101 protein-coding genes, 3 pseudogenes and 1 riboswitch (1 of these 105 running past the window's edge) are annotated in these 115,343 nt (G+C 65.8%); of the genes and pseudogenes, 55 read left to right on the forward strand and 49 right to left on the reverse strand.

Features of this window, described 5'->3' with window-relative positions; genetic code table 11:
- Positions 1–155: 155 nt before the first annotated feature.
- Positions 156–293, forward strand: a pseudogene (locus SMD10_RS09705) (IS5/IS1182 family transposase); the annotation flags it as partial.
- Positions 294–557: 264 nt separating this feature from the next.
- On the opposite strand, the gene SMD10_RS09710 reads toward SMD10_RS09705, so the two are convergent.
- Together SMD10_RS09710 and SMD10_RS09715 are read right to left on the reverse strand one after the other, a co-directional pair.
- A complete protein-coding gene (locus tag SMD10_RS09710) occupies positions 558–962 on the reverse strand; it encodes a hypothetical protein (RefSeq protein WP_331685486.1) in 405 nt (134 codons plus the stop codon).
- Positions 963–1,398: 436 nt separating this feature from the next.
- The gene (locus tag SMD10_RS09715) at positions 1,399–3,540 is read right to left on the reverse strand and encodes a lytic transglycosylase domain-containing protein (protein ID WP_331685598.1); all 2,142 of its coding nucleotides are present in this window, start codon (positions 3,538–3,540) and stop codon (positions 1,399–1,401) included.
- Positions 3,541–4,026: 486 nt separating this feature from the next.
- Here SMD10_RS09715 and dapA point away from each other — a divergent pair, with 486 nt between their 5' ends.
- Positions 4,027–4,908 (forward strand): 4-hydroxy-tetrahydrodipicolinate synthase, encoded by an 882-nt coding sequence (dapA, locus tag SMD10_RS09720; protein WP_331685487.1) that lies wholly within the window; start codon positions 4,027–4,029, stop codon positions 4,906–4,908.
- A 101-nt stretch (positions 4,909–5,009) separates the two neighbouring features.
- The gene (gene smpB / locus SMD10_RS09725) at positions 5,010–5,483 is read left to right on the forward strand and encodes an SsrA-binding protein SmpB (RefSeq protein WP_331685488.1); all 474 of its coding nucleotides are present in this window, start codon (positions 5,010–5,012) and stop codon (positions 5,481–5,483) included.
- Between the two features lie 40 nt (positions 5,484–5,523).
- Here the strand turns inward: smpB and SMD10_RS09730 are convergent, their stop codons facing one another.
- The 3 genes from SMD10_RS09730 to SMD10_RS09740 all read right to left on the reverse strand — a co-directional run bounded on the left by SMD10_RS09730 (position 5,524) and on the right by SMD10_RS09740 (position 8,406).
- Positions 5,524–6,498, reverse strand: coding sequence for an SDR family NAD(P)-dependent oxidoreductase (locus SMD10_RS09730; protein ID WP_331685489.1), 975 nt, complete (start codon positions 6,496–6,498; stop codon positions 5,524–5,526).
- 78 nt (positions 6,499–6,576) lie between these two features.
- Positions 6,577–7,608: an aldo/keto reductase gene (locus SMD10_RS09735; protein ID WP_331685490.1), complete on the reverse strand. Its 1,032-nt coding sequence runs from the start codon at positions 7,606–7,608 to the stop codon at positions 6,577–6,579.
- Positions 7,609–7,647: 39 nt separating this feature from the next.
- Positions 7,648–8,406, reverse strand: a complete 759-nt coding sequence (locus tag SMD10_RS09740; RefSeq protein WP_331685491.1) for an SDR family NAD(P)-dependent oxidoreductase — start codon at positions 8,404–8,406, stop codon at positions 7,648–7,650.
- A 117-nt stretch (positions 8,407–8,523) separates the two neighbouring features.
- Here SMD10_RS09740 and SMD10_RS09745 point away from each other — a divergent pair, with 117 nt between their 5' ends.
- From SMD10_RS09745 to SMD10_RS09755, 3 genes are all read left to right on the forward strand, one after another.
- A complete protein-coding gene (locus SMD10_RS09745) occupies positions 8,524–9,147 on the forward strand; it encodes a TetR/AcrR family transcriptional regulator (protein ID WP_331685492.1) in 624 nt (207 codons plus the stop codon).
- Positions 9,148–9,348: 201 nt separating this feature from the next.
- The gene (locus SMD10_RS09750; RefSeq protein ID WP_331685493.1) at positions 9,349–9,915 is read left to right on the forward strand and encodes a peroxiredoxin; all 567 of its coding nucleotides are present in this window, start codon (positions 9,349–9,351) and stop codon (positions 9,913–9,915) included.
- Between the two features lie 43 nt (positions 9,916–9,958).
- On the forward strand, positions 9,959–10,924 hold the full coding sequence (locus SMD10_RS09755) for a nucleoside hydrolase (protein ID WP_331685494.1): 966 nt from the start codon (positions 9,959–9,961) through the stop codon (positions 10,922–10,924).
- A 25-nt stretch (positions 10,925–10,949) separates the two neighbouring features.
- Here the strand turns inward: SMD10_RS09755 and thiC are convergent, their stop codons facing one another.
- The 4 genes from thiC to SMD10_RS09775 form a co-directional block, all read right to left on the reverse strand.
- The gene (gene thiC, locus SMD10_RS09760; RefSeq protein WP_331685495.1) at positions 10,950–12,773 is read right to left on the reverse strand and encodes a phosphomethylpyrimidine synthase ThiC; all 1,824 of its coding nucleotides are present in this window, start codon (positions 12,771–12,773) and stop codon (positions 10,950–10,952) included.
- Between the two features lie 82 nt (positions 12,774–12,855).
- Positions 12,856–12,987, reverse strand: a riboswitch (TPP riboswitch).
- Positions 12,988–13,032: 45 nt separating this feature from the next.
- Positions 13,033–14,352 (reverse strand): alpha-amylase family glycosyl hydrolase, encoded by a 1,320-nt coding sequence (locus tag SMD10_RS09765; protein WP_331685496.1) that lies wholly within the window; start codon positions 14,350–14,352, stop codon positions 13,033–13,035.
- Between the two features lie 34 nt (positions 14,353–14,386).
- Positions 14,387–15,010: a uracil-DNA glycosylase gene (locus tag SMD10_RS09770; protein WP_331685497.1), complete on the reverse strand. Its 624-nt coding sequence runs from the start codon at positions 15,008–15,010 to the stop codon at positions 14,387–14,389.
- A 71-nt stretch (positions 15,011–15,081) separates the two neighbouring features.
- Complete coding sequence (locus tag SMD10_RS09775) at positions 15,082–15,675, reverse strand: LabA-like NYN domain-containing protein (protein ID WP_331685498.1); 594 nt, start codon at positions 15,673–15,675, stop codon at positions 15,082–15,084.
- A gap of 271 nt (positions 15,676–15,946) precedes the next feature.
- Between SMD10_RS09775 and rpoZ the strand changes: the two genes are divergently transcribed.
- From rpoZ to recO, 8 genes are all read left to right on the forward strand, one after another.
- Entirely contained in the window at positions 15,947–16,360 is a 414-nt protein-coding gene (gene rpoZ, locus SMD10_RS09780) for a DNA-directed RNA polymerase subunit omega (RefSeq protein WP_331685499.1), read from the forward strand.
- A 108-nt stretch (positions 16,361–16,468) separates the two neighbouring features.
- On the forward strand, positions 16,469–18,688 hold the full coding sequence (locus tag SMD10_RS09785) for a RelA/SpoT family protein (protein ID WP_331685500.1): 2,220 nt from the start codon (positions 16,469–16,471) through the stop codon (positions 18,686–18,688).
- Positions 18,689–18,882: 194 nt separating this feature from the next.
- Positions 18,883–19,482, forward strand: a complete 600-nt coding sequence (locus SMD10_RS09790; RefSeq protein ID WP_331685501.1) for a DUF2062 domain-containing protein — start codon at positions 18,883–18,885, stop codon at positions 19,480–19,482.
- The gene (gene acpS, locus SMD10_RS09795) at positions 19,479–19,880 is read left to right on the forward strand and encodes a holo-ACP synthase (protein ID WP_331685502.1); all 402 of its coding nucleotides are present in this window, start codon (positions 19,479–19,481) and stop codon (positions 19,878–19,880) included. Before SMD10_RS09790 ends, acpS begins: the two co-directional genes overlap by 4 nt.
- Positions 19,881–19,987: 107 nt before the next feature.
- Complete coding sequence (lepB, locus tag SMD10_RS09800) at positions 19,988–20,722, forward strand: signal peptidase I (RefSeq protein ID WP_331685503.1); 735 nt, start codon at positions 19,988–19,990, stop codon at positions 20,720–20,722.
- Positions 20,710–21,411: a ribonuclease III gene (gene rnc / locus SMD10_RS09805; protein ID WP_331685504.1), complete on the forward strand. Its 702-nt coding sequence runs from the start codon at positions 20,710–20,712 to the stop codon at positions 21,409–21,411. The genes lepB and rnc overlap by 13 nt, the downstream gene beginning before the upstream one ends.
- A 15-nt stretch (positions 21,412–21,426) precedes the next feature.
- Entirely contained in the window at positions 21,427–22,362 is a 936-nt protein-coding gene (gene era, locus SMD10_RS09810) for a GTPase Era (RefSeq protein ID WP_331685505.1), read from the forward strand.
- Between the two features lie 123 nt (positions 22,363–22,485).
- Positions 22,486–23,247: a DNA repair protein RecO gene (gene recO, locus SMD10_RS09815; RefSeq protein ID WP_331685506.1), complete on the forward strand. Its 762-nt coding sequence runs from the start codon at positions 22,486–22,488 to the stop codon at positions 23,245–23,247.
- A 27-nt stretch (positions 23,248–23,274) separates the two neighbouring features.
- Here recO and SMD10_RS09820 read toward each other — a convergent pair whose 3' ends face one another.
- The 3 genes from SMD10_RS09820 to SMD10_RS09830 all read right to left on the reverse strand — a co-directional run bounded on the left by SMD10_RS09820 (position 23,275) and on the right by SMD10_RS09830 (position 26,358).
- Complete coding sequence (locus SMD10_RS09820; RefSeq protein ID WP_331685507.1) at positions 23,275–23,703, reverse strand: NUDIX hydrolase; 429 nt, start codon at positions 23,701–23,703, stop codon at positions 23,275–23,277.
- 33 nt (positions 23,704–23,736) lie between these two features.
- Complete coding sequence (locus tag SMD10_RS09825) at positions 23,737–24,321, reverse strand: ankyrin repeat domain-containing protein (protein ID WP_331685508.1); 585 nt, start codon at positions 24,319–24,321, stop codon at positions 23,737–23,739.
- A gap of 699 nt (positions 24,322–25,020) precedes the next feature.
- Positions 25,021–26,358, reverse strand: coding sequence for a dihydroorotase (locus SMD10_RS09830; RefSeq protein ID WP_331685509.1), 1,338 nt, complete (start codon positions 26,356–26,358; stop codon positions 25,021–25,023).
- Positions 26,359–26,536: 178 nt separating this feature from the next.
- Here SMD10_RS09830 and ygfZ point away from each other — a divergent pair, with 178 nt between their 5' ends.
- From ygfZ to SMD10_RS09845, 3 genes are read left to right on the forward strand one after another with little or no spacing between them, the layout of a single operon-like run.
- Positions 26,537–27,394, forward strand: a complete 858-nt coding sequence (gene ygfZ, locus SMD10_RS09835) for a CAF17-like 4Fe-4S cluster assembly/insertion protein YgfZ (protein ID WP_331685510.1) — start codon at positions 26,537–26,539, stop codon at positions 27,392–27,394.
- Positions 27,391–28,011, forward strand: coding sequence for an HD family hydrolase (locus tag SMD10_RS09840; RefSeq protein WP_331685511.1), 621 nt, complete (start codon positions 27,391–27,393; stop codon positions 28,009–28,011). Before ygfZ ends, SMD10_RS09840 begins: the two co-directional genes overlap by 4 nt.
- Positions 28,012–28,026: 15 nt before the next feature.
- Positions 28,027–28,560 carry a tyrosine phosphatase family protein gene (locus SMD10_RS09845; RefSeq protein WP_331685512.1) on the forward strand — a complete coding sequence of 178 codons (534 nt, stop codon included), beginning with the start codon at positions 28,027–28,029 and terminating at the stop codon, positions 28,558–28,560.
- A 76-nt stretch (positions 28,561–28,636) separates the two neighbouring features.
- On the opposite strand, the gene SMD10_RS09850 is transcribed toward SMD10_RS09845, so the two are convergent.
- The 5 genes from SMD10_RS09850 to SMD10_RS09870 all read right to left on the reverse strand — a co-directional run bounded on the left by SMD10_RS09850 (position 28,637) and on the right by SMD10_RS09870 (position 34,104).
- Positions 28,637–29,740: an autoinducer 2 ABC transporter substrate-binding protein gene (locus SMD10_RS09850; protein ID WP_331685513.1), complete on the reverse strand. Its 1,104-nt coding sequence runs from the start codon at positions 29,738–29,740 to the stop codon at positions 28,637–28,639.
- A 51-nt stretch (positions 29,741–29,791) separates the two neighbouring features.
- Positions 29,792–30,733: an ABC transporter permease gene (locus tag SMD10_RS09855; RefSeq protein ID WP_331685514.1), complete on the reverse strand. Its 942-nt coding sequence runs from the start codon at positions 30,731–30,733 to the stop codon at positions 29,792–29,794.
- Between the two features lie 13 nt (positions 30,734–30,746).
- Entirely contained in the window at positions 30,747–31,697 is a 951-nt protein-coding gene (locus SMD10_RS09860; RefSeq protein ID WP_331685515.1) for an ABC transporter permease, read from the reverse strand.
- Positions 31,694–33,211 (reverse strand): sugar ABC transporter ATP-binding protein, encoded by a 1,518-nt coding sequence (locus tag SMD10_RS09865; protein ID WP_331685516.1) that lies wholly within the window; start codon positions 33,209–33,211, stop codon positions 31,694–31,696. Before SMD10_RS09865 ends, SMD10_RS09860 begins: the two co-directional genes overlap by 4 nt.
- 167 nt (positions 33,212–33,378) lie before the next feature.
- Positions 33,379–34,104, reverse strand: coding sequence for an SDR family oxidoreductase (locus SMD10_RS09870; protein ID WP_331685517.1), 726 nt, complete (start codon positions 34,102–34,104; stop codon positions 33,379–33,381).
- A gap of 346 nt (positions 34,105–34,450) precedes the next feature.
- Here SMD10_RS09870 and SMD10_RS09875 point away from each other — a divergent pair, with 346 nt between their 5' ends.
- Positions 34,451–35,005, forward strand: a complete 555-nt coding sequence (locus tag SMD10_RS09875; RefSeq protein WP_331685518.1) for an SIS domain-containing protein — start codon at positions 34,451–34,453, stop codon at positions 35,003–35,005.
- 7 nt (positions 35,006–35,012) lie between these two features.
- Here the strand turns inward: SMD10_RS09875 and SMD10_RS09880 are convergent, their stop codons facing one another.
- From SMD10_RS09880 to SMD10_RS09905, 6 genes are read right to left on the reverse strand one after another with little or no spacing between them, the layout of a single operon-like run.
- A complete protein-coding gene (locus SMD10_RS09880; RefSeq protein WP_331685519.1) occupies positions 35,013–35,597 on the reverse strand; it encodes an NAD(P)H-dependent oxidoreductase in 585 nt (194 codons plus the stop codon).
- 1 nt (position 35,598) lies between these two features.
- Positions 35,599–36,999 carry an FAD-binding oxidoreductase gene (locus SMD10_RS09885; protein ID WP_331685520.1) on the reverse strand — a complete coding sequence of 467 codons (1,401 nt, stop codon included), beginning with the start codon at positions 36,997–36,999 and terminating at the stop codon, positions 35,599–35,601.
- 16 nt (positions 37,000–37,015) lie between these two features.
- Positions 37,016–38,332 carry a cytosine deaminase gene (locus SMD10_RS09890; RefSeq protein ID WP_331685521.1) on the reverse strand — a complete coding sequence of 439 codons (1,317 nt, stop codon included), beginning with the start codon at positions 38,330–38,332 and terminating at the stop codon, positions 37,016–37,018.
- Between the two features lie 14 nt (positions 38,333–38,346).
- Positions 38,347–39,234 (reverse strand): ABC transporter permease, encoded by an 888-nt coding sequence (locus SMD10_RS09895; protein ID WP_331685522.1) that lies wholly within the window; start codon positions 39,232–39,234, stop codon positions 38,347–38,349.
- Positions 39,231–40,070: an ABC transporter ATP-binding protein gene (locus tag SMD10_RS09900; RefSeq protein ID WP_432757218.1), complete on the reverse strand. Its 840-nt coding sequence runs from the start codon at positions 40,068–40,070 to the stop codon at positions 39,231–39,233. The genes SMD10_RS09895 and SMD10_RS09900 overlap by 4 nt, the downstream gene beginning before the upstream one ends.
- A gap of 19 nt (positions 40,071–40,089) precedes the next feature.
- Positions 40,090–41,103: an ABC transporter substrate-binding protein gene (locus SMD10_RS09905; protein ID WP_331685523.1), complete on the reverse strand. Its 1,014-nt coding sequence runs from the start codon at positions 41,101–41,103 to the stop codon at positions 40,090–40,092.
- A gap of 157 nt (positions 41,104–41,260) precedes the next feature.
- Between SMD10_RS09905 and SMD10_RS09910 the strand changes: the two genes are divergently transcribed.
- From SMD10_RS09910 to SMD10_RS09950, 9 genes are all read left to right on the forward strand, one after another.
- Entirely contained in the window at positions 41,261–41,677 is a 417-nt protein-coding gene (locus SMD10_RS09910; protein ID WP_331685600.1) for a RidA family protein, read from the forward strand.
- Positions 41,678–41,731: 54 nt separating this feature from the next.
- The gene (locus tag SMD10_RS09915; protein ID WP_331685524.1) at positions 41,732–42,517 is read left to right on the forward strand and encodes a creatininase family protein; all 786 of its coding nucleotides are present in this window, start codon (positions 41,732–41,734) and stop codon (positions 42,515–42,517) included.
- Positions 42,518–42,665: 148 nt separating this feature from the next.
- A complete protein-coding gene (locus SMD10_RS09920) occupies positions 42,666–43,982 on the forward strand; it encodes an ABC transporter substrate-binding protein (RefSeq protein ID WP_331685525.1) in 1,317 nt (438 codons plus the stop codon).
- A gap of 83 nt (positions 43,983–44,065) precedes the next feature.
- A complete protein-coding gene (locus SMD10_RS09925; protein ID WP_331685526.1) occupies positions 44,066–45,187 on the forward strand; it encodes an SIS domain-containing protein in 1,122 nt (373 codons plus the stop codon).
- Entirely contained in the window at positions 45,184–45,591 is a 408-nt protein-coding gene (locus tag SMD10_RS09930; RefSeq protein WP_331685527.1) for a secondary thiamine-phosphate synthase enzyme YjbQ, read from the forward strand. Before SMD10_RS09925 ends, SMD10_RS09930 begins: the two co-directional genes overlap by 4 nt.
- Positions 45,592–45,619: 28 nt before the next feature.
- The gene (locus SMD10_RS09935; protein WP_331685528.1) at positions 45,620–46,504 is read left to right on the forward strand and encodes a carbohydrate kinase family protein; all 885 of its coding nucleotides are present in this window, start codon (positions 45,620–45,622) and stop codon (positions 46,502–46,504) included.
- The gene (locus SMD10_RS09940) at positions 46,504–47,451 is read left to right on the forward strand and encodes a nucleoside hydrolase (protein WP_331685529.1); all 948 of its coding nucleotides are present in this window, start codon (positions 46,504–46,506) and stop codon (positions 47,449–47,451) included. Before SMD10_RS09935 ends, SMD10_RS09940 begins: the two co-directional genes overlap by 1 nt.
- Positions 47,452–47,453: 2 nt before the next feature.
- Positions 47,454–49,550, forward strand: a complete 2,097-nt coding sequence (locus SMD10_RS09945) for an ADP-ribosylglycohydrolase family protein (protein ID WP_331685530.1) — start codon at positions 47,454–47,456, stop codon at positions 49,548–49,550.
- Entirely contained in the window at positions 49,540–50,457 is a 918-nt protein-coding gene (locus SMD10_RS09950) for a nucleoside phosphorylase (protein WP_331685531.1), read from the forward strand. The genes SMD10_RS09945 and SMD10_RS09950 overlap by 11 nt, the downstream gene beginning before the upstream one ends.
- Before the next feature lie 4 nt (positions 50,458–50,461).
- Here SMD10_RS09950 and SMD10_RS09955 read toward each other — a convergent pair whose 3' ends face one another.
- The 6 genes from SMD10_RS09955 to SMD10_RS09980 all read right to left on the reverse strand — a co-directional run bounded on the left by SMD10_RS09955 (position 50,462) and on the right by SMD10_RS09980 (position 57,268).
- Complete coding sequence (locus SMD10_RS09955; RefSeq protein WP_331685532.1) at positions 50,462–51,451, reverse strand: LacI family DNA-binding transcriptional regulator; 990 nt, start codon at positions 51,449–51,451, stop codon at positions 50,462–50,464.
- Between the two features lie 84 nt (positions 51,452–51,535).
- Positions 51,536–52,615 carry an ABC transporter ATP-binding protein gene (locus SMD10_RS09960; RefSeq protein WP_331685533.1) on the reverse strand — a complete coding sequence of 360 codons (1,080 nt, stop codon included), beginning with the start codon at positions 52,613–52,615 and terminating at the stop codon, positions 51,536–51,538.
- 10 nt (positions 52,616–52,625) lie between these two features.
- Positions 52,626–54,761: an ADP-ribosylglycohydrolase family protein gene (locus SMD10_RS09965; protein ID WP_331685534.1), complete on the reverse strand. Its 2,136-nt coding sequence runs from the start codon at positions 54,759–54,761 to the stop codon at positions 52,626–52,628.
- Positions 54,762–54,764: 3 nt separating this feature from the next.
- Complete coding sequence (locus SMD10_RS09970; protein WP_331685535.1) at positions 54,765–55,598, reverse strand: carbohydrate ABC transporter permease; 834 nt, start codon at positions 55,596–55,598, stop codon at positions 54,765–54,767.
- A gap of 1 nt (position 55,599) precedes the next feature.
- A complete protein-coding gene (locus tag SMD10_RS09975) occupies positions 55,600–56,394 on the reverse strand; it encodes a carbohydrate ABC transporter permease (RefSeq protein WP_331685536.1) in 795 nt (264 codons plus the stop codon).
- Between the two features lie 220 nt (positions 56,395–56,614).
- Entirely contained in the window at positions 56,615–57,268 is a 654-nt protein-coding gene (locus SMD10_RS09980; RefSeq protein ID WP_331685537.1) for a helix-turn-helix domain-containing protein, read from the reverse strand.
- Between the two features lie 485 nt (positions 57,269–57,753).
- Between SMD10_RS09980 and SMD10_RS09985 the strand changes: the two genes are divergently transcribed.
- The 17 genes from SMD10_RS09985 (at position 57,754) to SMD10_RS10065 (ending at position 79,609) form a co-directional block, all read left to right on the forward strand.
- Positions 57,754–59,352 carry an ABC transporter substrate-binding protein gene (locus tag SMD10_RS09985; protein ID WP_331685538.1) on the forward strand — a complete coding sequence of 533 codons (1,599 nt, stop codon included), beginning with the start codon at positions 57,754–57,756 and terminating at the stop codon, positions 59,350–59,352.
- Positions 59,353–59,438: 86 nt separating this feature from the next.
- Complete coding sequence (locus SMD10_RS09990) at positions 59,439–60,224, forward strand: aspartate/glutamate racemase family protein (RefSeq protein WP_331685539.1); 786 nt, start codon at positions 59,439–59,441, stop codon at positions 60,222–60,224.
- 44 nt (positions 60,225–60,268) lie between these two features.
- On the forward strand, positions 60,269–61,297 hold the full coding sequence (locus tag SMD10_RS09995) for an ABC transporter permease (RefSeq protein WP_331685540.1): 1,029 nt from the start codon (positions 60,269–60,271) through the stop codon (positions 61,295–61,297).
- Positions 61,294–62,181: an ABC transporter permease gene (locus SMD10_RS10000; RefSeq protein WP_331685541.1), complete on the forward strand. Its 888-nt coding sequence runs from the start codon at positions 61,294–61,296 to the stop codon at positions 62,179–62,181. Before SMD10_RS09995 ends, SMD10_RS10000 begins: the two co-directional genes overlap by 4 nt.
- A gap of 1 nt (position 62,182) precedes the next feature.
- Positions 62,183–63,085 (forward strand): ABC transporter ATP-binding protein, encoded by a 903-nt coding sequence (locus tag SMD10_RS10005; protein WP_331685542.1) that lies wholly within the window; start codon positions 62,183–62,185, stop codon positions 63,083–63,085.
- Complete coding sequence (locus SMD10_RS10010; RefSeq protein ID WP_331685543.1) at positions 63,082–63,903, forward strand: ABC transporter ATP-binding protein; 822 nt, start codon at positions 63,082–63,084, stop codon at positions 63,901–63,903. Before SMD10_RS10005 ends, SMD10_RS10010 begins: the two co-directional genes overlap by 4 nt.
- Positions 63,900–64,970, forward strand: a complete 1,071-nt coding sequence (locus tag SMD10_RS10015; RefSeq protein ID WP_331685544.1) for an Ldh family oxidoreductase — start codon at positions 63,900–63,902, stop codon at positions 64,968–64,970. Before SMD10_RS10010 ends, SMD10_RS10015 begins: the two co-directional genes overlap by 4 nt.
- A gap of 16 nt (positions 64,971–64,986) precedes the next feature.
- Positions 64,987–67,011, forward strand: a complete 2,025-nt coding sequence (locus SMD10_RS10020; RefSeq protein WP_331685545.1) for a hydantoinase/oxoprolinase family protein — start codon at positions 64,987–64,989, stop codon at positions 67,009–67,011.
- Entirely contained in the window at positions 67,011–68,750 is a 1,740-nt protein-coding gene (locus tag SMD10_RS10025; RefSeq protein WP_331685546.1) for a hydantoinase B/oxoprolinase family protein, read from the forward strand. The genes SMD10_RS10020 and SMD10_RS10025 overlap by 1 nt, the downstream gene beginning before the upstream one ends.
- A gap of 2 nt (positions 68,751–68,752) precedes the next feature.
- Positions 68,753–69,247: a GAF domain-containing protein gene (locus tag SMD10_RS10030; protein WP_331685547.1), complete on the forward strand. Its 495-nt coding sequence runs from the start codon at positions 68,753–68,755 to the stop codon at positions 69,245–69,247.
- A gap of 2 nt (positions 69,248–69,249) precedes the next feature.
- On the forward strand, positions 69,250–71,328 hold the full coding sequence (locus SMD10_RS10035) for a hydantoinase/oxoprolinase family protein (RefSeq protein WP_331685548.1): 2,079 nt from the start codon (positions 69,250–69,252) through the stop codon (positions 71,326–71,328).
- A 5-nt stretch (positions 71,329–71,333) separates the two neighbouring features.
- Positions 71,334–72,998: a hydantoinase B/oxoprolinase family protein gene (locus tag SMD10_RS10040; RefSeq protein ID WP_331685549.1), complete on the forward strand. Its 1,665-nt coding sequence runs from the start codon at positions 71,334–71,336 to the stop codon at positions 72,996–72,998.
- 29 nt (positions 72,999–73,027) lie between these two features.
- Positions 73,028–74,128 carry a M24 family metallopeptidase gene (locus tag SMD10_RS10045; RefSeq protein WP_331685550.1) on the forward strand — a complete coding sequence of 367 codons (1,101 nt, stop codon included), beginning with the start codon at positions 73,028–73,030 and terminating at the stop codon, positions 74,126–74,128.
- A gap of 4 nt (positions 74,129–74,132) precedes the next feature.
- Complete coding sequence (locus tag SMD10_RS10050; RefSeq protein WP_331685551.1) at positions 74,133–75,707, forward strand: hydantoinase B/oxoprolinase family protein; 1,575 nt, start codon at positions 74,133–74,135, stop codon at positions 75,705–75,707.
- The gene (locus SMD10_RS10055) at positions 75,704–76,969 is read left to right on the forward strand and encodes an NAD(P)/FAD-dependent oxidoreductase (protein WP_331685552.1); all 1,266 of its coding nucleotides are present in this window, start codon (positions 75,704–75,706) and stop codon (positions 76,967–76,969) included. The genes SMD10_RS10050 and SMD10_RS10055 overlap by 4 nt, the downstream gene beginning before the upstream one ends.
- Before the next feature lie 27 nt (positions 76,970–76,996).
- Entirely contained in the window at positions 76,997–77,998 is a 1,002-nt protein-coding gene (locus tag SMD10_RS10060; RefSeq protein WP_331685553.1) for a 4-hydroxyproline epimerase, read from the forward strand.
- A 39-nt stretch (positions 77,999–78,037) separates the two neighbouring features.
- On the forward strand, positions 78,038–79,609 hold the full coding sequence (locus SMD10_RS10065; RefSeq protein ID WP_331685554.1) for an aldehyde dehydrogenase (NADP(+)): 1,572 nt from the start codon (positions 78,038–78,040) through the stop codon (positions 79,607–79,609).
- 189 nt (positions 79,610–79,798) lie between these two features.
- On the opposite strand, the gene SMD10_RS10070 is transcribed toward SMD10_RS10065, so the two are convergent.
- From SMD10_RS10070 to SMD10_RS10110, 9 genes and pseudogenes are all read right to left on the reverse strand, one after another.
- Positions 79,799–81,532 carry a M14 family metallopeptidase gene (locus tag SMD10_RS10070; protein WP_331685555.1) on the reverse strand — a complete coding sequence of 578 codons (1,734 nt, stop codon included), beginning with the start codon at positions 81,530–81,532 and terminating at the stop codon, positions 79,799–79,801.
- Positions 81,529–82,389: an ABC transporter permease gene (locus SMD10_RS10075; RefSeq protein ID WP_331685556.1), complete on the reverse strand. Its 861-nt coding sequence runs from the start codon at positions 82,387–82,389 to the stop codon at positions 81,529–81,531. The genes SMD10_RS10070 and SMD10_RS10075 overlap by 4 nt, the downstream gene beginning before the upstream one ends.
- A gap of 3 nt (positions 82,390–82,392) precedes the next feature.
- Positions 82,393–83,316: an ABC transporter permease gene (locus tag SMD10_RS10080; protein WP_331685557.1), complete on the reverse strand. Its 924-nt coding sequence runs from the start codon at positions 83,314–83,316 to the stop codon at positions 82,393–82,395.
- Positions 83,317–83,373: 57 nt separating this feature from the next.
- Positions 83,374–84,903 (reverse strand): annotated as a pseudogene (locus SMD10_RS10085) (ABC transporter substrate-binding protein).
- Positions 84,904–84,927: 24 nt separating this feature from the next.
- A pseudogene (locus SMD10_RS10090) lies at positions 84,928–86,781 on the reverse strand (ABC transporter ATP-binding protein).
- Positions 86,782–86,916: 135 nt separating this feature from the next.
- The gene (locus SMD10_RS10095; protein WP_331685558.1) at positions 86,917–87,921 is read right to left on the reverse strand and encodes an ABC transporter ATP-binding protein; all 1,005 of its coding nucleotides are present in this window, start codon (positions 87,919–87,921) and stop codon (positions 86,917–86,919) included.
- Positions 87,918–88,955, reverse strand: coding sequence for an ABC transporter ATP-binding protein (locus SMD10_RS10100; RefSeq protein WP_331685559.1), 1,038 nt, complete (start codon positions 88,953–88,955; stop codon positions 87,918–87,920). Before SMD10_RS10100 ends, SMD10_RS10095 begins: the two co-directional genes overlap by 4 nt.
- Positions 88,952–90,412, reverse strand: a complete 1,461-nt coding sequence (locus tag SMD10_RS10105) for a M81 family metallopeptidase (protein WP_331685560.1) — start codon at positions 90,410–90,412, stop codon at positions 88,952–88,954. The genes SMD10_RS10100 and SMD10_RS10105 overlap by 4 nt, the downstream gene beginning before the upstream one ends.
- Positions 90,412–91,545 carry an ROK family transcriptional regulator gene (locus tag SMD10_RS10110; protein ID WP_331685561.1) on the reverse strand — a complete coding sequence of 378 codons (1,134 nt, stop codon included), beginning with the start codon at positions 91,543–91,545 and terminating at the stop codon, positions 90,412–90,414. The genes SMD10_RS10105 and SMD10_RS10110 overlap by 1 nt, the downstream gene beginning before the upstream one ends.
- A 134-nt stretch (positions 91,546–91,679) precedes the next feature.
- On the opposite strand from SMD10_RS10110, the gene SMD10_RS10115 reads away from it, so the two are divergent.
- The 3 genes from SMD10_RS10115 to SMD10_RS10125 all read left to right on the forward strand — a co-directional run bounded on the left by SMD10_RS10115 (position 91,680) and on the right by SMD10_RS10125 (position 95,096).
- Positions 91,680–93,233 carry an ABC transporter substrate-binding protein gene (locus SMD10_RS10115; protein WP_331685562.1) on the forward strand — a complete coding sequence of 518 codons (1,554 nt, stop codon included), beginning with the start codon at positions 91,680–91,682 and terminating at the stop codon, positions 93,231–93,233.
- A gap of 65 nt (positions 93,234–93,298) precedes the next feature.
- Positions 93,299–94,219 carry an ABC transporter permease gene (locus SMD10_RS10120; RefSeq protein WP_331685563.1) on the forward strand — a complete coding sequence of 307 codons (921 nt, stop codon included), beginning with the start codon at positions 93,299–93,301 and terminating at the stop codon, positions 94,217–94,219.
- A 1-nt stretch (position 94,220) separates the two neighbouring features.
- Complete coding sequence (locus tag SMD10_RS10125) at positions 94,221–95,096, forward strand: ABC transporter permease (RefSeq protein WP_331685564.1); 876 nt, start codon at positions 94,221–94,223, stop codon at positions 95,094–95,096.
- Between the two features lie 63 nt (positions 95,097–95,159).
- Here the strand turns inward: SMD10_RS10125 and SMD10_RS10130 are convergent, their stop codons facing one another.
- Genes SMD10_RS10130 through SMD10_RS10145 form a run of 4 tightly spaced genes read right to left on the reverse strand, consistent with a single transcriptional unit; the run spans position 95,160 to position 99,113 of the window.
- A complete protein-coding gene (locus SMD10_RS10130; RefSeq protein ID WP_331685565.1) occupies positions 95,160–95,906 on the reverse strand; it encodes a FadR/GntR family transcriptional regulator in 747 nt (248 codons plus the stop codon).
- Between the two features lie 5 nt (positions 95,907–95,911).
- Positions 95,912–97,006 (reverse strand): four-carbon acid sugar kinase family protein, encoded by a 1,095-nt coding sequence (locus SMD10_RS10135; RefSeq protein ID WP_331685566.1) that lies wholly within the window; start codon positions 97,004–97,006, stop codon positions 95,912–95,914.
- A gap of 14 nt (positions 97,007–97,020) precedes the next feature.
- Positions 97,021–98,076: an ABC transporter ATP-binding protein gene (locus SMD10_RS10140; RefSeq protein ID WP_331685601.1), complete on the reverse strand. Its 1,056-nt coding sequence runs from the start codon at positions 98,074–98,076 to the stop codon at positions 97,021–97,023.
- A gap of 11 nt (positions 98,077–98,087) precedes the next feature.
- Positions 98,088–99,113 carry an ABC transporter ATP-binding protein gene (locus SMD10_RS10145; RefSeq protein ID WP_331685567.1) on the reverse strand — a complete coding sequence of 342 codons (1,026 nt, stop codon included), beginning with the start codon at positions 99,111–99,113 and terminating at the stop codon, positions 98,088–98,090.
- Positions 99,114–99,403: 290 nt separating this feature from the next.
- On the opposite strand from SMD10_RS10145, the gene pdxA reads away from it, so the two are divergent.
- The 3 genes from pdxA (at position 99,404) to SMD10_RS10160 (ending at position 101,986) form a co-directional block, all read left to right on the forward strand.
- On the forward strand, positions 99,404–100,348 hold the full coding sequence (pdxA, locus tag SMD10_RS10150; protein ID WP_432757219.1) for a 4-hydroxythreonine-4-phosphate dehydrogenase PdxA: 945 nt from the start codon (positions 99,404–99,406) through the stop codon (positions 100,346–100,348).
- Between the two features lie 10 nt (positions 100,349–100,358).
- On the forward strand, positions 100,359–101,252 hold the full coding sequence (locus tag SMD10_RS10155; RefSeq protein WP_331685569.1) for a dihydrodipicolinate synthase family protein: 894 nt from the start codon (positions 100,359–100,361) through the stop codon (positions 101,250–101,252).
- 122 nt (positions 101,253–101,374) lie between these two features.
- Positions 101,375–101,986, forward strand: a complete 612-nt coding sequence (locus SMD10_RS10160; RefSeq protein WP_331685602.1) for a TerC family protein — start codon at positions 101,375–101,377, stop codon at positions 101,984–101,986.
- Positions 101,987–102,011: 25 nt separating this feature from the next.
- Here SMD10_RS10160 and SMD10_RS10165 read toward each other — a convergent pair whose 3' ends face one another.
- From SMD10_RS10165 to SMD10_RS10175, 3 genes are all read right to left on the reverse strand, one after another.
- A complete protein-coding gene (locus SMD10_RS10165; RefSeq protein ID WP_331685570.1) occupies positions 102,012–102,431 on the reverse strand; it encodes an MFS transporter in 420 nt (139 codons plus the stop codon).
- On the reverse strand, positions 102,431–103,141 hold the full coding sequence (locus SMD10_RS10170) for an MFS transporter (RefSeq protein ID WP_331685571.1): 711 nt from the start codon (positions 103,139–103,141) through the stop codon (positions 102,431–102,433). Before SMD10_RS10170 ends, SMD10_RS10165 begins: the two co-directional genes overlap by 1 nt.
- 93 nt (positions 103,142–103,234) lie before the next feature.
- Entirely contained in the window at positions 103,235–104,416 is a 1,182-nt protein-coding gene (locus SMD10_RS10175) for a sialidase family protein (RefSeq protein ID WP_331685572.1), read from the reverse strand.
- Positions 104,417–104,659: 243 nt separating this feature from the next.
- Between SMD10_RS10175 and SMD10_RS10180 the strand changes: the two genes are divergently transcribed.
- The 4 genes from SMD10_RS10180 (at position 104,660) to SMD10_RS10195 (ending at position 109,452) form a co-directional block, all read left to right on the forward strand.
- Complete coding sequence (locus SMD10_RS10180; RefSeq protein ID WP_331685573.1) at positions 104,660–106,297, forward strand: ABC transporter substrate-binding protein; 1,638 nt, start codon at positions 104,660–104,662, stop codon at positions 106,295–106,297.
- Positions 106,298–106,358: 61 nt separating this feature from the next.
- Positions 106,359–107,312: an ABC transporter permease gene (locus SMD10_RS10185; protein WP_331685574.1), complete on the forward strand. Its 954-nt coding sequence runs from the start codon at positions 106,359–106,361 to the stop codon at positions 107,310–107,312.
- A gap of 17 nt (positions 107,313–107,329) precedes the next feature.
- On the forward strand, positions 107,330–108,283 hold the full coding sequence (locus SMD10_RS10190; protein WP_432757220.1) for an ABC transporter permease: 954 nt from the start codon (positions 107,330–107,332) through the stop codon (positions 108,281–108,283).
- 59 nt (positions 108,284–108,342) lie between these two features.
- The gene (locus SMD10_RS10195) at positions 108,343–109,452 is read left to right on the forward strand and encodes an iron-containing alcohol dehydrogenase (RefSeq protein ID WP_331685603.1); all 1,110 of its coding nucleotides are present in this window, start codon (positions 108,343–108,345) and stop codon (positions 109,450–109,452) included.
- Positions 109,453–109,560: 108 nt separating this feature from the next.
- Here the strand turns inward: SMD10_RS10195 and SMD10_RS10200 are convergent, their stop codons facing one another.
- Entirely contained in the window at positions 109,561–110,502 is a 942-nt protein-coding gene (locus SMD10_RS10200; protein WP_331685576.1) for a DUF6030 family protein, read from the reverse strand.
- 347 nt (positions 110,503–110,849) lie between these two features.
- Positions 110,850–112,043, reverse strand: a complete 1,194-nt coding sequence (locus tag SMD10_RS10205) for a polysaccharide biosynthesis/export family protein (RefSeq protein ID WP_331685577.1) — start codon at positions 112,041–112,043, stop codon at positions 110,850–110,852.
- Positions 112,044–112,520: 477 nt separating this feature from the next.
- Here SMD10_RS10205 and SMD10_RS10210 point away from each other — a divergent pair, with 477 nt between their 5' ends.
- A complete protein-coding gene (locus SMD10_RS10210; protein WP_331685578.1) occupies positions 112,521–113,297 on the forward strand; it encodes a metallophosphoesterase family protein in 777 nt (258 codons plus the stop codon).
- A 118-nt stretch (positions 113,298–113,415) separates the two neighbouring features.
- Here SMD10_RS10210 and SMD10_RS10215 read toward each other — a convergent pair whose 3' ends face one another.
- The gene (locus tag SMD10_RS10215) at positions 113,416–114,006 is read right to left on the reverse strand and encodes a transglutaminase-like cysteine peptidase (protein ID WP_331685579.1); all 591 of its coding nucleotides are present in this window, start codon (positions 114,004–114,006) and stop codon (positions 113,416–113,418) included.
- A gap of 288 nt (positions 114,007–114,294) precedes the next feature.
- Positions 114,295–115,343, reverse strand: partial view of an O-antigen ligase family protein gene (locus SMD10_RS10220; RefSeq protein ID WP_331685580.1) — the 3' portion only. 331 nt of this gene lie beyond the right edge of the window; only the last 1,049 of its 1,380 coding nucleotides appear in the window; its start codon lies beyond the right edge, outside the window — the gene reads right to left on this strand; it ends in the stop codon at positions 114,295–114,297.

A 115,343-nucleotide genomic window follows, 5' to 3' on the forward strand; every position in this document is an offset into this window, starting at 1 on the left:
ACCGAAATGGCCCTCTCGATCCTCGCCTACAACATCCTGCGCGCCATCAACATCCAAACCGCCACAGCCTGAAACCAGAAGAGGCCCCGGTTAACCGGAGCCTCCAATCAGTTTCCACACAGCCTGGGAAGCCGGGGCTTTTTGATTCATTGGGCATGTCGAAGAGCGCTGCCCCTGAACAGACGGCGATCGAGATGGTGACGCTCGATCAGTTGGTTCCCCAGGATCATCTGCTGCGCAAGATCGATGCGGTGATCGGCTTCTCCATCATCCGTGACCGCGTTGCCGGGCTCTCAAGAAGTATCGCCATCGCGCTCTGCCGAATGCCTGCTCCGAGCCCGCATGACGGGCCGAGACGCCGCTTCGGCTGACCCCGATCATCGCTCCTCCAAACCGTTTCCCCCAAAAATAAACCCCGCCAAAAAATGACGGGGTTCGTATTTTTTCACAAGGAAACTCGGCCGAGGCCGAGTCTCCATTTTTTTGCGAAGATCAGGCCGCTGTCCGGATCTCCAACATTTCGGCGCGGCGAGATAATTGCCGCAGCAGAAGGACGCTTACGAGCCCGTGTAGACGACAACCTGATTGCTCGGCAGGACGTCGATGGCTTCAATCGTCGAAACATCCACGCCGGCGTCCGACAGCGCCTTCGACAGGCCCGGGTTCGCGGCAATCTGGTCGCGAATCGTCTTCATCGACTCGACATTGTCGTTCTGGATCGTCTCGTACGGGGTGCTGCTCGAGTCACCGGAAGTCGCGGACGTCGTCAACTCGTTCTTCTTGATGATGGTGAAATCCTGGGGAGCCTCCATCGTGCTGAGCGTACCCGACTGGGCTAGATCGCCGCTGCGGCTCATGGCACCGTAATAGGCTTCGTCGGTGCGATAATCGGTATCCTGCGCGAAGGAAGCCGCAGGAATCATCATGGCAACAAAAGCAGTGGCAGCAAGAAGCTTCTTCATAACGAGAATTCCTTTCGTCGTGGTGGGCTCGGAAACTTGTCCGGCCAATATTCGCGAGAAGGGTTGCCCCTCTCCAATTTGCCCGATGGGCATACACGGGTCGATAATGACGACACGGCCTGACCGGTTCCCAAAAAGCTTAAGCCTTTTTAATAAGCTATACTGAGGTATCGTGTCGGCACCCTTCGCGTGGGCGCAAGCCGCTCCGAAGCCCGAGAAGCTGGAGGGATTTTACGGCGGCAGAATCCAGCAATAGCGCGCATGTCTCCTGTCTTCGAGGCGGCCGAAGAAGAAGTATGTCCGGGGGGCGACCTCGCGTGCCGGGCGCTTTATGATGGGCGACCCATTCCGCGTTGGCGCTGAGGCTCCGACTCTCTGGATTTGCGGTAAGTCGAGCGGCGCAGGGTTGCCTGAAATTTCGACCCTCGCGCCGTGTTCAGCCGGAGCGGCCGAACCGGAGATCGCGCTCGATGTCGAAGCCGGCGCCAAGGCGCATCTTGTAGACCTCGTAGTTCTCCATCACGCGCTGAACGTAGTTGCGCGTTTCGGTGAACGGGATGCGCTCCACCCAGTCGATCACCTCGTCGAGAGACTTGCCGCGCGGGTCGCCGAAGCGCTGGATCCATTCGCGCGCACGTCGCGGTCCGGCGTTGTAGGCGATGAACGTCAGGATATAGGAGCCGCCGAAATCGTCGATCTGCTGACCGAGATAATGGCTGCCGAGCGTGGCGTTGTAGCCGGCGTCGGTGGAAAGCTTGGCCAGCGAATAGGGGATGCCGTTGGCGCTGGCGACGTGCTTGGCCGTCGTCGGCAGGAGCTGGAGCAGGCCGAGAGCACCGGCCGGCGAGCGGGCATCGGGCCTGAATTCGCTTTCCTGCCGAGCGATGGCGTAGGCAAGCGCCTTGCCGGCGGCCGAGATCCGGGCATCGCTCGGGATGACGCCGATCGGAAAGGCGAGGGCAGGCGCGTCGACGCCGCGATTGTTGGCCTGCTTGCCGATCTTGAGCGACAGATAGTGGTCTCCCCTCCGCTCGGCCATGACGGCGAGCATCGCCAGTTCGCCCGGGCTGTCGAGTTCGTTGGCGAGCTCGCGATAGAGGATATCGGCGCGGCTGTCGTAGTCGACCGACTCGAGCCGCTGGATTGCCTGGACCGGTTCGCGCGATGCGAAGCGCTGGCGCTCCGCATTGGTCGGCTCGGGGTAGATCACGTCGGCCGGGCGTCCGCCCAGGCGCGCGGCGGCCAATTGGCCGTAATAGGTCGTGCCGAAGCTCGCGGCCTGGCGGTAGTAGCTCGCGGCATTGCCCGGCCCGCCGGCCTCGGCCGCGCGCCCGAGCCAGTAATAGGAGCGCGACAGCGACAGCGGCATGGTGGAAAGCTGCGCGATCCGGGCGAAATGCTGGTGTGCGGCTTTGGCGTCACCGATATAGCGCAGCGCATACCAGCCGGCGTGGAACTCGGCTTCCGCGGCTGCGGATGGGCTTGCGGCCGAGTGCGACGCCGCCACCTGATAGGCCTCGCGCGGCTTGCCGGCGTCGAGAAGGTCGCGGGAGATGATCCGCCGTTCGTTCCACCAGGCGTCGGCATCGATCAGCACGGCCGGATCGCGCGGTGCCTGCTGCATGAGCTTGGCCGCGTCGTCGGGGTGGCCGGTCTTGCGCAGATATTCGATTCTGGCGAACAGATAGCCGGGGTCGGAGTGCCAGGAGGGATGGACGTTGGCGATCCGCTGGGCGGCATCCTTGGTGCCGCGAATGGCGGCAGCGCGCGCGGCGAAAAGCGACTCGGCGTTGGCGAGCTTGGAGACCCGCTCGGCTTCACTCACCCGATCGGCGTAAAGCAGCCGGTCCATCCGGTATTTGTGGTCGGCGCGCGTCAGCAGGGTGCCGAAGGTCTTCAGGATTGTCTGCTCGGTCGAGGTGTCGAAATTCTCCTCGCGCCAGAGATGGACGATCAGCGCCTTGGCCTGGCCGGCCTGCCCGAGGGCCAGGTAGGCGCGGGCGAGCGCCATGGTGCCCTGCGGCGTTTCCGGTTGGCTCGAGGCGAAGGCGGCGACGACGTCGCGCGCCGGCGGCTCCTCGCGATAGAGCGCCTTCTCGCTGTTGGCCCTCAGCGTCTTCATGCCGGGCCAGCCCTTCAGCTCGTTGGCGATCGAGGCGATCTCGTAGGACGGAACGTCCTTGCCGCCATGCAGGGCGATCGCCCAGGCCAGGATGTGCCGGTCGAGAGAGCCGCGCGTCATGCCTTCACGGATCGAGCGTGCCTTGACGACATTGTCGGAATTCAGCGCGTCGAGGCCGTTGCGCAGCCCGCCGGACACCGCGCGCAGGTCGGCTGCCCGCGGTGCGAGCGTCGCGATCGACCCGGTGAAGCTGGTCGGCACCGCCGCGATCGTCGACGGCACCGGAGTGGGGCGCGGAATCAGCGGATTGGACGGGACCGGCAGGGCGCCGCCGAAGCGGCCTGGATCGATGGCTGCCGCGGCCTGCGGCATCTGATAGGGGCGCGAGGCGGGAACCGGTCCCACGGGAGGAAGCAACGGCTCGGCCGCGACACTGGTCGAGACAAGGCAGGCCATGACGCCGCCGCGCAGCAGATGCCGGGCTATCGCCTTCGCAGACATGAGCACCTTTTCCTGAACGACGCCGTTGCGCCGATCCGTAGGGACTGGAAGCATAGCCTCGGACTGTCCCACGATTTGAATAAAAAGATCGTAAACCAATCCGGTATTCCGCGAGCGATTGTGGCCCGGCCGCACCGCCGTGGCCCAATGCGCGATCGCTTGCTCTGCCGCCTTTCCATCCGCGCCATTTGATATATGGTCGCGCCCGCTGCCGGATCGGGCTAGTGTCGAACCGACACATGGCCGGTACCGACTGGGTGTGGTGAAGATTTGACGGTCGCCGGGATTGGGAAGGCGAACTTCCCAAAAGGCCCATCGATCCGCCGCAATGGCGCATGCCATGGAATGGATAGCCTTTTTCGAGGCCGGACGGCCAGGTTCGTCTAGGCCTTCGGGCAGGAAACGATAACAGAAGGCGCGAAAGCGGGAGTTTGGAAGACGATGTTCAGGGGTTCGATTACGGCGCTGGTGACGCCCTTTGCCGAGGACGGCTCCTTCGACGAAGCGGCGTTCCGCGCCTTTGTCGCCTGGCAGATCGAGGAGGGCACGCATGGGCTGGTGCCGGTCGGCACGACGGGCGAAAGCCCGACCCTGACCCATGAGGAGCACAAGCGTGCGGTGGCCGTGTGCATCGAGGCCGCGGCCGGCCGGGTGCCGGTGATCGCGGGTGCGGGATCCAACAATACGGCCGAGGCCATCGATCTGGCCCGCGCCGCCGAAAAGGCCGGCGCCGACGGTCTCCTGGTCGTTACCCCCTATTACAACAAGCCGAACCAGCGCGGGCTCTATGCTCATTATGCGGCCATCGCCGAGGCGGTGAGTTTGCCGATCCTGATCTACAACATTCCCGGGCGCTCGGTGATCGACATGCTGCCGGAGACGATGGGACGGCTCAAGGCGGATTTCTCCAACATCGTCGGCGTCAAGGACGCCACGGCCAAGGTCGATCGCGTGTCGGAGCAGCGCGCCGCCTGCGGCACCGACTTCATCCAGCTGTCGGGGGAGGACTCCACCGCGCTCGGCTTCAACGCCCATGGCGGCGTCGGCTGCATCTCGGTGACGGCCAACGTCGCGCCGCGGCTCTGCTCCCAGTTTCAGGATGCCTGCACAGCCGGCGATTTCGCCACCGCGGTGGACCTGCAGGATCGGCTCCTGCCTCTGCACAAGGCGCTGTTCATCGAGCCCAACCCGGCCGGGGTGAAATATGCGCTGTCGAGCGTCGGCCGTGGCATCGACAAGCTGCGGCGGCCGCTCGTGTCGGTGGAGGAAAAGACGCGGGAGGCGATCGACGCCGCGTTGCGCCATGCGGGCCTTCTCAATTGAACTTCGGGCCGCAGACCTCATCTTAGGGCTCCAGGACGGAAATCCAACAAGAGCCGTTGGCGAGCGTCGCAGACGCCTTCGCTCGTCACTCCAAGAGCATCATGGCCAAAGCAAAGACCAATCGATCGAACGTCGCCGCCGAGAACCGGAAGGCGCGTTTCAACTACGAAATCATCGATACTCTCGAGGCCGGCCTGGCGCTGACGGGCACGGAGGTCAAGTCGTTGCGCCAGGGCAAGGCCACGATCGCCGAATCCTATGCGACGGAGGAGGGGGGAGAGCTGTGGCTGATCAACTCCTTCATCCCCGAATATCTGGAGGGCAACCGCTTCAACCACGAGCCGAAGCGGCGGCGGAAGATCCTGGTGCATCGCAGCCAGCTCAATAAGCTGGCCGGTGCCGTCCAGCGCGACGGCATGACGCTGGTGCCGCTGCGGGTCTATTTCAACGATCGCGGCATGGCTAAGCTGGCGCTGGCGCTGGCCAAGGGCAAGAACACCGTCGACAAGCGCCAGACCATCAAGGAGCGCGACTGGAATCGCCAGAAACAGCGCCTGATGAAGGAAGGCGCTTAGGCGCGCGCAGATCGAGACGGCCGCCGATTCGCGCCGGCGGTCACGCTTCCAGCATGCGTTCGCTCATCTCCCAGAGCCGCCGGGCGGACTGCGGATCGATGGCATGCGACATGATCTCGGACGGCGGCTCGACGGCGCTCATCGGTCTCTCTTCGTCGTCCAGCCGCGAGATGTCGTTGTCCTTGAGATAGACGCCGCCGATCTCGGCGAGGAGCGGGCTGGTCGCCGCGAAGACGATGGTGCCGGCGCCCTGCTGCGGCGTCTTCTTACCGTGCTCGGGGTCGATGATCGGGCGGTCCATGTCATCGATCAGTCCCTGGGCGCGTAGCGCCTCTTCGCCGGCCGAGCTGTTGAGCTTGGTGCCGACGACGACGCCCGGATGCACGGCGTAGCCGCGAATGGCGTCGCCTGACCATCGGCGGTCGAGTTCGACGGCGAACAGCACGTTGGCGGTCTTGGATTGCGCGTAGGCGGCCAGAGAGCTGTAGTCCGTGGTGAAATGCGGGTCATCCCACCGGATGTCGGAGAAGCGCTGCGCACCCGACGAGACGTTGACCACACGGGCGCCATGAGCAGCCTTGAGCGCCGGACGCAGCGCCAGGGTCAGCTGAAAATGGCCCAGATGATTGGTCGCGAACTGGGTCTCGTAGCCGCGCGCGTCGCGCATCGGTCCGCCGGATGCTCCGGCGCCATTGATCAGGATGTGGAGCGGCCGCCCCGTATCGAGCCATCGCGTCGCGAAGGCCTCGATCGACCGGGGATCGATGAGGTCGAGAGGACTGATTTCGATCCGCTCGAGTCCTGTCAAAGCGGCGACCGCGCGACCCGGATCGCGCGAGGCCACGATGACGGATGCGCCGGCCTTGCTCAGCGCCCGCGTCACCTCCAGCCCGATCCCGGCGTGGCCGCCGGTGACGATGGCGTTCTTTCCCGACAGATCGATGCCGGCCAGAACGTCGTCGGCCGTCGACGCGGCGGTGAACCCGGTTCCGATCGGATGTTGCTTGTGCGTCATAAGGTCATCCTGTTCCAACTGCCGTTTCCAGGCGGCCGGCATCGCAGCGGTGCGCGGCGACGCCGGCCGCATCGTTCGTCAGGCGGCGGTGCGTTCGGCGGCCGGGCGCCGACGCAGCTCCGCCTTGGCGATTGCCGGCGGCACATAGGCGGCGTCATTGACCCCGACATCGGCTCCGGGAGGCGCGATCTCGTCGATCCGATCGAGAATCTCGTCGCTGAGACGGACCTCCGCGCTCGCCAGGAGATCGTCGAGCTGGGTCATCGTGCGGGGACCCAGAATGGCAGAGGTCACGCCCGGATGCGCCATCACGAAGGCCAGCGCCATGTGGACGAGCGACAGATCCGCCTCCTGGGCCAGGGGGATCAGCCTCTCGACGGCATCGAGACTGCGCTCGTCAGACATCTGACGGGGCATGACCTTCGCGCGCAGCGAGTCCGGCATCGGCTGCCCCTTGCGGTAGCGCCCGGTCAGCAGACCTTTCGACAGCGGGCTCCAGACCAGAACCCCCATGCCGTAGCGCTGGCATGTGGGAAGCATGTCACGCTCGATGCCGCGGTCGAGAATGGAATAGGGCGGCTGTTCGGTGCGGAAGCGCGCGAGCCCACGCTTTTCCGAAACCCACTGCGCCTCGACGATCTCCGACACCGGAAAGGTCGACGAGCCGATGGCGCGCACCTTGCCCGCGCGCATCAGGTCGGTGAGTGCCGAGAGGGTTTCCTCGATATCGGTGTCCGGGGCCGGCCGATGGATCTGGTAGAGGTCGATGTAGTCCGTCTGCAGGCGGCGTAGCGAGTCGTCGACAGCCTGCATGATCCAGCGACGCGAATTGCCCTGCATGTTGGGGTCGTCGCCCATCGGCCCGTGCACCTTGGTCGCGAGCACCACCTTGTCCCGGCGTCCCTTGAGCGCCTTGCCGACGATCTCCTCGGATTCGCCGGCGCTGTAGCGGTCGGCCGTATCGACGAAGTTGATGCCCGAATCCAGCGCCTTGTGCACGATCCGGGCGCAATCGTCATGGTCACCGTTGGCGAGGTTTCCGAACATCATGGCGCCCAGACAATAGGGGCTGACCTTGATGCCGGTTTTGCCAAGCGTGCGGTATTGCATTGTCGTTCTCCTTGTTCGGCGTCGGTTTCGCGGCTTCGGTCACCAGGGGATCGTCTGGTTTTCCCAGCGCGTGAAGGCTCCCGTCGGACCGTCCGGGCCGAGGAGGGCGACACGCACGACCTCGCGCGAGCCGTCCTCGACGCTCTCGGTGCCGGCGTAGTTGTTGAGGTTCGTGCTGGTGAACGCCGGCGAGACGGCATTGACCCTGATCCCCTCGGGCTCCAGCTCGATCGCCATGGCGAGCGTGATGGCGTTGAGCGCCGTCTTGGATGCGGGATAGACAGGTCCGAAAATGCCGCGATAAGGGAAATCGGGATCGGAATTCATCGTCAGCGAACCGACGCCGCTCGACACGTTGACGATATGGGCGTTCGGCGTTTCGCGCAGCAGCGGCAGCATCGCCTGGTAGACGGCGATGACGCCGAACACGTTGGTTTCCCATACCGTGCACATCTCATCGAGTGACACGGTGCTGGGGCGGGTGGCCTGAGCGTATTGCTCGACCGACATGTCGGCAGGGCGCCCTGCGTTGGAGACGGCGGCGTTGTTGACCAGGACATCGAGCCGGCCGAATTCGCGGCGGATGCGTTCTGCGGCTGCGGCGATCGAGGACTGGTCCGTGACGTCGATCTGTATGGCGTGCGCATCCGCGCCGATGCCGGCCGCGGCCGCTTGCCCCTTTTCGAAATCGCGCGATCCGACGAGCACGGTCCTGCCATGTGCGACGAGTTCCTTGGCGACCTGAAGTCCAATTCCCTGATTGGCTCCGGTGACGAGGACGACCGGTTTGTTGTGCATGGCACTCTCCTTGCTTGTTTGACGTTGGCTAGTCCGCGCTGACATGGTATTGAAACAAGCGGAACATCATTCCGGTATAAATACGGAACGCTGTTCCGATTAGCAAGGGGCTTTTGCGTGAGCAGCAAGACGGGTCCGAAAATCGGCGGTTTCGAAACGGGTGAGGGTGCCGGAAGGCGCCCGCGCGCCGACGCGCTGCGCAATCTCGATGCGTTGGTCCAGGCGGCGAAATCCGTATTTGCGACGTCCGGCGTCGATGCGCCCGTGCGCCAGATCGCCGACATGGCCGGCGTTGGTGTCGGTACGGTCTACCGCCACTTTCCCCAGCGCTCGGATCTGATCGTCGCCGTCTTTCGAAAGGAGATCGATGCTTGCGTCGGCGCAGCCTCGACCCTGGCGGCGGAAAACGAGCCGGGCGAGGCGCTAGCATTGTGGATGCAGCGCTTCGTCGACTTCATCGAGACCAAGCGCGGCCTTGGTGCCGCTCTGCATTCAGGTGACCCGGCCTACGAGTCCTTGCCGGCCTATTTTGAAAAGCATCTTGTTCCCGCGCTTCAGTCCCTGCTCGACGAGGCGGCCGCAGTGGGCGCCGTGCGGTCCGATGCCGACGCGACGGAGCTGCTGAACGCGGCCGCGAGCCTCGGCGCCTCGGCCTATCTTTCGAGGTCGGGTCAGGCGCGGCGCATGGTCGCCCTGCTTGTCGATGGATTGCGGTATGGAGCAGCGTCGACGCCGTCGTAATCTGCCCGTTCGTCAGCCACTGTTGCGGATCTGTCCTCGTCTCGATCTCATGTCTGTTTAAACTCGGAACGGGCGGTCAAGACGCTGTTCGATGCCGCGATAGGCGCTCGCCTGCGAAGAAGTTGCGGTCTTCGGCTTGCCTTTGGTCCCGTTCCGCAGGACCATGCGGCAAAACGGCAAATCAGCCATGGGAGGAGCGCCATGACCGATTTTTCGAAGCTTCCGGAGAATCTCGAGGCGCCCGTCGACGACGGCGCGGCCGATCATCTCTATGGAATGCGACTGCCGGCGGTCGATCTGCCGGCCACCAATGGGGCCATGGTGAATCCGGCTCGTCTCGGCGGGGTCGCGGTGCTCTATGCCTATCCGCTGACCGGGCGGCCGGGCTCGCCGCTGCCGGGGGGCTGGAACGACATTCCCGGTGCGCGCGGCTGCACGCCGCAGGCCTGTTCCTTCCGCAAGCGCTTTGCCGATCTGAAAGCCCTCGGCATGGACCATCTGTTCGGCGTGTCGACGCAGACGACACCCTATCAGAAGGAGGCGGTGGAGCGCCTGGATCTGCCGTTTCCGCTTCTGTCGGATGCCGGCGGAGCGCTGCAGGAGATGCTCGATCTGCCGACCTTCGAGGCCGACGACGAGGTGTTGCTCAAGCGCCTGACGATGATCGCGGTGGACGGGCGGATCGCCAAGGTCTTCTATCCGGTGTTTCCGCCCGATAAGAATGCCGACGACGTGGCCACGTGGCTGCGCCTACGGCCGGATCTCTAGCCGAAGGCGTACCCCGGCCATCGCAAGAGAGTAGGGGACGAGCGTGACCGGGCCGCAGAAGATCATCATCGACACCGATCCCGGCCAGGACGACGCTCTGACCATCCTGCTTGCCGTGGCGAGCCCGGAGGTCGAGCTTCTCGGCGTGACGACGGTCGCCGGCAACGTCGCGCTGGAGCACGCGACAGCCAACGCCATCAAGGCGCTGGATCTCGCCAGTCGCCCCGATATTCCGGTTCATGCGGGCGCCGACCGGCCACTGCTGCGAGCCGCCATCGACGCCACCCATGTGCACGGCCGGACCGGTTTCGAGGGTGCCGAGCTGCCGCCGTCCAGCCGGCCGGCGACGCCCGGCCATGCGGTCGATTTCATCATCCAGACGGTGATGGCCCATGAGCCGGGAGTGGTGACCCTCTGCGCCATCGGGCCGATGACCAATCTGGCCTTGGCACTCGCGCGAGAGTCGGCGCTGCGACAGAGGATCGGTCGCATCGTCACGATGATCGGCGCCTATTCGGAGGTCGGCAACATCATGCCGGCCGCCGAGTTCAATGCTTATGTCGACCCGCATGCGGCAGAAATCGTCTTTTCCTCCGGTATCCCGATCGTCATGATCCCGCTGGACTGTACGCACCAGCTTCTGACCAGCGCCGAGCGCGTCGCTCGCTTCGCCGCGATCGGCAACCGAGTGGGATCGGTGGTGGCGGACTGGCTCCGCTTCGAAAAACGCTTCGAGGCGGCAAAATACGGCACCGACGGCGGCCCGCTGCACGACCCCAACACCGTCGCCTGGCTGATCCGGCCCGATCTCTATTCGGGCCGCGAGGTCAATGTCGCGGTCGAGACCGGGTCGGAACGGACCATGGGTATGACCGTCGTCGACTGGTGGGGCGTCAGCGGCCGTGCCGCCAACGCCCTGGTGTTGCGAGACGTGGACGCCGACGGCGTCTACGATCTTCTGACCGAACGGTTTTCGCGCTATCCGCTCGACCACAGCCGGATCGGATGACACGGCGTTCCCGCGATCGATCGGCCTACTCGGCCGGTTCGCTGGGCACGTAGAGCTCGCCGCCTTCGCGGAACTTGGCGGCCATCTCTTCCATCCCAGCCTTGCGGGCTTCGTCGCGGATATCGTGCGAGATCCGCATCGAGCAGAATTTCGGCCCGCACATGGAGCAGAAATGCGCCAGCTTGTGAGCCTCCTTCGGCAGCGTCTCGTCGTGGAAGGCGCGGGCCGTGTCGGGATCGAGCGACAGGTTGAACTGATCCTCCCAGCGGAACTCGAAGCGCGCGCACGACATGGCGTCGTCCCAGGCCTGGGCAGCCGGATGGCCCTTGGCGAGATCGGCGGCGTGCGCGGCGATCTTGTAGGTGATGACACCGGTCTTTACGTCGTTGCGGTCCGGCAGACCGAGGTGTTCCTTGGGCGTGACGTAGCAGAGCATCGCCGTGCCGAACCAGCCGATCATCGCGGCGCCGATGGCCGACGTGATGTGGTCATATCCTGGCGCGATGTCCGTGGTGAGCGGCCCGAGCGTATAGAACGGCGCTTCGCCGCAAAGCGCCATCTGCTTGTCGACGTTCACCTTGATCTTGTGCATCGGCACATGCCCGGGGCCTTCGATCATCACCTGGCAATCCTTGGCCCAGGCGATCTGCGTCAGCTCGCCGAGCGTCTCCAACTCCGCGAACTGGGCGCGGTCGTTGGCGTCGGCGATCGAGCCGGGTCGCAGCCCGTCGCCCAACGAGAACGCCACGTCGTAGCGGCGGCAGATGTCGCAGATTTCCTCGAAATGCTCGTAGAGGAAGCTTTCGCGGTGGTGATGCAGGCACCACTTGGCCATGATCGAGCCGCCGCGGCTGACGATGCCGGTCACCCTGTCGACGGTGAGCGGGATGTGGTGCAGCCGCACGCCGGCATGGATGGTGAAATAGTCGACGCCCTGTTCGGCCTGCTCGACCAGCGTGTCGCGATAGATTTCCCAGGTCAGGTCCTCGGCGACGCCGCCGACCTTCTCCAGCGCCTGATAGAGCGGCACGGTGCCGATCGGCACGGGTGCGTTGCGGATGATCCAGCCGCGGATGTTGTGGATGTTGCGGCCGGTCGAAAGGTCCATCACCGTATCGGCGCCCCAGCGGATCGCCCAGACCATCTTCTCGACCTCTTCGGCCATCGACGAGGTGACGGCCGAGTTGCCGATATTGGCGTTGATCTTGACCAGGAAATTGCGGCCGATGACCATCGGCTCGGTTTCGGGATGGTTGATGTTGGCGGGCAGGATGGCCCGGCCGCTCGCGATCTCGTCGCGCACGAAGTCCGGCGTCACGAAATCGGGGATGGCGGCACCGAAATCCTCGCCGTCGCGCGACTGTGCTTCGGCTGCGGCCTTGCGGCCGACATTTTCCCGGATGGCGGCGAATTCCATTTCAGGCGTGACGATGCCGGCGCGGGCATAGGCCATCTGGGTGACGGCCCGACCGCCCTTCGCTCGCAGCGGCGGTCGTTGGATCGAAAAGGCCGGGGTGCGGGCCTGCTCGGAGACGAAGCCGTTATCGGCCGGCGCCACGGTGCGGCCGGGATAGCGTTCGACGTCGCCGCGCGCTTCGATCCAGGCCCGGCGTAGCGCCGGCAGCCCGGATTCGATGGTGATCTCGGCGCCAAGATCGGTATAGGGACCAGAGGAATCGTAGACGGCGAGAGGCGGCTCGTCGGCCGTCGGGTGGAGCGCGATCCGGCGCATCGGCACACGGACGTCCGGATGGATGCTGCCGGGGATGAAGACCTTTGAGGAGGCCGGCAGCGGCCCGGTCGTCACCTGCGGCGCCGTCGTGCGGTCGGTTTGGGATGGAATCGGCATGATCGAGGCTCCTTGCCTAGGCAATGGAGACCCAGCTCTGACCGGAAGGTGGGAAGAGATCCGACGGTGTCGTCGTATGCGGCCGCCATTGTCTGCACCGTCCCTACGCCAGTATGAACTGGATCAGGTTCGAAGGGTCACTGCGCTGCCGAAGCCGGTTCGGGCGTGGCCAGCAGTATCTCAGCCTCTTGTCGAGGCCCCCCTGGTAACAGGCCTAGGGTGATCGGGCCGATGCCAGTTGTCAATCGGCTATCGATCGTCAGGCGCGGTCGAGCACGGCCCAGCCGAAGGGGGGCAGTTCGACATGGGCGTCGGTCGTCCCGGCGTCGCTCGTCGTTGCCTCTCCAGCGAGAACGGTGCGGGCGCCCGGCGCGGGCAGGAGTCTTGTCTCATCGGTCAGGTTGAGCGCAACGACGAGACTTTGGCCGGCATCCGCCGCTTCGTAGACCATCGTCCGGTTCGTCAGATGCTGGATCGTCGTGCGGGCGCGATGAAGCCAGGGATGGCGGCGCCGCAGGCCGATCAGGTCCTGGTGCAGGCGAAAGATCGGCCACCCGTGCGGGGCGAGTTCGCCCGGTACGGCCGGAAAGGCGGGGCGAACCGCGTCGTCGCCGCCGGCGCGGTTCTCCTTGATGCCGCGAAACGCCTGTTCGTCGCCGGCATAGACCGAGGGCGTGCCGCCGAGGGTGAACAGCAGCACCAGGGCATGCGGCAGGAGGCGCTCGTCCTCGATCTGGCTGGCGATGCGTGTGACGTCGTGGTTGCCGACGAAGGACTGCGGCACAAAGTGCTCGAGAAAGATGTTGTGGCGATTGAGCGCCCAGGAAAGCTCGAAGAAGTTGTGATCGTTGATGGCGCTCCAGATCGCCTTCCAGAGCTCGTATTGCGTGACGGCGTCGACGCCCGTTTGCTCCACGAAGGCGGCGTAATCGCCGTGGATGACCTCGCCGAAGACATAGGCCTCGGGATGCGCCCGGCGCACGCGCGGCAGCACGTCGGCCCAGAACTGGCGTGGCATCGCATAGGCGGCGTCGAGCCGCCAGCCGGCTGCTCCGCGATCGAGCCAATGGGACATCACCCGCACCACGTAATCGGCCACGGCCGGCTCGTCGTGGTTGAGCGTGACGAGCTGACGATGCCCTTCGAAGCAGGCGTAGTCGGGCTCGCCGCCATAGCGCGGCCAGAAGAGACGAAACCAGGCTGCTTCCGGCGCCTCGGGGCCGCCGGCCAGTGCCGCCTGGAAGGCTCCAAAGCGACGGCCGACGTGGTTGAAGACGCCGTCGAGCAGGATCTTCAGCCCCCGGCCGCGTGCTACCTCGACCAGTCGGTAGAAGTCCTCCTCGTCGCCGAGGCGTGGATCGATGCGGAAGTGGTCGATGGTGTCGTAGCCGTGCGTTTCCGACGCGAAGATCGGGCCGAGCGCCAGGCCGGACGCTCCGAGCTCGACCGCATAGTCGAGCCACGGCTCCAGACGGTCCAGCCGATGGACGACCGGTGCCTCCGCATTTTCGGCCTCCGCCCCCAGGAATCCCAGCGGGTAGAGGTGCCACCACACCGCGTGCTTGATCCAGTCCGGCATGCCGATACGCCTTAACCCGAGCTTCCGTTCTGCTCTACGAAACCGAGGTCTTCAAAAACGCCGCCACGCGCTCGAACACGGCGGTGAACATCGCTTCGGTGAGCCGCCCGGTGTTCGTGTTGTAGCGCGAGCAATGGTAGCTGGAGAAGATCCGGATCCCCGCAATCTCGTGCTTGCCGCCATGGCTGAAGGGCACGGTCGCCGGCCTCTGTCCCATGGCGCGCACGGTCGAGTCGTGCGCGATCCGGCCCAGCGTCACGACTGCGCGGAGGTTCTGAAACTCCTTTAAGGCCGGTTCAAGGAAACGCCGGCACGTGGTGATCTCGGGGCCGGTGGGCTTGTTTTCCGGCGGAACGCAGCGGACGGCATTGACGATCGCCGTGCCGAACAGTTCCAGGCCGTCGTCGATGCGTGCGTCGAACCGATCGTTGGCGAAGCCATGGCGGGAGAGCGTCCTATAGAGCAGGTCGCCCGCGTAATCGCCGGTGAAAGGGCGGCCGGTCCGGTTCGCGCCTCTCAGTCCCGGAGCCAGGCCGACGATGGCGAGCCGCACCGCGCCGACTCCGCCCACCGGCAGAAACGCGGGCACCGGCGCATTGTGCCAGTCGGGCTCGCGCTCGCGCCACAGATGGCGAAACTCGGCCAGCCGCGGACACAAAGGGCAGTCGCCGGGCGGTTCGCTCGGCTCTGTCGTTCGGGAAGCCGTCGGTGTGCCAGGCACGATCCGGTTCAAAGATCCTCGTCCGGGTCGCAGCTGTCCTGCCCGCCCCGGCGCGCCAGGCGCGCCTCCCGTTCGGCCGGATCGCGTCCGATTTCGGCCCGCAGCGTCTGCAGATCGATGAAGTGATCCGCCTGACGCCGGAGATCGTCGGAGATCATCGGCGGCTGTGTCGACAGCGTCGAGACGACCGAGACCTTGCGGCCCTTGCGCTGCAGCGCCTCGACCAGCGAGCGGAAATCGCCGTCGCCGGAAAACAGCACGAAGTGATCCACCGTATCGACCAGCTCCATGGCGTCGACCGCCAACTCGATGTCCATGTTGCCCTTGATCTTGCGGCGGCCGGCCTGGTCGGTGAACTCCTTCGCCGGCTTGGTGACGAGGTGGTAGCCGTTATAATCCAGCCAATCGATCAGGGGGCGGATCGACGAATATTCCTGGTCTTCGACCAAAGCGGTATAGTAATAAGCCCTTAGCAAGTATCCGCGCCGCTGAAAGGCCGCCAGCATTTTCTTGTAGTCGATGTCGAAGCCGAGGCTCCGCGAGGTAGCGTAAAGATTGGCTCCGTCGATGAAGAGTGCGATCTTCTCGCGCGTGTCAAACATGAATGGCTTTCTTGCTGGCGTCGAAAAAGGGGCGTCCTACACGGCAAACGAGCAACATCTTCTGAGGCTGCGTTTGGCCCTGTTATGACCATAAAGATGCGTCGCCGTTATGCCAACATGGAGGCGTCGCTTTCTCGATTCGGCATGAAGCGGTTACGGCTTTTTTGTCAACCGTCTTATCAAGAATAGGACAACACTCTTGTATCGCGGCGCGCAAGCCGCTAGATCACGCGCTGAATTCCCATGGATTTTCCGTTTTGAGGAGACAGGCATGGCCCGCGTCACCGTAGAGGATTGCGTCGACAAGGTCGAGAATCGCTTCGAGCTTGTCCTGCTTGCCAGTCATCGGGCGCGGCTGATCTCGCAAGGCCAGCCGATCACCATCGATCGTGACAACGACAAGAACCCGGTGGTCGCGCTGCGCGAAATCGCCGACGAGACGATCTCGCCCGAGGACCTGAAGGAAGACCTCATCCATTCGCTGCAAAAGCACGTGGAGGTCGATGAGCCGGAGCCGCAGGCGCCGGCCGCGCCGGTTCCGGGCATCGCGGGACCGACCGCCGAGGAGGTCCAGACCGCCTCCGACGATCCGGACGACTCGATCGCCTTCGACCGTATGTCCGAGGAAGAGCTGCTGGCCGGCATCGAAAGTCTGGTGCCGCCGGAAAAGAACGACGAATTCTGATCGCCCCGGGCGGCCGACTTCGCCAAATTCGCCGCAAGGCGACCTATATTAGGGGTGCTTCGAGCAATCGACGCGCCCCTTTTTGCTTAACCGGGTCCTTCGCCATCCATGATGCGTCAATACGAACTCGTCGAGAAGGTCGCGGCCTATAAGCCCGATCTCGACGAGGGCCTCCTCAATAGGGCCTATGTCTATGCCATGCAGAAGCATGGCTCGCAGACGCGCGCGAGCGGCGACCCCTATTTTTCCCATCCTCTCGAAGTGGCGGCGATCCTCACCGAGTTGCGTCTCGATGAGGCGACGATCGCCACGGCGCTGCTGCACGACACCATCGAGGACACCGACGCCACGCGCAAGGAGATCGACCAGCTGTTCGGCGACAGGATCGGCCAACTGGTGGAGGGCCTGACCAAGCTGAAGCGGCTGGATCTGGTGTCGAAGAAGGCCGAGCAGGCGGAAAACCTGCGGCGCCTGCTCTTGGCCATCGCCGCCGATATCCGCGTGCTCCTGGTCAAGCTTGCCGACCGGCTGCACAACATGCGCACGCTGCATTACGTCAAGCCGGACAAGCGCCTGCGCATCGCCCAGGAGACGATGGATATCTATGCGCCGCTCGCCGGGCGCATGGGCATGCAGGACATGCGCGAGGAACTGGAGAACCTTTCCTTCCGCTACATCAACAAGGAAGCCTACGAGACCATCACGGCGCGCCTTGAGGAACTGCGTGAGAAGCATACCGCCACGATCCAGCGCATCGAGGCGGATCTGACCCAGCGGCTCAAGGAAAACGGCATCGACGCGCTGGTCAGCGGGCGCCAGAAGAAGCCGTACTCCGTGTTCTCCAAGATGCAGCGCAAGGCCCTGTCTCTAGAGCAGCTGTCCGACATCTTCGGCTTCCGCATCCTCGTCAACACCGAGGACGACTGCTACCGCACGCTCGGCATCGTCCATCGCAGCTGGCCGACCGTGCCCGGGCGCTTCAAGGACTACATCTCGATCCCCAAGCAGAACGACTATCGTTCGATCCACACCACCATCGTCGGGCCGTCGCGCCAGCGCGTCGAACTGCAGATCCGCACGCACGAGATGCATGAGATCGCCGAGTACGGCATTGCCGCGCACTCGATCTACAAGGACGACGGAAGCGAGCAGGCGCGGCGCGTGGCGCTGTCGAAGGAATCGAGCGCCTATGCCTGGCTGCGCCGCACCATCGATCTGCTGGCGGAAGGCGACAATCCGGAGGAGTTTCTCGAGCACACCAAGCTCGAACTGTTCCAGGACCAGGTCTTCTGCTTCACGCCCAAGGGTCGGCTGATCGCGCTGCCGCGTGGCGCCACGCCCATCGATTTCGCCTATGCCGTCCACACCGACATCGGCGACACCACGGTCGGCTGCAAGATCGACGGTCGCGTCATGCCGCTGATGACGGAACTGGCCAATGGCGACGAGGTCGAGATCATCTGCTCGAAGGCGGCCACGCCGCCCCAGGCGTGGGAGACCATCGCCGTCACCGGCAAGGCACGCGCGGCTATTCGCCGCGCCACGCGTATTTCGATCCGGCGCCAATATTCGGGGCTCGGCCAGCAGATCCTGGAACGCGCCTTCGCCCGTTCCGGAAAGGGCTTCTCGCGCGAGGCGCTGAAGTCGATCATCTCCAAGCTCGGTTACCGCGAGGTCGATGATGCACTGGCGGCCGTCGGGCGCGGCGACCTGTCCTCCGCCGACGTCTTCAAGGCGGTCTATCCCGACTTCCAGGACAACCGCGCCACCAAGACTCCAGCGCATCCGGAAGAGGAGGGGTGGTTCAATCTGCGCACCGCCGCCGGCATGATCTTCAAGGTGCCCGGCCGCTCCAGGGCGAACGGCCACAACGGCAAGCATGCGATCCCGATTCGCGGCGCCGGCGACGACCTGCCGGTTCGGTTCGGGCCGGACGGCGCGGTGCCGGGAGACCGCATCGTCGGCATCATCGAGCCGGGCAAGGGGATCACCATCTATCCGATCCAGTCGCCCGCGCTGGTCCAGTTCGACGACGAGCCGGATCGCTGGGTCGATGTGCGCTGGGCCATCGACGAGGAGATGAGCACGCGCTTTCCGGCCAAGATCAAGGTCTCCGCGATCAACGAGCCGGGCGTGCTCGCCGGCGTCGCCGAGACGATCGCGGCCAACGATGCCAACATCCATGGCCTGTCGATGGTGACGACGGCTCCGGACGTGTCGTCGATGATGATCGATCTGGAGGTCTGGGACCTCAATCATCTCAACCGCACGGTGAACCAGCTCCGTGCCAAGCCGTTCGTCTCCGAGGCAATCAGGGTGAACGGTTGAAGCGGCCACATTTCGTGGTTAATCGAAGCGGCATCCATATCGGTTTCGCCGATGCATCCGATGGTCTGGGATCGAAGACAGCGGCCGGGGTTGGGCTGGCGCCTGCGCCGAATTCGCGCGGTGACGGCCATCGAGTGTTTATTCTTTCGTGGCACACTGCTGCGTGAACGGCATGGCAAGGAGTGGCGGTTTCGATGCTTTTTCGGCGACGGCAGCCGGAGGACTTTTGGTCCCGGGTTAAGGTTCTGCTGTGGCCACGGCATTCCTGGTCTCGCTCCTTCAGCTATTTCAAGAAGCGCGTCCTACGGCTGAATGCGACGCCGCACGCCGTTGCCGCAGGGATCGGGGCAGGGGTCTTTGCCTCGTTCACACCGTTCATCGGCTTTCACTTCGTGATCGCCTTCTCGCTGGCCTTCCTGGTCGCGGGCAATTTCGCGGCCGCCGCGCTCGGAACCGTGGTGGGCAATCCGGTCACCTTTCCGGCGATCTGGGCGTCGACCTACGAGCTGGGTCATTTCATCCTGGCCACCAAGCATCACGGCGACCCGCCGCATCATCTGGGACGCGTGCTCGAGCGGCTCGACTTCTCGGCGCTCTGGGACCCGCTGCTCAAGCCGATGACGGTGGGAGCGATCCCGCTGGGGCTGCTCGCCGCACTGTCGGCCTATGGCGTCGTCTATTGGGCGGTGAAACGCTTTCGCCGGCACCGGGCGCGACGCATCCTGGCACGGCAGCGTGCCAATGGCCGGACGCGCCTGGTAGCCCTCCGCAGTCCCATGGACACGACGTCATGATCATCGGCATCGGCAGCGACATCATCGATATCCGGCGCATCGAGAAGACGCTGGAGCGCCATGGCGAGCGCTTCGTGCAGCGTGTCTTTACGCCGGTCGAACAGGCGAAGTCCGATCGCCGCCGCCAGCGCGCGGCCTCCTACGCCAAGCGCTTCGCGGCCAAGGAGGCCTGCGCCAAGGCCTTGGGCACGGGGCTCTCGCGTGGCGTCTTCTGGCGCGACATGGGCGTCGTCAACCGTCCCGGCGGAGCGCCAACCATGGCGCTGACGGGGGGCGCCCTAACGCGCCTGAAGAGCCTCGTGCCGCCGGGACACGAGCCGGTCATCCACGTCACGATCACCGACGATCACCCCTGGGCGCAGGCTTTCGTGATCATCGAGGCCAGCCCGGCCGGATGAGGACGGGCATCCATGCGGCGATGGACTTCCATATTGTCGTCAGCGTCTTGAGCCGGTAGAAGCCGAAACGTCGGCACCGCGGCGGACTTTCAGGAAAAGGGCAGAGCATGGTCGATCAGGCCGAACGCAAGGACCAGGGCGGCCTCGGCGAAACGATCAAGGTCATCATTCAGGCGCTGTTGCTGGCCCTGGTGATCCGAACCTTGCTGTTTCAGCCGTTCTCGATCCCTTCGGGGTCCATGATGCCGACGCTGTTGGTGGGCGACTATCTGTTCGTCACCAAGTGGAGCTACGGCTACAGCAAATATTCCTTCCCGTTCTCGCCGGATCTCTTCGAGGGGCGCTTCCTGGCGTCCGAACCGGAGCGTGGCGACGTCGTCGTCTTCCGCAAGCCGAACGAGGAGGACGTCGACTACATCAAGCGCCTGATCGGCCTGCCCGGCGACCGCATCCAGATGAAGAACGGGGTGCTGTTCATCAACGACGAGCCGGTGAAGCGGGAGCCGGCAGGCGAATTCACCGCCGAGGACGGAACCAAGGTCCAGCAGTACCGCGAGACGCTGTCGAACGGGGTCTCCTACATCACGCTCGATCTCAACCCCAATTCGACCGGCGACAACACCCGGGAATTCGTGGTGCCGGCCGGGCACTATTTCATGATGGGCGACAATCGCGACAATTCGCTCGATAGCCGCTTCGACGTCGGCTACGTGCCGTTCGAGAATTTCGTCGGCAAGGCGCAGATGATCTTCTTCTCGATCGAAGGCGACGAGTCGCCGCTGGAACTGTGGAAGTGGCCGACGGATCTGAGGCCGAGCCGCGTCTTCACATGGCTAAGCTAGAGCGTTCGCTGGACGAGCTTCAACGCCGCATCGGAGTCACGGTCGCCAACAGGGAACGGCTGGAGCGGGCGTTGACCCACGCCAGCATCAAGGGTGGCGCGGCCTCCAAGAGCTACGAGAGGCTGGAGTTTCTCGGCGACCGGGTGCTCGGACTGGTCATCGCCGAAGAGCTGTTCGCGCGGTTTCCCCAGGCGCCCGAGGGCGACCTGTCGCTGCGGCTGAATTCATTGGTGAGCGCCGAGGCTTGTGCCGAGATCGCCGACGAGATCGGCCTGGCCGAATTCATTCGGCACGGCGGGGACGTCAAGCGGATCAAGGGCTCGCAAAGCAAGAACATCCGGGCCGACGTGGTCGAGGCGCTGATTGCCGCCATTTTTCTCGACGGTGGACTGGAGGCGGCCCGCGACTTCGTCGGGCGGTTCTGGAAGGATCGGATTGCCGGCTCCGTGAGCGCGCGGCGCGATGCCAAGACGGCTCTTCAGGAATGGGCGCATCTTACCACGACCCTGACGCCGCACTACGAGGTGGTGGGCCGTTCGGGGCCGGATCACGATCCCGTCTTCACTGTGCGCGTCAGCGTGGACGGTACCGAGCCCGGCGAGGGCCAGGGTCGTTCCAAGCGACTGGCGGAGCAGGAAGCGGCGTCCGCCGTTCTGGTGCGCGAGGGGGTCTGGAAGGTGGGGGCTTGAAGAGGACGGACGGCCATGACGGATGATACGATGGTCGATCGCGACGCGGAGCAGGACTCCACCCGCTCCGGCTTCGTCGCGCTGATCGGCGCGCCCAACGCCGGCAAGTCGACGCTGGTCAACCAGCTCGTCGGCACCAAGGTCTCGATCGTCACCCACAAGGTGCAGACGACGCGCGCGCTGGTGCGCGGCATCGCCATTCGGGGCCGCACCCAGATCGTCTTCGTGGATACGCCCGGGGTCTTCCGGCCGAAGCGCCGGCTCGACCGGGCCATGGTGCGCACCGCCTGGGGCGGCGCCAAGGACGCCGACATCGTGCTTGCCATCGTTGATGCCGACCGCGGCGTCAGCGAGGAGGTCGAGGCCATTCTCCAGCGTCTGAAGGAGGTGCGCCAGCCGCTCGTCCTGCTGTTGAACAAGGTCGACCGGATGAAGCGCGAGCGGCTGTTGGCGCTGACCAGCGAGATCACCGCGCGCGGCGTTCAGTTCGACCGCGTGTTCATGATCTCGGCGCTGACCGGATCGGGCTGCGACGACGTGATGGACTATCTGGCCGAGGCTTTGCCGGAAGGGCCCTGGTACTATCCGGAAGACCAGATCTCCGATCTGCCGCTTCGCCAGCTGGCCGCCGAGATCACGCGCGAAAAGCTCTATCTGCGGCTTCATCAGGAACTGCCCTACGCCTCCCATGTGGAGACGGAGCGCTGGGAGGAGCGCCCGGACGGCTCGGTGAGAATCGAGCAGACGATCTACGTCGAACGCGACAGCCAGAAGCGCATCGTGCTCGGCCACAAGGGCGAGACCATCAAGGCGATCGGCCAGCAGGCGCGCGTCGAGATCGCGGAAGCCGCGGACCAGCCGGTCCATCTCTTCCTGTTCGTCAAGGTGCGGGAGAACTGGGGTGACGACCCGGAGCGATACCGCGAGATGGGGCTCGACTTTTCGAGCTGAGGCGCGGTTAAGATTCGCCTTATTCTTCCATCTGATAGACAGTTTTGCTGAGCTTTCGATTCAGTCGGGACCGATTGGAACGGGCATGCGAAGCTTCATCCATGGGATGAGGACGGCGGGCTGATGGAGTGGCGCGAAGAAGCGATCGTTCTGGGCGTGCGGCGGCATGGCGAGAGCAGCGTCATTGCCGAGCTGATGACGCGCAGCCGCGGCCGGCATCTGGGCGTGGTGCGCGGCGGCCGATCACGCCGCCAGCGTCCGGTCCTGCAACCCGGAAACCAGGTGGAGGCGACCTGGTACGCCCGTCTCGACGAGCATCTCGGCACGCTGACCGTCGATCCGATCGAGCTGCGCGCTGCCCGGCTGATGGAATCGGGACTGGCGTTGCATGGCGTCCAGCTCTTGGCCGCGCATCTCAGGCTGCTGCCCGAGCGGGATCCGCATCCGCGGCTCTATGACGGCCTGTGCGTCATTCTCGACCATCTGGCGCCGACCGGTGAGGCGCTCGGCCGTGACGCGGCGGTCATAGCCGCGCTGCCGTCGCCGGGCGAACTGATCCTGCGCTTCGAGATCGCGCTGCTCGACGAGCTCGGCTTCGGCCTCGACCTGTCCTGCTGCGCGGCCACCGGCGCGCGCGACGACCTCGTCTATGTCTCGCCGAAATCTGGCCGCGCAGTCAGCCGCGCGGCGGGCGAGCCATGGAAGGACAAGCTCCTGCCTCTGCCGTCATTCCTGCTCGAGCCCGAGACCCGGGCCCAGTCGGGGTCGCTCGCCGACGGCTTTCGCCTGACCGGCTATTTCCTGGCCCGCCATGTCTGGGAACCGCGTGGCATCGGCGAACCGGCATCGCGGGCCGGGACCATTGCGGCGGCTCTGGCTGTGTAGAAAGCTGCATCTCGATGCTGGGTCGCGCTACCGTGTCGGCTCGATACGGAGCAGGGGGTGCGGCTCCCGCTCTACGAATTCGCGGCGAATATGAGCCAGCACATGCCGCTGACCCGGGAAAGGCACCATGCGTTCCGCCTCATCGAACGAGACCCAGCGGAAATCGCTGTGTTCGTCGTTCAACGTGACCACCTCATCGGCGCCAACAAAGGCGACAAAGACCGGGACGAGTGTGATTGAGTCGCGATCAGGTTCGTAGAATTGCTCGCAGATATCGGCCGAATAGAGCGTGTCGACAGACAGCGCGGTTTCTTCCTTGATCTCGCGGAGCGCGGTTTGCCACGCTGCCTCGCCCATCTCGATGCCGCCGGCAACTTGACACCATTCTCCGGCCAGCGAGCGCGTACGACACAATAACAGCACTTGTGTCGTTGAGGCGAGCCGACGAAGCACCACGGCGGAAACGCCGAAGCATCGAACCGGTATTTCTCAGGAGTTGGCGGCCTTCAGCTTTGCCGCTTGATCCGACCGTTTGCTGGTCTGGTTTGCATCCTCCAGCTTGCTGAGCTGCTCGGTGGTCTCGGCGGCGCCCATCGCTTTTGCTGCGCCGAGTGCCGTCATGCCGTCGGCGGCGCGGGCATGGAGGTCGGCGCCACGCTCCAGAAATAGATCGACCAGTTCGGTGCGGTTGAACATCGCCGCCATCATCAGCGGCGTGCGTCCGTCAGGGCCGGCTCCGTCGATGGCCGCGTGATGATCGAGCAGCAGCCGGGCGATCTCGATCTCGCCCTTGAAGGCGGCGCCGGCCAGCGGCGTCTGGCCGCGATCGTTCAACAGGTTCGGATCGGCGCCATGCTCCAGGAGCAGCCGCGTCAGCTCTCGGTGGCCGTTGTAGCTGGCGAGCATCAACAGACTGTCGCCCTTGTCGTTGCGCAGGTTCGGGGGCAGGCCTTGTTCGAGAAACTGCGCCATCTCGCCGGTCTCGCCGCTGCGCGCCGCCTGAAACACCCGCGCCGCGAGCGCCAGCGTCTCCTCATCGAACCCGGTGGCCGTGCCGGAGTGCTCGTCGCTCATCGAAACTCCCTCATTGCCGGAAGAGGCTGGTCCCAGCGTCTTCTCATGGCGGGAGAGGGCTCGCAAGGGCTCGGCTCAGCTCTTCGCGTTGGCGTTGTTGAAAGGATGAGATTGCCTGGAGCGGCAGACTACGCTGAGAGGCAAGCGTGGCCGCCGCGAAATGGTGCCGTCGGGCTATTCTGCCGAAGGCTCGCGGGGCTCCGAGAACGCGCGTTGGGTCGTTGCGCGACAATAAGGCAGCCATTCGGCCGGCATGCGTGGGGTCGCGACGGCCTGAACCATGGGCTGTTGGACAACAGGTTGGGGTTCGGCGGGCGAGGGCAGCGGCGCTCGATCTTGCCGAGGCTGGCTGCACGGCTGGTAGATCGGCAGTGTCTCCTGTCCGCTTCGCACCGACATGGCGTCGAGAGGCACGGACTCCGACTCGACCGGTATGCCCCTATGGAAATGCCAACCCTTCCCCATCGTTCTTTCCTCCGCCCTTTGGCGCGGCCCGAGATCGGTCGCGCTTTTTGCGTCAGTCCCCTGCCGACCGGCAAGCGGAGCAAGGGAGGCTCAGGCCGACGTTGGTTCGCCGGTCCATGGGCGCCATACTAGGCCACAGAGGTAAATCCGAGGTTGAGATTGAGGCAAAACCCGGCGTCACAAAAACGTCAGATCGCGACAATAACTATATGATATTTATTGCATTTATGACCGTCATGTGCGGCTGGAAAGGGCCTCTGCGAAACGCGCCGGCTGGCCGGTGCTCGGGGCTGCGATCTCGCCTTCCCACATGATGCGGCGGCCGCGCACGAAGGTGCCGATCGGCCAGCCCGTGACCGTCTTGCCGTCATAGGGCGTCCATTGCGAACGCGAGCCGATCCACTCGTTGCGGATCGTCTCCTGCCGCTTGAGATCGACCACGGTGAAGTCGGCGTCGTAGCCGACGGCGATCCGGCCCTTGCCAGCCAGACCGAAGATCCGCTGCGGGCCGGCCGAGGTCAGGTCGATGAAGCGGGCAAGCGACAGCCGGCCCTGCGCGACGTGATCGAGCATGATGGGCACCAGCGTCTGGACACCGATCATCCCGGAGGGCGACTGCGGGTAAGGCTTGAGCTTTTCCTCTAGCGTATGCGGCGCATGGTCGGAGCCGAGCACGTCGACGATGCCCTGTTCGATGCCGTGCCAGACGCCATCTCGATGGCGCGCATCGCGCACCGGCGGGTTCATCTGGATCAGCGTGCCGAGCCGGGCGTAATCCTCGGCCGACAGCGTCAGGTGATGCGGCGTCGCCTCGCAGGTGGCGTGATCCTTGTGCCGGGCGAGGAACGCGATCTCTTCGGCCGTGGAGATGTGCAGCACATGGATGCGGGCGCCGGTCTCCTCGGCGATCGCCACCAGTCGCTCGGTGCATTGCAGGGCGGCCTGGGCGTCGCGCCAGACCGGATGCGAGGAGGCGTCGCCCTCGACCCGCTCGTCGAGCCTGTCGCGCAGCCGGTATTCGTCCTCGGAATGGAAGGCGGCGCGGCGCCTTGTCCGTTTCAGGATATCCCGCACGCCGGCATCGTCCTCGACCAGCAGGGTGCCGGTGGAGGAGCCCATGAACACCTTGATGCCGGCGGCGCCCGGCAAGCGTTCCAGGTCGGCGACGTCCGCCGCGTTCTCGTGGGTGCCGCCGACCCAGAAGGCGAAGTCGCAATGCATGCGGTCGCGACCCCGCGCCACCTTGTCGGCCAGCGCGGCCTCGTCGGTGGTCAGTGGGTTGGTGTTGGGCATTTCGAAGACGCAGGTGACGCCGCCCAGCACGGCGGCGCGCGACCCGGTCTCCAGATCCTCCTTGTGGGTGGCTCCGGGCTCGCGGAAGTGCACCTGGCTGTCGATCACGCCGGGCAGCACATGCAGGCCGGTGCAGTCGACGACCTCGCCGGCCGCCTCGGGGCCGATCGAGCCGATATGGGCGATACGACCATCTCGGATGCCGACGTCGCGGATGCCCGCTCCGTCCTGGTTGACGACGGTTCCGCCCTTGAGGACGCGATCGTAGGTCTCGGCCATCGCCGTCTCCTGCTTGCTCCGATACTGCTCGGGGTTTACCTAACGGGCTTGGACCGGCTTTTCCAGCACGCTCGACGAGCGTCGGAACGGCACCCTCATCACCCGGAACGGTACGGCCGGTGGCACGACTTGCCAGGACTTCGGCCGGTACTACTTTCCGCCAGCGAGTTTCTCGCCCATGCCCTATACCCATCTCACAGACCGATCGCTGCTGACCGTTACCGGCGAGCCGGCCGAACATTTTCTGCAGGTGCTGATCACCGCCGACCTCGTGAAGCTCGGCGTCTGTGAAGCCCGGCCGTCTGCCTTGCTGACGCCGCAGGGCAAGATCCTGTTCGATTTCCTGATCAGCCGGATCGACGGCGGGTTCCGCCTCGATTGCGCAGCCTCTTCCCGCGACGCGCTTCTGAAACGCCTGACCCTCTATCGGCTGCGCACCAAGGTGGACATCGAGACGAGCGACGAGCCGGTCTTCGCCGCCTGGGGTCTCGAGAAGGTGCCTGACGGTGCGGTTGCGGACCGCCGCTTTGCCGACGACTCGACCGTGCGCTTCTATGGGAGCGCGCCGGTGGACCTCGATGGGGTCTCCCCGGAAGAGTACGTCGCTCATCGTGTGCGGGCCGGCGTCGCGGAAGCCGAAGCGGATTTTCCGGCCGACGACGTCTATCCGCACGATGTTCTGATGGATCAGAATGCCGGTGTGTCCTTCGCCAAGGGCTGCTTTGTCGGCCAGGAGGTCGTCTCGCGCATGCAGCATCGCGGCACGGCGCGGCGTCGGCTGATGATCGTGCGCGGCGAGGGGCATCTCGGCCGGGGCGTGACCGTGACGGCCGAGGGCAAGGCGATCGGAACGGTGATCGCCGCGACCGGAGACACCGGCATGGCGCTGATGCGGATCGACCGTCTCGCCCAGGCCCTGGCCAGGGGTGCTGTGGTGGCTGCGGATGGCGTGCCGGTGGAGACTTCTATCCCGCCCTGGGCCGGCTATGCTCTTCCGTCGGCTGACGCCGCCACGCGGGCCGGTGAGGACGAATGAGCCGAGCCAGCACGACCGCCGCGCGGGTCTGGCAGCGCATGCTGTCCGGCCGCCGGCTCGACCTGATCGACCCGTCGCCGCTCGATGTTGAGATCTCCGATATCGCCCATGGCCTGGCGCGCGTTGCGCGCTGGAACGGCCAGACCAAGGGTGATTTCGCCTTCTCGGTGGCGCAGCATTCGCTGATCGTCGAGGAGATCGTGGCACGCACCGAAAGCGATCCGCGATGGCGGCTCGCCGCCCTGCTGCACGACGCGCCCGAATATGTCATCGGCGATATGATTTCGCCCTTCAAAAGTGTCATGGGCGGCGATTATAAACTGGTGGAGCGGCGGCTGACCGCTGCCATTCACTTGCGCTTCGGTTTGCCCTCCGACCTGCCGAAACAGGTCGAGAAGGCGATCAAGAAGGCGGATCGCGTCTCGGCCTATTACGAGGCGACGCTGTTGGCCGGCTTCTCGATCGCCGAGGGTGTCCGCTTCTTTGGAGCGGCCGGAGGATGCGAGCTCGATCCTGCCGTGTTCGAGCCGCTGCCGGCGAGGCGAGTGGGGGCGCTTTTTCTCGAGCGCTTCGCCGCGCTCGACGGCGTGCTTCACCCGGCGTCCGCGTCGACCTGATTCGAAGGATTTCTCATGTCTTATCTCGTTGTGTCCTCGCTGGCCGAGATGCCGACGACCGTCGCACGTCACGAGGCTCGCGACGTGCTTACGTTGATCAGCGCGCAGACGGTGGTCGACCGGCCGGTCAGCATCGAGGAAGCACGCCATCTCTTCCTCGGCTTCGACGACATCATCGAGCCGATGGAAGGCTTCATCCATCCCACCGTCGACCATCTCGACCAGATTCTCGACTTCGGCAAACGCTGGGATCGGGAGCGGCCGCTGGTCGTGCACTGTTTTGCCGGGATCAGCCGCTCGACGGCAGCGGCCTATATCCTGGCGATCGCCATCAACCCTGCACTCGACGAGTTCGAACTGGCGCAGGAGCTGCGCCGCCGAGCGCCGACGGCGACACCGAACGCCCTGATGATCGAACTCGCCGACGAGAAGCTCGGACGTAGCGGGCGCATGGTCGAGGCGATCCGCTCCATCGGACGCGGCGATTTCGCCTATGCCGGCACGCCGTTCATTCTGCCGTTGGAGATCGACCCGTCCGATCGGGGCTGAGGGTATAAGGCCCGCCCCGAACTATGCGAGGCAGGCCTGTTTTGAGCGATCGCCGTCGAAGAAGCGTCAGACGAGATCAGAAGTCGAAGTCGTTGATGTCGTCCTTGGTGAACACCTTGGGCTGGCCGAGCAGCACCTGGCTCTGATTGACGATCGGCAGCTCGCCGAGACGGCCGGCCTTGACCGTCGTGTCGCCGGGCTTCAGCGTGCCGTCGGCCACCGCCCGCATCACCTGGGACGCGGCATAGCCGAGATCGATCGTGTTCCACAGGATGGTCGACTTGACGCAGTCGTTGTTGATGTAGGGCTTCATGGCATTGGGCAGCGCCAGCCCGACCACCGCGACCTCGCCGCACAGGCTGTTCTGCTGCACGGCTTCGGAGGCCGCCGGCGTCGCCACGCTGGTCATGCCGAAGATGCCGTCGAGATCGTCGCCATACTTGTTGATCAGCGTCTGCGCCTGGTTGAAGGACAGGATGTTGTCCTCCTGCGCCTCCACCGTCTCCAGGAACTTCAGATCCGGATGGCACTTCTCGGCATAGGCCTGCATCTCGGTGATCCAGCGGGCCTGGTTCGGCGTCGTGAAAGTCGAGGTGACGATGGCAAAGCTGCCGTCCTCGCCGATCTCCGAGGCCATCTGGTCGATCATCGTCTTGGCGACGCCGTTGGGTAGCGCCTGGTTGACGAACCACTGGCGGGCGTCGGCCTGGGCGTCAGCGTCATAGCCGACCACATTGATACCGGCATCGAGCGCCTTCTTCAGCACCGGGGCGATCGCCACCGGATCGTTGGCGGCAAACAGAATGCCGTCGACGCCGCTGGTGATGTAGTTGTCGATGAAGGTGATCTGCTCGTCGATGTTGGCGCGGGTCGGGCCGTCGGTCTTGATCTCGATGTTGCCGAGTTCGCCCACCGCCTCCTTCATGCCCTCCGCCGTCGAGGCGAAGTAGCCGACGCCGACCAGCTTGGGGATGTCGACGACGTTGAGCGTCTTGCCGCTGCGGTCGGGCGCATTGGTGGGTGTGCCGCCATCGTATTCGCCGGGCGCCGGGGCAGGGCTCTCGCCCTCGCAGGCCAGCGGATTGGCGGGATCGTCGTCGCCGCCCGTCCAGGTGCTTTGCGCCGCGGCGGGGCTTGCCAGAAGACCCGCTCCGATCATCAGAGACCATAGTTTTCTCATTGCTTCCTCCCGTGTTGCGATCGGGCGGCCTCCCGCCGCCCGCTTCCTTCCTCAGTCGTTTGCGAAACGGCTGAGAAAATTGCTGATCAGAACGGCGACGATCAACACGACGCCGATGACGACCGTGGTGCCGTCGCCGCGCACGCCCGCGAGCGCCAGACCGTTCTGCAGGATCTGCATCAGGCAGACGCCGATCAGGGTGCCGACCACCATGCCGCGACCGCCGAAGATCGAGGTGCCTCCCAGCACCACGGCGGTGATCACCTCCAGTTCGATGCCGCTGCCCATGTCGGAGCGTGTGGTGGAGACGCGCGACACGAAGACGATCGCTGCGAGCGCCGAGACGAAGCCCGAGGCCGTATAGATCCAAAGCTTGGTGCGATTGACGTTGATGCCGGAGAAGTCGGCCGCCGCCTCGTTGTTGCCGATGGCATAGGTGGCGCGACCGAAAGCCGTCAGCCGCAGAACGAACATGCCGACCAGCACGACGGCGGCGAGCAGCCAGAGCTGGGTCGGAATGCCGAAAAGCTCGCCCTGGCCGAACTGGGCGAACCAGTCGGGGTAGCCGCGCACCGAGCGGGCCTGGCTAATGCCCTCGGCCAGTCCGCGATAGAGTGCCAGCGTGGCGAGCGTGGCGATCAGCGGCGGCACGGCGAAGCGGGTGACGATCATCCCGTTGACGAACCCAGCCAGCGTGCCGGCGGCGAGCGAGGCCACGATGGCGAGGCCGAGCGGCAGGCCGGCGTTCTGCCAGAACACGCCGACCAGGATGGCGCACAGGCCGAGGATCGAGCCGACGGACAGGTCGATGCCGCCGGTGATGATGACGAAGGTCATCGGAATGGCGATCAGCCCGACCTCGGTCATCAGCCGCCCCTGGTTCAACAGGTTGGCGGTGGTGAGAAAGCGATCCGACTGGCCGGCCATGATGGCGAGCGCCAGGGCGAAGAGAATGGCGAGGATGGCCTCGTGGCGGGCGAGAATGCGGGTCATCGGGCGTCCTCCCTCAGCCGGTCCGCCGCCGGCGGGCCATATCGGCGAGCACCGTCGCCAGAATGAGCACGCCCTGCACGGCCCTCAGCCAATAGGCCGAGACGTTGAGAAAGATCAGCGAAGAGCCGATCGCGGCGAACAGGATCGCGGCCAGCGTGGAGCCGACGACGGTTCCGACGCCGCCGAGGATCGACACGCCGCCGACCACCGAGGCGGTGATGATTACCAGTTCCAGACCGACCGGCACGGTAGACTGGATGACCTGCAACTGGGTGGCGAAGAGCACGGCGGCGACGCCGCCGATCATGCCGTGGATGGCGAACACCTTGACGATGGTCGCCTTGTAGGGAATGCCGCTCGCCTCGGCCGCTTCCGGGTTGCTGCCCACTGCGTAGATCGAACGGCCGAAGGGCGTGTAGCGCATCAGATAGGCGGCGGCGACGGTCATGATCGCCATGAACCAGACCGGGGAGGGAACCCCGAAGAGCCGGAACTGGGCGAGCTGGAATCCGGAGGGCAAGCCGCTGATCCAACGCCCGCCGGTCATCGTGATCAGCCCGCCGCTCCAGATCGACAGCATGGCGAGCGTGGCGATGATCGAGGGCACGCGGGCATAGGCGATCAGGAAACCAAGTGCGGTGTTGACGATGCCACCGAACAGCACCGGCGCCAGCCAAGCCAGCCAGACCGGATAGCCGTTGGTGGCGATGAGGCCGGAGATCGTCGCGAGAACGCCGATCAGCGCGCCGATCGACACGTCGATATTGCCGGAGATGATGACCATCGACATGCCGATGGCGGCGACCGCGATATAGGCGTTGCCGACGAAGATGCTGGTCAGGTTGTTGTGCGAGACGAAACGCGCGTTGACCGAGCCGACGACGGCGAAGAGCAGGAGCAGGGCGGCCACCAGCAGCAGTTCCTGGCCGACATTGGCCAGGGAGTGGAGGGTGCGGCGCTTCATCGGGCGGCTCCCGCGAGTTCGCTCGCCGGGCCGCGCATCATGGCGGCGCCAACCGTGTCCGGCGTGGCCTCGCCGCGGCCGAGAATGGCGGAGAGCCGGCCGCCGTTCATCACCATGATGCGGTCGCTCATGCCAAGGACTTCGGGCAATTCGCTGGAAATCATCAGGATCGCCAGCCCGGATCGGGCGAGTTCGTTCATCAGGCGGTGGATCTCGGTCTTGGCGCCGATGTCGATGCCGCGCGTCGGCTCGTCGAGGATCAGGATCTTCGGCTCGGTGGCGAGCCATTTGGCGAGCACGACCTTCTGCTGGTTGCCGCCGGAGAGCTGAGCCACCGGCTGGCGCGTGTTGCGCGCGCGGATGGCGAAGCGCTCGATCGCCGATGTTGCCAGGCGCTGTTCGCGGCCGGTGTCGACGACGCCATGCCGGATCAGCCGGTCGAGGATCGCCAGCGTGATGTTCTGGCGCAGCGGTTGCGGCCGCACGAGGCCATGCAGGCCGCGATCTTCCGGCACATAGGCGATGCCGGCATCGATCGCCTCGCGCACGTTGCGGATCTTTTTCGCCTCGCCGTCGATCCGGATCTCGCCGGAGGTTGCGGGCCGAACGCCGAAGATCGTCTGGGCCAGCTCCGTGCGACCCGAGCCGACGAGGCCGGCGACCCCGAGGATTTCACCCGCATGGAGATCGAAGGAAATGTCTTCCACCACGCCGGTATGACTGAGATTGCGGACTTCGAGCCGGGTCGGACCGCGCGGGATGTCGTCCTTCGGAAAGAGCTGATGGATATCGCGGCCGACCATCATCGAGACCAGTTCGGCGTCCTTGACTTCGCCGATCGCGCGGGTGCCGATCGAATGGCCGTCGCGCAGGACGGTGACGCGATCGGCGATCCGGAAGATCTCGCCCATGCGATGACTGACATAGACGATGCCGACGCCGTCCTCGCGCAGCCGGCGGATGACGTCGAGCAGACGGAGGACGTCTGCTTCAGCCAGCGCCGCCGTCGGCTCGTCCATGATCAGCACGCGCGCCTGGCGCGACAGTGCGCGGGCGATCTCGACGCGCTGACGGTCGGCGACCGACAGCTTCACCACCCGCTGGTCCACGTCGAGATTGGGGCAGTCGAGGCGGTCAAGCAGCTCGCGCGCCCGGGCGCGCATGGTGTCCCAGTCGATCAGGCCCGAGGCGGTGCGCGGAGCGTGGCCGAGAAAGATGTTTTCCGCCACGCTGAGCGAGGGAAACAGCAGCAGCTCTTGATGGACGACCGCGATGCCGGCGGCCTGGGCGTCGCGCGGCCCGGTCAGACGCCTGGGCGATCCGTCGATCAGGAGATCGCCCTGGTCGGCCTTGTGCTCGCCGGAGATCACCCGGATGAGGGTGGACTTGCCGGCGCCGTTCTCGCCCATCAGGGCGTGGACCTCGCCGGGCATGAGGTCGAAGTCGACATCGATGAGGACCCGAACCGGCCCAAACGACTTCGAGATGGCCTTGAGTTCGACGACCGGCGTCATGGGCGCCCGGCCCGGATTCTGGAACTGGTACGACGCAAGCGCATGGCCCTCCCTGCCTTCGCTTCGGCGCCGCGCCTCTTTCGGCTCCGCGGCGCCGTGTTCGTCCGGCGGCCGTCGTGGCGGCCACCCTGATCGCATGTGGGCGCCGGCGTCTCGGCCGGCGGTCTTCAGTCGGCGAGGAAGCCGCCGTCGAGCGGCACCGAAAGGCCGTTCAGCATCGACGCCCGGTCGCTCAGCAGGAACAGAACGAGGTCAGCCACATCGTCGGTCTCGGCGAAGCGGCCGAGCGGAATGCGCGCCATCATCGGCCCCGACTTGGCCGGGTCGCTCCAGGCGGCGGCCGCGAGGTCGGTCATGGTCACGGTCGGGTTGATCGCGTTCACGCGAATGCCGTGGCGGCCCAACTCGTTGGCCATGACGCGGGTCATGCCGTCGAGCCCGCCCTTCGAGGCGCAGTAGGAGGCATGGTCCTGGAATCCGGTGAAGGCGGAAATGCTGGAGACGTTGACGATAGCGCCGGGTTGTCCGCGCGCGATGCGGTCGCGGGCATAAAGCTGCGAGACGATCATCGGCGCCCGCAGGTTGACCGCCTGGACGAGGTCGAAATTCGCGTCCTCGATTTCGAGAAAGGGCTGGAGGATGTTGATGCCCGCGCAATTGACCAGGAAGTCGGCAGGCAGGATTTCGGCGACAGCTCGCCGCGTCGCGGACGCATCGGCCAGGTCCACGGCCACGCCACGGCCGCCGATCTCCTTGGCCAGGCTGTCGAGATCGGCCCGCGTCCGCGAGATCGCCACGACCTCGGCCCCTTCGGCCGCGAGGCGTCGCGCGGTCTGTCGGCCGATGCCCTTGCCGGCGCCGGTCACGATGACGCTCTTGCCCTCGAACTCCATCCGATCCTCCCCCTCGATGTCGGCCGCCGGTCGATTTCCGATCTCGCTACGGCCGCTTTTATCCGGTTCGGCGAGTGCTGCCGTGCCTGCGCCGATCCGGCTGTCGCCATCGTCAGATGCGCCCGGCCGTCGTGGAGCGCAGAAGCAGCGGGCTGCTTCAGCGCGACGCGGACCGCGACATCTGCAATTCCTCCCAACGTGAATGCTGGTCAGGCGTGGCACGCTTGTCAATCAGTTTCAAAAGCGATCCATCATATTCCCGCGCAGGTTGATCGGTGCTGATGGCTCGTTGACGGGCAGGTGGTTTTGGCCAATCCTTCGGCATCGGTCCTTGGGAGGGGATGTGATGACGGATCTCTACAAATCGGTGGTCGCCGAGCTTGGCGCCGTGATGGACAAGATCGACGACGCCGCGGTCGACAAGGCCTGCGCGATGATCGCCGGGGCACGGCGCATCGGCGTCTATGGCGGCGGCCGCGAGGGCCTGCAGATGCGCGGCTTCGCCATGCGGCTGTTTCATCTCGGCTGCCATGTCGGGGTCGTCGGCGACATGACGATGCCGGCCTTGGGGCCGGGCGACCTCTTTGTCGTCACGGTCGGGCCGGGCGAGATTTCGACGGCGTTGGCGCTGATGACCGTCGCCGGGGAGGCTGGCGCGAGCATCCTGTTCCTGACGGCCCAGCCGGAGGGCCGCTGCGCGGCGCTCGCCGACTATGTCCTGCTCGTGCCCGCCCAGACCATGGCGGACGACCAGGGCGCCCAGGCGACGTCGACGCTGCCGATGGGCTCGCTCTACGAAGGCGCGCTGTTCCTGCTGTTCGAGGTCATGGTGCTGAAGCTGCGCGAGACGATGCGGGTGGCGCCGGAGACCATGCGAGGCAATCACACCAACATGGAATAAGCAGCGCTCAGAACGCTGCCATCGCGGCACGCACCCTGTCCTTGAAGGCTTCGAGCTGCGGCACGGCGTTGTTGTTCATGTCGTAGAGGGCGAGATACTGAACCGGGCGGGGCGGCTGGAAGACGGTCCAGAACACCCGCGTCGCCACCTTGCGCGGCGGATCGCCGACCAGAAAAGCGCGCCACCGCGTGCCGCCATAGGTGGTCACCACCGCGACCTTCTTTTTGGGCGGCAGCGTGCGCACCAGCTTGCCGCCGCGCATCTCGAAGGAGACGCCGGGAACGAACACGCGGTCGAAAAAACCCTTGAGGATCGCCGGCAGGCCGAAGTTCCAGACCGGATAGACGAAGACCACGGCGTCCGATGCGTAGACCCGCTCGACATAGGGCGCGATGGCCGGCGTCAGATTGTCAGGCACGTCGTGGTAGATCAGCCGCTCCTCGCGCGACAGCTCGGCTTCGAAACCCTCATCATAGAGGCTGAGAACATCGACCGTGTGCCCTGCCTTGGCCAGCTCGTCGACGGTAATGTCCTTGAGCGCGGCGCTGTAGCTGGTTTCGACCGGATGGGCATGGACGACGAGAACCCTCACCTCAGGCCGCGCCCGCCGTCTGCAGGCCGGAGAACAGCCAGGTGCCGCCGGCCTCGAAATCGAAATCGGGGTTCTCCCAGGCGATCATTTTGCCGGGATTGAGGATGCCCTTGGGGTCGGCCTCGGCCTTGAAGGCGAGCTGCGCCCGGTCGGTCTTCTTCATGCCGCCTTCCTCCAGCGTGTAACGGTGGGGGTTGAAGACCAGGCAGCCATTGTCCTCATGGATGCGGATGATCTCGTTCAGCCGCTCCTCGGTGGTGAAGCGCACGATGGGAAGCCCCGAGAAGGTGACCTTGCCGTCGAAGCGGATCAACTCGCAGTGCATCGGCACCTCGTCGCCGAAGATCTCTATCATTCGGCCGACGGCGGCGAGGTCGGGATACTGGATCTGGAGATAGGTGATGGTGGGATCGACCTTCAGGCCGCGCAACGTCGTGTGGTTCCAGGCCAGTTCGTAGACCGGCGGTAGCCGTCTCATCTCCTCGGGCGCGACCTGGTCAGAGCGAAACAGCATATCGCCCTTCTCGTGCGCGAGGAACACGGCGAGCGACTCCATCGCTTGCGGCGCTGCCATCATCAGCACCACCGACTGGTCGCGGCGGATGAAGGGACGATGGCGGTTGAAATAGTCATGCGGCACGGGGGCGGCGACCGGCGCGATTTCCTTGAGCAGCAGCCCGTCTTGCAGCGCTACGTCGCGGGCGAAGCGGCAGGCCTCCATCGGCGTATCGAAGCCGGCGATGACGTCGACCCAGTCGTAGGCCGCCGTCAGGGGGATCTCGGCTTCCACGATGATGCCGTTGGTGCCATAGGCGTGGGCAACCTTGAGGATATCGGTACCTGCGAGGTCGAGAACGCGGGGGCTCTCCTCGCAGGTGACGACCTTCAGGCCGAGCACGTTGCCGATGTTGCGCAGTCCGCCCCAGCGGATCGAGCCGACGCCGCCCGAGCCGCCGGCGATGAAGCCGCCGAGCGTCGCCATGCGGTAGGTCGAGGGATGGAAGCGCATCTCCGCGCCGGCACCTGCCTTCGTCACCTCGTCCAGCTTGGACAGCACGATCCCCGCACCGGCCCGCGCCCTAGTCGCGTCGAAGGACACAACCTGATCGAGCCCGGCGAGATTGAGAATGGCACCGCCGGACAGCGGCATCGCCTGACCGTAATTGCCGGTGCCGGCGCCGCGCGGAGTAATCGGCACGCCGTGGCGGTAGGCGGCTTTGAGAGTTGCGACGACCTCCTCGGTCGAGCGCGGCGAGACCACGAGGTCGGCGCTGACCTGCTCGAGCTGGCGCTTGAGCACTGGCGAATACCAGTAGAAGTCCCGGCTCTTCTGAAGCACGAGCTTGGGATTGACCTCGATCGGGATCTCGCCGAGATCGGCGCGGAAGGCGGGGATATCCATCGAGAATGGTCCTTCGTCAGGCCGGAAACAGATCGTCGAGCTCGCGATAATCGGGCGGCGTCGTGTCGATGGGGCGGCCGGCGCGCAGCACGATGCGGTCCGCCTGCGGTCGCGCCATCATCTCTGTCCAGTCGCGCGCCCGGAGCAGCACAAGATCGGCGGTCGAGCCTTCGCGGATTTGCGCGGGATAGTCGAACCCCGCGATCCCCGCCGGGATCGAGCCGACGGCGCGCAGCCAGTCGAAGGCGTCGCTGGCGGGGTGGTCGAAATGGGCGATGCGCGAGGCTTCGCGCAGCACCTCCAGCGCGTCGAGATCGCCATAGGCATAGAACGGGTCGCGCGTGTTGTCGGAGGCCAGCGCTACGGGCACGCCGGCCGCCTTCATCTCGTTGACGAGCGTGACCCCACGCCAGCGCGGCGTGCTCACGGCGCCGTCGTTGTGCCGGTCCTGGAGATAGAGATTGCACATCGGCAGCGAGACAACCGAGATGCCCGCTTCAACGACGCGTTCGATGGTCTCGGCAGCAAACCCCACGTCGTGAATCGCCAGCGAGCAGCAGTGCCCCGCGGTGACGCGGCCCTTAAAGCCAGTTTCGATGATGAGATCAGCCAGCGCACGCAGCGAGCGCGCGGCCGGGTCCTCGCTTTCGTCGATATGAAGGTCCAGGTCGAGGCCATGCCGGCCGGCCGCCTCGATCGCGCCGCGCAGTGCGTCTTGCGCCCGGTCGAACACCGAGACGGCGCCGCCGAGCAGTCCCCCGGCCGCCTTGGCGGTGGCCGCGACGGTTTCCATGAGGCCGGGGTCGAGGAAGTGGTCGGGGCCGAGCAGCGCCACCGCCTGCAGCTCGATGCGGCCGCGCCAGCGCTCGCGCATCGCCTCGAAAACCGGCCAGGAGATCGCATGCTGGGGCGGTGCGGAATCGAGATGGGTGCGGATCGCCGCCGTCCCATGCGCATGGGCGCAGCGCAGGGCGAAATCCATGCGGCGCTCGACGTCGCGCTCCGACCAGTTGGCGATACGGTCGGCGCTCACGGCTCCGAGCGCGCCCATGAAGCTGCCATCCGGGTTTGGCTGGCGGGGCCAGATGTGGCCCTTGTCGAGATGGGTGTGCAGATCGACGAAGGCGGGCAGGACGAGACCGCCGTCGCAGTCGTAGACGGTCATGCCTTCGAAGGGGGGAGAACTGCCCGCGACCGTGATCGCGTCGATCCTTCCATCCTTGATCGCGATATCGACTCGGGCTGTTCCACCGCCGCTGCCGGGGCCGGCAGCCTCCGGCAGGGTCACATTCGTGAGGAGGACCGCATTGTCCTTCGGAAAGTCCTTCGTCATCGCCCCTGCCAAGCTCAGTTCTCGCGCTTCAGCGCGCTTTCGTGCCAGCGGCGTAGCGCCAGCCACGAGATCAGCGAAGTGACGCCGAAGATTGCGACGCCGGTCAGCGATAGAAGCACGAGGGCGGCGAAGAGGCGCGGAATATTGAGCCGGTACTGCGCCTCCAGCAGACGGAAGGCGAGGCCCGAGCCGGCCCCGGCGGAACCTGCCGCAAATTCGGCGACGACCGCCGCGATCAACGCGAGGCCGCCGCCGATCTTCAGGCCCGCCATGAAATAGGGAAGGGCGGCCGGCAGCTTGAGCTGGACCAGCGTCTGCCAGCGCGAGGCGCCGTAGAGCTCGAACAGGTTGAGCAGATTGTGGTCGACGCTCTTCAGCCCCTGCACCATGTTCGACAGGATCGGGAAGAAGGCGACGAGAAACGCGCAGATCAGCAGCGCCACTTGAGTCGACGAGGCATAGACCAGGATCAACGGTGCGATCGCCACGATCGGCGTCACCTGCAGGATCACCGCGTAGGGGTAGAGTGCCAGCTCGATCCAGCGCGACTGGACCAGCAGCACGGCCAGCGCCACACCGCCGACGAGCGCCAGCGCCAACGCCATGAAGGTGATCTTCAGCGTGACCAAGAGCGCCGGATAGAGCGTGCCCCAGTCGGTCCACAAGGCCGTGACGACGACGACGGGGCTCGGCAGGATGTAGGTGGGCACTTCGAAAACCATGACATAGAGCTGCCAGATCACCAGGCTGAGCAGCAGCATGCCGGCAGGGATGGCGATCTTGAGCAGCCGCTCGGGCGGGCCGCTCGGCTGCTCCTCGGCGCCGGGCGTCTCGATCAGAAGCGCGTCCGGCTCGTCGGCGGCCGGTGCGGCGACCGCGCTGGTGGCGGGAAGATCGCTCATGCCGCCTGGCTCACACCGTGGATCGCGCCCTGAAGCGCATTCGAGACACGTCGGCAGAGCGCCGCATAGTCCTCGGTCGCGCGGAAATCTCCGTCGCGCGGCCATGGGGGGCCGAGCGCGATGTCGGAGACGACGCGGCCCGGCCGCGCGCCCATGACGACGATGCGGCTCGACAGATAGGCGGCCTCGTAGACCGAATGAGTGACGAAGACGACGGTGAGATCGGCGTCATGCCAAAGCCGCAGGACGTCGTTGTTGAGCTTCTGCCGGGTGATCTCGTCGAGCGCGGCGAAGGGCTCGTCCATCAGAAGCAGCTTCGGCCGGGTGACGAGCGCGCGGGCGATCGACACGCGCATCTTCATGCCGCCCGACAGTTCGCGCGGATAGGCTTTGGCGAAATCCTTCAGCCCGACGGTCTCCAGCGCCGCCATGATGCGCTCGGTGGCACCTTTGCGCGAGAAGCCCTTGAGCCGAAGCGGCAGATGCACGTTGCCGAACACCGTCGCCCAAGGCATCAGCGTCGGCTCCTGGAAGACGAAGCCGATCTCTGCCTCGGGTTTGCCCTGGCTATCGATGCGCGACGTCGGCCATTCGATCGTGCCGGTGCTGGCCGACCCCAGCCCGGCGATGATGCGTAGCGCCGTCGACTTGCCGCAGCCGGAGGGTCCGAGCAGGCTGACGAACTCACCCGGCACGACGTCGAGCGTCATGCGCGACAGCGCCAGCGTATCGTTGGAAAACCGCTTCGAGATGTTCTTCAGCGCGACCACCGGCCGTGTGTGAGCCGTCGAGCCGGCCATACTCGTGTCGCGCTGTTGGGTCATCGACATGGACATCGCGATCTCGTCCCGGCGATCAGCCCTTGGCGAGGTCCATACCGACACCCTTGCAGACGAAATCGAGCGTGTAGGCCTTCTTGTAGTCGAGGTCGCCGTCGACGACGCCGATCTCGACCATCTTGTCGAAGAAGTCCTTGTAGTGCTCGTTGGTCATGCATCCGATGCCCTTGGCTTCGGCGTCGCCCGAGACCAGGATGCCATACTCCTTCATCTTTTCCAGCGAGTAGGCCAGCTGGCCGTCGGTCATCTCGGGATTGTCCTTCTTGATCAATTCGTTGGCCGCCGTGTTGTCACCGTAGAGGTAGGTGTACCAGCCGATGATCGAGGCATCGACGAAGCGCTGGACGACGTCGGGCTTCTCCTCGACCATCGAAACCTGCGTCTCGATCGTGGTGGAATAGGGCGAATAGCCCTGGTCGGCGATCAGGAACACTTTCGGCGTCCAGCCGGCCTGGCGCTCCACTTCGTAGGGCTCGGAGGTCAGATAGCCCTGCTGAGCCGACTGCGGATCGGCGATGAACGGGGTGGGATTGAACTGATAGGGCTTGAACTGCTCGTCGGAGAAGCCTTCGTAATTCGCCTTCATCCAGGCGAAGTAGGTGATGAAGCCTTCCTTGCCCATGAAGATGGTCGGCAGCTTCGCAAGATCGGCGAACTCTTCGACGCCCTGGTCGGGATGCGCCATCAGGATCTGCGGATCCTTCTGGAAGATCGAGGCGACCGTGATCAGCGGCACGCCTTGCTTGACGGCGTCGAAGGAGCCCAATGTGCCGCCCATGTAGAAGTCGACTTGGCCGGCCATCAGCAGGTTGCGGTTGGCGGCCTGCGGCCCGCCCTGGCGAATCGTCACCTTCAGGCCGTACTTCTCGTAGGTGCCATCGGCCACCGCCTGATAGTAGCCGCCATGCTCGGCCTGGGCGAGCCAGTTGGTGGCGAAGGTGACCTCGTCGAGGTCTTGCGCCGTGGCGGCAAGCGGACCGAGGCCGGCCAACAGAACGGGAACGCTGAGGACGATCTTCCAGACAGACATGACACTCGCTTCCTTTAGGCGGGTCAAAACGCGCAGCGCGGGGAGGCTTGCTGCGACCGCCTGTCGCAGACTATTTTTAGGGCATGTTCATTTGCAAGGCATTTTTTGTTAGGAACCGGTCCCGTTCCCAGCATAATGCTGCGAGTTTCGGACGGGGATCCGCGCCGTGAAAAGCCTGACGCCTGCCACCATCCAGCCGCCCTTCGCGGCCTATTCGCATGGTGTGGAAATCCCTGCCGGCCAGAAGCTTGTCTTCTGCTCCGGACAACTCGGGATCGGCCGCGAGGGAGATGTCCCCGTCGACTGTACCGGCCAGGCCGAGCTCTGCTTTGCCAATATCGCGGCGATTCTCGCCGAGGCCGGGCTTGGATTGGCCGATGTCGTGCGGATCAACGCCTACGTGGCGGGGCGCGAACATCTCGCGGCCTATATGGCGGTGCGCGATCGGCTGTTCGCCGAGCCCTATCCGGCCTCGACCCTGATGATCGTCTCGGGCTTTGCCCGGCCGGAATTCGTGGTCGAGATCGAGGTCGTGGCCGCCGGGGTGGCCGAGGCGCAGGTTTTTCAAGCGTAGAGCCGGCGCGACTCGCAATGCGCTGAAACTCAGCAAGATGAAAGAGGAAGGCCGATGGCATCGAAGGTCTGGTGGGCCGAGCACAAGACGACCGACTACCCGTCGATCGATCCGATGCGCACGATCGCGGTGCTGCCGATCGCGGCGATCGAGCAGCACGGGCCGCATCTGCCGGTCGGCACCGACACGATGATCAATCAGGGCATGCTGGAGACGATGATCGCGATGTTGCCGGGCGATCTCGACCTGCGCATCCTGCCGATCCAGGCGGTCGGCAAGTCGAACGAGCATCTGCACGCGCCGGGCACCCTGACCCTGCCGCCGGCCGTCCTCATCGAAGCCTGGACCGAGCTCGGCCTGTCGGTGGCGCGCGCCGGCGTCAAGAAGCTCGTCTTCGTCAACTCTCATGGCGGCAACGAGGAGGTGATGGGTATCGTCGCGCGCGAGCTGCGGGTGCGCGCCAAGATGCTGGTGGTCAAGACCGCGTGGGCTCGATTCGGTCATCCCGAAGGCATGATCTCCGCCCTCGAACAGCGCCACGGCATCCATGGCGGCGAGGTCGAGACCTCGCTCATGCTCCACTTCCGGCCCGATCTGGTGGATATGGCCAAGGCCGAGAATTTTCGCTCCACGGCGGCCGACGACGAAGCGGCCTTCGAGTTCCTGCGGCCCACCGGTACCCACGCCCGCGCTTGGATCGCCAGCGACCTCAATCCCCAAGGCGCGGTCGGCGATGCCTCCAAGGCGACGGCCGAGAAGGGCCGGCTCATCGCCGAGCACGAGGCCGCTGGTTTTCTCCGCTTGCTGACGGACGTCAGCCGTGCATCCATTCCTCTTTAGGTGATCCCGGAGAGGAAAATGGGGATCACTGCGCATTCAGGCTTGATCAAAAGCCATGAAACGTTTCATTGTTGAGCCGTCTTGGTTGGCATTTCGTGCTGCGCGAACCGGGCCGGAAAAGTTGGATAACTTGTCGAGGATCGTCACGATGAAGACAACCGCAACCGCTCTGGCCGCCCTGCTGGTCGCGACGGCATCCCCTGCCTTCGCCCAGGAAAAGGTGTCGCTCTGGTTCTGGGGCGCGCCGCCCAACCTGCAGGACGCGCTGCAAAAGACCCTGGTCGATCCGTTCAACGAATCCCAGGACAAGTACCAGCTCGAGATCGAATACCTGAACGACGTCGACAACGACGTTCGCGTCGCGGTGCTGGCGGGCGAGGGGCCCGATCTCGTCTATACGTCCGGCCCGTCCTACATCGCGCCGCTGGCCCAGGCCGGCGTGTTAGAGCCGCTCGATGCCTATGCCGAGCAGTATGGCTGGGCCGATCGGCTGCTCAAGCCGGTGCTCGACACCTGCCAGCAGCTCGACCATCTCTACTGCATGCCGCCGTCGCTGATCTCCGACGGTGTGTTCTACAACAAGGCGCTTCTGGACGAAAAAGGCTGGGCCGTTCCCAAGACGCTGGATGAAGCCGAGACCGTCATGAAGGCGGCCCAGGCCGACGGCCTCTATGCCTCGGTCACCGGCAACAAGGGCTGGCAGCCGGTCAACGAGAACTACGCCTCGATCTTCATCAACAACCTGGTCGGGCCGCAGCGCTTCTACGACATTCTGTCGACCGGGAAGGGCTGGCAGGACGACGACATGGTCAAGGCCATCGAGGAGTCGAAGCGCTGGTTCGAGGCCGGCTATCTGGGCGGCGACGACTATTTCTCGCTGAACTTCGACGAGTCGATCTCGCTGGTCAGCCAGAAGCGCGCGCCGTTCTTCTTCGCCCCCTCGATCGGCTTTCAATGGGCCACCAACTACTTCACCGGCGATCAGGCCGGCGATTTCGCCTTCGCGCCGATCCCGCAGATGGACGAGAGCCTGCCCTATCCGATCTATGATCTCGGCGTCGCCTTCACGCTGTCGATCAACGCCAATTCGGAGGTCAAGGACGGCGCGGCCGCGGTGCTCGACCGCATCTTCAGCCCCGAGTTCGCGACCGAGATCGCCAAGGTGTGGCCGGGCTACTGGTCGATTCCGCTGAAAGAATTCCCCTCGGCCGACGGTACGACCGGCCTGACGAAGTCCTATCTCGAAGCCATGGCCGATATGACCAAGGCGGTGGACGCCGGCACCTTCGGCTTCAAGATCGGCACCTTCTTCCCGCCGGCAACCAACCAGGTGATGTTCGAAGACATCGAGTCGGTCTGGCTCGGTCGCATGACGGCCGAGGACATGCTCGCCAAGGCGGCCAAGACCTACAAGGACGAGATGGACAAGGGTCTCACCCAGGATCTGCCCAAGCCGGCGATGTAACTCAAGGCCCGGCGGGTGTCGTGGCATGGATCGACGCCGCTACGCCCGCCGACCGATCGTATTGAATATCTTCGGAGCTCTCCATGTCCGGCAATCCCATGCGGGACCAGATCCTTGCCACGCCAGCCGCCCTCAAGGCGGCGTTCGACGAGCTGGAATTGGCGGTCCGGCTGGTTCTGAGCTTCGAGGAGATCTTCCGCAGCCGCCGCATCGTGCTGACCGGCAGCGGCGATTCCTATTTCGCCGCGGCGGCAGCCGAATTCGCGTTTTTGAAGCACGCCGGCCTGCCGGTCGAAGTCCGCACGCCGCTCGATGCCGGACGCTACCATGCTGCTGTCTCGCGGCCGCGCGACATCGAGAACACTTTGGTCGTCGCGCTGTCCAATTCCGGCGGTGCCGCGCGCACCGCCGAGGCGGCGGGGCTCTATCGGGCGCGCGGTGCCTTGGTGCTGGCTCTGACCAAGGATCGCGACAGCCGCCTGGCCGCCGCGGCCGACAAGACGCTGGTGACGCCGGTGCCGACGCTTCCTCCCGCGCCGGGCTATGGCGCCTACCTGTTCGCGCTGCTTGCCTTGCAACTCCTGGCGATCCGTCTGGGCGAGGTGCGCGCTGAGATGACGATGGACCAGGCGCAGGCCCTTCGCATGGACCTCAAGCGCCATCTGGACGATCTCGCGGCGGTGACCGAGGCGACGGATGCGCCGGCCCGCTCAGTGGCGGACAAGCTCCAAGCGGCGGCCTTGATCGAATTCCTCGGCGCCGGTCCAAGCCGCGCCGTCGCCGACTACGGCGCGGCGAAGATCCTCGAAGCTTGCGGCCGCCACGCTCTCGCCCGCGATCTCGAGGAGTGGGTTCACCTCAACTATTTCGACGGTGCGCCGGCCGAGATCGCGACGATGGCGATCCTGCCGGTAGGGAGCCGCGCGACGAGCCGTGTTGACGAAGTGGCCGCCTATTGGGCCAAGCTGCGCGCGAACTTCACCGTCGTGGGCGGCCCGATGGACGGCGCGGCCGCTTTGCCGGTCCAGCCTGCCATCGCCGAGGAATTTTCGCCGTTGCTCACCAGCGTCGGGCCGGCGCTCGTGACCGCGCATCTGAGCGAGTTGCTCGGCGCCGACTATGGGCGCGGTGCGACCGGACCCTGGTCGGACTGCCGGGATGCCGCCACCGTCCAGGGCGGCCGGATCGAGACGAGCTTTTCATGACCCTGTCCAACCACAAGCTCGCAACGTCGGAGAACGGGGCCACCGAGATTACCCAGACCGTCGCCGAGGCGGTGAAGGCGAGCGGCGTCGAGGACGGCCTTTGCATCGTCTTCGTGCCGCATACGACGGCCGGGCTTTCGATCACCTCGCGCTGGGACGCCAAAGGCCTCGAAGACATTCACGACGACATCGACCGGCTGGTGCCGACGCGTATCGACTTCAAGCACCAGTTCGACACGCCGCAGGATGCTGCCGGCCATGTGAAGTCGGTGCTGGTGGGGGTCAGCCTGCCGCTGATCATTACCGAGGGTGCGCTGCTGCTCGGCCACTCGCAGGGCATCTTCTTCCACGAGTTCGATGGACCCCGCCAGCGCCAGTTCTTCGTCCGGTGCGGTTGTGACTGAGCGCTGCGATCTCGTCGCGGGGGCCGTTTTGATCGATGACATCCACTTTGCCGACGGCGGCGAGAGGCTCGGCGTGCCCGGTGGGGCAGGGCTCTATGCCTTGTCGGGCGCGGCGCCGTTCAGCGACCATACGGTGCTGACCATCGGGACGGGCGAGGATTATTGCATCACCTACGGTCCCTGGATGGAGCGCAACGGCCTCTCCACCGAGGGACTGCGCATCGCCGATCCGCACACGCCGCGCAACACCCTGCGCTACTTTCCGGATGGCGAACGCAGCGAAGAGCCGGTCTACGGCGTCGCGCATTTCAGGCGCACCGAGCCGACGGCTGCGGATATCAGGCGGCGCGTTGCCGATGCGCGGGGCCTCTATGTGTTTCGCGACACCGATCCTGACTTCTGGGCGGAACTCGCTCCCCTGTTGGCGGCGAACCCGGTCACGACCCTCTGGGAGATCGCGGCCAATGCCTGCCTTCCAGAAAACCTCCCCGAGATCGAGCGGATCGCCGGCATGATCGACGCAGTCTCGATCAATCGGCAGGAGGCGGCGGCCCTGTTTCAGACCGAGGACGAGGCCGCCTTGCTGGCCTCGCTCGGCGCCTTGCCGGCGACCATTTTTCTGCGGGCCGGCGAGCGCGGCAGCTACTGGATCGAGGCGGATACCGTCGGGTTCGTTCCAAGCGTCCCCGTCGCGCCCGTCGACGTGACCGGGGGCGGCAACGCCTATGGCGGCGCGGCCATGGTGGGCCTGGCGCAGGGATTGCCGGCGCGCGAAGCGGCCGCGATGGGTACTGCCGCCGCCAGCCTGGCGATCCGGCAGTTCGGCCCCCCGGAGGCCGGCAACCCGGCGTTTCGCGCGGTCGCCCGCGATCTGGTTCGCGATCTTCAATCCACTCGGGAAGCGGTGCACTGATGACCAAGGTCCTGATCGATACGGATCCGGGAATGGACGACGCGCTGGCGATCATCCTGGCGTTGAAGTCGCCGGAGCTGGAGGTGCTGGGCATTTCCTCGGTGGCTGGCAACTATCCTGTCGATATTACTACTGCCAACGCGCTGAAGACGCTGGAGCTGCTCGGCCGCGTCGACGTGCCGGTGGCGCGCGGCATGGGCAAGCCGCTGGCGCGCCCGCTGCCCAAGGACCCGTTTTCGCACGGCTCCGACGGCATGGCCGAAACGCATCTTCCCACCCCGCAGCTGAAGCCGGTCGAAAAGCACGCCATCGATCAGATCATCGACGTGGTGAAGGCGGACCCCGGCGCCGTCACCATCGTGACGCTCGGGCCGCTCACCAACGTCGCGATGGCGCTGATGAAGGCGCCCGAGATCGTCCCGCTGGTCGGCCGGGTCGTCTCGATCGCCGGCTCCTTCGGTCTCAACACATATGCCTTCGCCAACGCGACAGGCGATACGCCGCAGAGCGAATGGAACGTCTACGTGGACCCGGAAGCGGCCCAGTTGGTCTTCGCCTCCGGCGTGCCGGTGACGGCCGTCGGGCTGGACGTGGCCACGCATTTCGACATCAACTTTTCCGAGGCGCAGCTCGCCACGCTGCGCGAGGCGGAGCGGCCCGAGGCCAAGATCGTCGAACGGATGGTGCGCTTCGTGCAGGGGCGCGGCTTCGAATCCTATTGCGTGCTGATCGATTCCCTCGCCATAGCTTCGGTCGTCGATCCGAGCCTGATCGAGACCGTTCCGGCGCGCGTCGGCGTCGAGACCAAGGGCGAACTGACGCTCGGCCAGACGGTGGCCGACTTCCGCCACCATCACGGCTGGATGCACCTGCCGGAGATCCAGGTCGCCGCGCGCGCCGACTACGGCCGATTTCTCGATCTGATCATGCGCGCGGTGCTGGCCTGACCATGGATTACGCCACTCGGGAAAAGATCTATGCCGGCGTGCTCGGCAAGATCATCGGCGTCTATCACGGCCGCCCCGTGGAGGGCTGGACCCACGAGCGCATCATCGAGACGCACGGCGAGATCACCTATTTCGTCAACGACCGGATGAAGCTGCCGATCGTCCTGCCCGACGATGACATCTCGGGCACCTTCGCCTTTTTCCGGGCGCTCGAGGACAACGGCTATCCCGAAGGCCTGACACCTGAGATGGTGGGCCGAACCTGGCTCAACTACATCATCGAGGAGAAGACCATCCTGTGGTGGGGCGGTCTCGGCCGCTCGACCGAGCACACTGCCTTTCTCAACCTGAAGAATGGCATCGCGGCGCCGGCAAGCGGCAGCCATGCGGTCAACGGGGCCTGGCTGCCGGCGCAGATCGGCGCGCAGATCTTCATGGACGCCTTCTCGCTTTCCTGCCCGAACGATCCGGATCGGGCCTCCCGGCTGGTGCGCGCAGCGGCCTCCGTCAGCCACGACGGCATCGCGCTCGACGCCGCCGTTCTGCTCGCAACGATGGAGGCGATGGCGTTCTCCGAGCGACGGGTGGAGACGCTGCTCGACCGGGGCCTCGCCTATGTCTCCGATCCGCATCTGCTGCGCGTCATCGAAGCCTTGCGCGGCGTCTGCGCCAAGTCCCGTGACTGGCGTGAGGTCCGTGCCTGGATCGCCGCGAACCACGGCTATGCCCACTATGACGGGCCCTGCCACATGGTGCCGAACCACCTGATCGTGCTGATGGCGTTCCTGATGGCCGGGGACGATTTCGCCCGATCGCTGACCATCGCCACGTCGGCCGGTTGGGACACCGACTGCAACGCCGGCAATGTCGGCTGCCTCAACGCTGTGCGCCTGGGGCTTTCGGCGCTCGATGCCGGTCCCGATCTCCGGCGACCGGTGTCGGACTTCATGTACGTGGTCTCGTCCGACGGGGCGGCCGCGATCACCGATGCCGTGCGGGAGACCCGCGCCATCGTCAAGGCTGCCTGCGCCACAAGAGGCGAGCCGGCGCCGGATGGGGGCCCCAAATACGGCTTCGATTTTCCCGGTTCGACGCAGGGCTTTTCGCCCTGTGCCCATCACCCCGGCCGCCAGGCGGTGATCGACTGGGGCGGCGAGGGGAAGGGCTTGACGCTGCAGCTGAAGGGGCTCTCGCTCGGCGTCACCGGATCGGTTTCGACGCCGGTTTTCGTGGAGCCGTTCGCGGCGTCGTCGAGCTTTGCCATGGTGGCGAGCCCGACGCTCTATTCCGGCCAGAGGGTGACGGCGCGCCTCGAAAAGGACGAGCGCGTCGAGGCGCGGCTCTATGCACTCTATTACGATGCCAGCGACGAGATCCGCCGCCTCGAAGGCGAATGGTCTGCCGGAAGCGAGCTTGCCTGGACCGTGCCGCATACGAACGGCATGCCGCTCTATCGCCTCGGCATCGAATTGCGCTGCGACACACGCTTCGACGGGACGGTGACGCTCGTCTCCGTCGACTGGGGCGGGGCGCCGGCCGAGATGCGCATCGAGGGCATGCTGGTGCAATCGATCTGGAACCTGACGCCGTTCTGGACGCGAGCGTGGGTCAGCTCGGCCCGGCATCTGGCGCCGGACTTCAACGACACGATCTGCATCTCCCACCCGGAGGAAAACGGCATCGCCACGCTCGGCAGCCGTGACTGGGACGACTATTCGGTCGAAAGCACGCTCGACTATTCCATCCACGATGGCGGCGGCCTGGTGGTGCGCTCGCGCGGCCACCGGCGCTATTATTGCGGCATCCTGCGCGGCGACCGCGCCGAAATCGTCAGGCGCTTCGACGATACCGTCGATGTTTTGGCCTCGATGGTCGTGGGCGGCGAGGCGGCCGGCAAGCGCCGACTGAAGCTGTCGGCCGAGGGCGACCGCATCACCTTCGAGATCGACGGCGCACATCGGCTGCAGACCCGGGACGCGGCGCTGGAATCCGGTGCCGCGGGGATCGTGGTCCATCGCGGCACGGTGGTCGCCGACGGCTTCATCGTCACCGGACTGAAGAACGCACAACAAGAGAGGACCACGGCCGATGCCGCGTGACGACGTCGCCGGAAGGCGAGCCATCGACGAGATCCACGCGCGCTATGCGCTCTGGGACAATGTGCCGAAGCGCGGCTTGAGCGTCGGCGGCAGGCCGGCCATGACACGGATCGACCCCGACAAGGTCGGCGATTTCGTGCTGGTGACGGTGCGCGATCCGTTGATCGATTATCAGGGCGATCCGGCCGAACATATCTCGAAGTTGATGGACGACGTGGAACTGGCCGGCCAGTCCGGTATGTTCACCAGCTATACCGGCAGCTTCGAGGGCGCGCGCATCACCATCGTCAGCGGCGGCAGCGGATCGTCGGAAGCCGAGCTTCTGCTTTACGACTTCATGGAGTTCACCAAGGCGCACACTTACCTCAGGGTCGGAGGCTCCGGCGGCCTCGGCACCGATGTGAAGCCCGGCGACATCGTGGTCTCCAGCGGTGTGGTGCGCGAGGAGGGCATGACGCGCGCCTATATCGACCGGGCCTATCCCGCGACGTCGCATTTCGAGGTCGTCGCGGCGATGGCTCAAGCGGCCGACGAAAGCGGCGCGCGCTATCACGTCGGCACCACGCTGTCGATCGACAGCGATTTCGTCGGCGCCGGGCGGCCGGGCGTGGGCGGCTATATGCAGCCCTGGAACATCGAGCTGCTCGGTACCTACAACCGCGCCGGCGTGCTCAACGGCGATCGCGAGTCGGCGGCCGTGGTGACGCTCGCCTCGCTATTCGGTTTTCGGGGCGGCTCGGTGTGCTCGGTGGCCGACAATGTGGTGACCGGCCAGAGCTTCAGTCACGGCGCCGGCCATGCCAACGCCATCGACATCGCGCTGAAGGGCTGCGCGCTGCTCGACCGGATGGACAAGAAGCGCATCGCGGCCGGCAAGCGTTACTGGCTTCCGAGCCTCGGGCTGTAATCCGTCAGTTCGCCGCGGCCGCCGGGATGGTGGCCACGCTCTGGCGTGAGATCAGCCGGACGTCCACCTTGTAGTGCCGGATCCTGCGCTCCGGCTCGGCAAGGCGGTTGAGCAGCAGCGTCATCGCGGACGCGGCCATCTGGTCGACGGGCTGGCGCACCGTGGTCAGCGCCGGCACGACGATCGATGCCCAGGAGATGTCGTCGAAGCCGACCACCGACAGGTCGTCGGGAACCCGTAAGCCAAGTTCGTGGGCAGCCCGCAGGACGCCGATGGCGATCATGTCGTTGCCGCACATCACCGCCGTGACCGAACGCTCCTTGAGCTTCTCGAAAACGTACTGAGGCAGGTGCACGGCATAGGACGTCTGCACCTGCCAGCCGATCTTCGCCTTGCCCTCGGCTTCGGCGAGGAAGCCGATCTTGCGATCGTCCTTGCCTTCCATGATGTCGGCGCTGGTGATCAGGCCAAGCGATCGATGGCCGTGGTCGATCAGATGGCGCGCGAGCTGCCGCCCGCCTTCGAGGTCGCGGGTCGTCACATTGTCGTAGCCGGCGTCAGGGGTGCCGATCACCGCAACGGGCATGGCAAAGTGGGGAAGCGCCTCGAGATGCTCGGCGTTCGAAGTGCGGCACCAGATGGCGCCGGCGACCCCCTGATTTTCCAGATGGCGCATACCGTCGATCTCGCTTTCGGCGGCGCCGGACGTGTCGATCAGCATGACGGTGTAGCCGGCCCTGCGGGCTTCGTGTTCGAGCGACTGGGCCAAGGCGGGAAAATAGGGATTGCGCAGATCCGGCAGCAGCAGGCCGAGCGTGGTGTTGCGGCCCATGCGGACGGCCTGGGCCGACCGGTTCGGCCGGTAGCCGAGCCGCGCGGCCACCTCGCGGACGTGCTCGCGCATCTCGCGGCTGACCGTGCCGCTGTCGCGCATCGCATAGGAGGCCGCGGCCACGGAAACGTTGGCCTCCCGGGCAACGTCCTTCAGGGTCACGGGTTTTTTCGGTGGCTTCGATTGCTCCGACATAAGCGCTTTCGGCGCCTCTTAAGCGGTGGCATTCAAGTGTGCCCATCGCGATTAGAGGCGCTGTCCCTCCTTCGCGAACACCAAGAGCTGATCATTCTCGAGCGCGACGCCGACGGGCTGACCGGGGCGGACCTCGGTAAGCCGTGGCTGCTCGACCGTCACCTCGGCGCCGCTCTGCATTGTAATATACAGGTAGGACAGGTTTCCAAGCTGTTCCACCACTTTGACGATGCCCGGACTGCCCGCCTCCTGGTTCACGGTGCTGCATTCGGGCCGAAAACCGACCATGACCTGCTGCCCCGCGCGGGCGTCGGTGCCGCGAAGACGCGCCGTGAGCGGGTGCGGTCCGAAGCTTGGCGCGCTCAAACGTGCGATGCCGTCGATGATCGCGTCCACCGTAGCCTCCACGAAATTCATCTTGGGGGACCCAATGAAGCCCGCCACGAAAAGATTGTCGGGGTTGGCGTAAAGCTCGACCGGCGGGCCGGCCTGTTCCAGCCGGCCGTCGCGCAGGACCACGATCTTGTCGGCGAGCGTCATCGCCTCGACCTGGTCGTGCGTCACGTAGATCATGGTTGCACCGAGATCCTGGTGCAGCCGGGCGATCTCCAGGCGCATCTGCACCCTTAACTCGGCATCGAGATTGGACAGCGGCTCGTCGAACAGGAAGATGCGCGGGCTCTTGACGATGGCGCGACCGATGGCGACGCGCTGGCGCTGGCCGCCGGACAGTGCTTTCGGCTTGCGGCGCAGCAGGTGTTCCAGCTGCAGGATGCGGGCCGCCTCCAGCACTTTCTCGCGCCGTTTCTCCCTCGGCATGTGCTGGATCTTGAGGCCGAAGCCGATGTTTTCCTCCACCGTCATGTGCGGATAGAGAGCGTAGGACTGAAACACCATGGCGACGCCGCGGTCCGGCGGCAGCATGCCGGTGACGTCTCGGCCGTCGATCTCGATCGCGCCGTCGGTCGGCGCCTCGAGCCCGGCGATCATCCGCAGAAGCGTGGACTTGCCGCAGCCGGACGGGCCGACGAAGACGACGAAATCGCCGTGGTCGACCTCCAGGTCGATGGACTTGATCACCTCGGTCGGACCGAACGACTTGACGAGTTTCTTCAGAGCGAGCGTCGACATCAGCCTTCCTTCATCGGCGCCGGACGAAAAAGCCGCGGGCCGGCACCGTGCCGCCTTCGATCAGGAAGCCGGCGCCGCCGCTGGGAAGAGTATCATCGACGGCGCTCACCAGGATGGCGCCGTCAATGGCAAAGTCGATTCGTGTCGCCTTCACCGTCAGCTCGAACGGCTTGCGGGCATTCGGCTCGAAGCGATAGGGCGTGCGCGCCAGGACGCGCAGCGCATCGTCATGACGGTGGATGATCAGCGCCTCGCCGTCCTTCACCACGCCGGCATAGTAGCGCCGATGGCCGCGCGCGCGCGCGACGAGGCCGGCACACTCGTGCAGTTCGAGCACGAGTTCGGAGCCGACGGAATAGTCGGTCCAGTCGCGCGTGCCGGTGGTGATCACGCCCTCCTTGCCGGGATGGGAGAGGGTGAAGGTGTTGTAGATGTCGGTCGCATAGTGCCTGGCCGAGCTGACGAAGGAGCGGGTCCAGAACGTCGCCGTGTCCCACGGCGTCAGGCCGGGCGTCAGTTCGCGCGCCGTGCCGAAGGCGAGGTCTCTGGGAGCGCCGCTCCAGTCGAGAGTGCGCAGCACGACCTCGCCGGACAACCGGCGGTCGGCCATGAGTTCGATGCCGAGACGATGGATCGGATGGCCGCCGAGATCGGGGACATCCCAGACGAGCCTGTTGGAGCCCCTGGCAAGAACGAAGGGCTCGCCCGCCGCGCGCGCCAGCCGTTCCGTCTCGTCGAAATAGAGCACGTAGAAGCGGAGCAAGGGATTGGCGTCGGCCAGGCCCTCGACCTCGGCGATCACCGTCTGCGTGCCATAGAGCGAGGGGCTTGCGATCACCTCGAAATAGCTGGTGTCCTCGGCGCCGCTAGGCTTGGGATCGATGAAGGTCGGCACCGACACGGTCCCGGTGACGCCCTTCGCGAGCGCTTCGACGCCGATGCAGAGACCGTTGCCGCGGCCTGTCTGGTTGGCATTCGAGACGCGTATGGCCGCCTGGCGGCCGGCGTGATGCGGGCAGGGCTCGAAGCCCTGGACCGATCCTGGAAATTCGAAGGCGAAGCGGCTGGCGGGCGGAGCGTAGTCGCGGCCTTGCAAGGCTGCGCTCGCCCGCAGTGCTCGGCGGGTCTCGATCGCCGCATCGCTCAGGCACTCGCCGCCGTCCGCACCGACGACGTAGAGCCGGTCAGCGACGGGGCCGCGGAAGTCGGGGCCGGTCTCCAGGCCGGCCAGCCCGAGGCGGATGCCGTTCAGCGCGCCGAGATTGCCGGCATTGCAGTCGGTGTCCCAGCCCGAGGAGACGGCGATCGAGAGACCCTTCTGGAAGTCGTCGCCACCGAGCAGAAAGGCGGCGATCAGCAGCGCATGATTGGGCACCATCGGGCAGTTGCCCGGATAGCGCTCGTATCCGTGATTGATTTCGAGCCAATGGCGCACGGCGCGCCAGTCGTCGGCCGATGTCTGACACTCCTTGCGCACCGCTTCGATCACGCCGGCCAGTTCCGCCGAACGGCAGAAGCCGAGCCCGAGGTCGAGGAGCGCCGAAATGTCGCGCTCGGTGAAGGCGGCGGCCTGCATCGCGGCGAGCAGGCAGGCCGCCTCGACCGCGACCCCGCCGTGGCTGACGGAGGCGGCCGCCCGGGCCATGGCCGCGGCCCGCTCCGGATCGCCCGGATTGGCGAGCGCCCAGGTGTCGATGAAGATCTCGGCGCCGATCTGTTCGGCCATGCCCTGGCCGTTCAGCTCGACCGACCCGCTCAGCGGCGCCTTGATGCCGTCCTTGAGGCGCAGATAGGCGGTGTGCTCTGTCGAGCGGCCGAGGCCGCCCCACCACAGGACGGTGCGGTCTTCGACGATGTAGTTGAGCCACGTGTCGCCGATCGTCGCCGGCGCGATGTCGGGCGGAAAGCCGTTATCCTCCAGCGCGCGATAGAACAGAAAAGTGCCGGAGATGTCGTCGTCCGGCACGATCAGCGGCCAGCCGACGCGGTGGTGGACGTAGTCCTCGACCTCGCCGAAGGTCGCTTCGATGTCCTCGTGGCGCCAGCCCTCGACGGCGCGCCCGAGATAGACGCCGATCAGCTTGCCGAGAACGCCGGCATAGGTCTTGTGGGCGAGATCCTCGGGCGAGAGGCCGGAAGCGGACATCGGCTATCCCTTGACCGCGCCGCCGACCATGCCGGCAACGAAGAAGCGTTGGATGAGGATGAAGAAGACGATGATCGGCGCCACGAGGATGAAGGCGCCGGCCATCATCGCGCCCTGGTCCGTGGCATAGGTGCCGTTCATCGACAGATAGCCGAGCGTCATGGTGACGTTGTCGCGGCCCTTCTGGAAGGTCGAGGTGATCAGGAACTCGTTCCAGGCGTTCAGGAAGACGACGATCGAAACCGTTACCAGGCCGGGACGCATCAGGGGCAGGATGATGTGCCAGAACGTCTGAAGCGGCGTCGCACCGTCCATGAAGGCGGCGGCATCGATTTCCTTGGGGATCGACACGACGTAGGCCCGCAGCAGGAAGATCGAGATCGGCAGGTTGATCGCCGCCAGGATCAGCGAGGTCGCGAAGAAGTTTCCGACCATGCCGAGCTTGGCATAGACGAAATAGAGCGGAAACAGGAACAGCTGGATCGGCACCGTCGTCGCGCAGAGAAAGTAGATGGTCACGAGCTGCCAGTAGCGGATTTCTCGCCGCGCCAGCGAAAACGCCGCGAGCGAGGCGCAGGACAGGGTCAGCACCACCGTCGAGCCGGTGATCAGCAGGCTGTTGACGAGCCCGGTCGAGAAATGCCCGCCCTTCCAGGCGCGCGCGAAGTTCGAAAAGTCGATGCCGGTCGGCAGGCTCAGCGGGTTGGCGACGATCTGAGGATGCGACTTGAAGGTGTTCACCGCCACCAGCAGCAGGGGCAAGAGCGCGACGACGACGCCACCGGCCAGGAAAAGGTTGGCGAGCGATCGCGACAGGGGTCTCGTGGCGGCGCTCATGTCAGGCCTCGATGCTCGATCGGCTGAGGCGTACATAGGCCAGCGACGCCAATAGGCCGAAGAAACTCATCACCAGCGCGACCGCCGCGGCCTTGCCGACCTGAAAGCTGGTGAAGGCGAACTTGTAGGCGAAGGTCGACAGGATTTCGGTGGCGCGGGCCGGGCCGCCCTGGGTGATCAGATAGACGTAGTCGAAGGTCAGGAACGAGAAGATGGTGACGAGCACCAGCATCAGCCCCAAGGTCGGCAGGATGTTGGGCAGCGCCACGTTCCAGAACACCTGCCAGCCGCTGGCGCCTTCCAGAAAGGCCGCTTCCAGCTGGTCCTCGGGGATCTGGCGCATGGCGGCGAAGAAGATCACCGTGAGATAGCCCCAGAAGTGCCAGATATCGACCGAGGCGACCGCATAAAGAGCCGTGTCGGGCGTCGCCAGAGGGCTGCTGAGCGGCATGACGGTGCGCGAGATGAAGGCGACCAGGCCCGATACCGGACTGAAGATGATGTTCTGCCAGATCACCGCGTTGGCGACCGGCGAGATGACGTAGGGCAGCAGAAAGACGATCTGGAAGATCGTGGCGCTGCGCCGGCGCGTCAGCAGAATGGAGGCCGCGACGAGCGCAATCGCCATCGGAACGGTCAGGAAGATGATCGTCCACTGCACATTGTGCCAGATCGCCAGCCAGAAGACCGGATCGGACGAGAGGTCGCGGAAGTTGTCGAGGCCGACGAAAGTGGGCGCGCCGATGCCGTCCCAGTCGGTGAAGGCGGCCAGCAGCGTCAGCACGGCCGGCATCATGACAACCGCGATGCTCAGGCAAAGCGCCGGCGCCAGAAACAGAGAATGATATGTTTTATGCGAGAGTCGCATGGCACCCGAGCAGCGATCGACGAGCGAGTGAAACGTTTGATGTTTTCGTTGTCAATGCAAGCGTTACGCTCAGTGAGTATCTTAGCCACACACGGCGGAGATGGGAATCTTTTTGAGACCAGCACCTTCGGGCGAAAGGCCTCGACCGTCAATCGTCGAGCGGCGCCATGACGCGCGAGCATATCCACAGAATCTGGGCCGGCTCATCCCCGGATGACACGCAGGCATGGCCCATCGTGCTGTCGAAATAGCAGCTGTCGCCGACATCCAGCACCGTCGGCGCATAGTGTTCGGTGTGCAGCGTCACTTGGCCGGCCAGGACATAGAAGAACTCTTCGCCCGCGTGCTGGACCAGGCCGGGAAACTCGGCCAGCGAACGCGCCTCGATGGTCGTCAGCAGCGGAATGAACTGCTTGCCGGATAACTCGGCCGCCAGCATTTCGTAGGTGTACTGGTCGGTGGCGCGGCGGATGCCATCGCCCCGGCGTGTGACGGTGCGGCGGCCGCCGACATGAGAGGCCGCGCCGCCGGTGAAGAGTTCCGTCACATCGATCCGCAGGCCCGCCGCGAGATTGAGAATGGTCTCGTAGGTGGGCGACATCTGGCCGTTTTCGATTTTCGACAGCGTCGACGGAGCGAGCCCCGCGCGCTCGCCGAGCTCCTGCAGGGTCAGGTGCGCCTCGCGACGCAGCCGCCGCAGGACCTCGGCGATCGAGTCCGTGTCGCGCTGTGGCTGACGGCGTACCGGGGCGGATCGAGGCGCGGCGTTGGATGGCGAAGACGTTCGGCGAGGGCGGCTCATCGGCGGGGCAGGCTCATCTGTCGTTTCGATCGAAAACTGCAGCGGCGTATCCCGCACGCCGGCAAGGTATCCCGGCGCGGAGCGTGTGACGCGAAAATCATTGGGCGGAGATTGTCATCGAATGCCGAGGTGCCGCTGTTTCCTATAGGAAAAACACGGATTGCTGACGAGGTAAAGATGTCCCGGCTGCTTGTGCACAAGCTTACGTTGAATTTTGCCGGCGCGTGGCGGCGGCCGCCTTCGGAACGTCAAATATTGCGGGTCTGCCTCTCAAAAAATCTTTGGACAGCCGGCCGCACAAGGCCTGCATGATGTTTGAGCAGGCAAAAATGCAGTTTGCACACAAAATCCCCTATACGAAATAAATTTCCTGTCATACGTTTCTCTTCGCCGGTCGAGACAGATTTTCCTGCCCGCACCGACCGGCTGCCGTTCCCGCGGGCGCCACGTTTCAAGGTCTTTCCCGAGGAATAGGAGCAGACTCGATGCGACTTTTGAGCAGGGCCATGCTTTCGGCTGCGATGCTGGCATCGCCGATCTTGGTGGCGACGCCATCCTGGGCCGAGCATGTGCTGGAACTCGATGAATCCCCCGTTGGCGAGATTGATCCGGCCAAGGCCACCGACTACGCCGACACCGTGCTGATGGTGAACATCTACGACACGCTGGTCTATCCGAAGAAGGGCGGACCGGGCGTCGAGCCGCTGCTCGCCGACAGCTGGTCGGTCGACGGCAAGACCTACACCTTCACCCTCCACGACGGCGTCAAGTTCCATTCCGGCAATCCGCTGACGGCCGACGACGTGGTCTTCTCGCTCAACCGCATGATGGCGTTGGGGCAAGGGCTTTCCAGTCTGTTCGAGGGGCGCGTCGAGACAGTCGAGGCGGTAGATCCCAAGACCGTCAAGTTCACTCTGACCGAGCCGTATGCGCCGTTCCTCGCGGCGCTGGTGCGCCTGCCCATTCTCGATTCCAAGACGGTCATGGCCAACAAGCAGGATGGCGATCACGGCGAGTTCGGCGACTACGGCGAGGCATGGCTGTCGTCGCACGACGCCGGATCGGGCGCCTATCAGGTCGAATCGCAGAACCCGCAGTCGGAGACCGTGCTCACCAAGTTCGACGGCTATTTCCTGGATTTCGCCGACAACGCGCCGGATCGCGTTCGCTACCGCTATGGCCTGGAAGCCTCGACCGTGCGCGCCCTGATGGGGCGCGGCGAGCACGACATCTCCGACATGTGGCTGCCCCCCGAGGTGATCCGGGCGCTGGCTGGCGAAGATGGCATGAGCCTGGTGGCCGAAGGCGGCTCCACGGGCGAATACATCAAGCTGAACACGGCCCGGCCGCCGCTCGACGACGTGCATTGCCGGCTGGCTCTGACCTACGCCTTCGACTACGCGAACACGTTGAACATCCTCAAGATCAACGACGACTACAGCCAGGGCGTACCGATGAACGGCGCGTTGCCGAGCGGTCTTCTGGGCTATGACAAGTCCGTGCCGGATTTCTCGCAGGATATGGAGAAGGCCAAGGCGGAGCTGGCCGAGTGCAAGTACGACCCCGCCGACAACCCGCTCGACATCGCCTGGATCGCCGAAGTGCCGGCGCGCGAGCGCATCGCGCTTCTGATGCAGGCGAGCTTCTCGCAGCTCGGCTTCCCGGTGAAAGTCGTCAAGACGCCGTGGGCGCTCGTCACCGAGCAGGTGACCAAGCCGGATACGGCCCCGCACGCCGTGGAGATCGCCGTCTCGGCCCTGACGCCGGACCCGGATTCGCTGCTTTACAACATGTATTCCTCGAAGGTCCCGGCCACCTGGATGTCGGCCGAGCATCTGAAGGACGACAAGGTGGACGAATTGCTGGAGGCAGGCCGTGCCGAGAGCGACGATACCAAGCGAGCGGAGATCTACAAGGAGCTGAACAAGCGCCTGCGCGAGCTCGCCCCCGATATCTTCGCCTATGAGCTGAAGGGCGTGATGGTGGCTCGTGACGCGGTGAGCGTGCCGAAGCTGACCGATGCGTCGCAGCGCACGCTCGACAACTTCAACTTCCTGTTCCGCGAAATCAGCATGACGGAATGAGGCACGACGGCCGCCGAACGTCCGGCGGCCTTCGTCTCTTCTAAGGAAGCGGGTGAGGAAGTCTAAGGAAGTGGGTGAGGAAGCCGATGAGCAAGCGCATTCTCTGGGTGAATACGGTTGGATGGGACGCCTACGACCAGCCGTTCGCCGAGGTGCTGGCGAGCGCCAAGGACCAGGGCACGGAGGTAGAGGTCGTCTCGCTTGCCCTGCCGGCGCCGCTCACCCACGTGGAATATCGCGCCTACGAGGCGATGACCTATGCCGAGATCGTCAAGCTCGCCTATGACGGCGGCCGGCGTGGCGTCGATGCCATGGTGATCGGCTGCTTCTACGATCCGGCGCTGAAGGAAGCGCGCGAGGTTTCCGGCGCCATGGCCGTGGTCGGGCCGTGCCTGGCGGGCGTGCAACTCGCCACCACGCTCGCCAATCGTTTCTCGGTGATCGTCACCCGGAAAAAGTGCATCGACCAGATGACGGACCGGGTGCGCGAATACGGCGCGGCGGATCGGCTTGCCTCCATGCGCAGTCTCGATATCGGCGTGGAGTGGCTGCAGAGCGATCCGGGCACCACCAGGGAGCGGATCATCGCCGCCGGCCGGCGGGCGATCGAGGAGGACGGCGCGGAAGCCATCCTGCTCGGCTGCACCTGCGAATTCGGATTCCATCACGAGGCGCAGTCGATCCTCGGCGTGCCGGTGATCGACGCCGTGCTCGCGCCGTTCAAGCTGGCCGAGCACATGGCCGGTCTCAAGCTGCGCTTCGGCTGGACGCCAAGCCGCGTCGGCAGTTGCGAACCACCTCCGTCGGCCGAGATCGAGCGCTTCGGGTTATTCGCCGCCGCGCCCGCTGTCGGCAACCGCCTCGTCGTCTAAGCGGCTGCCGCCTCGACCTAACCCGGAAGGACCAGACCGAACGCATGTCGGCCATCCTGAAACCCTTGCTTCATCGCCTCGGCGCTGCGCTCATCGTCCTGATCGGCATCTCGATGCTGATCTTTGCGATCGCGCGGGTGATGCCGGGCGATCCGGCCCGCATCGCGCTCGGGCCGAACGCCAGCCAGGCGCAGGTCGAGGCGCTGCGCAAGGCGCGCCATCTCGACGCCTCGCTGCCGGTTCAGTACTTCGAATTCATCAAGTCGCTCGCCCATGGCGATCTGGGCCGCTCGCTCTACACCAACCGGCCGGTGGCCACCGACATCGCGCAGTTTCTCCCTGCGACGCTCGAACTCGTCCTCTGCTCCGGCATCCTGATGGTGGTGCTGGGCGTGCCGCTCGGCATCGTCTCGGCGCATTTTCGCGGGCGAACACCGGATCATCTCGGCCGGCTGATCGCGCTGCTCGGCGTGTGCACGCCGGCCTTCGTCTGGGGCGTCATTCTGCAGCTGGTGTTCGGCTATTTCTGGGAAATCTTTCCGATCGAGGGACGGCTGCTGGCCTCGCAGGCGGCACCGGCGACGGTTACGGGCTTCCTGCTGATCGACACGCTGATCGCGGGCAATGTCGCGGCCTTCTTCGACGCCGCCCATCATCTGGTTCTGCCGTCGCTCGCCCTTGCGCTCTCCGGCATGGGACAGACCGCCCGGCTGACGCGCGCCAATATGGGCGAGGCCTATCAGCGGCCCTATGCGGAGATGGCGCGCGCCTATGGCTTCCGGCCCTGGCGCATCGCCACCCGCTATGTCTTCCGGCCGGCCTTCATCCCGACGCTCACCATTCTCGGGCTCGACTTCGCGGCGTTGCTCGGCAACGCCTTCCTGGTCGAAAAGGTGTTCGGCTGGCCCGGCCTGTCGCGCTACGGCGTCGACGTGATCCTGAGGAAGGACCTCGACGCCATCGTCGGCACCGTGCTGATCATCGCGGCCACCTTCCTGATCGTGAATATCGCGGTCGACGTGGTGGTGGCGCTGATCAATCCGCGCATCCGCCTTGCGGGAGGCAAGCCATGAGCGAGACGCCCTTGTCCGCCCCCGCCAGCCTGGCCAAGCCCCGGCGATCGCGCTCCAAGGCCTTGGCGGCGTTCACTGCCAATCCCTTGTCGGTGGGCGGGCTGGTTCTGATGCTGGTGATCGTGTTCGCGTCGATCTTTGCCGAATGGGTCGTGCCCTATCCGACCCATGTCGGGCCGATCGGCGATTTCGCCGCGATGAACCAGTCGCCGACGGGCGCGCACTGGCTGGGCACAGACACGATCGGCCGCGATCTCCTGACGCGCATCGTCTTCGGCTACCGGCTGGCGCTGATCATGGCCATCGTCGTGCTGGCGATCGCCACCCCGGTCGGCGTCGCCGTCGGTCTCGTCGCCGGCTATAAGGGGGGCTGGGTCGACTACGTGCTGATGCGGCTCACCGACGTCTTCCTGGCGGTGCCGCCGCTGGTGCTGGCGCTCGCCATCATGGGCTTTCTCGAACCCACGCTGATGAACGGCATGCTGGCGATCACCGCCATGTGGTGGCCCTGGTACGCCCGCCTCATCTACAACGTCACGCGCTCCGAGGCGCAGGAAGGCTACGTCATGGCCGCCGAAACGGTCGGCGCCTCGACCTTCCACATCCTGTTCCGCGAAATCCTGCCCAATTGCTGGCCGTCGATCCTGACCAAGATGATGCTCGACGTGGGTTTCGTCGTGCTGATGGCCTCGTCGCTTTCCTTTCTCGGCCTCGGCGTGCAGCCGCCGACGCCCGATCTCGGCTCGATGGTGGCCGACGGCGCGCGCTACATGCCCGACTCCTGGTGGCTGAGCGTCTGGCCGGGCCTGGCGATTCTCTTGATCGTGCTCGCCTTCAACCTGGTCGGCGACGGCCTGCGCGAAGCCTTCGAGGCGGAGGGCTGAGATGGGCGAACCGGTTCTCACCATCCGCGACCTGCGCCTGGCCTTCGGTGGGCGGCATCACCGCAGCGAGATTCTGCACGGCATCTCGCTGCATGTCCGGGCCGGCGAAAAAGTGGCGCTGGTCGGCGAGTCCGGCTCGGGAAAGTCGGTGACGGCGCGCCTCGCCATGGGCCTGCTGCAGGAGGGGCGCGGCGTCCACACCTCCGGCTCGATCCGGTTCGACGGCATCGAGGCGGTCGACGGCGGCCCCGAGATCGCCCGGCGGCGCGGCAACCGCGTCGCCATGATCTTCCAGGACCCGACCTCGGCGCTCAATCCGACCTATACGATCCGCACCCAGTTTCGCGACGTGCTGCGCTCCGGCAATCCGGCGATCGGCGACGCGGACGCCGACAAGCGCGCCATGGCGATCCTCGACGAGGTATCGATCGGCGATCCGGCGCGTGTGCTCTCGTCCTATGCCTTTCAGCTTTCGGGCGGCATGAACCAACGGGTGATGATCGCCATGGCGCTGGTCAACCGGCCGGCGCTCTTGATCGCCGACGAGCCGGGTACGGCGCTCGACGTCACCGTCCAGGCGCAGACGCTGAAGCTGATGAACGACCTGACCGACGAGACGGGGACGGCGACGCTGTTCATCTCGCACAATCTCGGGGTGGTGCGCGAGTTCGCCGACCGGGTCTATGTGATCTATCGTGGCAATCTGGTCGAGCATGCCACCACCGAGCAGCTCTTCCGCGATCCTCGCCATCCCTATACGCGGGCGCTTCTGTCGGCGATCCCGAAGATCTCGGAAGGCGCGCTGCCGGACCTGCCGGAGCGCAGCCCCGATTTCCTGAACCCGCTGATCGTGCACGAGGGATGCGGCGAGCCGCTTCCGTCGGCGGGGGAGGCGCGCGCATGATCCCGATCCTCGAACTCGACGGGCTCGGCAAGACCTTCTCTGCCGACGGCAACGAGGTCGTGGCGCTAACGGACGTCTCCATCGCTTTTCGCCGGGAGGAATGCCACGCCATCGTCGGCGAATCCGGCTCCGGCAAGACGACGCTCGCCAATCTGGTGCTGGGGCTGTTTCCGCCGACCGAAGGGTCGATGCGCTTCAACGGCGTGCCGCTGCCGGCCGAACGGCCGCGCGAGCTGAAGCGGGCCATCCAGTTCGTCCAGCAGAATCCGCTGTCGGCCCTCAATCCGCGCCGCAGTGTCGGGGCAAGCGTACGCCTGCCGCTCGACGTCCACGGTCTCGGCGTCCGGCGCGAGCGCGCGGGCGTCGTCGCCAGCTATCTGGAAGAGGTCGGGCTGGACCCGGCCTATGCGCGGCGCTCGCCTCGCGGCCTGTCGGGCGGCGAGCGCCAGCGCGTCGCCATCGCCCGGGCGCTGGCCTGCGACCCGGAGCTTCTGGTGCTCGACGAGCCGACCTCGGCGCTCGACGTGCTGGTGCAGGCGCGCATCCTGGCGCTGCTCAACCGCCTCAGGGTCGAGCGCAAGCTCACCTATGTCTTCATCACCCACGATCTCGCCGTGGTGCGTGCCATCGCCGACCGCGTGAGCGTGTTTCAGAAGGGGCGGCTGGTGGAGACCGGCACGGTCGCTGAAATCTTTGCCAATCCGAAGAGCGAGTACACGCGAGAACTGATCGGCGCCATTCCAGTGGTGACCGACGAGGAGGCAAGGCTGCGCGACGCCATTCGCGAGGGTGCCGCCGTGGAGGGCATCGCGCCATGACGGCCGTGGCGGTACCCCCGGCGCCCGAGACGGTTCGCGTCGGCTTCGACGATCTTGTGGCCGTGCTGAAGACGATCCTCGTCCGCTTCGGCACGTCCGCTTCGGTCGCGGCGATCCTCGCCGACAACTGCGCCACCGCCGAGCGGGACGGTTCGAAGAGCCACGGCCTGTTCCGCATGCCGGGCTATGTGACGACGCTCCGGAGCGGCTGGGTCGACGGCCATGCCGTGCCGGTGGTCGAGGACGCCGCCGCCGGTTTCGTGCGGGCCGACGCGATGAACGGCTTCACCCAGGTGGCTCTCGCCAAGGCCCGGCCGCTATTGATCGAAAAGGCGCGGCAGACCGGCATCGCGGCGCTGGCGATCCGGCAGTCGCACCATCTCGGCGCGTTGTGGCCCGATGTCGAACCGTTCGCACGCGAGGGCTTCGTGGCGCTCTCCGTCGTCAACAGCTTCGGCTGCGTGGTGCCCCACGGTGGCACCAAGCCGGTGTTCGGCACCAACCCGATCGCCTTTGCCGCACCGCGCGCCGACGACGATCCGCTGGTCTTCGACCAGGCGGCGAGCGCCATCGCCAATGGCGACGTGCAGGTCGCCGCGCGAGACGGCCACGCCCTGCCGCCCAATTCCGGCGTCGATCGCCACGGCAAACCGACCACTGATCCCCGCGCGGTGCTCGACGGCGGCGCGCTTCTGCCGTTCGGCGGCCACAAGGGGGCGTCGCTGGCCATGATGGTGGAGATTCTCTCGGCGGCGCTCACCGGCGGGCAGTTTTCCTTCGAGGTCGACTGGTCGGATCATCCGGGCGCGGTCACGCCGAAGACCGGCCAACTCGTCATCCTCATCGATCCCCGGCGCGGCGCCGGCGAAAGCTTTGCCGCGCGTCTGGAAATCCTGATCGAGCGCATTCGCGAGGCAGGGCAGGAGCGCCTGCCCGGCGACCGGCGCTATGCGCTGCGCCGCGAGGCGATGGCGCTCGGCGTGCCGGTGGCGGCCGACCTCATGGCGGACTTGCGAGCGCTGGCGGCGGGAGGACCCCTGCCACCCCGGTTCGCGCCGCCCAACTGACAGTTCGGAGAGTTTCATGGCCACGCGCATCGGCGTCGATATCGGCGGCACCTTCACCGACCTCGTCTATTACGACGAGGAGACGGGCGAGACCGGCGAGGGCAAGGTTCCGACCGTGCCGCACGCGCCGGACGAAGGCGTCGTCGCGGCGATCAGCCAGCACGTGCCGCAGAGCGTGATCGAGCGCGCGGAGTATTTCCTGCACGGCACCACGGTCGGCCTCAATGCGCTCTTGGAACGGCGTGGCGCCAAGGTCGGCCTGATCACCACCGAGGGTTTTCGCGACGTCCTGGAGATCCGGCGCGGCGACCGGGCGGAGATGTACAATTTGTTCTGGCGCCAGCCCGAGCCGCTGGTGCCGCGCCATCGACGCCTGGAAGCGATCGAACGCATCAAGGCGGACGGAACCGTGCACAAGCCGCTCGACGAGGCTTCGGTGCATGCCGCGCTCGAAGTCCTCCAGGCGGAACGCGTCGATTCCATCGCCGTCTGCCTGATCAGCGCCTACGCCAACCCGGCGCACGAGCTGCGCATCGCCGAAATCCTGGCCGAGGCGGGCTTTACCGGCGGCGTCTCGCTGTCGCACAGGATCTCCGGCGAATACCGCGAATACGAGCGCACCTCGACGACGGTGATCGACGCCTTCGTGCGCGCTCGCATGTCGCATTACCTGAAGCGGCTCGACGGACGATTGCGCGATCTCGGCTTCAAGGGAACCTCGTTGATCACCCGCTCGGGCGGCGGCTCGATGACGTTTGCGGAGGCCGAGGACCGGCCGTTCGAGACGATCATGTCGGGGCCGGTGGCCGGCGCGCAGGGCGCCAGCGAAATCGCGCAGCGGCTCGGCATCGAGGCGCTGGTCACCGCCGACGTCGGCGGCACCAGCTTCGACACGGCGCTGATCGTCGGCGGAAAGCCGCAGGTTCTCTATGAAGGCGAGATCGAGGGCATGCCGATCCAGACGCCCTGGGTCGACGTGCGCTCGATCGGCTCCGGCGGCGGCTCCATCGCCCATATCGATGTAGGCGGTCTGATGAAGGTCGGGCCGCGCAGCGCCGGCGCTGTGCCGGGACCGGCGGCCTATGGTAAGGGCGGTACGGAGCCGGCGATGACCGATGCCGCCGCCTTCCTCGGCATGCTCGGACCCGGGCGCCTCGCTTCCGGCATTACCCTCGACATCGCCAAGGCGAAGACCGCGCTCGCGCCGGTGGCCGCCTCCATCGGCCAGGAGGTCGAGGCGACCGCCGTCGGCGTCTTGCGCATCGCTTCGGCCGCCATGGCCAATGCCATGCGCGAGGTCTCGGTGGAGCAGGGCCTCGACCCGCGCGGCATGGTGCTGCTGCCGTTCGGCGGGGCGGGTCCGCTGATGGCGACGCTGCTCGCCGACGAATTGCAGATGAAGCGGATCGTCGTGCCGCCGCTGGCCGGCAATTTCTCGGCCTGGGGGCTGCTCGGCGCCGACATGGTGCAGTCGGCGGCGCGCACCCGGATCATGGACCTCGACGATGCGGCGATCGCCATGGTCAACAAGACGCTGGACGATCTGTTCGCGGGCATCGCCCAACGCAGCGAGCATCTGACCGAAGCGGCGGAGCGCAGCGTGCGGCTCGACCTGCGCTACAAGGGCCAGGAGCACTGGCTGTCGATCGAGTTGCCCTTGGAAGAAGGCCGGATCGGCCTCGGCGCCGCGTCCGTGCGCGAGGCCTTCTCTGCGGAATACAGGCGCAGCTTCGGCGGCACCATGGACGAAGCAGTGGAGATCGTCTCGATCCGCGCCACTCTTCGCCAAGGCCTGCCGCGCCGCGAGCAGGCGGCCGTGGCTGCCGTCGGAGCCGGGGCGGAAGAGACCTTCTCCGCCTACTCCTTCGACAAAAAGGGCCGGGTGCCGTTCCGCGTCGTACCGCGCGCGGCCATCGCCGCGCCGGTCAACGGGCCGGCGGTGATCACCGAAAGCACCACCACGCTCTATCTCGATGCCGCCTGGACGGCCGATGTCGGCAAGCAGGGCGAACTTGTCCTTACCCGTTCGGAGGCGAACTGATGGCGATCGCGGACCCCATCCTGCACAAGGCCGGTACCGAACGCTTCGGCGATCCCGCCAGCGCCGATCCAATCACCACCGAGGTGGTGCGCCATGCGCTGAACTCGGCCGCCAACCAGATGAAGCGGGCACTGGTGCGCACCGCCTTCTCGCCGGTGATCTACGAGGTGCTCGATTTCGCCGTGGCGATCTACGACCCGCAGATGCGGCTGCTCGCGCAGGCGCCGAGCCTGCCGATGTTCATGGGCACGCTGAACTTCTGCGTCCAAGAGGCGGTTAAGAACGTCGGCGGGCCGGACAATCTCTTTTCCGGCGACATGCTGATGTACAACTGGCCGTTCGGCACCGGCTCCCATCCGCAGGACGTGGCGGTGGTCATGCCGGTGTTCCTCGGCGAGGACGAGTTGATCGGCTACACCGCGATCAAGGGCCATTGGCTCGATATCGCCGGCAAGGATCCCTACTGCACCGACACGGTCGACGTCTTCCAGGAGGGCACGGTCTATCCGGGCGTCAAGATCTACAAGCGCGGCGAGCTCAACGACGACATTTATCGGATGGTCGTCGCCAACAGCCGCGTGCCGAAATTCGTGGCCGGGGACCTGAATGCCCAGGTGGTCGGCTGCCGCGTCGGCGCTTCGGCCTTCGAGCAGGTCGTGCGCCGCTTCGGCCGTGACGAGTTCGTCAACGCCGTCGAAGCGATGTTCGATCACGGCGAGCGGGTGGTGCGCTCCTATTTCGAGGCCATCCCCGACGGCCGCTACGTCGGTCGCGGCGAGATGGACAGCAACGGCATCACCGACGATCCGATCCCCTTCGAGGTGGCGGTCGAGGTGAGAGGCTCGGACGTGCGCGTCGACTTCTCGGTCGTGCCGGGCGAGCAGGCGGGACCGGTCAACACGCCGCTGCCCTCGACGATTTCGGCGAGCCGCGTCGCCATCACCATGCTCGCCGGCTATGGCGAGGCGCCGCACGAAGGCCATTTCCGGCCGCTGGAGGTGATGACGAGGCCGGGCACCATGTTTCACCCGCGCCCACCGGCGCCGTGCTTTCTCTACGGCTGGCCCGCGCTGCAGGCGATCGAGGTGATCTACAACGCCATCGCCCAGGCGCTGCCGGAGGCGGTGCCTGCCCAGAGCGGCGGCTGCATCTGCTCCGTCGTCTGGTGGGGCACACGGGCGGGGACGGGCGAGCCCTGGGCCGATGGCTCGCCGCATCCGGTCGGGCAGGGCGCCTGGAAGGGCGGCGACGGCGGCACCATGCTGCACATCTCGGAATCGGCGACGCGCTTCTCGCCGATCGAGGTGTGGGAGGCGAAAAACCCTTGGCTCATCGACAGGCTCGCACTCACCCAGGATTCGGGCGGCCCCGGCACCTGGCGCGGCGGCCCCGGCATCGAGTTTCGCTTCCGCATGCTGGAGGACACCTACATCACCACCGCCGTGGAGCGCTCCAAGACCGCACCGTGGGGACTAACCGGCGGCGGCACGGCCAAGCCGAACGCAGCGATCGCCCATCTGCCGGACGGCTCATCGGCCTCGGTGCCGAAGACGACGCGCTTCCTGCTGCCCAGGGATGCGGTGTTGGAGCTGTCCACCGGCGGGGGCGGCGGTTACGGACCGGCCTCCGAACGGCCGAAAGAGGCGGTCGAGAAGGATCTGAAGGAAGGCTACATCTCGGAGGCGTTCGCCCGGAAACACTATCCGCACGCCTTCGAGATCGAGAGCGGGGAGGCGTGAGAATGGATGCGACGAAGATGGCCGAAGCCTTGGCGGTATCGGCGCCCCAGCCGGAGACGGCGCTCGACGCGCTCTGCGCTCTGGCCCAGGCGACCGTCGGCGCGCCGCTGTTCACGGTGATGACCTTCGACGAGGGCACCGGCATGGCGCGCCGGATCTATTCCAACATGCCGGAGGCCTATCCGGTGTCGGGCACCAAGCCGGCGAACCCCACCGACTGGAGCCGCCAGGTGCTGGGCGAACGACGGACCTTCGTCGCCAACGACTACGAGGGGATCGCTGCTGTCTTCTTCGATCATGAGTTGATCCGCTCGCTCGGCTTCGAGTCGGTGATCAACGTGCCGGTGGTCGTCGCCGGCAAGGTCGTCGGCACCCTCAACTGCCTTGCCGAGGCGGGACATTACACACCGGAGCGGGTGACCGCAGCCGAAACGCTGAAGCTGCCCGGCGCCGCCTGCCTCCTTCTCATTCAGACGCTTGAAGACAGAGCATCATGACGATGGCCAAGACAACCGTTCGCGTTGCCACCGATGTCGGCGGCACCTTCACCGATCTCGTCTGCTTCGAGACCGATCCGGAGACCGGAAAGCAGACGATCCGCACCGCCAAGTCAGACACCACGCCGCCCAATTTCGAGGAGGGCGTGCTCAAGGTCATCGAGAAGAGCGGCATTCAGCCGACCGACATCGACTTTCTTGCCCACGGCACCACCGTCGTCATCAACGCGCTGACCGAGCGCAAGGGCGCCAAGGTGGCGCTGATCACCACTGAAGGGTTCCGCGACATCCTGGAGATCGCGCGGGGCAACCGGCCCGACTTCTTCAACCTGCACTACCGCAAGCCGAAGCCTTTCGTGGAGCGCCATCTGCGTCGCGAGCTGCCCGGCCGCATGGACTATCACGGCGATGAAATGACGCCGCTCGACCTCTCGGGCCTGGCGGCGATCCTGGAAGACTTCAAAGGCGAAGGCGTCGAGGCGATCGCCCTCTGCTTCCTCCATTCCTACGCCAATCCGACGCACGAACTGGCGGCGCTTGAAGCGATCCGCGAGCTTTGGCCGGAGGTCGCGACCGTCGCCTCCCACCAGATCACCCGCGAGTGGCGCGAATACGAGCGCACCAATACGGCGGTTCTCTCGGCCTACGTGCAGCCGACCGCCGAGCGCTATCTTGGCCGGCTCGCCGGCGGCTTGAAGGATCAGGGCTTCAAAGGCAGCCCCTACATCATGCAGTCGAACTGCGGGGTGGATTCCATCGACGCGGTGTCCAGGATCCCCATCACCATGGTGGAATCGGGACCGGCTTCCGGCTTCTGGGGCGCGGCCGAGTTGGGCCGGCTGATCGGCGAGTCCAACATCCTGGCGCTCGACATCGGCGGCACCACGGCCAAGTGCTCGTTGATCGAGAACGGCCAGGTCAAGATCATGACCGACTACTGGATCGAACGCGACCGCACCTCGGCCGGCTATCCGATCATGGTGCCGGTGGTCGATCTGGTGGAGATCGGCAATGGCGGCGGTTCGATCGCCTGGGTCGACGATTTCGGCAAGCTGCATGTCGGCCCGCAGTCGGCCGGCGCCATGCCCGGGCCGGCGGCCTACGGCCGGGGCGGAACGGAGGCGACGACCACCGACGCCAATCTCTGGCTCGGCCGGATCAACCGCGACTATTTCTGCGGCGGCGCGATCGATGCCGACATGACCTCTGCGGAAGCCGCGATCAAGGCTGTCGGCGAGAAGCTTGGCACCGATGCCGACGAGGCGGCGCGCGGCATCGTGCGCATCGCCAACAACAACATGGTCAATGCGCTGAAGCTGATCTCGCTCAATCGAGGCTACGATCCGCGCGACTTCACCCTCGTCGCCTTCGGCGGCGGCGGCGCCATGCATGCCGTGGCGCTCGCTCAGGAACTGGGCATCCGGAAAGTGGTGGTGCCTGCGGGCGCCTCGGTCTTCTCCGCCTGGGGCATGATGATGTCGGACCTGCGGCGCGACTACTTCGTCACGCGGCTGCTCGACTTGGCATCGGGAGCCGAAGACGCCATCGAGGAGACCTTCGCGGAGACCGAGGACAGGGCGAGCCGGCAGTTCGCCGAAGAAGGCATCCCAGCCGAGCAGGTCACCTTCCTGCGCTACGGCAAGTTCCGTTACCAGAACCAGGAGCACACCACCGAGGTGCTGCTGGCCCCGGGCCGCGTGACGGCGGATCGACTGGCCGAGATCGAGGCCTCCTTCCACGAGGCCTACGAGCGCGAATATACCTACCGCCTGAAGGCGCCGGTGGAGCTTCTGGGTATCCACGTCGTCGCCTCCGCCGAGGTCGGCAAGCTGGCGATGGAGAAGAAGGAGCCGACCGGCGAGACGGTCGAGACGGCGGTAAAGGGCCGCCGTGCCGTCGACTACGCGCTGGAGGGTACGCACGAGGCCACGATCTACGACGGCGAGGCACTGTCGCCCGGCATGGCCTTCGCTGGTCCCGCGATCGTCGAGGATCCCGGCACGACGGTGGTCATCCATCCGGGCAACCGGGTCGCGATCGACGGCTACGGCAATCTGATCATCGAACTCGGCCGGGAGTGAGCGCCATGACCGCTTTCGAAAACGACCCGATCACGCTCGAGATCATCCAGAATTCGCTCCAGGCCACCGCCGACCAGATGTTCGCGGCGATGAAGAAGACGGCCATGAGCTCGATCATCTACGAGGTGCTCGACATGGGCACCGGCATTCTCGATGCGGAGGGGCGGATCGCCTCCTCTGGTGCCGGCATTCCCGCCTTCATCGGCGTGCTCGACAAGTCGGTGAAAGTGCTGGTGAAGAAGTTCGACCGGCCGGACGACATCCAGCCGGGCGACGTCTTCGCCACCAACGATCCCTATTACGGCGGTGTCACCCATCTGAACGACATCATCGTCGCCATGCCGGTGTTCGCCGAGGGCCGCATCATCGCCTGGACGGCGAACATCGCCCACAATTCCGACATCGGCGGCAAGGCGCCGGGATCGCTGTCGGCCGATTCCACCGAGATCTTCCAGGAAGGGCTGCGTCTGCCGGCGATCAAGATCGTCTCCAAGGGAGAGCCGATCGAACCGGTGTTCGAGATCCTGAAGGTCAACAGCCGGATGCCCGACTTCCTGGAGGGAGACGTCTGGGCGGCGATCGCCTCCGTGCGCATCGGCGCGAAGCGGCTGCAGGAGTTGGCGGAGAAATACGGCGCGGCCACCTTCGAGCGGGCGATGGCCGGCTTCATGGACTTCGGCGAAGCGGTGTCGCGTGCCGAACTCGCCAAGCTGCCGCACGGCACCTTCGAACTGACGGAGGAGCAGGACGACGGCCGGCAGTTCAACGTGAAGATCACCGTCTCCGACGACGAATTCGTCGTCGATCTGCGCGACAACCCGGACCAGGATGCCGGCCCGACCAACACCAGCCGCGACGGCGTGATGGTGTCGGCGCAGATGATCTTCAAATCGCTGACCGACCCCTATTCGCCCTGCAACGAGGGATCGTTCCGGCCGATCAAGCTTTTGACCCGCGAAGGCACGGTGTTCCACGCCCGCGAGCCGGCGGCGATCGGCTTCTATTACGAGACCGAGGTGCGTGTGTACGACCTGATGTGGCGCTGCCTCGCCAAGGTCGTGCCGGAACGCCTGGCGGCGGGCCATTTCAGCTCGATCTGTGGCACCTTCATCGGCGGCAAGCATCCCGATACGGGGCGCCAGTACACGATCATCGAGCCGGAGGTGGGTGGCTGGGGCGCCAGTCGCGGCGCCGACGGCAACAGCGCGATCTTCTCCGGCTTCCACGGGGAGACCTACAACTGCCCGGCGGAGATTTCCGAGGCCCGCAACGGCCTCTTCGTCGACCGCATGGAGCTGAACATGGAGCCGGGTGGCGAAGGCCAGTGGACCGGCGGCCGTGGCATCAAGCTCGAATATCGGGTGCGCGAGGACGACTCGTTCCTGACCATGGGCTACACCCGATCCAAGGTGCTGCCCTGGGCGCTCGACGGCGGGCACGAGGGTTCGCCGAACTATGCTGAAGTGGTTCGCACGGATGGGGCGACCGAACGCTACTCCTTCGTTTCCGGTCTCACCGTCGACGCCGGCGACGTGATCCGCATCGTCACCGGCAATGGCGGCGGTTTGGGCGATCCCAGGGAGCGGGATCCGCAAGCGGTGAAAAAGGACGTCAAGAACGGTTTTATCAGCGCGACGCACGCCAAAGCCGTCTATGGCGTCGACGTTTGATGTGAGAATCGAGAAGGCACGATAAGGTCATGACCGACAGCCGAACCGCCGAACGCCTCGCCATGCTGCGCGAGTGCATGGCCGAGACGCGATGCGATCTCGTCGCCCTCGGACCCGGGCCGTACATGCACTGGGTCGCGGGTTTTCACACCCACGCCGACGAGCGGCCCTGCCTGCTCTTGATCGGCCTGGAGAAGGAGGCCTTCCTGATGCCGGCGCTCAACGCCGAAGGGGCGCGGGAAAACACCGACATCGCGTTCCACATGTGGGCGGACGAAGACGGGCCTCAGGCCGCGCTGACCGCCGCGCTCGCCGATATCGGGGTGATGCGGGCCCATTCGGTGGCCGTCGACGAGACCATGCGCACCGATTTCTCGCTGCTCGTGCTGGAGACTTTGCCCAATACGCACCACGCTTATGCGGCGGAGACGGTGGGCCGGCTTCGCATGAAGAAGAGCGAGGCGGAAGTCGCCGAACTCAAGATGAACGCCGCGATCGACGACGCGGCGGTCAAGGTGGCGCTTGCCGCGATCAAACCGGGCGTCACCGAGAACGAGGTGGCGGCAGCGGTGCGCGGGCATTTCGCCGAAAACGGCGCGAGCCCGCTGTTCACCATTGTCGGCGGCGGACCGAACGGCGCCTTTCCGCATCATTCGGCGAGCGATCGGCCGCTGCAAAAGGGCGACGCAGTGGTCGTCGACATCGGCGCGCGCAAGGGCGACTTCTCCTCCGACATCACCCGCATGGCGGTGGTCGGCGAAGCACCGGAAGGTTATGCCGAGGTGCATGCCACGGTCGAGAAGGCGGTGCAGGCGGCGTTGGCCGCAGCAAAGCCCGGCGTGAAGGCCAAGGCGGTGGACGCGGCGGCGCGCGGCGTCATCACGGACGCAGGCTACGGCGAATACTTCACCCATCGCACCGGCCACGGCATGGGCCTCGAAGGCCACGAGCCGCCCTATCTCACTGCCACTTCGGAAACCGTGCTCGAAACCGGCATGGTGTTTTCGATCGAGCCGGGCATCTATCTGCCGGGGCGCTTCGGCGTGCGGCTGGAGGAGATCGTGGTGCTGCGCGAGGACGGACCGGAAATCCTGTCGAAGCTGTCCCGCGACATGACGGTCTGCGGCTGAGCCCATGACCGGAGACCCCGCCCTCGATCGGTTCACCGTCGACGTCATCCAGGCGGGGCTCGTCGCGGCCGCCGACGAGATGTTCGCCGTTCTGAAGAAAACGGCAATGAGCCCGATCATCTATGAGGTGCTGGACGTCGGCACCGGGATCACCAGCGCCACCGGCGAGCTGGTGAGTTCCGGCGCCGGCATCCCGACCTTCGTCGGCGTGCTCGACAAAGCGGTCCGGAAGATCGTCGAGATTCACGGGCTCGAGACGATCCGCGACGGCGACCTCTTCGTCACCAACGATCCCTATTATGGCGGCGTCACCCATCTCAACGACGTGGTGATCGCCCTGCCGGTCTTTGCCGAGGGCGAGCTCGTCGCCTGGGCCGCCTCGATCGCCCACTGGAACGACGTCGGCGGCAAGACGCCGGGGTCGATGGCCGTCGACGTCTCGGAAATCTTCGCCGAGGGGCTGCGGCTGCCGGCGATCCGGCTCTACGAGGCGGGGCGGGCGGTCGACTCCGTCTTCGACATCGTCGCGGCCAACTCCCGCCAGCCGGATTTCGTGCGCGGCGACCTGTGGGCGCAGATCGCCGCCAGCCGCAAGGCCGAAGGACGCATCCGGCAGATCGTCCGAAGCTATGGCCTGGCGACCTTCCGCCATGCGTTGGACAAGCTGTTCGACGAGGGTGAGCGTCGGGCAAAAGCCGGACTGGCGACGCTGCCGGCCGGCACTTACGCGATCGAGGAGGAGCAGGATTCCGGCGATCTCTGGCGCGCCGCGATCACCATCGCGCCGGATCGTTTCACCGTCGATCTCTCGGGCAATCCGGCGCAGAAGGCCGCGCCCTACAACACCAGCCGCGACGGCGCCGTGATCTCCTGCCAGATGATCTACAAGGCGCTCGCCGATCCGACGCTGTTCGCCAACGACGGTTCGTTCCGCCTGCTCGAGGTGATCACCGATCCGGGCACCGTCTTCCACGCCGCCGGCTCGGCGCCGCACGGCTATTATTCGGAAACCCGCATACGCCTCTACGACATGCTGTGGCGCTGTCTCGCCGAGGCGATGCCCGACCGGTTGCCGGCCGGCCATTTCGCCTCGATCTGCGGCACGGTGGTGGCGGGCGACCATCCCGACACCGGCCGCCGCTTCACCATGGTGGAGCCGCAGATGGGCGGTTGGGGCGCCACGGCGGGTATGGATGGCCTCGATGCGATGTATTCGGCGAGCCATGGCGATACCTTCAACTGCCCGGTGGAGATCGCCGAGCAGCGCTACGGCCTGACGGTGATGCGCAAGGCGCTCAACGAGACCGATGAGGGCCAAGGCGTTCATTCCGGCGGTAAGGGGGTCGACCTCGTCTATCGGCTGCGCGGGGCGGCGGTGCTTTCGGCAGGCTACACCCGCAACCGCCTGCCGGTCTGGGGCTTGGCCGGCGGTGCGGCGGGCGGAACCAACGGTCTGACCGTCAAACGCGCCGGCGGCGAGGGGGAGGCGCTGGCGTATGCCAGCGACGTCCGCCTGAAGGCCGGCGACGAGCTTTACATCCGCACCGCCAACGGGGGCGGGCACGGAGCACCACGATGAGCGAGCCCAACGCGGATCAGGCCGAGTCCTTGGACGTCGTCATCGTCGGCGCCGGCATCGTCGGCTTGGCGGCCGCTTGGAAGCTGGTCGAGGCGGGTCGGCGCGTGCTCCTGATCGATCGCGAAGGCGTCGCGCAGGGCGCGAGCTTCGGCAATGCTGGCGCGCTCGCCTATTCCGATATCCTGCCGATCGCCTCCATGGGCATGGTCGGGCGTGTGCCGGGCTGGCTGATGGATCCGCTCGGGCCGCTGGCCATCCCGCCCGGCTATTTGCCGCAGATCGCGCCCTGGCTGCTGCGCTTCTGGCGCGCCGGATGGCCGGATCGCACGAAAGCCTCGATCGCCGCACAGTCGGCGCTGATGCACCTCAGCGAACGAGAGATGCACGGTGTCGTCGCGGCGGCGGGGCTGCAGGATAGGGTGCGCTCCGACGGCTCGCTGGAGCTCCACGAAAGCGAGCGCGAGTTCAAGGCATCCTTGCCGGGCTGGCAAAAGCGCGACGAGGCCGGCATCGCCTATCGCCATGTGCGCGGCGCGGAGCTGGCCGAGATGCAGCCGGGCCTGTCGCCGCGCTTCGTCGCCGGCACCTTCGTGCCGAGCTGGCAGGTGGTCTCCGATCCGTACGACTTCGCTGTCGCTCTGTCGGACCGGCTGACGGCGCGAGGGGCTGTGATCCGCATCGCGGCGGCGACGGCGGTCAGGCCGGTCGACGGGGGCGTCGCGATCGACCTGCAAGGCGGTGAGACGCTCAGAGCGCGCCAGGCGGTGATCGCCGCCGGAGCCTGGTCGAAGGCGCTCAGCCAGCCGCTCGGCGACAAGATCCCGCTGGAGACCGAGCGCGGCTACAACACCACCCTGCCGGCCGACGCCTTCGACGTGCGCCTGCAGCTCATCTTCGTGGCGCATGGCTTCGTCATCACGCCGCTGTCGAGCGGCTTGCGGGTCGGCGGCGCGGTCGAGCTGGGCGGCCTCAAGCGGCCGCCGAACTACAAGCGCGCCGACGCCATGCTGGAAAAGGCGACGCGCTTTCTGCCAGGTCTGAAGCGCGAGGGCGGGCGGCAATGGATGGGCTTCCGGCCATCCTTGCCCGACACTTTACCGGCGATCGGCGTCTCGCGCGCCAGCCCGAATATCGTCTATGCTTTCGGCCACGGCCATCTCGGCCTGACCCAATCGGCCGGCACCGGCCGGCTCGTCGCCGACCTCGTCTGCGGCCACGAGCCCGCCATCGATATGCGGCCGTTCCGGCCCGACCGCTTCTGATCGCAACCGCCTTCGAGGACTTTCGCCATGGCGCGTCACTCGTTCTTCTGTATCGACGGCCACACCTGTGGCAATCCGGTCCGCCTCGTCGCCGGCGGCGGCCCGCAACTCAACGGTGCGACCATGCTGGAGAAGCGGGCGCACTTCATGGCTGAATACGACTGGATCCGCACCGGCCTGATGTTCGAGCCGCGCGGCCACGACATCATGTCGGGCTCGATCCTCTACCCGCCGACGCGGGAGGACTGCGACATCGCCATTCTCTTCATCGAGACGTCGGGCTGCCTGCCCATGTGCGGCCACGGCACCATCGGCACCGTCACCATGGCGCTGGAACATGGGCTGGTGACGCCGAAAACGCCGGGAATGCTTCGGCTCGACACGCCGGCCGGTCTCGTCACCGCCGAATACGTCCAGAACGGCGAGCATGTGGAGGAGGTGCGGATCACCAACGTGCCCGCCTTCCTGCATGCGGAGAACCTGGAGGTCGAATGCCCGGGGCTCGGGCCTCTGGTGGTCGACGTCGCCTATGGCGGCAATTTCTACGCGATCGTCGAGGCGCAGGAGGCGTTTCGCGATATCGCGGACGCCACCTCCCTCGACCTGATCCGCTGGAGCCGGGCGCTGCGCCTGGCGCTGAACGAGCGCTACACCTTCCAGCATCCCGAGCACGCCGCCATCAACGGGTTGCGGCACATCCTGTGGACCGGCGCGCCGACCGTCGAAGGGGCGACGGCCAAGAACGCGGTGTTCTACGGCGAAAAGGCGATCGACCGTTCGCCCTGCGGCACCGGCACCTCGGCGCGCATGGCGCAATGGGCGGCCAAAGGGCGGCTTGCCGTCGGCGACGAGTTCATCCACGAAAGCATCATCGGTTCGCTGTTCAAGGGACGCGTGGAGGCGGCCGTCGAGGTGGGCGGCAAGCCGGCGATCATTCCGTCCATTGCGGGCTGGGCACGCATGACCGGTCTCAACACGATCTTTATCGACGACCGCGACCCATTTGCTCACGGCTTCCAATTGCCGTAGGCCACGGGCGACGCAAACGACCGAACCCGGAGGAGAACCATGACGATCACCGGCGAAATCCTGATCGGCTCCCAGGATGTCCAGGCCAGCGAGACCTTCGCCGCCGTGAACCCGGCGACGGGCGAGACGCTCGAACCGGCCTTCGCGGCGGCCGGTCCGGCAGAGGTCGAGCGCGCCTGCGCGCTGGCAGCCGAGGCTTTCGATACCTATCGCGAGACCGATCTCGAAACCCGGGCGCGGTTTCTGGAGACGGTCGCGGCCAAGATCGAGGCGCTGGGCGAGCCGCTGGTCGAGCGCGCCTGCGCCGAAAGCGGCCTGCCGGCGGCGCGCCTCACCGGCGAGCGCGGTCGCACCGCCAACCAGCTTCGACTCTTTGCCGGCGTGGTGCGGCGCGGCGAGTTCCTGGATCTGCGCATCGACCCGGCCCTGCCGGACCGCAAGCCGGCGCCGCGCGTCGACCTGCGCCAGCGCCATATCGCACTCGGCCCTGTGGCCGTCTTCGGTGCGAGCAATTTCCCGCTCGCCTTTTCGGTGGCTGGCGGCGACACGGCCTCGGCACTCGCGGCGGGCTGCCCGGTCGTGGTCAAGGGCCATCCTGCTCATCCCGGCACCAGCGAGATGGTGGGTCGGGCGATCCGCGAAGCGGTCAGCGAATGCGGCCTCCCCGAGGGGGTGTTCTCGCTTCTGACCGGCCCGTCCAAGGAGCTGGGCGCCGCCCTGGTCGCCGATCCGCGCATCAAGGCGGTCGGCTTCACCGGCTCGCGTGCGGCCGGTCTGGCGCTCTGCCAGATCGCGGCGGCGCGGCCCGAGCCGATCCCGGTCTATGCCGAGATGAGCAGCGTCAACCCGGTGTTCCTCATGCCGGCTGCCATGGAAGCCAAGGCCGAGGCGCTGGGCGAGGCCTTCGTCGGCTCGCTGACGATGGGCGCCGGCCAGTTCTGCACCAATCCCGGCCTGGTATTCGCCGTCGAGGGCGAGGCTCTCGACCGTTTCGTGAGCGCGGCCAGGACGGCGCTTGCGGCGAGCGCTGCGGCGACCATGCTGACGCCCGGCATCAGCCGGGCCTACCAGACTGGCCTCGGCGCGCTGTCGGGCCTCACCGGGGTCGAACTCCTGGAGCGTGGCAAGGCAAGCGAGGCGCCCAACGACTGCCAGGCGGCGCTGCTCTCCACCGACATCGACAACTTCCTCGACGACGAGGCGCTGCAGCAGGAGAATTTCGGCGCCAGCTCGCTGATCGTGCGCTGCAGGACCACCGCCGACATGGTGCGTGCGGCCGAGGCGCTGGAAGGCCAGTTGACCGCGACCTTGCATCTGACCGAAGCCGACCACGGCGATGCTCGCACCCTCTTGCCGGTGCTGGAGCGGCGCGCCGGCCGTATCCTGGCCAATGGCTGGCCGACGGGCGTCGAGGTTAGCCACGCCATGGTGCACGGCGGCCCGTATCCCGCGACGTCCGACAGTCGGACGACCTCTGTCGGCTCGCTGGCTATCCGCCGCTTCCTGCGGCCGGTCTGCTATCAGGACCTGCCGGAAGGTCTTCTGCCCGAGGTCCTGAAAGAGGGCAATCCGGCAGGCCTGCCGCGCCTTGTCGACGGTGTGCCGGAATAGCGCTTGCTATCGGTGGTACCTGCGCTCTTGCCGCGGCTTCCGCTTTGTCATTCTCGGGCTCCGTCGAGAATCCAGGCCTTTGGTCACCGATGGTACGCTTCATAGCGTCACGAAAGACAACTGCGCATGGGGCGGCTCTGGATTCTCGGCCCGGAGGCCGAGGATGACGGGGGAATGAGTCGGCGCATCTCAGCTCGTGCGCATCAACCCCTGGAAGGCCTCATAGGCCGACAGCACCGTTTCCATCTGCGCGGTGTGGGCATCGACGAAGGCCTCGCCCTCGATCGTCTCGTCCGGGTATTCGGTGATGAGGATCAGGGGCGCGGGGTGCTGCTCGGTCACGGTGACCTGGCACGGAAAACCGTTGATCATGCGAAAGCCCGGCGGTCCGGCATGGCGCTCGTAGAGCGAAAGCTGCCGCTCGTTCAGCGCCGTCAGGGCCGGGATGGCCGAAAGGTGGGCGGTGACCTGTTCAAGCAGCGCCTCGCCGCGCTCCGTCCAGTCCGGATAGTGGCGCAGGATCAGGAAGAACCCCTTGGGCAGGCTCCACATCTCGAAGCCGCGCGGCAGGTAGCCGGTCAGCGGCCGCGTCCATTCGTGCGCCGGGTAGCCGTGCAGATTGACGTGTAGGAGCGCGCCGGAGCGGCGCAAGGCTTCCTTGCGGATCGCCTTCTCGTGCAGCGGCTCGACCGTCTCGTATTCGAGGTCGTTGCCGAAGGCGGTGTAGCGCGCGGCGTGGTGCATGTGCGAAGGATTGGTGGCGGTCAGGCGGCCGTGCAGGGCATAGCCGTCGACATTCTCCATCGGCGAGATCACGAAATGCGTGCTTGGCCGCTCGGCCAGCCGCATCGCGGCGCGCAAGGCCCCGACCACGCCCGAGGTCTCGTTGGCGTGTTGGCCGCCGCTGATGATTACGCCGGCATCAGTGCCGGCATGATGCACGGCGTTGACCCGCCGTCCGGCGCGCGAGCGGCTCTCGAAGGCGTCTCCGTCGATCCCGCCCAGGGCTTCGCGCACCTGATGCGGGCTGAGGGCGTTGGTCGCGGTTTCGAGGTCGTGGCGTGGCCGCTCCGGCTCCGAGGTATCGAGTGGCCGGGTTTCGACCTTGAGCCTCAATGGACCCTCGGCGATGCGGATGTCCGGCACGATCTGGCCAGGGCGCAGATCGCGGTTACCCAGCTTGCGGCCGGATCGCTTCTGGAAGAGTTCGAGCAGGGTGAAATAGAGGTCCTCGTGCAGCGCTTCGGCCAGGCTGACCGTCTCGTGCCCGACCGGCAGCGGACGGTCCGCCCAGGGCAGCGTCGCGACGATCGAGAGCTCCTCGAACAGCGGCTCGTCCTCGCCCCAGGGGTGCTCCGCGACGGCCGCGATCGCCCCGTCGAACAGCGTCTGATAGTCAGTGAGGAAGGCGGCATCCTCGCTTTCGCCGTTCGGGCCGGTCCACTTGATCCATCCCGTAGGCGAGACGAGCGCATGGCCCATGGCATCCTGATGCTGCCGGTTCGGCGCGAACACGCTGTGGCGCGTCTCGCCGGACGCGGTGGTCAACGCGACCTCGTAGCCGAAGCCGTCCGCCGCACCGTCTTCGAGGGTCAGCGGAATGCCGCCCAGCATGTCGGCCAGCGGATAGGCCTCCAGGCGGAATCGCAACGGGCTCGTCGCCAGGGTGGGACAGACGATGTGAACCGCGGTCACGCCCTCGAGGTCCACCTCCTCCAAAAAGAAGTGCACGAGCGGCTTGTAGGCGCTGCGCAGCCGCGCCGTGACGCCTGCCTCGGCCAGCTTCGCTTCGGCGGCACGGCGGGGCGCCTCGGCGGCGAACACCCAGGCTTCCAGCGCTCCGCCGGCATGGATCGACGTGCCGTAACGCGCGACGAGCTGGTCGAGCGACGGCTCGAAGGTCGTTTCGAGAAGAAGCGTCATAGGCGGGTGCGTCCTGTCGGATCGAGCGTGTCGCGCAGCCAGTCGCCGAGAAGATTGAGGCCGAGCACGGTGAAGAGGATGGCTAGGCCGGGAAAGACGCTGACCCACCAGGCGCTCTGCAGGTAGGTGCGGCCCTCCGCCAGCATGCCGCCCCAGCTCGGGATCACCGGATCGGCGCCGAGGCCGAGAAAGGTGAGGCTGCTTTCGAGAAGAATGTTGGTGGCGACATTGAGCGTGATCAGCACGATGACGGGACCGAGCAGGTTGGGCAACAGGTGCTGGAACAGGATCGCGCCGTCGCGCACGCCGATGGCGCGCGCCGATTGGATGAACTCGCGCTCGCGCAGCGCCAGCACCGAGCCGCGCACCAGGCGGGCGTATTGCACCCACTGCGACACGATCAGGAGGATGATCATGTTGGTGACGCCGCCGCCGATGATGGCGATGAAGGTGATGGCGAGAAGGATGAAGGGCAGGGCGAGCTGGACGTCGGCGAAGCGCATGACGACGATGTCCCAGACGCCGCGATAATAGCCCGAGACGAGACCCATGACGACGCCGATCACCACGGCGCCGGCCACCGAGAAGATGCCGACCATCAGCGAGATCCGGCCGCCGATGACGACGCGGGCGAGTACGTCGCGGCCGAGCGGGTCGGTGCCGAACGGATGCGCCCAGTCGGAGAAGGGCGGGGTGAGCCGCGCCATCAGGTCGACCTTCATGCCGCCATCCGGAAACAGCAGGCCGGACAACAACACGGCTAGTCCGATGCCGCCGACGAAGAGGATGCCGAGGACAAATTCCAGCGACCGGTAGCGAGCGAAACGTTGGGGTCTGCGGATGGTCTCGACGGACATCGGCTACTCCGTGCGAATGCGGGGATCGATGATCCCGTAAGCGATGTCGACCACTAGATTGACGCCGATGATCAGCAGCGACAGCACCGTGATGACGCCTTGGAGCACCGGATAGTCGCGCGACGCCACGGCGTCGAAGGCGAGCGTGCCCATGCCCGGCCAGTTGAACACCCGCTCGATGACGACGATGCCGCCGAGCAGGCCGCCGAACTGCAGGCCGAAATAGGTGATCAGCGGGATCGCGCAGTTGCGCAGCGCATGCTTGTAGAGCACGACGGATTCGCTCAGGCCCTTGGCGCGAGCCACCATGACGTATTGCGCGCTGAGCGTCTCCAGCATCGTGGTGCGCACCAGGCGCACGTTGGTCGCGGTCAGGATGATGCCCATGGTCACGGCGGGCATGACGAAGCTCTTGAAGCCTTCCATGCCGCTCGGCGGCAGCAGCCGGAAGGTGATCGAAAACAGGAGCACCAGCATGATCGCCAGCCAGAAGTTCGGGAACGACAGGCCGATCAGGGACAGAATGCGGATCAACTGGTCCGCCCAACGCCCTCGCGACACGGCGGCCTTGATGCCGAGCGGAATGGAAATGACGATCGAGACGAACAACGAGGCGAAGGCGAGAAGCAGCGTCGCCGGCAGGGCGCGGCCGATCAGCATGCCGACCTGCGTGCCCCCCATGAAGGAGCGGCCGAAATCGCCGACCAGAAGCCCTTTGAGAAAGCCGATATATTGCGCGAGGAAGGACTGGTTGAGACCGAGCGCTTCGCGGATGCGCGCCAGATCCTCCTCGGTGACGCTGCCCGCGCCCTGCGTCAGCATGATCGCGGGGTCGCCCGTTAGGCGGATGGCGAAGGAGACGATCAGCGTCACCACCAACACCACGAAGATGGCCTGCAGGATGCGATAGACAAGAAAGCGCGCCACGATGCGATCCAACAATCATGGGCCGCCGACGCGTGGCGCCGGCGGCCTTTTGCAGTTCTATTCCACGGTGACTTCGTTGAGACGCATCCGGTTGTCCGGCGCGGCGTCGAAGTTCTTCACCCGCTTGTTGATCGCGTAGACCGCGTTGATGTTGTAGAGCGGCATCTCCAGCGCACGGTCGGCCGTGTAGTGGGCGATGTCCTACAGCATCTTCTCGCGCTTATCCTTGTCGGTGATGCCGCGCTGGGCCTCCAGCATCTTGTCGAGGTCCGGATCGCTGTCATACGGATTCCAGCGTTCGCCGGTGTGGTACATCAGATAGGCGGTGTTGTCGTAGTCGAAGGTCCAGCCGCCCCAACCCTGCTGAAACATCTCGCCGGTGCGCCCGTTTGGGATGATGTCGTTCAGAAAGACGTTGGTCTCGTAAGGCTTGATGGTGGCGGTGATGCCGACCGCCGAGAGATAGGCGGCGATCGCCTGGGCCACCTCGCCGAAGGTCGCGTCGTTGCCGCGCACGTCGATCTGGACAGTCGCCCCCGGCTGGACGCCGGCCGCCGTCAGCAGTTCCTGTGCCTTGCCGGGATCGTAGGGCAGGGGCTCCATTGCCGGATCGTTGCCGAAGGAGAGGGGGCCCTGGAAGCTGGCGATGGGCTTGGCCTGGCCGGCGAGGATCGAGTCGATGATCGCCTGGCGGTCGACCGCCATGATCAGCGCCTTGCGCACGTTCTCGTCCTTGGTGATGCCGTCCCGCGTGTTGAAGCGCAGCGCCGCGACGGTCGGGCCGGTGACGCTGACGATCGACAGGTTCGGGTCGTCCTCGATGGTCGGGATCATGCCGATCGGAATGGTCGGCGGGATGACGATGTCGACGCGCCCGGCCTGCAGTTCGGCCACCGCCGTCGACGGCTCGGGGATGAAGCGATAGGTGACGGTGTCGAGCTTCGGCACGTCGCCCCAATAGTCCTTGTTCGCCTCCATCTTGATCGACTCGCGCGGCGCATAGGAGACGAACTTGAACGGGCCGGTGCCGACCGGATTGTTGTTGAAGTACTCGTCGCCGTGCTCCTCGATGTATTTCGGCGGCACGATCATCGCGCCGTAGCCGGCGAGCTTGGTCAGGAGCACCGGGTCGGGCTCCTTCAGATGGAAGTCGACCGTGCTCTCGTCGATCACCTCGACGCTGTCGATCACCGTATAGTTCGACTGCTGCGGCCCCTTGCCGCCTTCCTCGCCCAACAGACGATCGAAGCTGTACTTCACCGCGTCGGCGTTGAACGGCTCGCCGTCGTGGAAGGTGACGCCCTCGCGCAGCTTGAAGCGGATGGTCTTGCCGTCGTCCGAGACGGTCCATTCGGTGGCCAGACCCGGCACCAGCTTGGTGTCCGGCCCGCGATAGGTCAGGCCTTCGAAGATGTTGGTGGCGACCGACGCCCAGTTGATCAGGTAGGTGTCGAGCGGATCCCAACTCCCCGGATCCTGCGGCGAAGACACGGTGAGGTCGCCGGCCGCCTGGGCAGGCAACGCGGAGGGCAGGGCGAACACGGTCGCCAGCAGGGCGGCTGACAGGAGGCGTTTCGTCGAAGGCATGGCGGGCTCCTTGGGTTGCGGATATCAGGCGGAAAGGACGAGGGGCGCCTCGGCGGCGACGAAATGGCCGGGCTTGGCTTCGGCAAGGGCCAGGATCTGCGGCTCGTCGCCCACAGCGCGCACCGGACTGACGATCTCGCCCTCTAGAAGCGGGCGATTCTTGCGCTGGCCGGGTTCGGCGACCGGCACGGCGGAGAGCAGGCGTTGCGTATAGGAGTGGCGGGGGTTCTCGAACACCGCCTGACGCGGGCCGAACTCGACGATCTAGCCGAGATAGAGCACCGCGACGCGGTGGCTGATCTTTTCCACCACCGCCATGTCGTGGCTGATGAAGAGATAGGCGAGGCCTTCTTCTTCCTGCAACTCCATCAAGAGATCGATGATCTGCGCCTGGATCGAGACGTCGAGTGCGGAGAGCGCCTCGTCGGCGATGATCAGCTTGGGGTTGGAGGCGAGCGCGCGGGCGATGCAGACGCGCTGGCGCTGGCCGCCGGAGAATTCGTGCGGATAGCGCTGAGCATGGGAGGGTTCGAGGCCTACGCGCTCCAGCAATTGCCGCACGCGGGCGTTGATCGCCTTGGACGAGTCGAGCAGGCCGTGGGTGCGGATCGGTTCGGCGATGGAAAAGCCGACCGTCTTGCGCGGATCGAGCGAGGCAAAGGGATCCTGGAAGATGTACTGCACCTTCTGGCGCAGGCTCGTGCGCTCGGCTCGCCCCATGTCGGCGACCCGCTTGCCGTCGAAGCGGATGTCGCCGCCGGTGGGCTCCTGCAACTGCTGGATGACGCGGCCGATGGTCGATTTGCCCGAGCCCGATTCACCGACGAGCGCCAGCGTCTCGCCGGGATAGATCTCGAAGCTCACCTTCTCGACCGCGTGCACCCGGTGGGTGACGCCGCCGAGCAGGCCTTTGCGGATGTCGAAGCGCGCGACCAGATCGTCGATGGCGACGACAGGCGGGCGGTCGTAACGCGCCGTGTCGTGGATGCGCTCCTCGCCAAGGGTGCGCGCGGCGCCATCTTCCATCACCGTAATCGGCATGCGGCGGGGCAGGGGCTGGCCGGTCATGCTGCCGAGCTTCGGCACAGCCGAGAGCAGCGCCCGGGTATAGGCCTAGCGCGGCTGGGCGAAGAGCTCGAGGGCCGGCGCCTCCTCGACCTTGTGGCCTTGGTGCATGACGACCACGTCGTCCGCCATCTCGGCGACGACGCCCATGTCGTGGGTGATGAAGATCACCGCCATGCCCAGTTCGCGCTGAAGATCGCGAATGATGGTCAGGATCTGCGCCTGGATGGTGACGTCGAGCGCCGTGGTCGGCTCGTCGGCGATCAGGAGCTTCGGCCGGCAGGCGAGCGCCATGGCAATCATCACGCGCTGGCGCATGCCGCCGGACAGCTGGTGCGGATAGCGCCGCAGAAGGTCGCGCGCGTCGGCCAGACGAACGAGTTCGAGAAGCCGTTGCGCTTCGGCGCGGGCGGAGGCCCGGCTGTGCCCTTCGTGCAGGGACAGGACCTCGACGATCTAGTCGCCGACGGTGAAGACCGGGTTCAGCGAGGTCATCGGCTCCTGGAAGATCATCGCGATCTCGTTGCCGCGGATCGCCCGCATCGCCTTTTCCGGCTGCTTGACGAGGTCGACCGGTCCGCTCGCGCCGTCGAACAGGATCCGGCCTTCGGCGATGCGGCCGTGCATGAACTCCACGAGCCGCATGATCGACAGCGAGGTGACCGACTTGCCCGAGCCGGATTCTCCGACGATGGCCAGCGTGCGACCCGGATGAACCTCGAAGCTCAGGCGATCGACGACGCGGTTGGCGCCGAAATCGACGCTGAGGTCTTGCACGCAAAGTAGCGCGGGCGCGCCTTCAGAAAGGGTCATATTGCATTCTTAGCTTCTATGATCCCAGAGTCCAAGCGTATATTGCACATTTTGTATACAAGCGTGCGAATTGTTCAGATGGAATGCGCAAATCAAGGGCATGCGCCCATCGGCGCTGGTCGGAGACCGCCCTTCTCATTGGAAAAGCTCGGTCCGGATGCAGGCCGAGACATGCGCCGGTCCGACTTCGACGGCCGGCGGCACGATCTCCGCGCAGTCCTTGATGGCGTAGGGGCAGCGGGTGCGGAAGACGCAGCCGGACGGCGGATGGATTGGGCTCGGCACCTCGCCTTCCAGTACCTGCTTCTCGCGCGCGGCGTCGCGGTCGAGCGAGGGGGCGGCCGAAAGCAGGGCGCGCGTATAGGGATGGCGCGGTGCGGCGTAGAGTTGACGCGTCGGTCCCGTCTCCATGATCTTTCCCAGATACATGACGATGGTGCGGTCGCAGAGATGCTCGACCACGCCGAGATCGTGCGCGATGAACAGCAGCGACAGCCCGAGGTCCGACTGGAGATCCTGGATCAGATTGACGATCTGCGCCTGCACCGACACGTCGAGCGCTGACACCGGCTCGTCGGCGATCAGGAAACGCGGCTCGACCGCCAACGCCCGGGCAATGCCGATACGCTGGCGCTGGCCGCCGGAGAATTCGTGCGGATAGCGCCGCATGGCCTCCTCCGAAAGACCCACGAGCCGCAGCAGTTCGGCGATGCGGCCACGCCGCTCCGACCGCTTGCCGAGGCGATGGATCGACAGCGCCTCGCCGATGATCGCGTCGACGCGCTTGCGCGGATCGAGACTGCCGAAAGGGTCCTGAAAGATCATCTGCATCTGCCGCCGGTAAGGCTGGAAGGCCCGGTCGGAGAGCGTCGTGAGGTCCTTGCCGTCGAAGCGGATCACGCCATCGGTGGCGCGCGTCAGGCGGATCAGCGAGCGTCCGACCGTGGTCTTGCCGGAGCCGGATTCGCCGACCAGACCCACCACCTCGCTGTGGTCGACGGTGAAGCTGACGTCGTCGACGGCGTGGACATGGCCGACGGTGCGCGACAGCATGCCCTCGGTTACGGGGAAATGGGTCTTGAGGTTCTTCACCTCGAGCAGCGGCGCCTTTGCGGTGCGGCTGGTGAGCGACATCGTCATACGGCCTCCCAGCGGACGCAGCGTGCGCGATGGTCCGGCTGGTCGGTCGCCATCAAGGCCGGCACCTCGGCGCGGCAGGCGTCGATCGCATAGTCGCAGCGTGGCGCGAAGGCGCAGCCGGGCGGCAGCTTGAGCGGGCTCGGAACCGTGCCGCGAATGGCGTGCAGGCGCCGCCGGCCCTTGTCATCGACCATGCCCGCGCCCTGCCGCGGCACGCTTTCCAGCAATCCCTTGGTGTAGGGATGGCGCGGATGAGAAAAGACGGCGTCGACGTCGCCCGCTTCGACGACGCGGCCGCCATACATCACCGCCACCCGGTCGGCGACTTCCGCCACCACGGCGAGATTGTGGGTGATGAAGAGGATCGCCATGCCGATCTCGTCTTGCAGATCCTTCATGAGCTTCAGGATCTGCGCCTGGATGGTGACGTCCAGCGCCGTGGTCGGCTCGTCGGCGATCAGGAGGGCCGGCCGGCAGCAGAGCGCCATGGCGATCATCACGCGCTGGCGCATGCCGCCCGACATCTGGTGCGGGTAATCGCGGGCGCGGGCCTCGGGCGCCGGAATGCCGACCTTGCGCAGCATTTCGACGGCCAGTTCGCGCGCCGCGCTTCGGCCCTTGCGCTGGTGCAGCGTGATCGCCTCGGCGATCTGGTCGCCACAGGTCTGCACCGGATTGAGCGAGGTCATCGGCTCCTGGAAGATCATGCCGATCTGGTTGCCCCGGACGCGCCGCATCTCGGCTTCCGAAGCCTGGACGAGATCGATCGGGCCGCTGTCGCCGATAAAGGTCATGCGGCCGCCGGCAATCTTGCCCGGCGGCATGATCAGCCGCATGAGCGACAGGCTGGTGACGCTCTTGCCGGATCCGGACTCGCCGACCAGCGCCAGCGTCTCGCCGCGCGCGACCGACAGGTCGACGCCGTCCACCGAGCGCACCATGCCGCGATCCGTGTCGAAATAGGTTCTCAGCCCCTCGACGGAGAGGACAGGCGGCGCCGTAGTCGGCGTTCGGACCGGCTCGCCCTGGCTCATGACTTCGCCGGTACTCCGAGCCGTGCCGCCGACCGCGCCGACAGAGCGACCTGCGGCTCGAATTCGAAGGTCTTGTCGAACGGCCAGGTCGGCTTCGCCTTGCGCGGGCGCGGCAGGCGCTCGATATCCTGGTCGACGACACCCGGCGACAGTGCCATCAGGTTCGGATTGGCGATCGGCGCCAACTCCGGCGAGAGATAGCCGGATTTGACCACGACGATGCCGGCCGTCTTCGGATCGAGCCCGAGCCGCGCGAAATCCGCGATGTCGTGATAGGGGCGGCGACGCGCGGCGAGAACCAGCGTGATGCCGCCGAAGCGCACCACCGCCTCGCGTTCGGATGCGTCTGCCGCATCGACCAGGCGCAGCACTTTGGCCTCCACCGTGACGCGCGGGCTCGAAGGATCGAGGCTGGCGCCGACGGCAAGCGACAGCGTCGCGCCGAGACCGGCCGCGAACGCGGCCTCCAGCGCGGGGCGGTCGGTGATGCCGACGACGACGGTGTCCTGCGCGTCGCGGCGGATCAGTTCGGCCAGCACATCGGCGCGGTCTCCGACGCCGCCGCCGGTCGGGTTGTCACCGGAATCGGCCAGGATGACGGGACGGGTCGCAGAGGCGATCGCCCAGCCGACGCAGTCCTCGATGCTGCCGGTCTTGGGGCCGAAGGCGAATTCGTCCCGCACGTCCCAATAGCTTTGTGCCAGCGCCTTGGCTTGGGTCTCCAGCACGTCGCGATCGGTGCCGGTGAAGATCGCAGCGGCCGTGGCACGCGGCTCGTCGGCCCAGACGTAGCCGACGTTCAGCGAGGCGTCCCAGATGCCGGGCAGGGCGTCGAGCGCGGGCAGCCCGGCATAGAGGCGCTTGGCCGGCTGATCCTCCGTCGACGTGCGTTCGCCCGGCAGAACCAGCGGGATCGGCGCCCAGAGCAGGATCGGCCGCTCTCCGGTCTCGATGCTCCTGACCAGCATGGTCACGGCGCGCCGCATGGTCTCCTCGACGTCGATGTGTGGCGCCGTGCGGTAGGTCGAGTACATGTCGAGCGCATCGATGATGCGCTGGCTCAGATTGCCGTGCAGGTCGTAGCTCGCCGAGACGGGCACGGCGTCGCCGACGACGGCGCGTGCCGCCGTGATCCAGTCGCCCTCGGCATCGTCCATGCCCTCGACGTTCATCGCGCCGTGCATGGCCAGATAGAGCCCGTCGATCGGCCCCAGGGCCTGGAGTCGAGCCAGGAAATCGGCCTTGAAGGCCTCGTAGGCCCTGCGGCTCACCGGGCCGCAGGGGACCGCGCGGGCATGCAGCGTCGGCAGGAACTCGGCGTCGTAGTCCTTGAGAAAGGCAAACCGGGCGTCGGCGGTCAGCGCTTCGCCGCGAACCACGCGGAAATCGTGCTCTTCGATCAGCACCGGATTGTAGGTGCTGCACTCGACATGAATGCCTCCGACGGCGATGCGCATCAGGCGGCCTCCCCTGGATGAAGAATGGGATTGGACAGGAACTTGTCGGCGGCGATGCTGGCGGCGCCGCGCGCCCAGACGTCGCTCGAGACGTGGCGGAACTGGATGTCGATCTCGCCGGCCACGCGCGGCAGCACGTTGGCCTCGATGGCGGTGCGTGTCACCGTGCCGTAGAGCCCGTCGAGGACCCCGTGACAATGGGTGACGACGATCCGCTCGGGATCGATGATCTGGATGATCTGGGCGATCGCGAGCCCCAGGGCCGCGCCGGCGCGGTGCAGGATGGCGATCGCTTCGCCGTTGCCGGCGCCGGCCAGGCGTTCCAAGGCCGCGACCTCGCCGGGTAGGCCTGCGGCGCGGGCGCTGGAGCGGATGGCCATCAGCGAGGAGACGGTGTCGAGGCAGCCGCGCTTGCCGCAGCGGCAGGGCAGGCCGTCAGGCTCGATGGTCGCATGGGCGATCTCGCCGGCGCCGCCGCGGAAGCCGCGATAGAGGCGGCCGTCGATCACATGGGCGCAACCGATGCCGTCGCCGACCGAGATGAGGCTGAAGGAGCGGCTGTCGCGGGCCGCGCCGAACAGCTTTTCGCCCAGCGCCACCGCCTTGGCATCGTTCTCGATCGCCGTGGGCAGGCCGATCTCGGCTTCCATGAGCCCGGCGGCGGCCACGTCCTGCCAGCCGAGCAGCGTCGATTTGAGGCAGGTGGTCTGCGACGGATCGACGTATCCCGACAGCGCCACACCCACCCCGGAGATCTGTTCGCCGCCGGCCGTCAGTTCCGGCAGTCCGCCGGCGATCAGCCGGCCGATCTCGGTGGGGTCGTTGGACCAGCCGATCTCATGCCGGCGCACGACCTCGCCGTGGAGGTCGGCCAGCACCATCACCACCGGCGTCTCCACCAGCGACACGCCGACGAAATAGGCCGACGAGGAATCGAGGCCCAGCCGGATCGCCGGCCGCCCGGTGCCGCGGACGGTTTCCGTCGGCATCAGAATGCCCTTGTCCACGAGCTCGCGGGTCAGCATCGACACGGCCGCCTTGCTCATGCTGGTGCGCGCGGCCAGCTCGGTGCGGCTGAGCGGCCCCGCCTCGCTGATCAGACGCAGCAATTGCAGTTGGGCGGGGCTGAACATGCTTAAACTTTCATCCCAAACGTTCGCTTGACACTTATTTCAACACATGAACCAATAGGGCCGTCAAGTGGGTGAATGGAAACCAAACTAGGATTGGTTTCCGGTTTCGGTGAATTAAAGGAAGGGGAAAAGCCATGCTACGTCACGTCGAAGCTCTGGCCCTGCGCGGCATCGCGTTGGCCTGCCTCGCCGTCGTCGGCTCAACGGCGGGGATCGTCCGCGCCGAGGCTCAGACGACGGTCACCATTTTGCAGTCCGAACCGCCGCGCAGCATGGATCCCGCTGATCAGACGGCGACGTTCACCGGCGACGTGCTGGAGCCGATGTATGAGGGACTGGTCGCGCGTGGCGAGGACCTGAAGGTTCATCCATCGCTGGCGACCGAATGGTCGGTCAGCGAAGACGGTCTGACGTGGACCTTCCATCTGCGCGAAGGTGTCAAATTTCATGACGGTTCGGATTTCGACGCCGAGGCCGCCAAGGCATCCTTCGAGCGGCTGATGGACGAATCGCTAGGCCTGGCTGGGGCCGGGCGCCTGCGGCCGCTGCTTCAGAGCGTCGAGGCGAGCGATCCGCACACGCTGACGATCGTGCTGACGCGCAACTATCCCGCCTTTCTCGACCTGTTGACCTCGGCCCAGGCCTCGATCGTTTCTCCGGCCGAAGCGGAAAAGGGCGATCTTGGCCGCGTGCCGGTCGGAACCGGGCCGTTCAAGTTCGTCGAGTGGAGTTCCGGCAACTATGTGCTCGAAGAGGCCAATCCCGACTATTGGGGCGACAAGGCCAAGGTCGAGCAGCTCAAATGGACCTGGTCGGCCGAGCAGTCGGTGATGAACATGGCGTTGCAGACCGGCGATGCCGACATCGTCAATCCGCTGCCGCCGGTGTTTGCCCAGGGTGTGGAAAACAACCCCGATATGGATCTGATCGCCCAGAGCGGGTCGGCCGTGTTCTGGATCGCGCTCAACGTCCAGATCGAGCCGCTCGACGACGTCAAGGTGCGCCAGGCGCTCAACTACGCCACCGACCGCGACGCCCTGGTCCAGGCGCTGCTCCGTGGCTACGGCACGCCGGCCGATTCGCCGCTCGCGCCGATTCCGCCCTATCACCTGGATGAAGCGCAGCCCTATCCCTACGACGTCGACAAGGCCAAGGCGCTTCTGGAAGAGGCCGGCGTCGCGGACGGCTTCTCGATGTCGGTGGCCGTGCAGGAGCCGGAGGCCAACATCGCCGAGGCGCTGCAGGGCATGTGGGCCAAGATCGGCGTGAAGCTGGAGATCCGCACGCTGGAAAGCGGCGTTTGGACCAAGGCCGCCTTCAACGATCCGGATGCCAAGAAGGCCGACAATCTGGGTTCGGTGATCGCGTCGTGGTCGTCGGGCGGCTTCAATCCCGACCAGCAGCTTCGCCCGCTCTACGACACCGACAGCTGGGCTCCGGCCGGCGCCAATCTGGGCTTCTTCTCCAACGAGGAGTTCGACCAGCTGCTCGATACAGCGGCGAGCACCGCCGATCCGGCCAAGCGCAAGGAGCTCTACGACCAGGCGCAGAGGATCGTGAACACCGAGGCGCCGATGGTGCTGCTCTACGTCAAGCAGGACCTCGTCGGCGTCAAGAAGGGTATCGAGGGCATCTGGGTCGTGCCGGGCGGCGACGTCCGCGCCGCCTATGTGGACAAGTCCTCCTGAGTTCGAAATCCTGATGGGGGCGGGCCTCGGCCCGTCCCTTTCGCACCTTGCATCGGAGAGCGGCGGTGAAGACCTACGTAGCCAGAAAGCTCCTGGCGCTGCCGTTGATCGTTCTCGGCGTGTCGCTCATGGTGTTCATCGCCATTCGCATGCTGCCTGGCGATCCGGCCCGCATGATGGCGGGGCCCGAGGCGCCGGAGGCCGCCGTCGAGGCGATGCGCATCCGGCTCGGTCTCGGCCAGCCGCTGGTCTTGCAGTATCTAGCCTTTCTGCTGAACGCCATCAAAGGCGACTTCGGCGTTTCCATCCACTCCAGCCTGCCGGTGACCAGCGAGATCGCGGAGCGCTTTCCCTATACGTTCACGCTGGCGCTGACGAGCTACGCCATGGCCATCTGTCTCGGCGTGCCGGCCGGCATGGCGGCGGCCGTCTACCGCAACAGGTGGATCGACCAGATCGTCATGCTGCTCGCCATCGCCGGCGCGTCGGTCGCCAATTTCTGGCTGGCGCTGATGGCGATGAACTATTTCGCGGTGGAACTGCACTGGCTGCCGCTGCTTGGCGCCGGATCCTGGCGGCACTACGTGCTGCCGACTATCGCTCTGGGCACGCTGCCCACGGCGCTGATCGCCCGTATGACGCGGTCCTCCATGATCGAGACTCTCAACCAGGACTTCATCCGCACCGCACGCGCCAAGGGGCTTGGCCCACTGGCCATCTACCGGCGCCACGCGCTGCGCAACGCGCTCATTCCCATCGTCACGATCGTCGGGCTCAATTTCGGTTCGATCATGGGCGGCGCGGTGGTGACCGAATCGGTCTTCAACTGGCCGGGGATCGGCCGCCTGCTGGTGGATTCGGTGCGCTATCGCGATTATCCGGTGATCGAGGCTGTGACGCTGATCGCCGTCGTCAGCGTGGTGATGGTCAACTTCCTCGCCGAAATGGCGATCGCCGCAATCAATCCTCGCATCCGCCTGGCCTGACATGACCGTTGCCGAAGACACCTCGATCGTTGCGGACAAGCCGCGCTCGCGATCCTTCATCGTGGCGCGCTGGATGGTGCGGCGCGCCAATCTCGTGCTCGGCGCCTTGCTGGTCGGCTCGATCGTGGTCGTCGCGATCTTCGCGCCGCTGATCGCCACGACCTCCCCGGAGGCGCAGGATCTGATGAACACGCTGTCCGGACCCTCGGCGATGCATTGGTTCGGCACCGACGATTTCGGCCGCGACATCTTCTCGCGCGTCGTCTACGGCGCGCGCATCTCGTTGCTGGAGGTGGTGATCAGCGTCGGCATCTCCTGCGCCATCGGCGTGCCGCTCGGCCTGATCGCCGGCACGCTGGGCGGTCGCCTGGATCAGGTGATCATGTGGGTGATGGACATCCTCTTCGCCTTTCCCGGCATCATCCTCGCCATCCTCCTGGTGAGCGTGCTGGGCGCGAGCCTGTTCAACATGATGCTCGCCATCGGCATCTTCGCCATTCCCGTCTATGCCCGGCTCAGCCGCAACATCGCGCTCGGACTCAAGCAGATGGAATATGTCGAGGCGGCGACGGCACTCGGCGCCAGCATCTGGCGGGTGATGTTCGATCACATCCTGCGCAATTCGCTCGGCCCCATCATCGTGCAGTCGACGCTGACGGCCGGCACCGTGGTGCTCGCGGCCGCGAGCCTCTCGTTCCTCGGCCTCGGCGCTCAGCCGCCGACGCCGGAATGGGGCGCGATGATGAGCGCCGGCCGCAACTATCTCGGCGTCGACATCTACCTGTCTCTGTTCCCGGGGCTCGCCGTCACCATCATGGTGCTCGGCTTCAACATCCTGGGCGACGGCCTGCGCGACCTGCTCGATCCCCGCACCTGAACCTTAAGGGCGGTGCCCTCTTTATCCCGTCAGCGGAGCCGCCGGACAGCCGGAACGCGTCGCTTACAGGGAGAGGTCGAGAAGGCGGCCTTCGAACAGGCGGTCGCGCGAGTCCTGCAAATGCTGGCGCATGCGCTCGCGGGCGAGTTCGGCATCGCCGTCGCGGATTGCCTCGTAGATGCCGGTGTGCTCTTCGAAGACGTTCTGCAGGCCGTCGTGACTGGGCATCATCAGCGCCATGCCGTGCAGCTTCATGCCCACGCCGATATGCGGGCGAAGCGCCCGCATCGCGGAAACATAGTAGTGGTTGTTCGAGGCTTCGCTCACGCTGCGATGGAATGCGTAGTCGGCATCCTCGCGATGGCGCTGCTGGCGGGTGGCGTTGCGCAGCAGTTCCAGCACTTCCGCGATCCTCTCGACCCCCTCGGCATTGCGCCGCTGGGCCGCGAAGAACGCGGCATCCGGTTCGATCGTCAGGCGGAATTCATAGCAGCGCTGGATGTCGGCGATCGTCTCGACCGGTGGGAATCCGAGCAGACGCTGCTCGACCACCTGGCGCACGAAGCTTCCCGCGCCCTGCCGCGAATAGATCAGTCCGTCGCGGCGCAGCCGTTCCAGGGCCTCGCGGACGATCGGCCGCGAGACGTCGAACTGCAACGCGAGCTCCTTCTCGCTGGGCAGCTTCTGGTCTGCGGCATATTCGCCGCTGGCGATTCGGGACGACAGCAAATGATAGACGCGATTGGAAAAAAGAGCCCGGGACCGTGGCGCGTCCTGCGTCTTTGCTTCGGGATTGGGAGCCTGCTTCATCTGTATCACTGGAACAACGCTTGAACGAAGGGGGGATCGCGCTCGGGGTCGGCCGTCGCGCATGCATTTGCCAGCCTCGCCAGGGTTTCAGGATCACCGAATCCGCCTGATTTGGTCATTACCGTCACCTCGCGTCCGCCGATCCGAAGCTGCATGAAAGGAACGCCCGGAAGAGCCTCGCCCAGAACCTCGATCCAGCGCACATCGAGTGCTCGGAGAAGACTTTGGGCAACTTCCCCGCCGCTGACAAGCAGACATCTCGGCGTTTGTGTGTACAACTTATCTGCAAGCGCGGTCGTAAAACGCTCGGCAACCGTGCGGCCGTCTTCTGGCTCGTCACCGGCCACGACCCGGATCAGCGTCAGCCCGGCAGACCAGGGTCCGTCGGCGAGGTGCCCGTTGGGCGCCTTGATCGCCATGACGTCCGCAGCCTTCGTCAGACGGTCCGACTGGGCGATGGTGATCGGATCGCGCGATCCGATGGCGAAGACAAGCGGAAGCCGGGGCCGGAACGGGAGGCCTGCGGCATCTGGCGCGGCGGGGCCGAGCAACGTCGCCAGAGACGCGGCTAGGCCCCGGGCGCCGACGGCGAGCGTCGCCTCGGGCCGCGCCGTCAGCAGTCGCGCCGCGGCATCGAGGTCGGCCTGCGTCGCGGCCTGCGGGATCTCGGCAGCCACGGCGATCGCCGTGGCCAGCGGGCGCAGCGGCAGGGGCTTGTCGACACCGACGCCGAACAGGCACTGATCCCAGACCGTGCGGCCGAGATCGGGGATGGCCGGGCAGAACAGAACGGTGCTGCGACCCGTCGCCGCCGCAACGACCCGGCTCTCGGCAACCACGTGTCCCTTGGTTCGCGAGTCGATCTTCTTGAAGACGATGTCCGGCCGAAAGCGATCGAGCGTCGCAGCCGCGGCGGCGACACGGCGGCACGCCTCGTCTTCCGGCAATTCGCGCGAGGCGGTGTTGATGCACAGCAGTCCGAGGTCTGCGGGGAGATCGTCGGCCGGTACGGCCGGGTCCAGCTGGATCGCCGCCCGGATCCCGCGTTGCGCGAACGGGGCACTGGCATCGAGCGCACCGGTCAGGTCATCCGCAATCATGCCGACGCGCAAGCTCATTGCGAAACGGCCGTCTCCGCCGGCGCGACAAGGTGGCATGCCACCCAGTGATCCTTCTCGATCTGGCGCCACCGTGGCGTGGCTCGGCTGCAATGTTCCACCGCGACCGGACAGCGGGTGTGGAAGCGGCAGCCGGACGGGGGATGGATCGGGCTCGGCACGTCGCCGGTCAGAACCTGGCGCTGCCGCGACCGTTCATAGGCCGGATCGGGTTCCGGCACCGCCGACAGCAGCGCCTTCGTATAGGGATGCAGCGGGTTGGCGAAGAGACGATCGCGGGGCGCCAGTTCCGCCAGCCGGCCGAGATACATCACCGCCACGCGCGTCGAGATGTGGCGAACCACCGCCAGGTCGTGCGCGATGAACAGGTAGGTCAGTCCGTAGCGTTCCTGCAGATCCTGGAAGAGATTGATGATCTGGGCCTGGACCGAGACGTCGAGGGCCGATACCGCCTCGTCGCAGACCAGGAATTCGGGCTCGCAGGCCAGCGCGCGCGCGATGACCACCCGCTGGCGCTGCCCGCCGGAGAGTTGGTGCGGGTAGTGGTCGGCAAAGCGCTTCGCCAGACCGACGTCGGCCAACAAGCGTTCGATCCGTGTCCTCACCTGAGCGCGCGCGACAATCCGATGGAAGATCAGCGGTTCGGCGATCGCCTCACCGACGGTCATGCGCGGATTGAGCGTCGAATAGGGGTCCTGGAACACCACCTGCAGCTTGCGCCGGTAGGGTCTCAACTCGTCTTCCGACAGGCCGGAGAGATTGCGTCCGTCGTAGACGACATTGCCGGCCGTTGGCTTGTTCAGTTGCAGGATGGTCATGCCGGCCGTCGATTTGCCGCAGCCGGATTCCCCGACAAGACTCAGGGTCTCGCCGCGCTGGATATCGATACTGAAGTCGTCGAGAGCGTGCACCACGGCGCCGGTCTGGCCGAAGGCGCCGAGCTTGATCTGATAGTGCTTGGTCAGGCCCTCGATCGCGATCAGCGTCTCGGCGCGTGCCGGCGCGCCGCCCGGGTTCGGTCTGTCGGCCGCGTCGTGCTTGCGATCGTCCATCATCACGGTGCTCATGCTGCGGCCTCCACCTGCTCGACGGTGACCCAGCAGGCGGCGCGATGGCCGTCGAGCGACCCGGTCACCGGGTCGAGCGGCGGCATTTCCTCGGCGCAGCGTGCGATGCGCTGGTTGCACCGGGAGAAGAAGGGGCATCCCGCTGGGCGGTTCTGCGGATCGGGCGGTGTCCCAGGAATGGAAGCGAGCCTGCGCGCGCCCTGATCGTTCAGCTTCGGCAGCGAGTTCAGGAGGCCGCGCGTATAGGGATGGGTCGGGTGCTCGTAGAGCGCGTCGACCGGCGCCTCTTCGATCACCTTGCCGGCGTAGAGCACGATGACCCGGTCCACCAGGCCCGACACCAGGGCTAGATCATGGGTGATCCAGATGACGGAGATGCCGAGCCGCTGGCGCAGGTCCTTCACCAGATCGACGATCTGGGCCTGGATGGTGACGTCGAGCGCGGTCGTCGGTTCGTCGGCGATGATGAGCGGCGGCTCGCAGGCGAGACCGATGGCGATCATGACGCGTTGGCGCATGCCGCCCGACAGTTCGTGCGGGAAGGCCTTCATCCGCTCTTCCGGGCTGGGAATGCCGACCATTCGCAGCAGGTCGGTGCCGCGTTTCCAGGCTTGGACCTTGGAGATGCCACGGTGCTCGAGCATCGCTTCGCAAAGCTGCCGGCCGATGTTCATGACCGGGTTCAGCGAGGTCATCGGATCCTGGAAGACGAAGCTGATCTTGCCGCCGCGCACCCGGCGCAACGCCCTGGCGCTCATCCCGACGAGATCCTGCCCCTCGAACCGCACCGCGCCGCCGGTCACGGCCGCTCCGGGCGGCAAAAGGCCCACCAGACTCATGGCTGTGATCGACTTGCCGCATCCGGACTCGCCCACCACGCCGAGCGCCTCGCCCTTGCGCAGTTCGAACGACACGTCGTCGACGACCACCGCCGGACCCTTGCGGGACGGAACGGTGACCGTAAGTCCCTGAACGTCCAGCAGAGGCTCCGTCGCGTTCCCGGCCTTGCTTGTCGCGGTCATTGGTCCTCCCGGCAGCTGCGAATGGCGCACTCGATCGTCCGCCATAGTCCGGAAGATTTGTTTACATGTCAATCATAAACCGGATTGGCGCCTGCGTCAATTTTGGCATGTTTGCATAATGCTATGATTTTAAAATGAAAAATAGAAAGAAAACGCGATGAATCCTCGCCGTCCAGGTCGAAAACTTGTAATTTCTGATTGACAGTCGCGGCTTGGATGGGCGATGCCTCCCGGCAAGCTTACAACGCATTCGCACGGAAACGACAGTGGAAAAGCCAATCGCGGTCACCATGGGGGATCCGGCAGGCGTCGGTCCCGAAGTCATTGCCAAGGCCCTGGCGACGCTCGACGAGCCCGAGCGCCGGCGCCTGGTCGTGATCGGCGACAGGGACGTCATGGTCCGCGCCGCCAAGACGACCGCATGCGGCCTGCCGGTCGAAGCCCCGGGGGAGGGGAGCGGCATTCAGGTGGAACAGGTCGACGTCCCGGACCTCCGCGCGGCGTTCGGCCGGCTCGACCCGAGCTGTGGCGAGGCGTCCTACCGCTATATCGAGCGCGCCGTCGCGCTGGCACTGGACGGGACGATGGGATGCATCGTCACCGCGCCGATCAACAAGGAAGCTTTGAACGCCGCCGGCCACAAATATGATGGCCACACCGGCCTGCTCGCCGCGCTGACCAAGGCTCGCTCGTCGTTCATGCTTCTGGCCGACGAGAGGCTCAAGGTCATCCACGTTTCCACTCACGTCTCGCTGCGCGATGCGATCGAACGGGCCAAGCCGCAGCGGATTCTCGAGACGATCCGTGCCGGCCACGATCATCTCCGGCGCATCGGCTTCGCCAGTCCGCGCATCGCCGTCGCCGGGATCAATCCCCACTGCGGCGAGAACGGTCTGTTCGGCGACGAGGACGTGACGAACATCGCGCCGGCGGTGGAGCAGGCGCGGGGCGAGGGGATCGACGTGACGGGGCCGGTGCCGGCCGACACCTGCTATGCCCGCGCTTACGGGGGCGCGTTCGATCTGGTCGTGGCCCAATATCACGATCAAGGGCACATCCCGATCAAGCTCGTTGCGTTCGACACTGCCGTCAATGTCACGCTCGGTCTGTCGATCGACCGCACCTCGGTCGATCACGGCACGGCGTTCGACCTCGCCGGCACCGGCAAGGCCAATCATGTCAACATGCTCGCGGCCATCGCCTATGCGCGGCGGCTGGCCGACGCGCCGCGCTGAGGAGGCTGCGATGGGGGGACCGTTCAAGGGTGTGTTTTGCGCGGCGGCGACGCCGCTCGACGCCGACCTGAACCGGGACGAGGCGCGGTTGGCGCGCCACTGCCGGCGCCTGCTGGATCGGGGATGCCATGGCGTCGCCCTGCTCGGCTCAACCGGCGAGGCGAACTCGTTTTCCGTGAGCGAGCGCAAGGCGATGCTGGAGGCGGTGGTCGCCAGTGGTGTCGAGGCTGAGAAGCTGCTGCCGGGGACCGGCGTCTGCGCCATTCCGGAGACCGTCGATCTGACCCGCCACGCTCTGGCGCTGGGCGTGACGACGGTCATCGTGCTGCCGCCCTTCTACTACAAGGCGGTGTCGGAGGAGGGGCTCTACGAGGCCTATGCTCGGGTCATCGACGGTGTCGCGGATCCACGCCTGCGGGTCGTCCTTTACCACATCCCGCCGATCTCGCAGATCGCCATCACCCCGAGCCTCATCGAGCGCCTGATCGCGCGTTATCCCGAGACGATCGTCGGGGTCAAGGATTCCGGCGGCGAGCTCGAGCACATGACGGCTTTGGCGCGGACCTTCCCTTCGCTGTCGATCTTTGCCGGCGCCGATCCGCTGATGCGGCCGCTGCTGGAGTCCGGCGGAGCCGGCTGCATCACCGCCACGTCGAACCTCCTGTCGGCCGAGCTGCGCACGATTTTCGATCATTTCGCCGATCCCGCCCGGGAAGACGACGTCGCCGCCGCACAGGCGCGTGTCGTGGCCATCCGCAATCTGTCGAACAGCCATCCGCAGATCCCGACCATCAAGGCGATGGTCGGGCATGTGAACGGCGAGGCGGGCTGGGAGCGCGTGCGGCCGCCGTTCCGGCCGCTGAGCGAAGCCCAGCGTGCCGAGGTGGCCGCGGCCATGGGGTGAAGCCGACGCTGCAGGCGGGCTGACGCCGGCGCGCTGACGCGATTGCTCGCGGGCTTGCTTCGCCGGGGTCCGCGGCGGTCTGCAGTCGCATTCCGGCCTCGACTGAACTTTGGTGCATGTCCGTGTCTGCTTTCGTTTCTCCCGATGCCTTCGCCGCCTTTCTGCGTGTGGTGTTCATCGACATCTCGCTGGCCGGCGACAATGCCATCGTGATCGCACTTGCGGCCTCCGGGCTGATGCCGGAACTCCGGTCGCGCGCCATCGTCTTCGGCACGCTCGCCGCCGCGGTTCTCAGGATCGTGTTCGCCCTGGCGGCCGTGCAGCTGCTCGATGTCACGGGGCTGTCTCTGATCGGCGGCGTGATCCTTCTCTGGGTCTGCTGGAAGCTTTGGGGCGAGCTCCGGGACGGCCAGGGTCTCTCGGCCGGCTGCGACGTGGCGGTGCCCGGCCCCTCCGGCAAATCGCTGCATCAGGCCGTCTGGCAGATCGTCGTGGCCGACGTGTCGATGTCGCTCGACAACGTGCTGGCGGTGGCGGGCGGCGCCCGTCACCACGACGAGGTCCTGGTGTTCGGCCTCGTCATGTCGGTTGCGCTAATGGCGATGGCGGCGTCGCTGATCTCGAACCTGCTGCACCGGTTCCGCTGGATCGGCATCATCGGGCTCTTGGTGATCCTCTATGTGGCGTTCGAGATGATCGTCACAGGCGCCGAGGACGTCCTTCATACCCTATAGGCGGCTCTCCATCCGTCTGTGGCCGTCATCGGGGCCTCGATCCGCAAAACGCCGCGGTGCCGATCGAGGCCAGGGCCACGCCCATCGACATGAAGATCGAGCTGAAGCCGAGCGTGGCGCCGAGCGCCCCGAGGCCGAGCGGAATGATCATCTGTCCGAGCCGCGTGCCCATCTGGCGCAGCGAGATCGTCGTGGCGCGTGCGCCGACGGGAGCCGCCGCGATCGCCAGAGACAGCGTCGCCGATCCTGCCGCGCCGATGCAAAAACCGAGGATGGCCAGTGCCGCGAAGATGGCCGTCGGCGGCAGCGGCAACCACAGCAGGACCAGCATCGCCGCACCACTCAGCGAACTCGCCAGCATCGTCATGCGGCGCCCCAGCCGCGCCGCCATGCCGCCATAGAACGCGCGGGCGACGACGGTCGCCAGCGACAGCACGCTCAACATCAGACCGACGACGCCCGAAGCGATCCCGCGGTCGATCCCGAGGACGGCAGGTAGATCGGCATGACGCCGTTGATGGTGGCGACCACGCTGCCGGTCATCAGCATGGTCGGCAGACCGGGTCGGGCGAGGATGATCGAGATCGGCACCGCCACCGACGGTGCAGGGGCCTTGTCGGGAAGCCGCCGGCCAACCAGGACGGCCGCACCGATCAGAAGGACCGCACTGCCGAGCGCCAGGTCCAGCAGATGAACGGCGATCGAGGCCGGATCGTTCGTGTCGATCAGGCCGACGAACAGCGGCGCGATCATGCTGCCGGCCGAACTGGCGAAGAGATAGTTGCCGAGCATGGCGTCCCGGTGCATGCGCGTCGACGCCAGCAGGACGACGAGTTGCAGGCCCGACAGATGCAAAGTCTGGCCGACGCCGAGGACGCCGGTTCCCATCAGAAGCCAGACGAGATCGAGCGGCGAAGCGAGCAGCGCCAGCGTTGCCAAGACAAGCACGCCGGCGCCCGCGACCGTCATGAGCGCGACGGCGCCGCGATCGCCCAGCCGCCCGAACCAGACGACGAGACAGGCCGGCAGCAGCGAGAAGGCGACGGCCAGGACGCCGGCGTAGGAGCCGTCGATCCCGGCGGCGAGCGCCTTATAGGTGACGCCGATCCGGGAAAGAGTGACCGAAAAACTGATCAGGAAGGCGGTCGCGAGCATCAGCCACGCGAGCCGCCCGTTGATCAGTCTGCGGGCACCCCCGGTTCCGGCGGGGCGCCCGAATGGCGCTGCGCGCATAAGGGCGGCGGGCGTCTAGGCGCGCTCGCCGGAAATCCAGTCCTTGGCGAAGCGGACGTGTTTGATCGCCTCCCGAAAATACGTGTAGGTCACGTTGATCGCGCCATCGGCGGTCTGCATCACGCTGGGATAGGAGAGTTCGCGCTTGCGCCGCTCAAGCTTCGGGCTGTCGTTGTTCAGCAGCTTGCGATCGCCGGCCTCGATGACCCGATGGACCGGAAAGGTCTGGCCCTCGTCGGTGGACAGGGCGATGGACAGCGGGGCACGCTGGATGCCCCAGACGGCGCGGCGAATACCCTTGCCGTCGGGCGCGGGAGGCTCGATGGCGGCCGGCTCGATTGAGGTGTCCTTTCCGGGGGCGAAGCTGGCGCTGGTGTGGTTGTAGACGAGCGCGATGGTGCCGTCGGCGAGGCGTCGCGCCTGGATCGACGAATTGTTGTTGGGCACCGCGATCGGGCGCGGCTCCGTCCATGTCCGACCGTAGTCGGTCGACTCGCTGCGCTTGATGGCATCGGCGTAGCGGCTGCGGAAGAGGCCGATCAGCTTGCCGCTACCGACCTCCAGCACATCCATGTGGACGGCGCCGAGGCTGTCGGGAACCGGGTATTCCGTCCAGCTGCGGCCCCGATCGGACGAGATCTTGACGGCGCTGACGTCGTTGTGGCCGTGCCAGGACTCGCCTTGGATCGGCCGGCAATGGAAGACCGGCAACAGCCACTCACCATTGTCCATCGCGACGATCGGCTGGCGGATGAACAGGCCGGGCTCGTCGAACAGCGTCTCGATCGGCCCCCAGCTCTTGCCGAAATCGGTGGAGATCCGGCGGCGGACGATCGAGGTGTCCTGGCCGTCGATCTTCTGCGCCGTGTAGATGACCCAAAGCTCGCCATTCGGCGTTTCGAACAGCACCGGGTTCTGCTCGGAGCGGCTCGTGTCGTCCGAAATCTGGACCTCTTCCGACCAGCGGTCGGCGCCGGCCGCGAGGCTCGAGAAGAAAATCGAGACGTCCGGCTGACCTTCTTCCGTCCCGGCAAACCATACGCAGGCGAGGTCGCCATTGGAGAGGGCGAGCAGGAAGGAGGCGTGATTCTCCCGTCCTTTCGTCGGCAGGAAGGCTTCCTGCAGCGCCGGATCGGCGCTGGACGGGCGGATGATGCCGTCGGAATTGATGACGGCCTCGTCGGCAGTGGCGGCCATGGGAGTCCTCCTCACAAATGAATGGAGTGTTCTATCTGCCTGCCTCCTGGCATCTTGTAAAGACGTAAATAATGCCGCCTGGTTCACTCATAAATCGGAAAAACGCTGGAAAATAAGGATCTATTGCCGTTCATGTCATGACTAGCGGCAAGGTTGTGGCCGACGATGGACAAACATGTTGACATGTTGGTCCGACGGGTGAAAATGGGATCGATTTCGCTGACATCCAATAGGGAGGAAGATATGTCGGGAAGTTCCACGAGCGGTATGACGCGCCGGTCGGTTCTCAAGATGGGGTCGCTGGCCGCTGCGGCGGGCATCCCGATGATCGGCGGATTTCCGATCCGGGCCATGGCCCAGGAGGCCGGGGTCCTGCGCATCGCCACCGGCATGTTCGAGATGAACTGGTCGCCGATGATGGCCGGCGGCCCGCATTATCGCTGGAATTCGCTGTGGTGGGCCTCGCCGATGTATTTCGACGAGGAATCGAAGATCCACCCCTATGTGGTGACGGCGTGGGATCATAACGACGACTTCACCAAATGGAGCTTCGAGCTCGATCCCAAGGCGACGTTCTCGGACGGCTCGTCGATCACCGCGGGCGACATCAAGGGCTCGTGGGAGATGGCGGCGATGCCCACGACGCAGAACTATCGTGTCGATCAGGTGCTCAGCGGCGTCGAGGGCTATGACGAGGTCGCGGCCGGCAACGGCAACTCGATCGGCGGCATCAAGGTGGTCGACGACACCCACCTGACCGTCACGCTGAAGAAGCCGGATTCGGTCTTCTTCATGCGCATCGCCAACGACCTGATCCCGATCGTCAAGGCATCCGAGGCGCGCGACGAGGACGGCCAGATGGTGCAGGAATGGTGGTCGCCGGACAATGGCGGCTCGGTTTCCGGGCCGTTCAAGCTCGTCGAAATCAATCTCGACGACGGCCATCTCGTCTTCGAGCGTAACGAGAATTTCTTCGGGTCGCAGCCGAAGCTCGACCGTGTCGAGATCGATGTGGTGGAGGATCCGGTGACGGCGACCACCCTGCTGCAGCGTCGCCAGTACGACGCGCATACCGAGCTGGTGACCTCGACGATCGTGAGCGATCTGGGCGAAGAGTTCTCGGCCGGGCCGTCGATCCCCTCCGGCCAGCATTTCTGGTTCAACTCCAAGTCCGCGCCGTTCGACGATCCGAAGGTGCGTCAGGCGCTGATCCTCGCTGTCGATCGTGACGGGTTGATCAAGGCCTCCTTCCCGGACGGGCCGAACCCGAAGGCCGACCAGATCCTGGTCGCGGTGGAGGGCGTGGACAAGGACTTCGAGCCGTTCCCCTACGATCCCGAGAAGGCCAAGCAGCTGTTGTCGGAATCGAGCTATGGCGGCCCCGAGCGTCTGCCGCGCCTGGTGATGGCAGGGATGACCAACCCGGCGCACCAGGCGGCCGCGCAGTTCATCATCGAGCAATGGCGCCAGAATCTCGGCATCTCGGCCGTCGAGATCCTGCCGACCCTGGACAATTTCGACACGTCGAGGGTTCACGTCATCCGCGACGACGCCGGAACCCGCGTGCCCGATGCGGCCGTCTTCCTGAATGGCGTCATCGCCTCGACGGGCGGCACGGCCATCGGCAAGATGAACGGCTACAACAATCCCAAGGTCGACGAGCTGCTGGCTCAGGCTGTCACCCTGGAGGCGGACGACCCCAAGCGCAACGACCTTGCGCAGCAGGCGCAGCGCCTGTTCCGCGACGACTACATGTTCATCCCCTGGTATCACGAGATCATGTCGCGCTGGGCCAATCCTTACGTCCAGGGCATGGAGAAGAACCTCGACTGGCAGGTGATCCGGCCGTGGGACATCGCCATCGATACGGCATCCAAATAGGCAGCCGGACGGCGGAGGGGGCTCCTCCCTCCGCCGCATCGTTCGACCAGGGGATGACGACATGCTGACATATGCAGCCAAGCGGATCGCGCTGTGGGTGCCCTCCCTCTTGCTGGTGCTGCTCAGCGTCTACGCGCTGGCCTTTTTCGGCGCGGGAGACCCGATCAAGCTGATCTTTCTGCGGGAGCCGGGGGACGTCGCGTTCGACCCCGTGCGCATCAACGCGATGCGCGCGGCCGCCGGCATCGATCGGCCGTTCCTGGTTCAGTTCTTTTCCTATCTCGGCAACATCTTGCACGGCAATTTCGGCAATTCGCTGCTGTCCGGGCGCTCGGTCGGGCATATGATCGCGGCCGCCGCGCCGGTGTCGATCCAACTGGGTCTGCTGGCGATCGCGCTCACCGCGATCGTCGCCATCCCGCTCGGCGTGATCGCGGCGCTGAGGCAAAACACCCGGGTCGACTACGTCATTCTCGGCTCGGCGCTGTTTCTCTGGGCGATCCCCGCCTATGTCGCCGGGCCGCTGCTGATGGTGACGCTGCTCGTCGTTTTGCCGGACGTCGCAATGTCCTACGGCTGGGGCGGCGTTTTCGATTATCGGATCATCCTGCCGTTGATCGTGCTGTCCTTCCAGCCGATCGCCCTCATCGTGCGCCAGACGCGCTCGGCGGTGATCGAGGTGCTGAGCGAGGATTTCGTCCGCACCGCCCAGTCGAAAGGCCTGTCGCCGTTCAAGGTGGTGACGCGCCATATCCTGCGCCCGGTGCTCACCCCGGTGGTGACCCAACTGGGGCTGATCATGATCACGCTGGTCAACGGCGCCGTGTTCGTGGAACTGGTGTTCGGCCTTCCCGGGCTCGGCCGGCTGACGGTGCAGGCGCTGATGAACTCCGACTATCCGATCATCCTCGCCGTGGCGCTGATCAGCGCAGTCCTGGTGATGGCCTCCAACCTTTTGGTCGATCTGATCTATCCGCTGCTCGATCCGCGCGCGAACGAAGGCAAGAGGGACTGACGATGAGCGCACAGCTGGTGGATATGGTCCCCACCGAAGACGACGTCCCCGAAGAGGGTGCAAGCCTGTGGGGCGACGCGTGGGCCCGCCTGAAAGCCAACAAGATCGCCGTGGTCGGCCTCGTTCTCATCGCGCTGTTCGTCGTCTGCGCGGCGATCGGCCCTTGGCTGACCCCGTACGATTTCCTGTCGCAGAACCTCGATGCCCGGGGCCAGGGGTTCTCCTGGTCGCATTGGCTGGGAACCGACGAACTCGGCCGAGATGTCGCCAGCCGGGTGATCTACGGGGCGCGGACGGCGCTGTTCGTGGCGCTGGTCGTCACCGCGATTTCGGTGATCATCGGCACGACGCTCGGCGCGCTGGCGGGCTATCTGGGCGGGTTCGTCGATTCCTTCGTGGTCTGGCTGACGGACATGTTCATGTCGGTGCCGCAGCTTCTTCTCGTCATCGTGGTGAACACGACGCTCAAGCCGCCGCTGTCGGCGCTGATGGATCGCCTCTACATGGCGACCTACAATCCGATCTTCCGATCGACGATCTGGGTCGACTTCATCTTGGTCTTCGGCTCGATCTCGCTGGTCATGTGGCCGCCCTACGCCCGTCTCGTTCGCGCGCAGGTCCTGTCGGTGCGCAACCGGCCTTACGTCCTGGCCGGCCGCGCTCTGGGTCTGCCGACCCGCCGCATCCTCATGCGCTACATCGTGCCCAACTCCATCGGCCCGTTGATCGTCGCCGTCAGCGCCGGACTTGGCAACGCGATGGTGTTGGAGAGCGCCTTCAGCTTTCTCGGCGTCGGCGTGAAACCGCCGATCCCCAGTTGGGGACTGATGATCTCCGACGGCCTGCGCGTTTGGCAGCAATACCCTCATCTGCTGGCCGCGCCTGCGGTCGCCCTGGCTATCGCCACCGTCGCCTTCAGCTTCCTCGGCGATGGCCTCAACGACGCGCTCAATCCGAAAGGGTCGAAGTAATGGAGAGCCAAGCGCATTTGCTGCGACCAGACGGCGGAGCAGCGTCTCTGCCTGCCGCAATGGCGGCACGAACCGGCCTGACGCTGCCGCAGCGCGTCGAATTCGGCGTCGGCTGCGTCGGAACCGCCGGCGCATGGGCGAGGGCGACCGGCGCGCGGCGCCCGTTGGTTCTAGCCGACATCTTCAACGCCGCACGCGTCGACTGCCTCGATCTGCCGGGCGAACCGGCGGTGTTCGACGACGTGCGGAGCGAACCGGAGCTTGCCGATCTCGAAGCGGCGATCGCCTTTGCGCGGTCGGTCGAGCCGGATCTGATCGTCGGATTCGGCGGCGGCAGCGCGATGGACCTGGCCAAACTCGTCGCCGTGACCATGGCGTCGAGCAAGTCGGTCCTGGATATCGTCGGTCCCAACAAGGCCGATCCACGCAGCGTCGGGCTGATCCAGGTGACGACCACCGCGGGCACCGGCAGCGAAATCGGGACACGGGCGCTGGTGACGGAGCCGGTCTCCGGTGACAAGCTGGCCGTCGAGAGCCCGCACATGCTCGCCGACCTGGCGGTCATCGACCCGGGCCTGACGGTCAGCGTTCCCGCCGCCACGACCGCCGCGACCGGCGTCGATGCTCTGGCCCATTGCGTCGAGGCCTTTACGAGCAAGCGGGCTCATCCGCTCATCGACATGTTCGCGCGCGAGGGCATCCGGCTGGCCGGGCAGCATTTGAGACGAGCCGTGGAGTGCGGCGAGGACGTCGAGGCACGCGCCGCCATGAGCATGGCCGCGTTCTGCGGCGGCGTCTGCCTCGGGCCGGTCAACACCACGGCCGGTCATGCCATCTCCTACCCCCTCGGCACGCGCCAGAAGCTTGCCCATGGCATCGCCAACGCACTGATCTTTCCGCACACGCTCGCTTTCAACGAGCCCGTCTGCGAGGCCAAGACGGACGAGGTCCGCCGCCTTCTCGGTCTTGCCGGCGGCGATCTGGCTGCGGTCGCACGCGACTTCTGTTCCAGCCTCGGGATCGCGATGCGGCTGCGCGACCATGGAGTCGCCGAACAAAGCCTCGACGCGATGGCGACGGAAGCCGGTCGCATCCGCCGGCTGCTCGATCACAATCCCCGCCCGATCGGTCGCGACGAGATCCTGGCCATCTATCAGGCAGCCTACTAACCGCGTCGAGCTGCTGACGATGCAGCGTTCAGCGGCGCGCTCCCCTGGCTCCCGGCCCGATTCACGCCCTCTGACCCCGTTGCTCCTTCGATCGATCGCCGCCGAACTCTACGGATCGAGCGGAGCGGGCGATTCCGTATCGTCGGGAGCCTCGTCCCGCTTGGTCTCGATTTCGGGGACGGCGGGGGCAAGGCGACGGCCTTTGGCAGAGGCGTGAGCTGCCGTGTCGCTATACTCCAGCCGCCGATCGAACCGAGGTCGGTCGGCGGGAGACGGAAAATGGATCAGCAGGTTGTAGCGCCGTACGATGTCGGGTTCCTGCCGAAGCTCGATTTCGGTTCCGTGGAGGTCCAGGTCGAGCGGCTCCAGCCTATGCAGCGCCCGGTCGAGGGACGGGGGAAGCCGCCACTGGAGCGTCTCGAAGAGCCGGCCCAGGGATTGCCGGAGCTGCTCGACCGCCGTCTCGGTCGTTGCCGGATCGTGGAGATTCAGCTTGTAGCGCACCTCACCAACGCTTTCGGCGTCGCGTCCGCGCAAGATCGCGAAAATGGACGTCGGACTGTCGGTTCGGTCCGCTGGCAATGCATCATCGTCGGAGGCTTCGTCCGGATCCTCAGAACGCGGCGGCAGCTTCAGTTCGGAGAGGCATTCCCATTCGCCTGTCGGCAGATTGCCACGATGCCATTGCAGTTCGGTCTCGCCGAGTTGCAGGGCATCGCAGAGCATTTCCGGCGTTGCCGTGGGATAGCGAACCCAGTGCGGGACGCCGAGGCGCTTGGGCGTCAACAGTTCGTTGGGCAGAAGAGGGGCCGGTTCGGGCGCGGCAGGCGATGGTGGCGAATCCTGCCCGGTGACCGACGTGCCGATATCGGGCGAGGCCTGGGGCTGATCTCCCCCTTGAGCCGCAGCCGGCTGGGCAGTGCTCGCGCCGGCCAGCGCCATCACGATGAGGATCGCGCAACGGTTCGTCGTCGACGGGCCCGGATGCGGAGCAGGTCGTTGGGTGCTCGTGCGTGTCACCGAGTTCGCCTCATCCATGATCGATGCCATGGCCTTTCATGGTCCAACATCATCGCATCGACGCTTGCTTTCGCAAGCCGGTCGCGATGCCGGCAAGAGGCCGGTCCGTAACGCTTTGAAACGCCGGCGCTCCGGCAGGTCACGTTCGGATGCGTCACGAGGCCGAATGGCTTCGACGCTGGCGCCTTTGCGCCGATCGAGCGCGCGGACTACTGCCGGCCGACAGAGCAGGCGACCGGCACCGCCGAGGATCGATCCGCCCGCCTGATGACCAGGCTGTGCCCCGGCGACGGCGTTTGAAAGGCCGGCCTTGCAATGTCCCGCAAAGCCACCGGCAAACCGCCTCCGGATGCGCGCTCACGCTTCGGAAACGCGCCTCAGTTCGTCGTATTGACCACCGAGACGACGGGCTGGGACACCATGTTGACCATGGTCAGGAACTTGCCCACCTCGACCGCGTCGGCATTCGTGACATACAGGATGTCGTCCGGCTCCATGTGGAATTCCTGGGCCAGGAAGTAGATCTCCGGCTCGCGGAAATTGGCATGGTAGACCGTGGGAATCTTGCCATCGACCTTGGACGCGTACGGTTTGAGCTTGCTGGTCTCGATCCCCATGCCTTCGAGAACACTGCGATCCTCGAGACGATAGACGAAAACCTGACCCGGATCGGTCCGGTCGTCCAGGAAGCTGCCCGCCAGACCGACCGCGTCGACGAGATTGATCTCGCTCTTGCCGAACGCGAAGCTGCCGTTCTCGCCGGACGCGCCAAAGGCGTAGAACTTCTTCTGCTCCCGATAGACGTAGACCTTGTCGCCCGGCGCGACATAGATGTTTTCGGAGGGTGCCTGGACCAGCCGATCGAACGCGATCGTGGCGGAACGGCCGCGCCGTTGCAGGGTGACAAAGCTGTCGTAGCCGTCGTATTTCAGTCCGCCGGCCCGTGCGATCATATCGAGGACCGTGTCTCCGCCGGCGCTGACGGCAAAGGTGTTGGGAGCGTTGACGTCGCCCACCACCGATGCGCTTGCCGCCTTCTGATCGATCACCGACACCGTAACCTGGGGCTGGATCGCTCGATCGAGAAGCTTGGAAACGATCTCCGCCTCGACGTCGGAGGGCGAGCGGCCCACCACCCGGATCGTTCCGGCATAGGGAACGGTGATATAGCCGTTGCGGCCCACCGTCTGCGCAGGGAAGGTGACGTAGTTGCCGGGCCGGCTGCCGGCCTCCTCGGGAATGAACAGGCCGCCCGATTGCGATTCGTAGACGGTCACCTGGATGACATCGCCGACGCCGATGGTGATGACGGGCGCGGCGCCCTTGCCGCCACCGAACGACTTGAACACGTTCGTCGTGGCTTTGGTATCGAGCGCGTCGACGACGTACTTGGTCAGGTCGATCAAGGCATAGTTGTAATTGGTGATTTCGCTGTGCGGGGTGACGAACTGGATCGTCGCCTCTCGCCGAATGCTCTCGTCGGACGGTCCTTGCCGCGGCAACGCTGCGCAGCCGGCCAGCAACGAAGCCGCGGCCAAGCTCAAGCCGACCTTCGCGTATTGGTTGTGCATTAAGCGGACCCCCTCGGCCGAATTCGCAGCAAGCTGATGGCGCCCCCAACGCCGACAGGCCGGATGCAACGTTTCCGAGTATCAATGGCTAGCAAATTATTGCGGCCATGGAAGTCTCTTTTTTAGTCTCTGAGCCTTTCGAGCCACTCTGTTGCGTCTGGGTAACAGGCTCGTCGGGTATCGATTCGTCCGGGATCCTCCCGCTTTGGACGAGAGTATCTTGCCGTCTCGGCTGTTGCCGCAGGCCGCCCATATCCCACGCCGAGGTCGAACTACGCTCGATGCCCGGCAGGATGAATCGAAGCGCGGCCGTGTCGATGGCTTGATGGCTTGATGGCTTTCGCGTCGATACGAAAGGCCGTCGACCTCAGCTTGAGAAATCTGACATCGGGCGAAAAAGTTTGATGGCCGGTCGCAATGAGCGTTCGCCTTGGCTAGATCGATGGGGGAACGCAAATCGCATTCTCGGGAAGTTCGGTGTTCAAGAGACTGAAGCGACTGATCGGGGCGAGGGCGCCATTCGAGGGCGGCCGAGCCGAGGCCGAACCTTCCGCCGGGGAGACGCTCTATGTGATCGGCGATATCCATGGCCGACTGGATCTGCTGACGCGTCTCCTCGATCGGGTGCGCCAACATCAGCGCGACCGTCCGCCGTCACGATCGAGGCTGATATTTCTTGGCGACTATGTCGATCGAGGCCCGGATTCGCGCGGCGTTCTCGAATTGCTCTGCAGCCTCGCGGCGAGCGATGCCGATACGGTTCTGCTGATGGGCAACCACGAGGCCTTGTTGCTCGATTTTCTCGGCAGCGCTGAGGTCCTTCAGCACTGGGGAGCCGTCGGAGCCTTACCGACGCTGCAGTCATACGGCATCGCGCCGCCTCGGCAGATCGATGCCATCGCAGCAGAGCACGTCCGGAGAGAGTTGCTGTCCGCCATGCCGCAAGCCCATCGCGCCCTGCTGGGCTCCCTGCGGCAGACCTACCAGAACGGTGGCTATTACTTCGTCCACGCGGGCGTCGACCCTTGGCGCCCGCTCGACGATCAGTCGATCGACGACCTGCTGTGGATCCGCAACGAGTTCCTGGACTATGCGGGTCGGCTCGAAAAGGTGGTCGTCCACGGCCACACGCCGGTGTCCGAGGTCGACTTCCGGCCAAACCGGATCAATGTCGACACCGGAGCTTTCGCCACCAATGTTCTGTCGTGCCTGGTCCTGGCCGGCCATGAGCAGGAGGTGATCGATACGGATTGACCACAGCCCGACCGTCGGGTCCTGACGGTCGGGCTGCGGCCGAAATTCGATGGACTGCTGGTTCGACCCGTGATCTTGGCGGCCAGCTTCGACCGAGCCGCGACGGCCAGCTGCCTTGCTAGAGGGTGTACCAGCGGGAGGGATCGCTGCCCGACTGCACCTTCAGCCACACCAAGCCCGTCTTGTACCACTCGCGGATCGCGTTCGTTCGGTTGTCGAGAACCAGATCGCCGCGATTGCTGCGAACAACCAGGACGGCGTGGCCTTCTCCCGATCCGGTCTTCACCACGGCCATCCGCATCGCGGAGGCGGGAAGGCCCATTTCGATCAGGCGGCGGCGTTTGGTGAGTGCGTAGTCCTCACAGTCGCCCGCCTTGACGTCGGCCTGCCAGGTGTCGCCGCGTTCGTTTCTCGGGCGGATGCTGCGATTGACCGAGCGGTTGATGCCATCGACGCGTGAAAACGTCTTGTCGTCGATCCGGGCGATTTCGGAGCCGCCGCCACGGCAGTCGCGCGGGCTGGTCATGCAAAGCTTGACGTAGGCGAACGGGGCCAGGGTCGGGCGGTTGGCGCTGATGCGAATGAACTGTCCACGCTCTCCGAAACCCGGGCGGCTGTCCAGCTTCTCCTGAAGCGCATGCCGTGCGATCGATCCGATGTGGCGCGATACGCCAAGCGACGGGCCGGCCATGGCGGCATTCATCGACATGCATGTCGTTGCCGCAACTACGGCGCCAAGCATCACGTTACGTAGCAACATTCCTGTGTCCCGAGCAACGCCAGAAAGACAAGGTGTTGGACTTGCCTTCTTGGATTTATCGTGAAGCCATCCTGTGGCTGCTATACTGGGGACTTTACAGGAGACGTTTTGAGGAACGGTGAGATCAACGGTCTCGATTGCTGCAATTCAATTTAGGAAATTTTTACAGTTTCATTCGGTCCGCGCCGATGGCACTGCGACCGCGATGGCAGCGGAACTCACGCATTGGTCCGGCCGCTAGACACCGTCATTGCCGTGTCGGGCCAGCGATACCGCGGTTCCGGCACCGAGCAGCCCCGCGAAATAGATCGCGACGCCGTGGATCTGCAGTGAAAAGTCGAAGACGGAATGGACCCCCACCAGCAGCAGCATCGCCAGCGAGGCGATCGGAATCGCCCGATACCGGCGCCGTTCCCGGATGCCGACGCGATAGATCCGGATCAGTCGAAAGAGGCAATAGCCGACGAGCAGAACAAAGAAGGGAAGCCCTAGGCCGAGTGCCCCTTCCAGCCAAGAATTGTGGGCCCGGCTCCATACGCCGACGATGCCGCACTCGGCGCTGCGATACATGGGAAAGATCGCTTCGAACGTGCCGAAGCCGGTTCCGACCCAGGGATAATCGGCAATGGCTCGCATCACGTCTCGGTAGATGCACGAGCGCGCATCCTCGAACCCGACCATCTGCGCGCGGTGGATGGTTTGCTGGCCGAAGACGGTGAAGATCCCGAGCACAAGCGCCGCGAGGGTAACGATGATCCACCGCGGCCGTTTCGCGATTCTTCTCGACGGCAGGGTGGCGGTCGCCGTTCCGATGGCCAGGAGCAGAGCCAGAAGCGTCGCACCGAACCCGGCGCGCGACTTGGTCAGGAACAAGGCGAGGAGGGTGACAAAGAGCGCCGCTAGCGCCAGCAGCAAGGCGCTATAGCGCCGAAGAATTCCGGGGTGGAATTCGCGGACGTCGCGTCTCAGACGGAACCAGTCGAGGCGCGCTAGGTGCACGAAGAAGGTCCCGCACAGGGCCAGCGAGGTGAGCCCGAACAGCGTCGCGGCGTTGTTGCGGTTGACCAGCACCGACGTGACGGCGCCCGCGTTGAGGTGGATTTGGGAGAACAGACGAACGTCGGGAAAGAGCGCGTAGCGGAGCAAGCCAAAGGCGACGAGGGCGAAACCGAGATAGGCGAGCCGGTTCCAAAGACGTTCGGGACGATCGTCGCGGCTCGCCAGCACGGCCGCTGTGGCAAAGACCAGAAAAGGGCCGAGCAGGCTGGGAAGGCTGCGTATCGTCT

The organism is Consotaella aegiceratis (genome assembly GCF_036541425.1).
Classification (GTDB): Bacteria; Pseudomonadota; Alphaproteobacteria; order Rhizobiales; family Rhizobiaceae; genus Consotaella; species Consotaella aegiceratis.

Coding starts and splice junctions, on each gene's coding strand:
- SMD10_RS09710 (WP_331685486.1), bottom strand. CDS start 962: ATGAAGAAGCTTCTTGCTGCCACTGCTTTTGTTGCCATGATGATTCCT.
- SMD10_RS09715 (WP_331685598.1), bottom strand. CDS start 3,540: ATGGCCTGCCTTGTCTCGACCAGTGTCGCGGCCGAGCCGTTGCTTCCT.
- dapA (WP_331685487.1), top strand. CDS start 4,027: ATGTTCAGGGGTTCGATTACGGCGCTGGTGACGCCCTTTGCCGAGGAC.
- smpB (WP_331685488.1), top strand. CDS start 5,010: ATGGCCAAAGCAAAGACCAATCGATCGAACGTCGCCGCCGAGAACCGG.
- SMD10_RS09730 (WP_331685489.1), bottom strand. CDS start 6,498: ATGACGCACAAGCAACATCCGATCGGAACCGGGTTCACCGCCGCGTCG.
- SMD10_RS09735 (WP_331685490.1), bottom strand. CDS start 7,608: ATGCAATACCGCACGCTTGGCAAAACCGGCATCAAGGTCAGCCCCTAT.
- SMD10_RS09740 (WP_331685491.1), bottom strand. CDS start 8,406: ATGCACAACAAACCGGTCGTCCTCGTCACCGGAGCCAATCAGGGAATT.
- SMD10_RS09750 (WP_331685493.1), top strand. CDS start 9,349: ATGACCGATTTTTCGAAGCTTCCGGAGAATCTCGAGGCGCCCGTCGAC.
- thiC (WP_331685495.1), bottom strand. CDS start 12,773: ATGCCGATTCCATCCCAAACCGACCGCACGACGGCGCCGCAGGTGACG.
- SMD10_RS09765 (WP_331685496.1), bottom strand. CDS start 14,352: ATGCCGGACTGGATCAAGCACGCGGTGTGGTGGCACCTCTACCCGCTG.
- SMD10_RS09775 (WP_331685498.1), bottom strand. CDS start 15,675: ATGTTTGACACGCGCGAGAAGATCGCACTCTTCATCGACGGAGCCAAT.
- rpoZ (WP_331685499.1), top strand. CDS start 15,947: ATGGCCCGCGTCACCGTAGAGGATTGCGTCGACAAGGTCGAGAATCGC.
- SMD10_RS09785 (WP_331685500.1), top strand. CDS start 16,469: ATGATGCGTCAATACGAACTCGTCGAGAAGGTCGCGGCCTATAAGCCC.
- SMD10_RS09790 (WP_331685501.1), top strand. CDS start 18,883: ATGCTTTTTCGGCGACGGCAGCCGGAGGACTTTTGGTCCCGGGTTAAG.
- acpS (WP_331685502.1), top strand. CDS start 19,479: ATGATCATCGGCATCGGCAGCGACATCATCGATATCCGGCGCATCGAG.
- lepB (WP_331685503.1), top strand. CDS start 19,988: ATGGTCGATCAGGCCGAACGCAAGGACCAGGGCGGCCTCGGCGAAACG.
- rnc (WP_331685504.1), top strand. CDS start 20,710: ATGGCTAAGCTAGAGCGTTCGCTGGACGAGCTTCAACGCCGCATCGGA.
- era (WP_331685505.1), top strand. CDS start 21,427: ATGACGGATGATACGATGGTCGATCGCGACGCGGAGCAGGACTCCACC.
- recO (WP_331685506.1), top strand. CDS start 22,486: ATGGAGTGGCGCGAAGAAGCGATCGTTCTGGGCGTGCGGCGGCATGGC.
- SMD10_RS09825 (WP_331685508.1), bottom strand. CDS start 24,321: ATGAGCGACGAGCACTCCGGCACGGCCACCGGGTTCGATGAGGAGACG.
- SMD10_RS09830 (WP_331685509.1), bottom strand. CDS start 26,358: ATGGCCGAGACCTACGATCGCGTCCTCAAGGGCGGAACCGTCGTCAAC.
- ygfZ (WP_331685510.1), top strand. CDS start 26,537: ATGCCCTATACCCATCTCACAGACCGATCGCTGCTGACCGTTACCGGC.
- SMD10_RS09840 (WP_331685511.1), top strand. CDS start 27,391: ATGAGCCGAGCCAGCACGACCGCCGCGCGGGTCTGGCAGCGCATGCTG.
- SMD10_RS09845 (WP_331685512.1), top strand. CDS start 28,027: ATGTCTTATCTCGTTGTGTCCTCGCTGGCCGAGATGCCGACGACCGTC.
- SMD10_RS09850 (WP_331685513.1), bottom strand. CDS start 29,740: ATGAGAAAACTATGGTCTCTGATGATCGGAGCGGGTCTTCTGGCAAGC.
- SMD10_RS09855 (WP_331685514.1), bottom strand. CDS start 30,733: ATGACCCGCATTCTCGCCCGCCACGAGGCCATCCTCGCCATTCTCTTC.
- SMD10_RS09860 (WP_331685515.1), bottom strand. CDS start 31,697: ATGAAGCGCCGCACCCTCCACTCCCTGGCCAATGTCGGCCAGGAACTG.
- SMD10_RS09865 (WP_331685516.1), bottom strand. CDS start 33,211: ATGACGCCGGTCGTCGAACTCAAGGCCATCTCGAAGTCGTTTGGGCCG.
- SMD10_RS09870 (WP_331685517.1), bottom strand. CDS start 34,104: ATGGAGTTCGAGGGCAAGAGCGTCATCGTGACCGGCGCCGGCAAGGGC.
- SMD10_RS09875 (WP_331685518.1), top strand. CDS start 34,451: ATGACGGATCTCTACAAATCGGTGGTCGCCGAGCTTGGCGCCGTGATG.
- SMD10_RS09885 (WP_331685520.1), bottom strand. CDS start 36,999: ATGGATATCCCCGCCTTCCGCGCCGATCTCGGCGAGATCCCGATCGAG.
- SMD10_RS09890 (WP_331685521.1), bottom strand. CDS start 38,332: ATGACGAAGGACTTTCCGAAGGACAATGCGGTCCTCCTCACGAATGTG.
- SMD10_RS09895 (WP_331685522.1), bottom strand. CDS start 39,234: ATGAGCGATCTTCCCGCCACCAGCGCGGTCGCCGCACCGGCCGCCGAC.
- SMD10_RS09900 (WP_432757218.1), bottom strand. CDS start 40,070: ATGTCCATGTCGATGACCCAACAGCGCGACACGAGTATGGCCGGCTCG.
- SMD10_RS09905 (WP_331685523.1), bottom strand. CDS start 41,103: ATGTCTGTCTGGAAGATCGTCCTCAGCGTTCCCGTTCTGTTGGCCGGC.
- SMD10_RS09915 (WP_331685524.1), top strand. CDS start 41,732: ATGGCATCGAAGGTCTGGTGGGCCGAGCACAAGACGACCGACTACCCG.
- SMD10_RS09920 (WP_331685525.1), top strand. CDS start 42,666: ATGAAGACAACCGCAACCGCTCTGGCCGCCCTGCTGGTCGCGACGGCA.
- SMD10_RS09925 (WP_331685526.1), top strand. CDS start 44,066: ATGTCCGGCAATCCCATGCGGGACCAGATCCTTGCCACGCCAGCCGCC.
- SMD10_RS09930 (WP_331685527.1), top strand. CDS start 45,184: ATGACCCTGTCCAACCACAAGCTCGCAACGTCGGAGAACGGGGCCACC.
- SMD10_RS09940 (WP_331685529.1), top strand. CDS start 46,504: ATGACCAAGGTCCTGATCGATACGGATCCGGGAATGGACGACGCGCTG.
- SMD10_RS09945 (WP_331685530.1), top strand. CDS start 47,454: ATGGATTACGCCACTCGGGAAAAGATCTATGCCGGCGTGCTCGGCAAG.
- SMD10_RS09950 (WP_331685531.1), top strand. CDS start 49,540: ATGCCGCGTGACGACGTCGCCGGAAGGCGAGCCATCGACGAGATCCAC.
- SMD10_RS09960 (WP_331685533.1), bottom strand. CDS start 52,615: ATGTCGACGCTCGCTCTGAAGAAACTCGTCAAGTCGTTCGGTCCGACC.
- SMD10_RS09965 (WP_331685534.1), bottom strand. CDS start 54,761: ATGTCCGCTTCCGGCCTCTCGCCCGAGGATCTCGCCCACAAGACCTAT.
- SMD10_RS09970 (WP_331685535.1), bottom strand. CDS start 55,598: ATGAGCGCCGCCACGAGACCCCTGTCGCGATCGCTCGCCAACCTTTTC.
- SMD10_RS09975 (WP_331685536.1), bottom strand. CDS start 56,394: ATGATGCCGGCCGTGCTGACGCTGCTGGCCGCCTTCACCGACTGGGAC.
- SMD10_RS09980 (WP_331685537.1), bottom strand. CDS start 57,268: ATGAGCCGCCCTCGCCGAACGTCTTCGCCATCCAACGCCGCGCCTCGA.
- SMD10_RS09985 (WP_331685538.1), top strand. CDS start 57,754: ATGCGACTTTTGAGCAGGGCCATGCTTTCGGCTGCGATGCTGGCATCG.
- SMD10_RS09990 (WP_331685539.1), top strand. CDS start 59,439: ATGAGCAAGCGCATTCTCTGGGTGAATACGGTTGGATGGGACGCCTAC.
- SMD10_RS09995 (WP_331685540.1), top strand. CDS start 60,269: ATGTCGGCCATCCTGAAACCCTTGCTTCATCGCCTCGGCGCTGCGCTC.
- SMD10_RS10000 (WP_331685541.1), top strand. CDS start 61,294: ATGAGCGAGACGCCCTTGTCCGCCCCCGCCAGCCTGGCCAAGCCCCGG.
- SMD10_RS10005 (WP_331685542.1), top strand. CDS start 62,183: ATGGGCGAACCGGTTCTCACCATCCGCGACCTGCGCCTGGCCTTCGGT.
- SMD10_RS10010 (WP_331685543.1), top strand. CDS start 63,082: ATGATCCCGATCCTCGAACTCGACGGGCTCGGCAAGACCTTCTCTGCC.
- SMD10_RS10015 (WP_331685544.1), top strand. CDS start 63,900: ATGACGGCCGTGGCGGTACCCCCGGCGCCCGAGACGGTTCGCGTCGGC.
- SMD10_RS10020 (WP_331685545.1), top strand. CDS start 64,987: ATGGCCACGCGCATCGGCGTCGATATCGGCGGCACCTTCACCGACCTC.
- SMD10_RS10025 (WP_331685546.1), top strand. CDS start 67,011: ATGGCGATCGCGGACCCCATCCTGCACAAGGCCGGTACCGAACGCTTC.
- SMD10_RS10030 (WP_331685547.1), top strand. CDS start 68,753: ATGGATGCGACGAAGATGGCCGAAGCCTTGGCGGTATCGGCGCCCCAG.
- SMD10_RS10035 (WP_331685548.1), top strand. CDS start 69,250: ATGGCCAAGACAACCGTTCGCGTTGCCACCGATGTCGGCGGCACCTTC.
- SMD10_RS10040 (WP_331685549.1), top strand. CDS start 71,334: ATGACCGCTTTCGAAAACGACCCGATCACGCTCGAGATCATCCAGAAT.
- SMD10_RS10045 (WP_331685550.1), top strand. CDS start 73,028: ATGACCGACAGCCGAACCGCCGAACGCCTCGCCATGCTGCGCGAGTGC.
- SMD10_RS10050 (WP_331685551.1), top strand. CDS start 74,133: ATGACCGGAGACCCCGCCCTCGATCGGTTCACCGTCGACGTCATCCAG.
- SMD10_RS10055 (WP_331685552.1), top strand. CDS start 75,704: ATGAGCGAGCCCAACGCGGATCAGGCCGAGTCCTTGGACGTCGTCATC.
- SMD10_RS10060 (WP_331685553.1), top strand. CDS start 76,997: ATGGCGCGTCACTCGTTCTTCTGTATCGACGGCCACACCTGTGGCAAT.
- SMD10_RS10065 (WP_331685554.1), top strand. CDS start 78,038: ATGACGATCACCGGCGAAATCCTGATCGGCTCCCAGGATGTCCAGGCC.
- SMD10_RS10070 (WP_331685555.1), bottom strand. CDS start 81,532: ATGACGCTTCTTCTCGAAACGACCTTCGAGCCGTCGCTCGACCAGCTC.
- SMD10_RS10075 (WP_331685556.1), bottom strand. CDS start 82,389: ATGTCCGTCGAGACCATCCGCAGACCCCAACGTTTCGCTCGCTACCGG.
- SMD10_RS10095 (WP_331685558.1), bottom strand. CDS start 87,921: ATGACGATGTCGCTCACCAGCCGCACCGCAAAGGCGCCGCTGCTCGAG.
- SMD10_RS10100 (WP_331685559.1), bottom strand. CDS start 88,955: ATGAGCCAGGGCGAGCCGGTCCGAACGCCGACTACGGCGCCGCCTGTC.
- SMD10_RS10105 (WP_331685560.1), bottom strand. CDS start 90,412: ATGCGCATCGCCGTCGGAGGCATTCATGTCGAGTGCAGCACCTACAAT.
- SMD10_RS10110 (WP_331685561.1), bottom strand. CDS start 91,545: ATGTTCAGCCCCGCCCAACTGCAATTGCTGCGTCTGATCAGCGAGGCG.
- SMD10_RS10115 (WP_331685562.1), top strand. CDS start 91,680: ATGCTACGTCACGTCGAAGCTCTGGCCCTGCGCGGCATCGCGTTGGCC.
- SMD10_RS10125 (WP_331685564.1), top strand. CDS start 94,221: ATGACCGTTGCCGAAGACACCTCGATCGTTGCGGACAAGCCGCGCTCG.
- SMD10_RS10130 (WP_331685565.1), bottom strand. CDS start 95,906: ATGAAGCAGGCTCCCAATCCCGAAGCAAAGACGCAGGACGCGCCACGG.
- SMD10_RS10135 (WP_331685566.1), bottom strand. CDS start 97,006: ATGATTGCGGATGACCTGACCGGTGCGCTCGATGCCAGTGCCCCGTTC.
- SMD10_RS10140 (WP_331685601.1), bottom strand. CDS start 98,076: ATGGACGATCGCAAGCACGACGCGGCCGACAGACCGAACCCGGGCGGC.
- SMD10_RS10145 (WP_331685567.1), bottom strand. CDS start 99,113: ATGACCGCGACAAGCAAGGCCGGGAACGCGACGGAGCCTCTGCTGGAC.
- pdxA (WP_432757219.1), top strand. CDS start 99,404: ATGGGGGATCCGGCAGGCGTCGGTCCCGAAGTCATTGCCAAGGCCCTG.
- SMD10_RS10155 (WP_331685569.1), top strand. CDS start 100,359: ATGGGGGGACCGTTCAAGGGTGTGTTTTGCGCGGCGGCGACGCCGCTC.
- SMD10_RS10165 (WP_331685570.1), bottom strand. CDS start 102,431: ATGTTGAGCGTGCTGTCGCTGGCGACCGTCGTCGCCCGCGCGTTCTAT.
- SMD10_RS10170 (WP_331685571.1), bottom strand. CDS start 103,141: ATGCTCGCGACCGCCTTCCTGATCAGTTTTTCGGTCACTCTTTCCCGG.
- SMD10_RS10175 (WP_331685572.1), bottom strand. CDS start 104,416: ATGGCCGCCACTGCCGACGAGGCCGTCATCAATTCCGACGGCATCATC.
- SMD10_RS10180 (WP_331685573.1), top strand. CDS start 104,660: ATGTCGGGAAGTTCCACGAGCGGTATGACGCGCCGGTCGGTTCTCAAG.
- SMD10_RS10185 (WP_331685574.1), top strand. CDS start 106,359: ATGCTGACATATGCAGCCAAGCGGATCGCGCTGTGGGTGCCCTCCCTC.
- SMD10_RS10195 (WP_331685603.1), top strand. CDS start 108,343: ATGGCGGCACGAACCGGCCTGACGCTGCCGCAGCGCGTCGAATTCGGC.
- SMD10_RS10200 (WP_331685576.1), bottom strand. CDS start 110,502: ATGGCATCGATCATGGATGAGGCGAACTCGGTGACACGCACGAGCACC.
- SMD10_RS10205 (WP_331685577.1), bottom strand. CDS start 112,043: ATGCACAACCAATACGCGAAGGTCGGCTTGAGCTTGGCCGCGGCTTCG.
- SMD10_RS10215 (WP_331685579.1), bottom strand. CDS start 114,006: ATGTCGATGAATGCCGCCATGGCCGGCCCGTCGCTTGGCGTATCGCGC.